Annotated in this window: 108 protein-coding genes and 1 pseudogene (2 of these 109 running past the window's edge); 83 read left to right on the top strand and 26 right to left on the bottom strand. The window is 42.1% G+C overall.

Annotated features, from left to right (window positions below; all coding sequences use genetic code 11):
• The 12 genes from UQ64_RS07140 to UQ64_RS07195 all read left to right on the top strand — a co-directional run.
• On the top strand, window positions 1-893 hold the 3' portion of the coding sequence (locus UQ64_RS07140; RefSeq protein ID WP_060622768.1) for a substrate-binding domain-containing protein. 130 nt of this gene lie to the left of the window's left edge; the window shows 893 of its 1,023 coding nt (coding positions 131-1,023); its start codon lies off the left edge, out of view; its stop codon occupies window positions 891-893.
• Between the two features lie 261 nt (window positions 894-1,154).
• The gene (locus UQ64_RS07145; RefSeq protein ID WP_156417475.1) at window positions 1,155-2,237 is read left to right on the top strand and encodes a galactose ABC transporter substrate-binding protein; all 1,083 of its coding nucleotides are present in this window, start codon (window positions 1,155-1,157) and stop codon (window positions 2,235-2,237) included.
• Window positions 2,238-2,378: 141 nt separating this feature from the next.
• Window positions 2,379-3,890, top strand: a complete 1,512-nt coding sequence (locus UQ64_RS07150) for a sugar ABC transporter ATP-binding protein (RefSeq protein ID WP_060622770.1) — start codon at window positions 2,379-2,381, stop codon at window positions 3,888-3,890.
• Between the two features lie 93 nt (window positions 3,891-3,983).
• Window positions 3,984-4,991, top strand: coding sequence for a galactose/methyl galactoside ABC transporter permease MglC (gene mglC, locus UQ64_RS07155; protein WP_060622771.1), 1,008 nt, complete (start codon window positions 3,984-3,986; stop codon window positions 4,989-4,991).
• A 677-nt stretch (window positions 4,992-5,668) separates the two neighbouring features.
• Window positions 5,669-7,633 carry a WG repeat-containing protein gene (locus UQ64_RS07160; protein WP_060622772.1) on the top strand — a complete coding sequence of 655 codons (1,965 nt, stop codon included), beginning with the start codon at window positions 5,669-5,671 and terminating at the stop codon, window positions 7,631-7,633.
• 259 nt (window positions 7,634-7,892) lie between these two features.
• On the top strand, window positions 7,893-8,648 hold the full coding sequence (locus UQ64_RS07165) for a CAP domain-containing protein (protein ID WP_060622773.1): 756 nt from the start codon (window positions 7,893-7,895) through the stop codon (window positions 8,646-8,648).
• Between the two features lie 249 nt (window positions 8,649-8,897).
• A complete protein-coding gene (locus UQ64_RS07170) occupies window positions 8,898-9,734 on the top strand; it encodes a GDSL-type esterase/lipase family protein (protein WP_060623254.1) in 837 nt (278 codons plus the stop codon).
• A gap of 109 nt (window positions 9,735-9,843) precedes the next feature.
• Entirely contained in the window at window positions 9,844-10,824 is a 981-nt protein-coding gene (locus UQ64_RS07175) for an ABC transporter ATP-binding protein (protein WP_060622774.1), read from the top strand.
• Window positions 10,817-11,806: an ABC transporter permease gene (locus tag UQ64_RS07180; protein WP_060622775.1), complete on the top strand. Its 990-nt coding sequence runs from the start codon at window positions 10,817-10,819 to the stop codon at window positions 11,804-11,806. Before UQ64_RS07175 ends, UQ64_RS07180 begins: the two co-directional genes overlap by 8 nt.
• A gap of 178 nt (window positions 11,807-11,984) precedes the next feature.
• The gene (gene parE, locus UQ64_RS07185) at window positions 11,985-13,967 is read left to right on the top strand and encodes a DNA topoisomerase IV subunit B (RefSeq protein ID WP_042190046.1); all 1,983 of its coding nucleotides are present in this window, start codon (window positions 11,985-11,987) and stop codon (window positions 13,965-13,967) included.
• Window positions 13,968-14,223: 256 nt separating this feature from the next.
• Window positions 14,224-16,665, top strand: coding sequence for a DNA gyrase subunit A (gyrA, locus tag UQ64_RS07190; protein ID WP_060622776.1), 2,442 nt, complete (start codon window positions 14,224-14,226; stop codon window positions 16,663-16,665).
• Window positions 16,666-16,908: 243 nt separating this feature from the next.
• The gene (locus UQ64_RS07195; protein WP_060623255.1) at window positions 16,909-17,340 is read left to right on the top strand and encodes a MarR family winged helix-turn-helix transcriptional regulator; all 432 of its coding nucleotides are present in this window, start codon (window positions 16,909-16,911) and stop codon (window positions 17,338-17,340) included.
• A 108-nt stretch (window positions 17,341-17,448) separates the two neighbouring features.
• Here UQ64_RS07195 and UQ64_RS07200 read toward each other — a convergent pair whose 3' ends face one another.
• On the bottom strand, window positions 17,449-18,195 hold the full coding sequence (locus tag UQ64_RS07200) for an RluA family pseudouridine synthase (RefSeq protein ID WP_060622777.1): 747 nt from the start codon (window positions 18,193-18,195) through the stop codon (window positions 17,449-17,451).
• Window positions 18,196-18,198: 3 nt separating this feature from the next.
• Window positions 18,199-19,062: a class I SAM-dependent methyltransferase gene (locus UQ64_RS07205; RefSeq protein ID WP_042190039.1), complete on the bottom strand. Its 864-nt coding sequence runs from the start codon at window positions 19,060-19,062 to the stop codon at window positions 18,199-18,201.
• A 228-nt stretch (window positions 19,063-19,290) separates the two neighbouring features.
• Between UQ64_RS07205 and UQ64_RS07210 the strand changes: the two genes are divergently transcribed.
• The 4 genes from UQ64_RS07210 (at window position 19,291) to UQ64_RS07225 (ending at window position 22,012) form a co-directional block, all read left to right on the top strand.
• Window positions 19,291-20,151: a helix-turn-helix domain-containing protein gene (locus tag UQ64_RS07210; protein WP_060622778.1), complete on the top strand. Its 861-nt coding sequence runs from the start codon at window positions 19,291-19,293 to the stop codon at window positions 20,149-20,151.
• Window positions 20,152-20,243: 92 nt separating this feature from the next.
• The gene (locus UQ64_RS07215) at window positions 20,244-20,609 is read left to right on the top strand and encodes a VOC family protein (protein WP_060622779.1); all 366 of its coding nucleotides are present in this window, start codon (window positions 20,244-20,246) and stop codon (window positions 20,607-20,609) included.
• Between the two features lie 169 nt (window positions 20,610-20,778).
• Window positions 20,779-21,231: a flavodoxin gene (locus UQ64_RS07220; protein WP_060622780.1), complete on the top strand. Its 453-nt coding sequence runs from the start codon at window positions 20,779-20,781 to the stop codon at window positions 21,229-21,231.
• Window positions 21,152-22,012: a hypothetical protein gene (locus tag UQ64_RS07225; RefSeq protein WP_209445729.1), complete on the top strand. Its 861-nt coding sequence runs from the start codon at window positions 21,152-21,154 to the stop codon at window positions 22,010-22,012. Before UQ64_RS07220 ends, UQ64_RS07225 begins: the two co-directional genes overlap by 80 nt.
• A 77-nt stretch (window positions 22,013-22,089) precedes the next feature.
• On the opposite strand, the gene UQ64_RS07230 is transcribed toward UQ64_RS07225, so the two are convergent.
• Together UQ64_RS07230 and UQ64_RS07235 are read right to left on the bottom strand one after the other, a co-directional pair.
• A complete protein-coding gene (locus UQ64_RS07230; RefSeq protein WP_060622782.1) occupies window positions 22,090-22,935 on the bottom strand; it encodes a GNAT family N-acetyltransferase in 846 nt (281 codons plus the stop codon).
• Window positions 22,936-23,024: 89 nt separating this feature from the next.
• A complete protein-coding gene (locus tag UQ64_RS07235) occupies window positions 23,025-23,312 on the bottom strand; it encodes a GNAT family N-acetyltransferase (RefSeq protein WP_060622783.1) in 288 nt (95 codons plus the stop codon).
• Between the two features lie 291 nt (window positions 23,313-23,603).
• Here UQ64_RS07235 and UQ64_RS07240 point away from each other — a divergent pair, with 291 nt between their 5' ends.
• The 8 genes and pseudogenes from UQ64_RS07240 to UQ64_RS07275 all read left to right on the top strand — a co-directional run bounded on the left by UQ64_RS07240 (window position 23,604) and on the right by UQ64_RS07275 (window position 31,632).
• Window positions 23,604-24,212, top strand: a complete 609-nt coding sequence (locus UQ64_RS07240; RefSeq protein WP_060622784.1) for a 50S ribosomal protein L25 — start codon at window positions 23,604-23,606, stop codon at window positions 24,210-24,212.
• A gap of 328 nt (window positions 24,213-24,540) precedes the next feature.
• On the top strand, window positions 24,541-26,388 hold the full coding sequence (locus UQ64_RS07245; protein WP_245237873.1) for a fibronectin type III domain-containing protein: 1,848 nt from the start codon (window positions 24,541-24,543) through the stop codon (window positions 26,386-26,388).
• Window positions 26,389-26,821: 433 nt separating this feature from the next.
• Window positions 26,822-27,253 carry an HIT family protein gene (locus UQ64_RS07250; protein ID WP_082651013.1) on the top strand — a complete coding sequence of 144 codons (432 nt, stop codon included), beginning with the start codon at window positions 26,822-26,824 and terminating at the stop codon, window positions 27,251-27,253.
• A 242-nt stretch (window positions 27,254-27,495) separates the two neighbouring features.
• A complete protein-coding gene (locus UQ64_RS07255; protein WP_060622786.1) occupies window positions 27,496-28,140 on the top strand; it encodes a YhbD family protein in 645 nt (214 codons plus the stop codon).
• Window positions 28,141-28,151: 11 nt separating this feature from the next.
• Window positions 28,152-28,838 (top strand): hypothetical protein, encoded by a 687-nt coding sequence (locus tag UQ64_RS07260; protein WP_060622787.1) that lies wholly within the window; start codon window positions 28,152-28,154, stop codon window positions 28,836-28,838.
• Window positions 28,831-29,487, top strand: coding sequence for a hypothetical protein (locus tag UQ64_RS07265; protein WP_060622788.1), 657 nt, complete (start codon window positions 28,831-28,833; stop codon window positions 29,485-29,487). Before UQ64_RS07260 ends, UQ64_RS07265 begins: the two co-directional genes overlap by 8 nt.
• A 45-nt stretch (window positions 29,488-29,532) precedes the next feature.
• Window positions 29,533-31,070 (top strand): annotated as a pseudogene (locus UQ64_RS07270) (MDR family MFS transporter).
• A gap of 304 nt (window positions 31,071-31,374) precedes the next feature.
• A complete protein-coding gene (locus tag UQ64_RS07275; RefSeq protein ID WP_156417478.1) occupies window positions 31,375-31,632 on the top strand; it encodes a hypothetical protein in 258 nt (85 codons plus the stop codon).
• A gap of 90 nt (window positions 31,633-31,722) precedes the next feature.
• Here the strand turns inward: UQ64_RS07275 and UQ64_RS07280 are convergent, their stop codons facing one another.
• Both UQ64_RS07280 and UQ64_RS07285 read right to left on the bottom strand, forming a co-directional pair.
• The gene (locus tag UQ64_RS07280) at window positions 31,723-33,078 is read right to left on the bottom strand and encodes a PFL family protein (protein ID WP_245237908.1); all 1,356 of its coding nucleotides are present in this window, start codon (window positions 33,076-33,078) and stop codon (window positions 31,723-31,725) included.
• Between the two features lie 13 nt (window positions 33,079-33,091).
• The gene (locus tag UQ64_RS07285) at window positions 33,092-33,361 is read right to left on the bottom strand and encodes an ACT domain-containing protein (RefSeq protein ID WP_060622790.1); all 270 of its coding nucleotides are present in this window, start codon (window positions 33,359-33,361) and stop codon (window positions 33,092-33,094) included.
• Window positions 33,362-33,578: 217 nt separating this feature from the next.
• Between UQ64_RS07285 and UQ64_RS07290 the strand changes: the two genes are divergently transcribed.
• The 6 genes from UQ64_RS07290 to map all read left to right on the top strand — a co-directional run bounded on the left by UQ64_RS07290 (window position 33,579) and on the right by map (window position 43,827).
• Window positions 33,579-35,210 (top strand): diguanylate cyclase, encoded by a 1,632-nt coding sequence (locus UQ64_RS07290; protein ID WP_060622791.1) that lies wholly within the window; start codon window positions 33,579-33,581, stop codon window positions 35,208-35,210.
• 21 nt (window positions 35,211-35,231) lie between these two features.
• Complete coding sequence (locus UQ64_RS07295) at window positions 35,232-35,606, top strand: response regulator transcription factor (RefSeq protein WP_060622792.1); 375 nt, start codon at window positions 35,232-35,234, stop codon at window positions 35,604-35,606.
• The gene (locus tag UQ64_RS07300) at window positions 35,593-38,850 is read left to right on the top strand and encodes an ATP-binding protein (RefSeq protein ID WP_156417479.1); all 3,258 of its coding nucleotides are present in this window, start codon (window positions 35,593-35,595) and stop codon (window positions 38,848-38,850) included. Before UQ64_RS07295 ends, UQ64_RS07300 begins: the two co-directional genes overlap by 14 nt.
• A 268-nt stretch (window positions 38,851-39,118) precedes the next feature.
• On the top strand, window positions 39,119-40,981 hold the full coding sequence (locus UQ64_RS07305; protein WP_060623256.1) for an assimilatory sulfite reductase (NADPH) flavoprotein subunit: 1,863 nt from the start codon (window positions 39,119-39,121) through the stop codon (window positions 40,979-40,981).
• 48 nt (window positions 40,982-41,029) lie between these two features.
• The gene (gene cysI, locus UQ64_RS07310) at window positions 41,030-42,754 is read left to right on the top strand and encodes an assimilatory sulfite reductase (NADPH) hemoprotein subunit (protein ID WP_060622794.1); all 1,725 of its coding nucleotides are present in this window, start codon (window positions 41,030-41,032) and stop codon (window positions 42,752-42,754) included.
• 326 nt (window positions 42,755-43,080) lie between these two features.
• Window positions 43,081-43,827 (top strand): type I methionyl aminopeptidase, encoded by a 747-nt coding sequence (gene map / locus UQ64_RS07315; protein ID WP_060622795.1) that lies wholly within the window; start codon window positions 43,081-43,083, stop codon window positions 43,825-43,827.
• Window positions 43,828-43,902: 75 nt separating this feature from the next.
• Here map and UQ64_RS07320 read toward each other — a convergent pair whose 3' ends face one another.
• Window positions 43,903-44,307 (bottom strand): CBS domain-containing protein, encoded by a 405-nt coding sequence (locus UQ64_RS07320; protein ID WP_060622796.1) that lies wholly within the window; start codon window positions 44,305-44,307, stop codon window positions 43,903-43,905.
• A gap of 183 nt (window positions 44,308-44,490) precedes the next feature.
• Here UQ64_RS07320 and UQ64_RS07325 point away from each other — a divergent pair, with 183 nt between their 5' ends.
• From UQ64_RS07325 to UQ64_RS07345, 5 genes are all read left to right on the top strand, one after another.
• Window positions 44,491-46,599, top strand: a complete 2,109-nt coding sequence (locus tag UQ64_RS07325) for a methyl-accepting chemotaxis protein (RefSeq protein ID WP_060622797.1) — start codon at window positions 44,491-44,493, stop codon at window positions 46,597-46,599.
• A 285-nt stretch (window positions 46,600-46,884) separates the two neighbouring features.
• On the top strand, window positions 46,885-47,085 hold the full coding sequence (locus UQ64_RS07330; RefSeq protein ID WP_036685790.1) for a cold-shock protein: 201 nt from the start codon (window positions 46,885-46,887) through the stop codon (window positions 47,083-47,085).
• 120 nt (window positions 47,086-47,205) lie between these two features.
• Window positions 47,206-47,433, top strand: a complete 228-nt coding sequence (locus UQ64_RS07335; protein WP_060622798.1) for a MerR family transcriptional regulator — start codon at window positions 47,206-47,208, stop codon at window positions 47,431-47,433.
• Between the two features lie 244 nt (window positions 47,434-47,677).
• Complete coding sequence (locus UQ64_RS07340; RefSeq protein WP_082651014.1) at window positions 47,678-48,769, top strand: LCP family protein; 1,092 nt, start codon at window positions 47,678-47,680, stop codon at window positions 48,767-48,769.
• Between the two features lie 44 nt (window positions 48,770-48,813).
• Window positions 48,814-49,299, top strand: coding sequence for a DinB family protein (locus tag UQ64_RS07345; RefSeq protein WP_060622799.1), 486 nt, complete (start codon window positions 48,814-48,816; stop codon window positions 49,297-49,299).
• A gap of 18 nt (window positions 49,300-49,317) precedes the next feature.
• Here the strand turns inward: UQ64_RS07345 and UQ64_RS07350 are convergent, their stop codons facing one another.
• Complete coding sequence (locus tag UQ64_RS07350; RefSeq protein ID WP_060622800.1) at window positions 49,318-49,527, bottom strand: hypothetical protein; 210 nt, start codon at window positions 49,525-49,527, stop codon at window positions 49,318-49,320.
• Between the two features lie 138 nt (window positions 49,528-49,665).
• Here UQ64_RS07350 and UQ64_RS07355 point away from each other — a divergent pair, with 138 nt between their 5' ends.
• From UQ64_RS07355 to UQ64_RS07370, 4 genes are all read left to right on the top strand, one after another.
• On the top strand, window positions 49,666-49,869 hold the full coding sequence (locus UQ64_RS07355; protein WP_060622801.1) for a GntR family transcriptional regulator: 204 nt from the start codon (window positions 49,666-49,668) through the stop codon (window positions 49,867-49,869).
• A gap of 46 nt (window positions 49,870-49,915) precedes the next feature.
• On the top strand, window positions 49,916-50,542 hold the full coding sequence (locus UQ64_RS07360) for a substrate-binding domain-containing protein (protein ID WP_060622802.1): 627 nt from the start codon (window positions 49,916-49,918) through the stop codon (window positions 50,540-50,542).
• Window positions 50,543-50,689: 147 nt separating this feature from the next.
• The gene (locus UQ64_RS07365) at window positions 50,690-51,004 is read left to right on the top strand and encodes a DUF5054 domain-containing protein (protein WP_209445731.1); all 315 of its coding nucleotides are present in this window, start codon (window positions 50,690-50,692) and stop codon (window positions 51,002-51,004) included.
• 231 nt (window positions 51,005-51,235) lie between these two features.
• Entirely contained in the window at window positions 51,236-51,595 is a 360-nt protein-coding gene (locus UQ64_RS07370) for a hypothetical protein (RefSeq protein ID WP_060622804.1), read from the top strand.
• 155 nt (window positions 51,596-51,750) lie between these two features.
• On the opposite strand, the gene UQ64_RS07375 is transcribed toward UQ64_RS07370, so the two are convergent.
• Together UQ64_RS07375 and UQ64_RS07380 are read right to left on the bottom strand one after the other, a co-directional pair.
• Complete coding sequence (locus UQ64_RS07375) at window positions 51,751-53,058, bottom strand: ATP-binding protein (protein WP_060622805.1); 1,308 nt, start codon at window positions 53,056-53,058, stop codon at window positions 51,751-51,753.
• Window positions 53,051-53,788 carry a LytR/AlgR family response regulator transcription factor gene (locus UQ64_RS07380; RefSeq protein WP_060622806.1) on the bottom strand — a complete coding sequence of 246 codons (738 nt, stop codon included), beginning with the start codon at window positions 53,786-53,788 and terminating at the stop codon, window positions 53,051-53,053. The genes UQ64_RS07375 and UQ64_RS07380 overlap by 8 nt, the downstream gene beginning before the upstream one ends.
• Before the next feature lie 194 nt (window positions 53,789-53,982).
• Here UQ64_RS07380 and UQ64_RS07385 point away from each other — a divergent pair, with 194 nt between their 5' ends.
• From UQ64_RS07385 to UQ64_RS07395, 3 genes are all read left to right on the top strand, one after another.
• A complete protein-coding gene (locus UQ64_RS07385; protein ID WP_060622807.1) occupies window positions 53,983-54,894 on the top strand; it encodes an ABC transporter ATP-binding protein in 912 nt (303 codons plus the stop codon).
• Between the two features lie 51 nt (window positions 54,895-54,945).
• Entirely contained in the window at window positions 54,946-55,695 is a 750-nt protein-coding gene (locus tag UQ64_RS07390; protein ID WP_156417481.1) for a hypothetical protein, read from the top strand.
• A gap of 347 nt (window positions 55,696-56,042) precedes the next feature.
• Window positions 56,043-56,402, top strand: coding sequence for a hypothetical protein (locus tag UQ64_RS07395; protein WP_060622809.1), 360 nt, complete (start codon window positions 56,043-56,045; stop codon window positions 56,400-56,402).
• 59 nt (window positions 56,403-56,461) lie between these two features.
• Here UQ64_RS07395 and UQ64_RS07400 read toward each other — a convergent pair whose 3' ends face one another.
• Entirely contained in the window at window positions 56,462-57,724 is a 1,263-nt protein-coding gene (locus tag UQ64_RS07400) for a serine hydrolase domain-containing protein (RefSeq protein ID WP_060622810.1), read from the bottom strand.
• 66 nt (window positions 57,725-57,790) lie between these two features.
• On the opposite strand from UQ64_RS07400, the gene UQ64_RS07405 reads away from it, so the two are divergent.
• From UQ64_RS07405 to UQ64_RS07420, 4 genes are all read left to right on the top strand, one after another.
• Window positions 57,791-58,477 carry a response regulator transcription factor gene (locus UQ64_RS07405; protein WP_060622811.1) on the top strand — a complete coding sequence of 229 codons (687 nt, stop codon included), beginning with the start codon at window positions 57,791-57,793 and terminating at the stop codon, window positions 58,475-58,477.
• Window positions 58,478-58,479: 2 nt separating this feature from the next.
• The gene (locus UQ64_RS07410) at window positions 58,480-59,748 is read left to right on the top strand and encodes a HAMP domain-containing sensor histidine kinase (RefSeq protein WP_060622812.1); all 1,269 of its coding nucleotides are present in this window, start codon (window positions 58,480-58,482) and stop codon (window positions 59,746-59,748) included.
• A gap of 165 nt (window positions 59,749-59,913) precedes the next feature.
• Window positions 59,914-60,687, top strand: coding sequence for an ABC transporter ATP-binding protein (locus tag UQ64_RS07415; protein ID WP_060622813.1), 774 nt, complete (start codon window positions 59,914-59,916; stop codon window positions 60,685-60,687).
• A 2-nt stretch (window positions 60,688-60,689) separates the two neighbouring features.
• Complete coding sequence (locus tag UQ64_RS07420) at window positions 60,690-63,032, top strand: ABC transporter permease (RefSeq protein ID WP_060622814.1); 2,343 nt, start codon at window positions 60,690-60,692, stop codon at window positions 63,030-63,032.
• A gap of 89 nt (window positions 63,033-63,121) precedes the next feature.
• On the opposite strand, the gene UQ64_RS07425 is transcribed toward UQ64_RS07420, so the two are convergent.
• Together UQ64_RS07425 and UQ64_RS07430 are read right to left on the bottom strand one after the other, a co-directional pair.
• A complete protein-coding gene (locus tag UQ64_RS07425) occupies window positions 63,122-63,550 on the bottom strand; it encodes a VOC family protein (RefSeq protein WP_060622815.1) in 429 nt (142 codons plus the stop codon).
• Between the two features lie 189 nt (window positions 63,551-63,739).
• Window positions 63,740-64,138, bottom strand: coding sequence for a DUF2871 domain-containing protein (locus UQ64_RS07430; protein ID WP_060622816.1), 399 nt, complete (start codon window positions 64,136-64,138; stop codon window positions 63,740-63,742).
• A 347-nt stretch (window positions 64,139-64,485) separates the two neighbouring features.
• Here UQ64_RS07430 and UQ64_RS07435 point away from each other — a divergent pair, with 347 nt between their 5' ends.
• Window positions 64,486-64,701 carry a hypothetical protein gene (locus UQ64_RS07435; protein ID WP_245237874.1) on the top strand — a complete coding sequence of 72 codons (216 nt, stop codon included), beginning with the start codon at window positions 64,486-64,488 and terminating at the stop codon, window positions 64,699-64,701.
• Between the two features lie 75 nt (window positions 64,702-64,776).
• Here the strand turns inward: UQ64_RS07435 and UQ64_RS07440 are convergent, their stop codons facing one another.
• Window positions 64,777-65,742, bottom strand: coding sequence for an NAD(P)H-dependent flavin oxidoreductase (locus UQ64_RS07440; RefSeq protein WP_060622818.1), 966 nt, complete (start codon window positions 65,740-65,742; stop codon window positions 64,777-64,779).
• Between the two features lie 208 nt (window positions 65,743-65,950).
• Between UQ64_RS07440 and UQ64_RS07445 the strand changes: the two genes are divergently transcribed.
• From UQ64_RS07445 to UQ64_RS07500, 12 genes are all read left to right on the top strand, one after another.
• A complete protein-coding gene (locus tag UQ64_RS07445; protein ID WP_060622819.1) occupies window positions 65,951-66,613 on the top strand; it encodes an MgtC/SapB family protein in 663 nt (220 codons plus the stop codon).
• 503 nt (window positions 66,614-67,116) lie between these two features.
• Window positions 67,117-68,280, top strand: coding sequence for an ROK family transcriptional regulator (locus UQ64_RS07450; RefSeq protein WP_245237875.1), 1,164 nt, complete (start codon window positions 67,117-67,119; stop codon window positions 68,278-68,280).
• A 28-nt stretch (window positions 68,281-68,308) separates the two neighbouring features.
• Window positions 68,309-69,313 (top strand): asparaginase, encoded by a 1,005-nt coding sequence (locus UQ64_RS07455; protein WP_060622821.1) that lies wholly within the window; start codon window positions 68,309-68,311, stop codon window positions 69,311-69,313.
• An 86-nt stretch (window positions 69,314-69,399) separates the two neighbouring features.
• A complete protein-coding gene (locus UQ64_RS07460) occupies window positions 69,400-71,004 on the top strand; it encodes a glutathione ABC transporter substrate-binding protein (protein ID WP_060622822.1) in 1,605 nt (534 codons plus the stop codon).
• A 112-nt stretch (window positions 71,005-71,116) separates the two neighbouring features.
• Window positions 71,117-72,040 carry an ABC transporter permease subunit gene (locus tag UQ64_RS07465; protein WP_060622823.1) on the top strand — a complete coding sequence of 308 codons (924 nt, stop codon included), beginning with the start codon at window positions 71,117-71,119 and terminating at the stop codon, window positions 72,038-72,040.
• Between the two features lie 73 nt (window positions 72,041-72,113).
• Window positions 72,114-73,025, top strand: a complete 912-nt coding sequence (locus UQ64_RS07470) for an ABC transporter permease (protein ID WP_060622824.1) — start codon at window positions 72,114-72,116, stop codon at window positions 73,023-73,025.
• A gap of 13 nt (window positions 73,026-73,038) precedes the next feature.
• A complete protein-coding gene (locus UQ64_RS07475; RefSeq protein ID WP_060622825.1) occupies window positions 73,039-74,040 on the top strand; it encodes an ABC transporter ATP-binding protein in 1,002 nt (333 codons plus the stop codon).
• Entirely contained in the window at window positions 74,037-75,029 is a 993-nt protein-coding gene (locus UQ64_RS07480; RefSeq protein ID WP_060622826.1) for an ABC transporter ATP-binding protein, read from the top strand. The genes UQ64_RS07475 and UQ64_RS07480 overlap by 4 nt, the downstream gene beginning before the upstream one ends.
• 41 nt (window positions 75,030-75,070) lie before the next feature.
• Window positions 75,071-76,525 (top strand): leucyl aminopeptidase family protein, encoded by a 1,455-nt coding sequence (locus tag UQ64_RS07485; protein WP_060622827.1) that lies wholly within the window; start codon window positions 75,071-75,073, stop codon window positions 76,523-76,525.
• A gap of 24 nt (window positions 76,526-76,549) precedes the next feature.
• Entirely contained in the window at window positions 76,550-77,242 is a 693-nt protein-coding gene (locus UQ64_RS07490) for a copper homeostasis protein CutC (protein ID WP_060622828.1), read from the top strand.
• Between the two features lie 27 nt (window positions 77,243-77,269).
• Window positions 77,270-78,220, top strand: coding sequence for an ROK family protein (locus UQ64_RS07495; protein WP_156417482.1), 951 nt, complete (start codon window positions 77,270-77,272; stop codon window positions 78,218-78,220).
• Window positions 78,221-78,269: 49 nt separating this feature from the next.
• The gene (locus UQ64_RS07500; RefSeq protein ID WP_082651016.1) at window positions 78,270-79,547 is read left to right on the top strand and encodes an alpha-L-fucosidase; all 1,278 of its coding nucleotides are present in this window, start codon (window positions 78,270-78,272) and stop codon (window positions 79,545-79,547) included.
• An 83-nt stretch (window positions 79,548-79,630) separates the two neighbouring features.
• Here UQ64_RS07500 and UQ64_RS07505 read toward each other — a convergent pair whose 3' ends face one another.
• Window positions 79,631-80,626: an HAAS signaling domain-containing protein gene (locus UQ64_RS07505; protein ID WP_060622831.1), complete on the bottom strand. Its 996-nt coding sequence runs from the start codon at window positions 80,624-80,626 to the stop codon at window positions 79,631-79,633.
• Complete coding sequence (locus tag UQ64_RS07510; RefSeq protein ID WP_060622832.1) at window positions 80,613-80,960, bottom strand: PadR family transcriptional regulator; 348 nt, start codon at window positions 80,958-80,960, stop codon at window positions 80,613-80,615. The genes UQ64_RS07505 and UQ64_RS07510 overlap by 14 nt, the downstream gene beginning before the upstream one ends.
• Window positions 80,961-81,221: 261 nt before the next feature.
• Here UQ64_RS07510 and UQ64_RS07515 point away from each other — a divergent pair, with 261 nt between their 5' ends.
• The 6 genes from UQ64_RS07515 to UQ64_RS07540 all read left to right on the top strand — a co-directional run bounded on the left by UQ64_RS07515 (window position 81,222) and on the right by UQ64_RS07540 (window position 86,927).
• A complete protein-coding gene (locus UQ64_RS07515) occupies window positions 81,222-82,130 on the top strand; it encodes an aminoglycoside phosphotransferase family protein (protein WP_060622833.1) in 909 nt (302 codons plus the stop codon).
• A 95-nt stretch (window positions 82,131-82,225) separates the two neighbouring features.
• Window positions 82,226-82,693: a MarR family winged helix-turn-helix transcriptional regulator gene (locus UQ64_RS07520; RefSeq protein ID WP_060622834.1), complete on the top strand. Its 468-nt coding sequence runs from the start codon at window positions 82,226-82,228 to the stop codon at window positions 82,691-82,693.
• 96 nt (window positions 82,694-82,789) lie between these two features.
• Window positions 82,790-83,761 (top strand): ring-cleaving dioxygenase, encoded by a 972-nt coding sequence (locus tag UQ64_RS07525; protein WP_060622835.1) that lies wholly within the window; start codon window positions 82,790-82,792, stop codon window positions 83,759-83,761.
• 32 nt (window positions 83,762-83,793) lie between these two features.
• The gene (locus tag UQ64_RS07530) at window positions 83,794-84,855 is read left to right on the top strand and encodes an LLM class flavin-dependent oxidoreductase (RefSeq protein ID WP_209445732.1); all 1,062 of its coding nucleotides are present in this window, start codon (window positions 83,794-83,796) and stop codon (window positions 84,853-84,855) included.
• A 15-nt stretch (window positions 84,856-84,870) separates the two neighbouring features.
• Complete coding sequence (locus UQ64_RS07535) at window positions 84,871-85,437, top strand: NADPH-dependent FMN reductase (RefSeq protein WP_060622836.1); 567 nt, start codon at window positions 84,871-84,873, stop codon at window positions 85,435-85,437.
• Between the two features lie 395 nt (window positions 85,438-85,832).
• Window positions 85,833-86,927 (top strand): winged helix DNA-binding domain-containing protein, encoded by a 1,095-nt coding sequence (locus UQ64_RS07540; protein WP_060622837.1) that lies wholly within the window; start codon window positions 85,833-85,835, stop codon window positions 86,925-86,927.
• A gap of 380 nt (window positions 86,928-87,307) precedes the next feature.
• Here UQ64_RS07540 and baiCD read toward each other — a convergent pair whose 3' ends face one another.
• On the bottom strand, window positions 87,308-89,233 hold the full coding sequence (baiCD, locus tag UQ64_RS07545; protein ID WP_060622838.1) for a bile acid Fe-S flavoenzyme BaiCD: 1,926 nt from the start codon (window positions 89,231-89,233) through the stop codon (window positions 87,308-87,310).
• A gap of 176 nt (window positions 89,234-89,409) precedes the next feature.
• Between baiCD and UQ64_RS07550 the strand changes: the two genes are divergently transcribed.
• Window positions 89,410-89,943, top strand: a complete 534-nt coding sequence (locus UQ64_RS07550) for a PadR family transcriptional regulator (RefSeq protein WP_060622839.1) — start codon at window positions 89,410-89,412, stop codon at window positions 89,941-89,943.
• 454 nt (window positions 89,944-90,397) lie between these two features.
• Here UQ64_RS07550 and UQ64_RS07555 read toward each other — a convergent pair whose 3' ends face one another.
• The gene (locus UQ64_RS07555; RefSeq protein WP_060622840.1) at window positions 90,398-91,663 is read right to left on the bottom strand and encodes an alkaline phosphatase; all 1,266 of its coding nucleotides are present in this window, start codon (window positions 91,661-91,663) and stop codon (window positions 90,398-90,400) included.
• Between the two features lie 128 nt (window positions 91,664-91,791).
• Window positions 91,792-92,400, bottom strand: coding sequence for a methyltransferase family protein (locus tag UQ64_RS07560; protein ID WP_060622841.1), 609 nt, complete (start codon window positions 92,398-92,400; stop codon window positions 91,792-91,794).
• 144 nt (window positions 92,401-92,544) lie between these two features.
• Here UQ64_RS07560 and UQ64_RS07565 point away from each other — a divergent pair, with 144 nt between their 5' ends.
• Window positions 92,545-92,862: a hypothetical protein gene (locus UQ64_RS07565; RefSeq protein ID WP_060622842.1), complete on the top strand. Its 318-nt coding sequence runs from the start codon at window positions 92,545-92,547 to the stop codon at window positions 92,860-92,862.
• A 19-nt stretch (window positions 92,863-92,881) separates the two neighbouring features.
• Here the strand turns inward: UQ64_RS07565 and UQ64_RS07570 are convergent, their stop codons facing one another.
• Window positions 92,882-93,430, bottom strand: coding sequence for a MepB family protein (locus UQ64_RS07570; protein ID WP_060622843.1), 549 nt, complete (start codon window positions 93,428-93,430; stop codon window positions 92,882-92,884).
• Window positions 93,431-93,561: 131 nt separating this feature from the next.
• Between UQ64_RS07570 and UQ64_RS07575 the strand changes: the two genes are divergently transcribed.
• The 11 genes from UQ64_RS07575 to UQ64_RS07625 all read left to right on the top strand — a co-directional run bounded on the left by UQ64_RS07575 (window position 93,562) and on the right by UQ64_RS07625 (window position 103,382).
• Window positions 93,562-94,362, top strand: a complete 801-nt coding sequence (locus UQ64_RS07575) for a phosphotransferase family protein (RefSeq protein ID WP_245237876.1) — start codon at window positions 93,562-93,564, stop codon at window positions 94,360-94,362.
• 88 nt (window positions 94,363-94,450) lie between these two features.
• On the top strand, window positions 94,451-94,696 hold the full coding sequence (locus tag UQ64_RS29915; RefSeq protein WP_082651018.1) for a cysteine-rich CWC family protein: 246 nt from the start codon (window positions 94,451-94,453) through the stop codon (window positions 94,694-94,696).
• Window positions 94,697-94,783: 87 nt separating this feature from the next.
• Entirely contained in the window at window positions 94,784-95,353 is a 570-nt protein-coding gene (locus UQ64_RS07580; RefSeq protein WP_060622844.1) for a 5' nucleotidase, NT5C type, read from the top strand.
• A gap of 152 nt (window positions 95,354-95,505) precedes the next feature.
• Window positions 95,506-95,832, top strand: coding sequence for a PadR family transcriptional regulator (locus UQ64_RS07585; protein ID WP_042189881.1), 327 nt, complete (start codon window positions 95,506-95,508; stop codon window positions 95,830-95,832).
• A 6-nt stretch (window positions 95,833-95,838) separates the two neighbouring features.
• Entirely contained in the window at window positions 95,839-96,612 is a 774-nt protein-coding gene (locus UQ64_RS07590) for a permease prefix domain 1-containing protein (protein ID WP_060622845.1), read from the top strand.
• 330 nt (window positions 96,613-96,942) lie between these two features.
• Entirely contained in the window at window positions 96,943-97,566 is a 624-nt protein-coding gene (locus UQ64_RS07595; protein WP_060622846.1) for a TetR/AcrR family transcriptional regulator, read from the top strand.
• Between the two features lie 45 nt (window positions 97,567-97,611).
• On the top strand, window positions 97,612-99,951 hold the full coding sequence (locus tag UQ64_RS07600; protein ID WP_060622847.1) for an FtsX-like permease family protein: 2,340 nt from the start codon (window positions 97,612-97,614) through the stop codon (window positions 99,949-99,951).
• Window positions 99,952-99,966: 15 nt separating this feature from the next.
• Window positions 99,967-100,731, top strand: a complete 765-nt coding sequence (locus UQ64_RS07605) for an ABC transporter ATP-binding protein (protein WP_060622848.1) — start codon at window positions 99,967-99,969, stop codon at window positions 100,729-100,731.
• 376 nt (window positions 100,732-101,107) lie between these two features.
• Window positions 101,108-102,139: an aminoglycoside phosphotransferase family protein gene (locus tag UQ64_RS07615; protein ID WP_060622850.1), complete on the top strand. Its 1,032-nt coding sequence runs from the start codon at window positions 101,108-101,110 to the stop codon at window positions 102,137-102,139.
• Window positions 102,140-102,153: 14 nt separating this feature from the next.
• On the top strand, window positions 102,154-102,636 hold the full coding sequence (locus UQ64_RS07620) for a GNAT family N-acetyltransferase (protein WP_060622851.1): 483 nt from the start codon (window positions 102,154-102,156) through the stop codon (window positions 102,634-102,636).
• Window positions 102,633-103,382, top strand: a complete 750-nt coding sequence (locus tag UQ64_RS07625) for a hypothetical protein (RefSeq protein ID WP_060622852.1) — start codon at window positions 102,633-102,635, stop codon at window positions 103,380-103,382. The genes UQ64_RS07620 and UQ64_RS07625 overlap by 4 nt, the downstream gene beginning before the upstream one ends.
• Before the next feature lie 26 nt (window positions 103,383-103,408).
• Here UQ64_RS07625 and UQ64_RS07630 read toward each other — a convergent pair whose 3' ends face one another.
• The gene (locus UQ64_RS07630) at window positions 103,409-104,674 is read right to left on the bottom strand and encodes an MFS transporter (RefSeq protein ID WP_060622853.1); all 1,266 of its coding nucleotides are present in this window, start codon (window positions 104,672-104,674) and stop codon (window positions 103,409-103,411) included.
• 48 nt (window positions 104,675-104,722) lie between these two features.
• The gene (locus UQ64_RS07635) at window positions 104,723-105,634 is read right to left on the bottom strand and encodes a LacI family DNA-binding transcriptional regulator (RefSeq protein WP_060622854.1); all 912 of its coding nucleotides are present in this window, start codon (window positions 105,632-105,634) and stop codon (window positions 104,723-104,725) included.
• A 310-nt stretch (window positions 105,635-105,944) separates the two neighbouring features.
• Between UQ64_RS07635 and UQ64_RS07640 the strand changes: the two genes are divergently transcribed.
• Together UQ64_RS07640 and UQ64_RS07645 are read left to right on the top strand one after the other, a co-directional pair.
• Window positions 105,945-106,496: a polymer-forming cytoskeletal protein gene (locus UQ64_RS07640; protein WP_060622855.1), complete on the top strand. Its 552-nt coding sequence runs from the start codon at window positions 105,945-105,947 to the stop codon at window positions 106,494-106,496.
• Between the two features lie 138 nt (window positions 106,497-106,634).
• Window positions 106,635-106,880, top strand: coding sequence for a hypothetical protein (locus UQ64_RS07645; protein WP_042189863.1), 246 nt, complete (start codon window positions 106,635-106,637; stop codon window positions 106,878-106,880).
• A gap of 58 nt (window positions 106,881-106,938) precedes the next feature.
• Here UQ64_RS07645 and UQ64_RS07650 read toward each other — a convergent pair whose 3' ends face one another.
• A complete protein-coding gene (locus UQ64_RS07650) occupies window positions 106,939-107,556 on the bottom strand; it encodes a histidine phosphatase family protein (protein ID WP_060622856.1) in 618 nt (205 codons plus the stop codon).
• 156 nt (window positions 107,557-107,712) lie between these two features.
• On the opposite strand from UQ64_RS07650, the gene UQ64_RS07655 reads away from it, so the two are divergent.
• Window positions 107,713-108,618 (top strand): LysR family transcriptional regulator, encoded by a 906-nt coding sequence (locus UQ64_RS07655; protein ID WP_060622857.1) that lies wholly within the window; start codon window positions 107,713-107,715, stop codon window positions 108,616-108,618.
• Window positions 108,619-108,682: 64 nt separating this feature from the next.
• Here UQ64_RS07655 and UQ64_RS07660 read toward each other — a convergent pair whose 3' ends face one another.
• Genes UQ64_RS07660 through UQ64_RS07670 form a run of 3 tightly spaced genes read right to left on the bottom strand, consistent with a single transcriptional unit; the run spans window position 108,683 to window position 113,516 of the window.
• A complete protein-coding gene (locus tag UQ64_RS07660) occupies window positions 108,683-110,512 on the bottom strand; it encodes an ABC transporter ATP-binding protein (protein ID WP_060622858.1) in 1,830 nt (609 codons plus the stop codon).
• Window positions 110,509-112,350: an ABC transporter ATP-binding protein gene (locus UQ64_RS07665; protein WP_060622859.1), complete on the bottom strand. Its 1,842-nt coding sequence runs from the start codon at window positions 112,348-112,350 to the stop codon at window positions 110,509-110,511. The genes UQ64_RS07660 and UQ64_RS07665 overlap by 4 nt, the downstream gene beginning before the upstream one ends.
• Window positions 112,351-112,388: 38 nt before the next feature.
• Window positions 112,389-113,516, bottom strand: a complete 1,128-nt coding sequence (locus UQ64_RS07670; RefSeq protein ID WP_156417483.1) for a helix-turn-helix domain-containing protein — start codon at window positions 113,514-113,516, stop codon at window positions 112,389-112,391.
• 183 nt (window positions 113,517-113,699) lie between these two features.
• On the opposite strand from UQ64_RS07670, the gene UQ64_RS07675 reads away from it, so the two are divergent.
• Entirely contained in the window at window positions 113,700-114,185 is a 486-nt protein-coding gene (locus tag UQ64_RS07675) for a DinB family protein (protein WP_245237877.1), read from the top strand.
• A 312-nt stretch (window positions 114,186-114,497) separates the two neighbouring features.
• Window positions 114,498-115,343 carry the 5' portion of a LacI family DNA-binding transcriptional regulator gene (locus tag UQ64_RS07680; RefSeq protein WP_060622862.1) on the top strand. The gene runs 135 nt beyond the window's last position, so the window shows 846 of its 981 coding nt (coding positions 1-846); the start codon lies at window positions 114,498-114,500; its stop codon lies off the right edge, out of view.

The following is a 115,343-nucleotide window of genomic DNA, read 5'->3' on the forward strand; positions in this document are numbered from 1 at the left end:
AAATGAATAGGGGCGATTACTGGACTACGGTTAAATTGGGGGCAGAGGCTGCAGCGCAGGAATTCAACGTCGAACTGACTTTCAAAGCTCCGGACTCCGAGAGTGACATCACAGAACAGGTGAAAATGGTGCAGGATTCCATTAAAGAAAAAGCAGACGTGATTATTTTAGCTGCAAGTAGTTACATGGGGCTTGCGCAGGTTGTAGATCAGGCGGCGTATTCCAAAATCCCTGTGATATCTGTAGATGCGGAAGTAGGTTCAGCAAGAGTAAGAACATATATTGGCTCGAACGGCTATGAGGCGGGTCAAAAATCTGCAGAAAGATTAATTAAGCTGTTAAAAGGATACGGTGAGGTGGGCATTATTAACTTCACCAATTCAACGCAGAGTGAGAAGCTGGAGTCTTCTAACGGTATTGAGTATGGTGCAAGAGACGCGGAAGAGCGGGAGAAGGGATTCTTAAATTACACTGCCCGTTATCCAAATATACAGGTGGTTGAGATTTCTTACACGACGTCCAGTATTAAGGATGCAGAAGATCTTACGCAGCTGATGCTGCTGAAGCATCCGAATCTTCGAGGAATCGCGAGCTTGAATGAGACTGCTTCACAGGGGGCGGCAATGGCTATCCAAAGCCGGGGACTGAAAAATATTAAAATGGTTGCCTTTGACAGCTCCCCTTCCATGATGGAATTGCTGCAGGATGGTGCTGTTCAAGCGACGGTCATCCAAAATCCTTTTAACAACGGGTATTTGGCTGTAAAACATGCCGTTGAAGTAATCGAAGGAATCAATGTTCCAGAACGAGTTGATACAGGAACAAAACTAATTGATTTGGACAATATGTTATGGCCTGAGAATCAAAAGCTGTTATTTCCGTTCGTTAGATAGGAACGAATTTGAAAAGCTTATACGTTTGGTGAAACGGATACCATCCTTGAATGGGGCGGTATTCGTTTTTTTTGAATATAAGAAAGTATAAATTTTTTAATGGAAATCATCCTTATATTTCTTCATGGGTTCATTAGAATTTTTATAGTAATGAGTAGGATTTTATATTCGCAAGCGTTTTCAGGTGAGGCATAATATGAATGTACCCGAGACGATCAGGGGCAAAACAAAAAAGAAGTATAAATAGGAGGTCAATGAATAATGAAAAAAATCACTTCCGTTCTATTAGCTAGTGCGTTGCTGGGTGCTGCTCTGACAGGCTGTGGTGGCAACAACAATACTACAAATAGTGCTGCAGACAATGGTAAGGCAACTAACGCTCCAAAGACTGAGAACTCGGGCACTACAACAGAAACGCCTAAAGTTGGGGTTGCCATTTACAAATTTGACGATACCTTTATGACAGGTGTTCGTAACGCTATCGATAGTGCTGCTAAAGGCATTGCTACAGTAGATATCGTAGATAGCCAAAATTCACAACCCACACAAAATGACAAGGTTGACTTATTCATCACTAAAAAATATAACGGAATGCTGATTAACCCAGTTGACCGTACAGCTGCTGGCGTCATTATTGAAAAAGCAAAAACAGCAAACATTCCAGTGGTATTCCTTAACCGCGAACCGCTTCCTGAAGATATGAAGAAATGGGATAAAGTTTATTATGTAGGCGCTAAAGCAGAAGAATCCGGTACAATGTCCGGCCAATTGATTGTTGATTACTGGAAGGCACACCCTGAAGCGGATAAGAACGGTGATGGTGTTCTCCAATACGTAATGCTGAAAGGCGAACCAGGACACCAAGATGCTGAGCTTCGTACTACTTACTCTATCCAAGCTATTGAAGATGCAGGAATCAAGGTAGAGAAACTGGCTGAAGATACAGCAATGTGGGATCGCGTTAAAGGACAAGAAAAAATGGCTGCATTCCTTGGCTCCCACGGCGACAAAATTGAAGCTGTTCTTGCTAACAACGATGATATGGCCCTCGGTGCTATTGAAGCTCTGAAAGCTTCAGGCTACTTCACCGGTGACAAATTCATGCCGGTAGTAGGTGTAGATGCAACTGCTCCTGCGGTTCAAGCGCTGGAAGATGGAACGATGCTCGGTACGGTTCTAAATGATGCGAATAACCAAGGTAAAGCTGCTATCACGGTTGCTGCTCTGCTTGCTAAAGGCGAAGCACCTACGAAAGACAATGTTGGTTTTGATATTACCGACAATCAATACGTGTGGATTTCTTACAAAAAGATTACTAAAGACAACGTAGCTGATGCTAAGTAATTATCCACGGTTACAGATTTATTCATGATCATATAACAGCACGGGGAGCGTATATCCGCTCCTCGGTATTTCTTTCAGGGAACAGGATGGAACCGCTGTGCCTCTCATAAAAAAGAAAAAAAGCGTAGGGGGCGTAACAACATGGAAAAAGCTGAGTTTTTACTGCAAATGAACAACATTACTAAAGAATTCCCCGGCGTCAAAGCGCTGGATGATGTCAGTTTAAAAGTCAGACCGGGTTCGGTGCATGCACTTATGGGTGAGAATGGTGCCGGTAAGTCTACACTTATGAAATGTCTTTTTGGTATTTATTCACCGGATGCCGGTGAGATTTTTTTGGATGGCGAGAAGGCCTCTATCAGCAGCTCAAATGATGCGTTGAAAAGCGGCATATCAATGATACACCAGGAGCTGCATCCCGTGCCATTCCGAAGTGTTATGGAGAATATCTGGCTAGGACGTTTTCCAACGAAGGGAATCGGACCGATTCAGTTTATCGACCATAAGAAAATGTACACTGACACGGAAAATTTGTTTAAAGATCTGGATATCGATCTGAATCCTGAGACATTAGTGGGCAAGCTGTCCGTATCCAAAATCCAATCCATTGAAATTGCGAAGGCTGTCTCTTTTCACTCCCGAGTTATTGTAATGGATGAACCTACTTCTTCTTTAACCAGTGTGGAAGTGGAACATTTATTCCGGATCATACGGGACCTAAGAAGTAGAGGCGTAGCTATTATCTATATATCTCACAAAATGGAAGAGATTCTTGAAATCTCTGACGAAGTTACTATCATGCGGGACGGTAAAAAAATAGGAACCTGGCTAGCGGCGGAATTAACTACTGATCTTATCATTTCCAAAATGGTGGGCCGCGATTTGACCAACCGATTCCCTGAACGCTTCAACGTACCAGGTGAAGTATACATGAAGGTGGAAGGGTTAACTTCCCCAGAGGAAAGATCTTTTAAAGATGTTTCTTTTGATTTAAGACGTGGAGAGGTCCTTGGTATTGGGGGTCTGGTAGGTGCCCAGAGAACTGAGGTTATTGAGGCATTGTTCGGTTTGCGAGCATTGAAATCTGGAACGATCTCTATTAAAGGGAAGAAGGTTAATATCAATTCTCCTAAAGATGCTAAGAAACACGGGATGGCTTTGCTTACCGAAGAACGGCGTGTAACAGGTATTTTTCCAGTCTTGTCTGTTCATGAGAATGGTGCGATTGCTAATCTACATCGTTACCAGAAACCGTACCTCCTACTGGATGGCAAGAAGAAAAAAGTGGAAGTCGATAAAATGATTGAAAAATTACGCACCAAAACGCCAACAACCAAAACGCTAATCATGAATCTTTCTGGAGGTAATCAGCAAAAGGTGCTGCTCGCTAGATGGCTGCTTACTGAGCCGGAAATCCTGCTTCTGGACGAGCCGACCCGCGGGATCGACGTAGGAGCTAAATTCGAGATTTACTCCATTATTGCCGACTTGGCCCAGCAAGGGAAGAGCATCATTATGATCTCCTCCGAAATGCCGGAGCTGCTCGGAATGTCTGACCGCGTAATGGTCATGTCGGAAGGAAGACTCACCGGTATACTAGAAGGCGAGCAAGCTACGGAAACCGAAGTTATGCGTCTCGCTGCACAGCATTAGGATAGGATTTCAATGATAGTTTTGCTAGGCGAAACTAGATTTGGTTTACGAAGAGAGTTACTCTTCGCGTAACTTTAAGGAGGAACACTACTAATGAACGCTAAAAGAGCCCAATCTTTTATAACTCAAAATGCTATTTATATTGTCTTAGTACTTCTTATTATGGGTATAGCCTTATATGAACCGGCTTTTATCTCTGTAAATACTTTGCGAGACATTATGATCCAATCATCTACACGAATTATTATCGCGCTTGGTGTTGCTTTTATTCTTATTACGGCAGGTACTGACTTGTCCGCTGGACGGGTGGTAGGTTTTACGGCGGTTATTTCCGCTTCCATGCTGCAAATCCCGGAATATTCCCGTCGCTTTTTTCCAGACCTGCCGCAAGTGGAAGTATGGCTTCCAATTCTTATTGCTATCATTGCGGGTCTCCTCTGCGGACTCGTAAATGGTTTTATTGTTTCTAAGCTTAACGTTCCACCGTTTATCGCGACACTAGGCACGATGGTTATCGTCTACGGCTTAAACTCCTTGTACTTCGATATGGACCCTAACCAATCCCAGCCAATTGGTGGTCTGCGTCCTGATTTCACCAAAATTGGTTCCGGCTTTATAGGAAGTGGCCAATATTCAATCCCATATATCGTTTTAATAGCCTTGGGTGTCGCCGCCATAGTGTGGGTGGTATTCAATAAAACCAAGCTGGGTAAGAACATGTACGCTATCGGAGGTAACATCCAGGCAGCTAAAGTATCCGGTATCGATGTATCCAAGAACCTGATTTACATCTACGCCATTGCTGGTGCTCTTTATGGTCTGGCAGGCGTTCTGGAAGCTGCTAGAACAGGTGGAGCAACCAATAACTACGGTAACATGTATGAGCTTGACGCTATTGCTGCTTGCGTAGTAGGCGGTGTATCTACAACGGGGGGTATCGGTACTGTGCCGGGTGTCTTAGTGGGGGTTATCATCTTTACTCTCATTAACTACGGTTTAACCTTTATCGGCATCAGCCCTTACTATCAGTTGATTATCAAAGGTTTGATTATTATAGCCGCAGTCGCATTTGATATGCGGAAGTACTCTTCGAAGAAGTAGCAGCGTGGTGATCGTTTGATGATCGCGTGGAGATTAAGGGCTAACTCCGGTTAATCTTGGGCTTATGGTCGCTGTTGTTCTCAGATTCCTCGAATGATACCTCGTTTTCTCCGCTACCGACATCACCTCGCTGAGGTAAGGCAGAAAAGCGTTTGCTATTTATCGCAAACGCTTTTTGGCATGTCTGCTTCGATGGCTTTGCTCTGAAGCGAGACAGGTGAAGACTCACCGGTAATTACGACACCTTACCCTAAACAGCAATTAACAACGTCACAACCAACACCGCACGAACATCATTGCCTACTGTGACCGGCAACCCCAATCCGACTTAGCCGCGGCTAAGACTAACCTGTATTACATGCAGACACTTCACTCTACATTGTTTGAATTACGTGGTGAATGAACGGTATAAATCACCCGTCCCTCATAACATCTCGCACCTCACATTCGCCCCACAGCCTGATCTATCCACACCCGCACTCGCTTTCTAGCTCAATCCGTCCTTACGCGTACCCCAACGAATCCACAGCCCTCACCATCTCCGCAGCCAGTATCGACACACCTAATTCGCTTGATGTGATTTCACCTTTCTCCCACTCCTCAAAGATCAAAAGCACATAAACCAACATTCTCCCATATTCTATAGGCAAATGCCTTTGTTAAAGGGGAGCGACTGGATGTTAAGGATTAGGTTGAATGAGCTGGGGAAAGGGAACGACAATGGCCCGTTGCAAGCGGATGTATGGAGATGGGACGGCATTGGCTGGAACGAATATATTACGCAGCAAGATGAAGATTTCATACGCACGGAAGAGGAACTATTCGTTACGATCCCAGCAGAGGCGGGATTATATCGTGTAGATTACTCTAATAAGCCTTATGAAGCGCCATACTTATTGCCGGAGTGGGTGGGGGACGATCTGCGGACCACGGGTCTGCATCCGGCGCCATTTAATCTTAAAGAGGGTACACTTTGGGGATACATTAATGACGAAGGTCGTGTTCAGATTGAACCTAGATACGAATATGCTGAGGATTTTCAGAAGAATGGGCTAGCAATTGTACAACGAAAAAACAGTAGTGGACTGATTGACAGCTCTGGACGGGAGCGGGTAAAGCCTATTTACTCGTTCATTACCCCTTTTTCGGAAGAACGTGCGGTAGTGTCGGATGCCAAGGGATACACATTTATCGATGAAAAAGGTAGAGAAGTGACTTCAGCCCGTTATGATTATCTGAACTCTTTGCATGAGGGACTTGCATTATTCTCGAAACAAAATACAACGGGTGGTCAATCGCTATATGGATACGTAGATGCGCAAGGCAAAGAGGTATTGCCTGCCATTTATTTGGACGCCAATGATTTTATGAACGGTATGGCTTTGGTCAAAATAAAGGAAGGGGAGTATGCGCTCATTGACCCTGAAGGGAATATTTCGCATACGTACAATCATCCTTTCGTAGGGAGTCCGGGTGATGGGCTGCTTTCTTATCAAGCAACTGAGAACGGTAAGTACGGCTATTTAAATACGGATGGTACGGTTGCTATTCAGCCACAATTCACTTCTGCTTTACCTTTCTCTGAGGGGCGTGCAGTGGTGAATACCGCTGAGAACTATGGTAACGCCTACGGACTGATTGATAAACAAGGAAGAATGATCATCCCTGCGAAATATTATGAAGTCCTGCAGCTTGGTGAAGGAAGAGTAGCCATAGGAACACCAGTATTCCCTAATCAGCCTTATCGTGGCTCACGCTATATTATCGCTAATGCAGAGACAGGAGCGATTTTGAGCAATCATACTTTGCTTGGAGTGAATAATTATCAGGACGGACTGGCGTCTGTATATGATGCTAAGGAGACCTTTTTTATAGATCGAACTGGAAAAAGAGCAGCTCAGCCTCCTGTTATTCAAGGGACCGGAACACTTACCCTCAGCGGACGCTTAATTAGGGCAGATATAGATCAACGTACAGCTTATTATGACCGTCAAGGGAAGCAAATTTGGAGACAAAATGGAGTTATTCCACTGAGACCTCCGTATTCGGTTGTGGAGAAGAAGTACAAACCGAACCGAGATTACCTGGTTTATTATCCGGTTGTTGAGGGAATTGCCAGCGCGGAAGTTTCGAGAGAGGTAAATGATAAGCTGCGCAAGCTGTCACTCGCGGAAGATGCCGGTAGTGGCGGAGCAACACAGGATTTCAGTTATAATGGTGATTTTTCAGTGTCCTTCTTCCGCAAAAACCTTCTAGTGCTGGAGTTAACGGGTTACCGTTATCCTTTTGGAGCAGCCCATGGTATGCCCACCAAAATCTATACACATACTAATTTACGTAACGGAAGGTTTTATAAGCTGGGTGATCTGTTTAAGCCAGGAAGTAGATACGTGGAGAAGCTAAGTAAAATCGTAGGGAAGCAGATTGAAAACGATCCACAGTACTCCTACGTTTTTCCGGATACGTATAAAGGAATTACCTCAGATCAGCCTTTTTTTGTAGATAATGAAGCGTTGTATCTTTATTTCGCCCCTTATGAGATTGCTCCTTATGCTGCGGGTTTTCCAACTTTCCGTATTCCATACGCAGAAATTATGGGACTTATCTCTACTGAGGGAGACTTTTGGCAGTCGTTTCACTAGTTACCTTATATCCATTAGCACATAGAAGTTGCTATTCTCTCGAGAATGGCGACTTTTTTGTGTTTTTTTATCGCGAAAATCTAATGCATTCAGACTCAGAAAACTTACATTCAAGACTATTAAATGTTAAAAATTAGAAGAGCACAGCTGATAGATTTATGCTACAATGACTGAGGAACAAATTACAACTTTGTAACATTTGTAGCTGGTCACTCTAAGCAGGAGCATATATTACACACAAGAATGAGGAGATGGCAGAATGAAGAACAAGAGATTAAGAGCAATTATTGGTGGTAGCGTAGCAGCTGTTATGGCACTTAGTATTTCTCTTCCACTCGAAGCGAATGCGGCCTCAACTGAAGTAACAGTAATTAAATCAGGTACTAGCCATGAGCAAGTTTTACAATATTTAAAACAAGCTAACCTACAGGGATTCCCTATTTTTAATAGCACAATCGTGGTGTCCAAGCCTCAAACAGGAACGGTTCCAAATAAAGATACATCCACCGGAACTCCGGTTACTAAGCCTTCGGATACGACTACTGTAACCAAGCCTGTAACTAAGCCTTCGGATACGACTACTGTAACTAAACCTGTGACTAACCCTACAGAGACTACACCTAGTACAGGTGCTGCGAGCAATAAAGGAACTTATGTTCAACAGATCGTAACGCTGGTAAACAAAGAGCGTGCAGCAGCTGGTCTGAAGCCTGTTTCTGGATTGGACAGCCTTCACAAAGTAGCAGCCACAAAAGCTACGGATATGCGTACTAATAACTATTTTTCACATACTTCACCTACGTATGGTTCACCATTTGATATGATGAAATCCTTTGGGATCACTTATAACGCTGCAGGTGAAAACATCGCTATGGGTCAAAAAACACCAGAAGAAGTAATGAAAGCATGGATGAACAGTCCTGGTCACAAAGCTAATATTTTGAATGCTAATTTCAATTATATCGGTGTAGGTTATGACAATAACTATTGGGTTCAAGAATTCATTGGTAAATAAGTTAAATAAAGGTGACTGAAATTAAGCGTTCTCCGATGATAATCGGGGAACGTTTTTTCTGTGTAGGCAATTTAATCACTAAATTTTTCGAGAATTTCCATGTCCATTTTTGGGTTGAAAGAGCGGAGTAGCAGGATTTATTTCTATTTTAGACATTTGCAAAACCAGTTTGGAAGATTTATGTTTATGTACATAGTTAAGATCTTTGTAAAATGTGGAACAATACATAATAGAACGGCATACGGAGGGATGGCTTTGAATGATTCAAAGTGGACATGGCGTACGGTCAGCCTGATTTCCATAGTAACAACAATAATTCTAATTGTAGGTTTAGTTTATGCGGTCAGAGACATCATCTACCCGGTGGGAGAAGCATCAGAGACCAACTTACCTCAGCAAACAGCCACTCCAACGACGGAAACAGTTAAGAAGCTTAAAGTTGTGGCTCTCGGAGATTCGCTAGCCAAGGGAACTGGTGATAACACCGGGGAAGGATTTGTTAAGCGTACGGTTAGTGGGTTATCCGCTAAAGGTGTCGAAGTTGATTTACTAGGTAATATGGGGATTAATGCTTTAACAACTGCAGGACTGCTAAGCAAGCTGGATGAAGATGGTGTAGATTACGCGCTGCATATGGCGAATGTCATTCTGCTCTCTATCGGAGGGAATGATTTATTCAAGGACTCAAATATTTTACAGAATAGTGGCGCACTTCAGAGTGAATCCACAACCGATCAAGAGCTGACCCCAGAGTCTTTGTTAGCAGCTCTTCCAGAAGCAGCGGGGAGATTAGGTAAGATTCTGGAGAAGATCTCAGAGATCAATCCGAATGCTCAAATTTATTATATGGGGTTATATAACCCCTTTGGAGATATACCAGATCTACTCGCGCCAGGGAATCAGGCGGTTGCGAAGTGGAATAATGCGGCAATGGATATTATTAACAAGCACAGCAATATGACCTTGGTTCCAACCTTTGACTTGTTTAACAAGCATCTGGACAAATACTTATCAACGGATCATTTTCATCCGAATGGGGATGGATATCAGCGAATCGGAGAACGATTCATTCAAGCTATACACTAGAACATAGGTGAGAGCCAGTTTTCTAAGGAAGATGATTATGTGTTAGATAAAATATCCTTTGAGCAAGTACTAGCCGAGGAAATGACAGTAACAAGGAGCTAAGCAGAATATGACAAAAGCGAACAGTGGAGAATCCAGCCCGGTCGTCTTGTCTGTAGACGGGGTACGGAAAAAAATAGGGCGAAAGTGGATTATAGATGATGTTACGTTTGATGTGAGAGAAGGAGAAATTTTTGGCTTCCTCGGACCCAATGGAGCAGGGAAGACAACTACAATTCGAATGCTTGTCGATTTGATTCGTCCTAGCGAGGGCAAGATTACGGTATGTGGTTACAATGTGAACCGAAATCCGGAAAAAGCGTTGCAATTTGTGGGCTCTATCGTTGAGAACCCTGAGGTATATACCTATTTGACGGGATGGGAGAATTTACAGCATTTTGCCCGAATGCAGCCTGGTATAGATAATGCACGTATTAGCGAAGTGGTCGATATTGTTCGGCTAGATCAACGAATCCATGATAAGGTAAGTACATATTCGCTTGGGATGAGACAGCGTCTTGGTATAGCGCAGGCTCTTCTGGGACGTCCGCGTTTGCTGATTCTGGACGAGCCTACAAATGGCTTAGATCCAAAGGGAATTAAGGAGCTACGAGAATTTATACGCAAGCTGGCAGATGAGGGTCTGGCGGTATTTGTATCGAGTCATTTACTTAGTGAAATCCAGCTTCTCTGTGACCGTGTCGCGATTATTAGTAAAGGGCGTGTTCTTGCGGTAGGTGCGGTTGATGAGCTGATCGCTCGAAATTCACCGTACGTGCTTTGGGAGCTGGAGCCTTTTGCTGAAGCTCAGGCATTACTGGCTGGTCGCCCAGATATTCAGATTCAGAATCTGGAAGACGTCAATTTGGATGATTCTATTATTGCAGGTATGGGTCCGGATTCTTTAATCACTATTATGGATCAGGATTTGATCCCTGAGATAGTGGCTGTTATGGTGACTGCTGAAATCGAAGTTAGGGCTGTGCATAAAATCAATCCGACACTGGAACAGCTATTCTTGAAGCTAACGGAGGGTGAGAACGTTGAATAATATGCTTCCGCTTATCCGTAATGAATGTTTAAAAATCATAAAAAAGAAACGGTTTTATGTTATACTGCTGATTCTGATTGTACTGGTGCCTATGTTCACCTACGCTCAAATGCGTTCAGCTGAGCGTAGCCGAGATAAATTCAACTCCGATTGGCGCTTGGAGATCCAGCAGCAGATCATTGATAATCAAAATTCTTTGGGCAGTGACCGAATCCCAGAGGAATGGAAGACTTATCGGCGAATATTTGTACAGCAGCTTCAGTACTACCTTCACCATGATGTGAATCCGAACGAGCCAAGTGGCGTTACCTTTACCAGAGAGTTTATGGATAATTCGGTAACTTTATTTATTCCGCTGCTTATCATGGCGGTAGCCTCGGATTTGGTCTCTGCGGAGCGAACTACAGGGACAATTAAAATGCTGCTGACAAGGCCAGTTAAGCGCTGGAAAGTTCTGTTTAGCAAAATGGCGGCACTGCTTATGTTTGTCTCGCTCATCGTACTCTCCACATTTGTGATCAGCTATCTAATCTCTGGTCTCGCTTTTGGATATAAGGGCTTCAATATCCCTGTCTTTACTGGCTTTAAGATCAGTGGGGACTCGGTAGATATGTCTACTGTACATGCAGTACCACAGTGGAAATATATGCTTATGCAAGGTGGATTGGTTTGGTTCGTAAGCGTCATTGTTGCCTTGCTTGCTTTTATGATCTCTGTACTTGTAAGGAGCACTGCTGCTAGTATAGTAGTGATGATGGCAGCGCTGATCGCTGGAAGTATTCTGACCAATATGGCTTCAGCCTGGACAACAGCGAAATATTTATTTATGGTAAATCTTGGACTGACCGGTTATTTGTCAGGAACTCCCGCACCCATAGAGGGGATGTCCTTGTCATTTTCCATGGCTGTATTGGCTGTATGGGGGGCTGCTTCGGTGATCATTTCATTCGCCGTCTTTACGAAAAGGGATATTTTGAATTAGAATGTACAAAGTGACGAAAACGTTTGTTTGCATTTCTAGAAATATAAGAAAGTATAAGTTTTGATAAGTTTTGCACTTATACTGCATGACTTATATTTCTCGCTTAAAGGCTTACCGTCTTTATAAGGACGCCGAAGGCGTTAATGCTTGAGTATAGAGAAAAGAAGGAGGAGCATGAATGCTCGAACAGATCGATATGTTTGCTGAAGTTTCTAATAACGGCGAGAATAGCCGTACTGGATACGATGCTGACGACATTCAAGTGCTCGAAGGTCTGGTTGCAGTACGCAAACGACCTGGCATGTATATCGGCAGTACAAGTTCTTCGGGACTACATCATCTAGTATGGGAAATTGTAGATAATGCTGTGGATGAGCATTTAGCCAAGTATTGTACGAAGATTGACTTACTACTTCGCAAAGATGGCTCAGTAACGGTGACGGACAACGGTCGTGGGATTCCAACTGGAATGCATAAGACAGGGGTACCAACACCGCAAGTTGTATTTACAATTTTGCATGCAGGCGGTAAATTTGGGGGATCTGGTTACAAGAAATCAGGCGGTTTGCATGGCGTAGGGGCCTCAGTAACGAATGCTTTGTCTGAATGGCTTGAAGTAGAGATTTATCGTGAAGGCAAAATCCATCGTCAACGTTTTGAATATTGGGTGGACAAGAAGGGGAAAGAGCATGTTGGCGAACCTGTAACGGGCCTTGAAATTCTGGGCAACACCAACAAAACCGGTTCGAAAATTACTTTTAAACCGGATATTCGCGTCTTTCCAAATGGAATTGCCCTGAATTATGACACGCTGGCAGAGCGGGTACAGGAGATTGCCTTTCTGAATTCCGGTCTGCGTATTACGCTGCATGATGAGCGGAGCAATCGTCAGGACGAGTTCTTTTACGAGGGTGGAGCAAGCCAATTTGTACAATTTCTGAATGAGGGCAAGGATGTTCTGCATGATGTCATTCACTTCAGCGCAGAAAAGGACGATATCGAAGTGGAAGTGGCTCTTCAGTACAATGGTGGCTATACAGAAACCTTGGCTTCCTTCGTTAACTCCATTCCTACTCGTAGCGGTGGTACTCATGAGACGGGCTTTAAGACTGCGTATACCCGTGTGCTAAATGACTATGCCCGCCGTACACAGTTGCTTAAAGAAAAGGATAAGAATTTAGAAGGAAATGATTTGCGCGAAGGTATGATGGCTGTCATTAGTGTCAAAATGTCCGAGGTTGAATTTGTTGGACAGACGAAGGATCAGCTCGGCAGTGCTTCTGCCCGTAGTGCAGTAGACTACATTGTATCTGAGAATATGGCTCGTTTCCTGGAAGAGAACCCACAGGTTGCACAGAGTCTTCTGAAAAAATCGATTCAGGCTTCGAAGGCTCGGGAAGCGGCTCGCAAAGCCCGTGATGAGATCCGTACAGGTAAGAAACGCAGTGAGAGCTCGAATCTTGGCGGGAAATTATCACCTGCGCAGTCTAAGGACGTTACACGAACTGAGCTGTTCATCGTAGAAGGTGATTCGGCCGGTGGCTCGGCGAAGCAAGGCCGTGATTCTAAGATTCAGGCGATCTTGCCGCTAAAAGGAAAACCGATGAATCCGGAAAAAGCCAAGCTGCTGGATATCCTGAAGAACGATGAATATAAAGCGATCATTTCCACGATTGGTGCAGGAATTGGTCCGGACTTTACCGTCGAAGACAGCAATTATTCCAAAATTATCATTATGACCGATGCGGATACAGATGGAGCGCATATTCAGGTGCTGCTGCTGACATTTTTCTATCGTTATATGAAGCCGTTAATAGATGCTGGAAAAGTCTTTATCGCCCAGCCTCCGCTTTATAAGCTGACCCGCAAAACGGGCAAGCTGGAAACCGTAAGGTATGCATGGAGTGATGAAGAACTGCAAAATTACTTAAAGGAATTCGGCAAAAACTTCGAGCTTCAGCGTTATAAAGGATTGGGTGAGATGAACCCGGATCAGCTGTGGGAAACGACGATGAATCCAGAGTCGCGTACGCTGCTTCAGGTGCAGATTGAGGATGCTGCTAAGGCTGAGCGTCGTGTTTCTACACTTATGGGGGATAAAGTCGATCCTCGTAAACGCTGGATTGTTGAAAATGTCGATTTCACTGAAATTGTAGAATAGTTGCAGTGAGTATTGCTGGCAAGTGACGAATACTTCCACTGTTATTAATTTTTTGGTGATAGGCAAACGGAGTGGCGGAATCGTTCTGGAGGAGCGTTAGCGTTCGCCTTTGTTTCCGGATTTTATCCGCAATCGGCGGTTATAATCAAAAAAATCTGGAAACAACAGCGACCGGAAGAATGATCTGCACGCGAAGTGAATGAATATCACCAATCTTTAAGAAAGTGGACAGATTGAGGAACAGAAGGTGAGCAAAGTGAGTAGTTTATCAGAACAATTTTTGCCGGCTTTTCTGGAAGAGGTCGTCGGTGACCGCTTTGGTCGGTATTCCAAATACATTATTCAGGACCGGGCGATTCCCGATGTCCGCGATGGACTTAAGCCCGTACAGCGCCGGATTCTTTATGCGATGTACGATTCTGGCAATACGCCTGACAAGCCGTACCGCAAGTCAGCCAAAACTGTCGGGGATGTAATGGGTAATTACCATCCACACGGTGACTCTTCGATTTATGATGGCATGGTTCGTATGGCACAGCCATGGAAGATGGGGCATGTACTTGTTGACGGTCACGGCAACTGGGGTTCAATGGATGATGACCCTGCTGCAGCGATGCGTTATACGGAAGCACGGTTATCTCCGATTGCTATGGAGATGATGCGTGATATCGAGAAGCGGACGGTACTGTTTAAGGACAACTTTGACAATACCGCCAAAGAGCCTGTTGTTGTTCCCTCTCGTTATCCGAACTTACTCGTGAATGGCACGAGTGGAATTTCCGCAGGTTTTGCCACTGAGATTCCGCCACATAACCTACGTGAGGTTATTGATGCTTGTATCGCAGTAATGCAGAAGCCGGATATTGAACTTGAAGATATCATGACCTTCATGAAAGGTCCGGATTTCCCTACAGGCGGCACTATTATGGGCGGTGACGGCATCATGGATGCTTACCGCACAGGAAAAGGCCGTATTTATTTACGCTCCAAGACTGAGATCGAGAATATGCGTGGTGGCAAGCAACAAATCGTGATTACTGAAGTTCCATTCCAGATTGTTAAATCACGACTAGTTACCTCCATGGAAAATATTCGATTAGAGAAGAAGATCGATGGCATTGCCGAAGTTCGTGATGAAAGTGGACGAGAAGGACTTCGGATTGTAGTGGAACTCAAGAAAGAAGCTGATGCTCAAGGTGTTTTGGCGTATCTGCTCAAAAAAACTGATCTTCAAATCACCTATAACTTCAATATGGTGGCGATCGTCAACAAAGCTCCGCAACAGCTTGGTCTCAAAGCCATCCTGGAGGCCTATATCGCGCATCAGCGTGAAGTAGTGACTCACCGGACCCAATTTGATCTGGAGCGCGCAGAAGACCGTGCTCATGTCTTAGAGGGCTTGGTTAAAGCGTTGAATATTCTTGATGAGGTCATCGCTGCCATCAAAGCATCGAAGAACCGGCAGGATGCTCAGAACAATCTCGTGTGGATGTTCGGGTTCAGTGAGCGTCAAGCGGATTCTATCCTTACCTTGCAATTGTATCGTTTGACCAATTTGGAGATTACTTCACTCCAAAAAGAATTGGATGAAATGATGGCAAAGATTACACATCTACGCGGCATATTGGAAAGTGACAAGAAGCTCGTAGCTGTAATCCGTAAGGAATTGCTGGAGATCCGCGACAAGTACGGAATCGATCGTCGTTCTTTGATCCAAGGTGAAGTAGAAGAGCTTAAAGTTAGCCTTGAAACGCTAGTCAACGCGGAGGATGTATTAGTTGCACTTTCTGCAGATGGTTATATTAAGCGCACTAGTATGCTTTCCTTCACCCGTTCTGGTGGTGAGCGTCAAACTTCAGGGGTTAAAGAGGGCGATCATATCGTCAAGCTGCTCGATGTGAATACCCGTGACAGTCTGCTGGTATTTACACGCAAGGGACAGTACTTCTTGCTTCCTGTTCACCAGATACCAGAGTTTAAATGGAAAGAACCTGGTACAGCGATTGTTAACGTTATCGGATTGTCTAAAGGGGATGGAATCATAAGCGTGATTCCGGTCAATAATCTTGATGATCCGCAGCAAAGTCTTGTGTTTATCACCCGTAGAGGTCAGGTTAAACGTACAGAGCTCAAGGAATACTCTACAAGCCGTTCTGGAGCCGTAGCAGCCTGTAAGGTAGCAGACGGTGATGAGATCATTACAGTGGCTACTAGTACGAATGACAAGGATATTGTACTCGTGACTCGTGAAGGAATGAGTATTAGATTCCATGAGAATGAAGTTAATCCTATGGGCCGTGTTGCATCCGGTGTAAGAGGAATTCAGCTTCGTGAGGGCGATGAGGTAATTTCTTGCTTCTGGGTCAGTGAAGATGAAGGCGAGATTCTCTCCATCTCCGATATCGGATATGCAAAACGCTCATTACTAGTAGATTATCCATCTCAAAGCCGTGGTGGCAAAGGGATGCCAACCTTTGAATTTAAGGAAGGCAAGCGAGTACGACCAAATGGCAGCAAATTGGCAGGGGCCTTCTATTGCAGAGAACCGCTGGAACTGAATGCAATTACAAGGGAGAATGCACATCACACATTCTCATCTGAATCTGCACCACTTGGAGAGCGTCGTTCTACAGGCAAACAAATTGTTCCTGTGGAGAAAAAAGATGAGATTGTTAATCTTTTCCTAGCAGTTAAATAAAGCAAACTAGTAATTCACATATTTCTCGCATAAACGCTTACCACCGTCCTTAAAGGACGCCGAAGGCGCTTTAGCTTATCAAGGTACTTAGTCAATTCTTTTTAAGAACTGACTAAGTACCTTTTTTAAATTTTATAGCTTTACAGTGCAGAAGATTTATTTTTCTTCTTTTGCAGGAAATGGAATTTGTTTCGCGAAAATGTAGTATACCGGATAGAACCGCAAAGAAAGGAAGGAATCAGTGTGCACGCTTCTGAATTCAGTAAAATTTGGCATAAAATTTTGAAAGATTACAAACTACATATGGACAGTAATCTTGCCCCAACGCTAACGGATGCCCAACTCACAGTACTTGAACTGCTTCAGGAACGTGATGCCATGAAGCCTTCTGATCTGGCCCCACATCTGGCGACCAGTCCTGCAGCGGTTACTATGCTACTTGATCGGATGGAGAAGAATGGGCTTATCATCCGGGAGAGAGATGCTGCGGATCGCCGTATTGTATGGGTGAGTATAACGGAAATTGGAACGCAGGAGACTGTACGTGGTTTGAAGATCCGCAGTGATTTTTTTGCAGAAGCGCTTGATCCGATTTCGTCTCATAACCAACAGTTACTTCTCTATTTAATGGGCAAAATGGTTGTTACAACTACACCGGAAGGTTCTACACCATGAATAATCGGGATGACAAGGGCCGGAGATAGATTGAGGTACAAGCTTGTGATGACAAGCGATTAAGAAAGTACAACAACACACTTTATTTCAAAAAAAGAAGGCCATCCATTAACGGATAGCCTTCTTTTGTAATTCCTTAGACCACAAATCCCAAGGATGGGTTTGCGGGGGCAGGGAAATAAGTTCTACTTCTTCTTTAGTAACAGGGTGGGGAAAGCCTACAAGTGCAGACCACAGTGCAATTTGCTGTCCAGGTCTGTTCACTGAAGCCCCATACTTCTGATCACCGTATAATGGGCAGCCGATGGAGCTGAGTTGCACTCGGATTTGATGTGAACGACCGGTAAGTAAATCGATCTTGAGCAGGCTATAGCCCTCTGCACTGCCAAGCACCGTGTAATCCAGAATGGCTTCCTTACCGCCGGGTGTTCCTTTCCGGACTACGGTGACGGTATTACTCTTAGCGTCTTTAAGCAGCGTATCGGTAAGACGATCATAAGATGCTGGTGGTTTTCCGTGTACGACCGTTAAATACACCTTATGAAAGCTGTGAGTTCGGACACTCTCGGACAGTCTTGATGCTGCTTTAGATGTCTTGGCAAAGATCATTGCACCCCCAACCGGACGATCCAGGCGGTGGACTAGCCCCATATAGACGTTGCCGGGCTTGTTAAATCGTTCCTTCACATCTTCTTTGAGCAGGTTGAGCAGATCAGGATCTCCAGTGGCATCCTCCTGAACAGGAATATTCACAGGCTTCACGATACCTAGAAGATGATTATCTTCGTATAACACTTCAAATCGCTTCGATGCTCCGTCCAGCGGCTCGCTGCTGCCAGATAAATGCTGTGTCATGGCTTACGCCTCCCAGCGTCCCAGAATACCGCATGGCAGGTTCATGCCGGAGGAAGTGATCGGAAGACCGATTTCACCGGAGGTGAGTTTCCCTCCATAACGTTTGCCCATGGTCATCGACAACATATTACGTAGTACAGTTGGCGAAATCCCAGTGGTGTATGAATTGATTAGCATAAACAAAGGTTTATCGCTCATTATTTGCATACAGCTCTCAAGGAATGGATATAAGCTGGACTCCAGCTTCCACATTTCTCCGCCAGGTCCTCTTCCATAGGAAGGCGGATCCATAATGATCGCATCATACTTACTACCACGGCGTTGTTCGCGTTGTACGAATTTGAATACGTCATCCGTAATGTAGCGGACTGGACGTTCTCCCAGGCCAGACAGCTGCACATTTTCTTTCGCCCATTGCACCATTCCCTTGGCTGCATCCACGTGAACAACAGAAGCGCCAGCACTTGCTGCGGCTACAGTAGCTCCACCAGTATAGGCAAATAGATTTAGTACTGAGATCGGACGGTTAGCAGCCGCAATCTTGTCCATCATCCAGCTCCAGTTGGCCGCTTGTTCAGGGAATAAACCTGTATGCTTAAAATTCGTAGGACGCAGGTGGAATTTTAATTTTCCGTAACTAATCTTCCAATCATCCGGAATTGTTTTTTTCATTTCCCATTGTCCACCACCAGCCGAGGAACGGTGATAATGACCGTGTACATCACGCCATTTCGCTGTCTCATTGGAGAGAGGCCAAATAATTTGTGGATCAGGACGGCGCAGGATAATGTCACCCCAACGTTCGAGCTTCTCTCCACCGCCAGTGTCAATTACTTCATAGTCTTTCCAGTCGCTAGCTATATACATTTTTTAATCCATCCTTCAAAAATTCATTTAGCCTTTATTGTACATCATTTCACCATATAGCTACAAACAAAATACGCACAGGCTTAACACTCTGCTTATTTTATCCAACGAAGATTATGTGTATAATATTTCCATGCTTGCAGCTATTATTGTGGCAGATCAAGCAATGATTGTGTATGATCAGATACCAGAGTCCTTACAATATTTACGATCGGAGAATTGCAGCTAATGTTCAATCTCGCACCTTTATATTTCCCGATAACTGCAAATCCAGCCCAAACAAGTGAATTTCTACCCAGCCAAGTTTTGCTGCCGTACATTCGCTGTTACTGGGGCTCTGCTACACCACGTATTCGTACAGAGGTATCAGTTCCCATAGTGGACAAGGTATCTTGTGACGCACCTCGAATGGAAACGATTATTCCAGATACATGTATGGACATTATTTGGAATTTGAATGAATCAACAGGCATAACAACCACCGTATTTTCCGGCATCAATGATGCTCCTTTTGAAGTCCCTTCAGACAGGGGGGGAGGTATGATCTCAACATTCGGTATCCGATTTCATTTCTGGGCCGTTCATTTTTTTGCGGATGACCATCTCCGGGATGTTCTGAATGCATTTGTGGATGTGGACCAATACTTCGGTACTTTTAAAAGAGAGCTAGGACTACTACTGGAACAAGCAAATTCTATAAATGAAAGAATAGCGGTAGCTGAGGCTTATCTGTTTCAGCGTCTGGAGCATGGAGGACGGACTAACGACCGGATGATGAATGCAGTTTATACCCTAATTAAGCAAAAGGGTGTGGTAACAGCTGAGGATTTGGAAACTAGCTCTAATCTAAGCAGACGTCAACTAGAAAGACTTTTTCAAGAATACATAGGTGTATCACCTAAAAAAACAGCTGATCTTGTGCGATTTCAGAATGTATGGCGGGAAATGTACCATCTGCCTGTGCAGACGAAGATTATGCAGGATCTTATTTTTACGTATGGATTCAGCCACCAGCCTCATTTCATAAACAGTTTTAAGAAATATGCGGGAAGAACACCACTTGACGCTTTAGTCTATGCCGGCAGATAAATGTCGCAATTTTGCAATACAAAGGGTTCTAGCCTTGTTAAACTCAAGTAAGAAATGAAAACAATGATGATGAGAATGAAAGGGGACAAATTATGATTTCGTCTTTTGAAGGTACTAACATCTACACTAAGGATACTGCAGCGTTGGCTGCATTTTATTCGGAGGTGTTAGGTATTCCAATCCCGTTCGAAGGTTACGGTAATTTTGATGGCGCAAAGATTGGATTCGACAAGAAGCAGCCTGGAATTATCATTTGGGATGCGACGAAATGGGAAAAGCTCACGACAGGCTTTGTTAATTTAGTATTCGGCTGTGATAATCTCGATGAGACGTATGAGCAGTTAAAGGCTAAGGGTCTGGATTGTCAGCCACCGGTTACGATGGAATATGGCGGGAAAGAAATGAACTTCCGTGATCCTGACGGGAACCACATCACCTTGCTCGAAGGAGCATATTAATTCAGTATTAGTAAAAATAAAGATCGAACGCAAACGTAACCGTGTGAATAACGGACGTTTGCGTTTTTTTATTTTTATTCTATTTGACAATGATAATCATTATCAAATAGAATGAGGGTGAAGCACACATCATTAAAATTTTATGTTTAGTAATGGGAGGAACAGAAAGATGACTAAAGTGCTAGTGGCATATGCCAGTTTAACTGGAAACACTGAGGAAATGGCTGAATTGATTGTAGAGGGAATACGCCAAGCAGGCGGTGAGGCCGTTTTGAAATCGGTCACTGAATGCAATGCGGTTGAGATAAATTCATATGAAGGCGTTCTGCTAGGAGCATACACTTGGGGAGATGGAGAGCTGCCTGATGAAGCTCTTGATTTCTATGAGGAGATGGATGAGCTTGATTTGACCGCTGTGAAGTCGGCAGTTTTTGGTAGTGGTGATACAGGTTATGCCATTTATTGTGGGGCCGTGGACTTAATCGTGGAGAAGTTAAAGGAACGCGGGGCTGTATTATTACAGGATAGCCTAAAGATTGAATATGGACCAAACGCTGCTGAAAAAGAAGCTTGCCGTCAATTCGGTCGTCAATTTATCGAAGCATGTATGGTGGCATCATAGGATGGGCGGGCCAGCGGGAAGTTGGATGAAAAAATCAGTGAATTTACATACGCCTTCGTATAAACGACTGCATGATTATCGAGTGGAGCACATTATGCTTGGCGGGACCGAGAATTTATCAAGTGGCGCTCCAGCGACCGGGCTCCCACGCTGGCGCCAGCAGGTTCAATATGCTGTAGGGCATACACTTAATGACTTTTATAGTTTGCTGCCTGAAATTCGAAGGGAGACACCGATACAATTTCTGTTAGAGCGTCGATGGCCTCCTAGGGGGGATGCTTTTCCTTCATTGCTGCAATATTGGGATATCAAGACGAGTATAGCTGATGAACTTATGCGTATCGTTTCGACCAATCATCTAGAGGAAATTCCGGTAATGCTATACGAACAGTGGTATGTACCCATCCCGGAGCTGAATCTGGAGCTTTCTATGATTACTCAACTAGCTTGGAATTCTGCTCAGAATGGTCGAAGTCTAAACATTCAGAAGTTTATGGTGAATGGCAATGAGGATACCATTGCGGGCTTTTTGCATATGGCTAACGTCTTCTGTTATGCGGCTTACGGTGAACCTGCGGAGACCGTAGAAATTTATTCCCTACTAGAGGGTCGTAAATACTCTTACAAGGGAAATGCTGTCCCATATAAGGAGTCCTTGGATTACGTGCGATTGTTATCTGTGTTCCTGGAGCAGGAAGTACACGCTGATGGCTCATTAAGCTGCAGTGACCGTAGAAAGGATAGAGGCGAAGCTAATGTTGGAGGCTTTGGGCCCATGTGATTACTCTAATAATAAAATAAGGCCTCCTGCGCTACAGGCGAGAACGCCCATTAGACAGGAGGCTTTATTTCTATGGATTAGCCGATAAATCGGTAATAATCCTGTTTATTCTGAATGACAAAGCCACAGCTTTCATATAGCTTAAGCGCATTGGGATTATCTAGAGCGACTTCTAAATTAATTCCGTTATAGTTTTTACGTTCTCTTTCGATCGTTTGAAGAAGAGCGCTTCGACCAATACCAAGCCCCCGTAACTTCTTGTTGACGGTAAATCCATAGATCCAGGTTTCATTATCTTCGGTCCACAGCCGCATTTTGCCAACAGGTTGTCCGTCCATTTCGATCATAATATGTTCTTGTAGATCTTCCTGCTTCTGCAAGTCATAAAGTTCGGTGGCATCCTCAATCTTAATGTCAAAGCCTCCACAATCCAGCTCGACGAGAATTGAGGCTTCGTCTTCACGAGCAGGTCGTAAGATCACAGTCCCTGTGGCGGAGCTTGCATCAGAAGAAGCAACCGAATGTCCGCCCCATTTCATTTGGTATTCTGCGTGATTAAACTGTAGCGGTAGTGTTTGAAGGAATGCAACCCCGGATGACGAGGCAGCGGGAGCGTTTAGAAGTAAGGTAGCAATATTGCCACGTTTGATTATAATTTGCGCTCGGTTCCACAGAGAGGTGAAGATCCCCCGACGGCGGTAACCTGGTCGAACCATGCCACAGATCTCCATATCGCTTCCAAATCCATAAAGTCCTAAGAAGCCGACGAGTAAATCATCTTCATAAGTCACGACCCATTCCGTATCCCCTACGCTTGATGGCTGGCGAAGCATATCCCAATTCAATTTCAGTGAAATTCCGTCATATTGCTCACAGCGTTCTTGTAATTCTTCTATATTTCTCAAAGTATCAGTAGTAGTCAAACCCGTTTCCTCCTAAAGTGTATTTGAACTAAGTGTATTAGTTCGAATAGGCTATTAAAGCTTCACGGAAACGGGAACGGAGATCAGTCTCACTCGCCTGTGTTTCCGCTCAGCACGTCCTTATACTCCGGATGCTTCTCGAATTGATGAGCTGCATAGGAGCACACAGGAACAATCTTCAAATTTTCATTTCGAGCCTTATCTACAACAGCCCGTACAAGTTCTTCACCGGTACCTTTACCGCGCAGTTCCTCGGAGACACGAGTGTGGTCAATGACCAATTCCCCAGCATCTTTGTCCAAACTGTATGTGATCTCGGCAAGGTCCTTACCGTCATTCGCAACAAAAAAACGTCCTGTTCCATTTTGAATTTGCATCTTATGGCTTCACTCCTAAATTGTTATTGCCTATATTTTACTACCACGATTTGCAAAAAGCGAGAAAATAGCTAGACATATTGTGGTTATTGGGGAGCAACCCATTCGTTTCTAAGTATTGAATAATTTAAGTTAAAATAGAGGATAATATAATTTAAGCCTGTTATAACCTTATTAAATAAGGTCTTATAGGGTTTCAAAGCCAGGTTAATGGGGTAATTAGAGAGTGGTTAGGTTAGACGTACATATCTAATCAGTCTAGTATAAAATCCCTACTTAGGAGGAATCATCGTGAATACAACAGTACGTTTGACAGAAAGATCCGGCTCGAATTCTTCACAGCGCAGAAAAGGCTTTGTACCGGTCGTCGTGTACGGTGCAGGTTCAGATAGCCAGTCCTTTACAGCGGATGCTAAGACAATTACCGGGATTTTGGCTAATAACCCTCGGGCAGTTCTAACGTTGGAATTGCCAGACTCGGGTAAAAAGAACGTTGTCATCCAAGAAATTCAGCGCCAGCCAGTATCCAAACAACTGCTGCATATTGATTTTCAGCAGATAGACATGAAAGCCAAATTGGATACAAAAGTAGCGTTCCACTTTACAGGTGAACCAGTAGGTGTGAAGAGCGGCGGCGTGCAGCAAATTGAATTGCATGAGCTGGATATTCGCACACTTCCAGATAAAATAGCTGCATCCTTTGAAGTGGCTATCAGTGGACTAGACATTGGTGATCAATTGCTGGTATCTGATCTGCCGAAGCATGAAGGCTGGGAAGTTTTGACGCCTGAGGACACATTAATTGTCCGTATTGCACCTCCAGCAGCTCAGGAGCCAACAGAAGAAGATACTGCTGAACCAGCTGCAGCTGAAGCTGCTGGCGGAGATAAAGCAGAATAGAATAGTGAATAAATAGTAAAGAGCAGATAGAATCCTTATAAAGGAGCTGTCTGCTCTTTTTATTTTGTCTTCGTGAACACGAATTAATAAACTAATTGCGGTCTTTCGTATAGTTTCTTAAATGGGATTTATGGCTGTTTCGCCTCATTTAGTTAAAATTTTACAGAAAATCGTTGACGAATAGGCTACTAAGGCTGAAAATGAGGACAATTACCATGGTAAGGAGTTCAAAAATTCTTGTTGCGTTGTTTGAAAACGCTTTATTTATTTTATTATGCTTCAAAGATCTCTCATTGCCCAGTTCATCATAATTATGAGGAGGAAAGTTATGAAGATGAGGAAGCTGTTTTCGATCTTAATGACAAGTCTGCTAGTTTTTGGAGTAGCTCTACCTATGGGTGGAAAAGTGAGTGCAGATGCTGCAAGTGACGCTTCAAATCGTGCTTTAATCTGGCTGAAGACCCAACAAGATGCTACAGCAGGGTATGCTTTTGAAGGCTTGGTAGATAGCTTTGAAGATTTCTGGGGACCTAACAACCCCAAACAGATTGTATACACGTATGATCAAGCTGTTGCGGCTATCGCCTTTATTGTAAAAGGTGAGCGGACACGGGCAGAGCAGGTTTTGAACAAAATGCGGGACATTCAGGACCCTTCGGGCTTCTGGCTGAACTCTTATTGGTATAACAATGGCTTCGGAGAAGAAATCCGTAAACATGTGGGGCCGGTTGTATGGATGGCAATGGCAGCTATGGCTTATGAAAAGCAATACAATGACACGCGGTATCGTCCGATGGCGCTCAAAGCGCTCGATTGGAGCTTACAGTATAAAAAAGCAAATGGTAGTATCGCAGGAGGATGGAGTGCTTGGAGTAACTCCGATGAGCCTTGGAGCTCTACCGAGCACAATATCGATATTTACCGGGTGCTGCAGTATTATGCTTCGGTGGATTCCTCTAAGTCAGCCACTTATAACAGTGCAGCTTCTGGCGTCAAAACCTTCCTGGATAATTATGTGTGGGATGACAGTGTCAAACGCTTCAAGGGAGGCTGGAAAAACGATACGAATCTGATCGATCCTAAAATTCCTTTAGATGTGAATCCATGGGGAGTATTAGCCTTAGGAGTATCCGGCACCCATAACTATGGCGCAAGTTTAACTTATGTGGAAAATGCTTCCGGTACTCCAGGTACACTTGCGAATCCGCGTTACAAGCAGACGCTTACTTACAATGATGCGGGGAATACACTTACGGGATATGACTTTGATTGGACAGATGAAGTGTTGCCGGCATTCGACGATAACGGAAATCAAATTGGTAATACGGGTGCTGATGTATGGTTTGAAGGAAGCGCATTTATGTCGCTCGCCTACTATATGCAAGGCAATGTATCCAAAGCAGATGCCATTAACACTGAAATTATTAAAAAGCAAGGCACAAGCGGCGCTTCGCTTGGAGGAATCCCCTACTCGCTGAAAGGAACCAGCAACAGCTATTGGGTTATGGCACAGCAAAACTGCGTGTCCAGCACGGGTTGGTTAATTCTATCACTACAAAGGTTTAATCCATTCACAGGTCAATATTTGACGGGTGGTGGTAATACTGGAGATACTACAGCACCAACTGCACCTGCTAATCTGACAGTAACCAGCAAGACGGATACAGCAGTTGACCTGAGCTGGTCTGCTTCAACTGATAATGTTGGTGTTACGGGATATCTCGTTTATCGCGGAACACAGCAGGTAGCCTCTGTGCCAGAAACTACTGCTACTGTTAGTGGACTAACTCCAAGCACAGCCTATACATTTACAGTAAAAGCTACGGATGGAGCAGGTAATTTATCATCCGCTAGTAATACCGCAACAGTTACTACTAATCCCACTGGAGGCAGCGGGGGCGGTGATCATGTGACGGCCGACTTTACAGCAGGTGTAACGAGACTTTCTTCGACAGAAGCGAGCATTTATATTACACCTGTGACCAGTGCACTTTATGTAGATGTGCATTATAAGGTTAACGGGGGGCCACAGCTTAACTACCGGATGATCAATAGCTCAGGTACATGGAAGCAGAAGGTGAGTGGATTAAGTGCAGGCAGCAGCATTGAGTACTGGTTCACTTATGAGAAATCCGGGCCACAATATGATTCAGCTCATTATACCTATGTGCAGTGAGGTTCATGAAAGATTTGAACGGTAAGATTCGTAGATAGAGCAAGTAAAATAGAGAAGGCTGAGGATACAATCCTAAGCATTGCTCAACAAGTAGTAAATGAAAATAAATAAGGAATAGTTAGTTTTTGTGCTTAACGGATGGAAATGTTAGTTCAATAAACCGCCTTTTTACTAAGGCGGTTTTCTTAAGGTCAATTATCAACATTAGAATTTACATAGCCTTAGTTTAAATGAAGTATGGCAATTTTCTGATTCCGAGTAACATTTTAAATAAAAGCTATGTTAAATTTATAAGGTAGTTTTCATTGTGAAGCCATTTGATTATTCGTTTTGGGGAATTTATAATCACTGTTCTTAGTTGTGAAGTGAAGCAACAGCGATATCGTTGTAAGGAGTTACATAAAATCCCATTTAGGATGGAGTGATGCTGTACATGGAATGCTTAGGATGTAGAATCGCTAACGGTATTGAACCTGACTTGAATATTGTTTATGAAAATGAATTTATTACTTGTGTGCTTGATATTGCTCCTTTTAATGAAGGACATACTCTAATCCTCCCCAAAAAGCATTACTGGGATGTCGAAGAGATGGAGTCAGAGACTGCTTATGCTATCATGGATGCTTCGAAAAAACTTTCAATTGCTTTGAAGAGCTTGTTTAAACCTGACGGTATAAGAATTTGTCAAGATGGAGGGAAGTTTAACGATCTTACCCATTACCATATGCATCTCATTCCGAGGTACGAAGGCGATGGATTTATCTGGGGTGAACCATTACACCCACATGGTGCTGAAAAACGATTAAGCCAAACCAAAAAAAAGATTCTAAAGACATTAAGTGAAGAAAAGAGAAGGGGTCGATAAAGACTTCTTCTCTTTTCTTCATAAATTAACATTTTAGCTTAACATAGCTTAAATCAAAGAATACAGGGCAGGTAAAAGAGCGAAGATCCTCCTCTAGACGGAGGTTCGCTCTTTTCTTGTGTCGTAAAATCTTGGAGGGAAACTTAAATGCAATCATTTGTTGCAGTAGGAGATTTTAGGGGGAGTGTTTTGTTTACAACGTAACAGTGTTATGTTACGATGTTTTCAAGGAGTGATCGCATATGGAAGATGATTTGATTTCGAAGAAGCAACTGCTGGATTTAACCGGTATTTCATATGGGCAATTGTACCGCTGGAAAAGGAAGCAGTTAATCCCCGAGGAATGGTTTATTCGCAAATCTACCTTTACTGGACAAGAGACTTTTTTTCCTAAAGAGATGATCTTGTCGCGGATTCACAACATTGTGAATATGAAAGATGGACTTTCCTTGGATGAAATGGCTGATAAGCTATCGGATAAGGCATCCTTTGAGAAGGTGAGTATAACAGCTAAGGAAATTATAGAACGTAACATTGTTTCGACAACAACGCTGAGGAAATTTGGAGAAAGTCTCGGCGATGAAAGTAAATATACTTTTGAGGGGCTCGTTCATTTATTCGCTGTAGACCGACTGCTTAGCGCTGGGGAGATGAGTATGGAGGAGGCAGAGCTTCTGTTTCGCACTTTAGAGGAGAAGGTCTCTAGGCTCGAGAGTGGAAGCTGGGAGTTGTTTTTTGTCCGGAAAATGGGTGTTTCATCCTTCATTCTGGCACGAGCACCTGCGGAGTTATGGTTCGATGAAGGGGTTAGATTGGTTAGTAAAATGACATATGCAGATTTGATCGAACAATTGAAAGGTAAGCTTGCCTACAAGCTTGTTGAATAGGAGGAAGAGATATGGACAAACATCAGCTGCCTGATTTGATTATAAACGGGGTTAGTGGTGGAGCCGGAGGTACTTACAACAACGTAAACATGGATGGTGTAGGTAAAGTAGTCGGTCCGATTGTAGCGCGAATGTTTAAAGGAAATGGGCATATGAATTTGAATGATGATCTCACAGCAGAAGAAGCAGAATGCAACGGGGTCATCAAAGTGATGGGCAATATGCGTTTTGGCACTCTAAAGGTGGATGGAGTTCTTAATGTAGGTAAGAGCTTTCGAGGTGATAGCTGTACCCTTAACGGAATGGTGAGTGTCAAAGGTGATTGTGAGCTCGAGGATTTCGTAGGAGAAGGCAGCTTTAATGTTGGTGGTTTACTCAGTGCCGGTCATGTAGATTTCAAACTGCAGAGTCAGGGGAAGGCCGATGAAATTGGTGTGGAGAGCCTAGTGATACGACAAGCGAATAATGGGTTTTGGAGTAAAATGTTCAGTGGGATCATCCCTAAACTTCGACCGGAGTTATGTGCTCGAACGATCGAGGGAGATTTTATAGATGTAGAATACACAACTGCGGATATCATCAGAGGAAATATTGTCATTATTGGCCCAGGCTGTACACTCGGACGGGTAGAGTATCGCGAACAAATTACAGTGCATCCTGAGGCCAAGGTTGGAAAGGTGGAGAAGGTCGGTGAATGATAATCTGAAAATAATTGGAACAACGTCTTCAGCCGGTGGTTCCTTCAAAGATGTTAAGATCACTGGAGAATGCAAATTCGCTGGAGATGTGAATTGCGAGAAGTTGAATCTGACTGGAAATGCCAATATAGCTGGAAATCTGCATATGAAGCAAATGAAAATCACTGGCGAGATTGCGCTCGAGGGTAGTCTTGAAGGAGATTCCTTACATGGCCAGGGTGAAATAAAAGCAGCCTCCGTAAAAATCGATAAACTTCATCTCTACGGAAATCTGGATGTGAAGGGTGATTGTGAAGGGGAAAAATTGCAAATTTCTGGTGCCCTAAGCGTAGCTGGATTACTTAGTGCTGAGCATTTGGAGATTAAACTGTTTGGTCCAAGTAGTGCGAAGGAGGTCGGGGGCAGTATCTTAACTATCAAGAAGAGTAAAACTGGAAGACTGCTGCATATGATGAAGCCGACTTCAAAAATAATGTTTGAAGCGGGGCTAATCGAAGGTGATGCTATTGATCTGATCAGTACAAAGGCTAGTATGGTAAGAGGAGAACGGGTAATCATTGGCCCGGACTGTGAAATAGAAATGGTTGAATTCCGAGATACACTAGAAGTTCATAAACATGCAACTGTGAAGCATCAAGTGAAGATCTAAAGACAATTTTATAGTTATTTTTTGTGAAAAAGAGGAGTTGAACATATGAGTGCTGCCAAATCGCCCAATCTGGGCATAGTTATCGCAGGTCTCTTATTAGGAATTCTGATGGCCTCCATGGACAGCACCATCGTTGCTACCGCAATGGTAATATTGTTGGGGAGCTTGGCGGAATGGACAAATTTGTCTGGGTCACATCAGCTTATCTCGTAGCCGAGATGGCGGGTATGCCCATTTTCGGCAAGCTGTCCGATATGTATGGTCGCAAAAAGTTTTTTATTTTTGGAATTATCGTGTTTATGGCGGGTTCGGCTCTCTGTGGAACAGCTGACACAATTACTCAGTTAGCTGCGTATCGGGCTATTCAGGGAATTGGTGGTGGTGCGCTGGTGCCAATCGCTTTTGCCATCATGTTCGACGCTGTACCGCTGGAGACTCGGGGGAAGCTGGGCGGGGCTTTCGGTGCAGTATTCGGATTGTCGAGTATATTTGGTCCATTGCTAGGTGCGTATATTACCGATCATATTGCTTGGCAGTGGATATTTTATATTAACTTACCCCTTGGTCTGTTGGCTTTTGCGATGGTTGTATTCTTTTATAAAGAATCGCATGAGCATTCTAAACAGCCTATTGACTGGTTGGGAGCGGGTACGCTGCTTGGTTCAGTCATTTGCTTAATGTTTGCGCTAGAGCTTGGCGGGAAAGAGTATGCTTGGAATTCGTCCATGATTCTTGGTTTATTTGCAGCCTTTGTCATCCTTGCAGCTGTGTTTCTTTTTGTAGAGACTAGAGCGAAAGAACCGATCATTTCCTTTGCTTTGTTCAAAAAAAGATTATACGCGGTGAGCATTATCTGTGCTCTATTTAGCGGTGCAGCTTTTATTGTGGCTTCCGTGTATATTCCGATCTTTATTCAAGGAGTATTGGGCGGATCAGCTACAAATTCAGGACTTGTATTGCTGCCGATGATGGTCGGCTCCGTGGTTACAGCTACGATGGGCGGATTTCTAATGTCAAAAACCAGTTACCGCAGCCTGCTGATTCCTACATTCGCACTTTTGGTGATCGGCACTGGACTTGTAGCGACACTTACGCCGGATGCTTCGCGACTCCTTGTTACTTTGTATATGATTTTAATTGGATTAGGGATCGGCGCTTCATTCTCAGTGCTAAGTACGGCATCCATTCATGGATTGACTGCGCAGCAACGTGGCTCTGCCAGCGCAACGCTGAATTTCATTCGTTCGCTGGGCATGACCATAGGCATAACCACCTTCGGTATCATTCAAAGTCACTACTTCTCAGCTAGTCTTACTAAGCTACTCTCGGCTAGTGGTGGAGGAGCGGCTCCTGGGGGAGCTATGGATTTTAAAGACCCACATGCTTTGCTCTCACCAGAGACTAGGTCGCTCATTCCACCTGAAATACTGGGTAAGATTACAACTGGATTATCCTCATCCATTGTAAATACCTTTGCTTGGGCGGTGATTCCCGCAGTGTTAGCATTATTAGCTTCGTTCTATATGGGACGTCAGAAGATGGATGCCTCTGCGGAGGGGGATGTTCAGGCGTCCGGGCATTAGGAAGTGGCTAAGGTATGATCATCAGAATGTAGCAGCTTCTCTTTTGAGAGGCTGCTTTTTGATTCTGCGGAACAGAGTACAATTCTGTGAAAATAGTCTTGAAAGGCCACCATTTCGTGAGTGCACGAAGTGGCGGCCTTTTTATATAATTCAAAATCCATACATAACCTCCATCTCTAGTCCCACAAGACAGGTAGAGAATGGTCGATTATACTGCGAATTTGGTTCACAAGCCTCTGACGGTTCTCCTGAGAAGACGTTCTGCTCTCTATCTCGCCGAAACCTCAGGTTCTGATACTGGTGCGTGACGAATCTATCACTTAAGTCAGGGGTGATCCCATTCTATTATTTGTTCGTGGTTACGATGACTGCTACACGTTTGATCGCTGTGAATCAGGCGTTGTCACCAGTAGCTGCCCCCACAAGCCTTCAACAAGTCAGATATTTCGCTGTGGGAGTTGCAGGTCAGACAGGACTTGTGCTGAAGGGCACGGATGGAAATGACTATGTATTATTTATCGATCTAACAGGAACACCTAATATTGGGATCCAGCGGGCTTAACTCTGATCACATTAATATCTTCAAACTCTGATCAATAAAAAACAGCAAGTCTCCTAGGTACAAATAGGGACTTGCTGTTTGAGGTTTCTATTAGTTCTTAAAGCTGTGAATTGGAGCAGGAATTCGTCCGCCTCGGTTAATGAAGTTGGCGCAATTGAAGCCATTAACTGCCATGACAGGTGCATATCCAAGGAGGCCGCCAAATTCTACGATTTCGCCTACATCCTTGCCGATGACAGGAATGACGCGAACAGCGGTTGTTTTGTTATTGACCATTCCGATAGCAGCTTCATCGGCGATGATGCCAGAGATCGTCTCTTTGGTGGTACTTCCCGGTATAGCAATCATGTCCAGTCCTACAGAACATACACAGGTCATGGCTTCTAGCTTCTCGAGAGTAAGAGCACCACGTTGAACGGCTTGAATCATTCCGTGGTCTTCACTAACTGGAATAAATGCTCCACTTAGTCCACCAACATAGGAGGAGGCCATAACGCCACCTTTTTTAACATTGTCATTTAGAATTGCCAGAGCGGCTGTTGTTCCTGGTGCGCCAGCTTCCTCCAGACCCATGACTTGAAAGATCTCCGCAATGGAGTCTCCAATTTCAGGTGTTGGAGCCAGAGATAGATCGATAATCCCAAAAGGTACGTTCAACCGTTTGGATGCTTCCTGAGCAACTAGTTGTCCCACGCGTGTAACTTTAAACGCAGTACGTTTGATCGTTTCACACAGGGTTTCGAAGTCCTGGCCTTTGACTTCCTCTAACGCACGCTTGATTACGCCTGGGCCACTGACACCCACATTGATGACGCATTCCCGTTCTCCAACACCATGAAAGGCTCCCGCCATAAAAGGATTGTCCTCGACGGCATTACAGAAGACAACTAGCTTAGCACAGCCGATGGAATCCCGATCCTTGGTGCGTTCCGCAGTTTGAATAATGATGTCACCCATTAATTTTACAGCATCCATATTGATTCCACTTCTGGAGGAGCCAACGTTAACGGATGAGCAGACTCTTTCAGTGACTGCCAGAGCTTCTGGGATGCTGTCGATTAGAATGCGATCACCTTTGGTGCAGCCTTTTTGCACGAGTGCAGAGAAGCCGCCAATAAAGTTAACGCCAACTTCTTTAGCAGCCTTGTCCAAAATTTCCGCTACAGGTACATATGTATCCGTCTTCACGGCGCCAGCAGCAATAGCGATAGGGGTCACAGAAATCCGTTTATTAACAATCGGAACACCGAATTGTCTTTCTAGATCTTCACCTGTTTTGACGAGCTTCTCGGCGGATCTGGTGATCTTGTCGTATACATTTTGGTTAAAAGTCCTCATATCTGTATGAGCACAATCCATGAGGCTGATCCCCATCGTTATGGTACGTACATCCAAATTCATTTCACGAATCATTTTATTCGTTTCTTGTACTTCCACCAGTGATATCATGGCCATCCTCCTAAATGCGGTGCATAATATTAAAAATATCCTCATGCTGAAGCTTGATTTCTACACCGATCGCTTCTCCGATCAAATGCAAATCCTCAACAATATCCTCAAATGCTTTAGTCGCGCCAGTAATGTCTACAATCATCATCATGTTAAAATAATCCTGTACAATCGTCTGAGAAATATCCAGAATGTTCAAGTTGTGCTCGGCAAGATATGTACATACCTTGGCAATAATTCCTACTTTGTCTTTTCCCAGTACAGTAATAATCCCCTTCATGGTTACAGCCTCCCTTTGTATATGGTGATTACGCCGTGTAAACGGAATGAACCATTCCAATCATTATTACAAAAGCTGAAGCAAGCTTCAACCAAAGGTTTTTTGTCAGCTTGATCATTTTTTTATTAAGTCCTATGAATTTTAATAAAATTCGATTGACAGTGTATGAAAAATATGATGAAGTGAGAGATTGATACGATACTCTGAAGGAGTAAATATGACTACACAAAAATATAAAGATATGGTTGAAGAGCGGACCAAACAAACCCTCCAGGAATGGTCGGAACTGTCGGAAGTTAACGAGAAGGACATTTATCGTTTTTTGCATAATTTAAAAGGCACGGCAGGAACTGTTGGGTTACAAGAAGTTCAACAATTTGCAGAGGCAACGTTGCCCTATTTCATGGAAAGCAGTCTTAAGAGCTGGACTGCCCTTGAGTGGGGCGATTATTTGTATCCGCTTATTCCACTGTTTGATCAAGATTCATCGGCTTCTCTAGGTTCAGTTAAACAGTTAGACAAAAAAGGGCATGATGTTTCGCTCCCGCATAATGATATTTTGCTTATTGATGATGATGTTGAACTAGTTGCTTATTTAAAAGAATCATTGGAGAAGCAGAACTATTATGTAAGCATTGCTTTATCCGCTGAACGGGGTCTTAAGATTTTCTATGAAACCAAACCGGATCTGATACTTCTGGATATTCTCTTACCAGATATCAGCGGGATTGAGGTCTTGAATCAAATTATCGGCAAAGCCAAAAAAGAACGGATTCCTATCATCATTATAAGTGGAGAGTACTCCAAAGCGACTCAATTGCATGCGTATAGATTGGGCGTGATGGATTTTTTATCGAAGCCTGTAGATATTGATTTATTTCTTGCTCTGATCAAAAACCGCTTTGAGTTAAAGAGGGAGTGGCAAGAATCCATCATTGTGGATGAATTGACGGGTGCGTTTAATCGAAAACACTTTAATCAAGTGATGAAGCAGCTGATTTGCGATTTTAAACGCACAGAACGGGTGTTTTCTTTAGCGCTGATTGATCTGGACTATTTCAAAAAAATTAATGATACCTATGGTCATCTAGTCGGAGACGAGGTATTGCAGTCCCTATCTGAGCTTGTACAGAGTTCGATCCGTATGGAAGATACCTTTTGTCGTTTCGGTGGAGAAGAGTTTGCAGTGTTCTTGCCAAATACGGATGCGAGTTCTGCATTGACAGTGATACACCGTATTCAGGAGCGATTTGCTGCTACCGACTTTATTGCGAAAGATGAAGTCTTTCATGTGACCTTTTCTAGTGGAATATCAGAAGTAACAGCAGCCGAGAATATTGCCGATAAAATTGTAGAGGAAGCAGATCAAGCTCTCTATGCGAGCAAGGATGCCGGAAGGAATCAGACGACGCTCTACACCGATCATTTATCGTCGACTAAAAAGCATTCGGTTCTAAATGTAATTATTGTAGATGATGATGCGTTGATTCGAAAAATAGTGACTCATCAGATGGATAATTGGGAGCCGGAGGACATTGCTGAGGTGAATATCAGCAGTTTTGCGAATGGACTGGATTTCTTACAATCGGATTGGTATTCCGTGGATGAGAAATATATTATCCTGCTGGATGGTGTGATGCCGGATCTTGATGGCGTTGAAGTCCTGGAAAGAATTCGTAAAACGTATCCGGAAGTGAATATATTAGTGATCATGCTGACAGGGAGAAATAATCAGGCGGATATTGTACATGCCCTGCAGATGGGTGCCGATGATTATGTAGTTAAACCTGTCCATATGCCTGAGCTGCTGTCCCGAATGGAACGGTTGGCTCATAGATTCTTGTTCTAACACGAAGGGAATTGTGCGAATATGCAAAAAATAATGGTAGTGGATGATGAAGAAGTATTACGGATGTTAATTGAGGATACGCTGGAGGATTTAGAGAATGTTGAGATTCACACGGCGGAGAATGGATTGGAGGCACTGACTAAGCTATCCGCAGATCATTTTGATCTAGTAATTCTGGATTATATGATGCCGGAAATGACAGGGATTGAAGTGCTTCAGCAGCTGGATGAGGAGAAGAAGAGCACTACAGCGATATTAATGTTAACGGCCAAAGCCCAGGATGTGGATCGAATTCGAGCTGTTGAAGCAGGAGCACGTTATTTCATGCCGAAACCGTTCAGCCCAATGGAACTCTTGCAGATTGTGGAGGGGATCCTAAGTGGTGAAGGAAAGTAAAGCTAATCACAGTATCAAAAATAAATATTTTCGTATCATTGTATTTGTGTTCTCTTTAATCATTATTATGGGAACTGTATTTTTTATTTTCATAAACTATGAGCAAGATGAATTAAGTAGAGACCGTGAAAGTTTGCAGAATAAAGCAGACACGATTAGCGAGATGGCAAGCACGTTAAATGATGTGTTTTTTCGAGCTAGGGGATTCACTTTACTGAAGGACGAGAATGAATTGAAGCTCTTAAATGTAGCCCTAGTTAACTTTGATAAGATTCTGGATACGTATTCCAATCTTAATTTAACGTCCGAAGAAGCCTTATTTAGAGATGGTTTAAAATCATTTTATGTCCAATATAAAAATAAAACTCTTCCAGAAGCGATTCGGCTTGTCGAGGCTGATAATTACGCAGCTTTGAGAGCTTTAGCTGAAGACGGTAGTACTAAATCAGTGAATGATTTTCTTACGTATACGAAAGAGTACAGACTGCGATCCGATACCGAATTAAATAACATGGCACTGGATTACATCAAACGGGCTAACGAATTCACTTTTATCACCTTCTTTTTTAGTACAATTATACTACTGTTCTTTACCTTTATGATCTGGCGGATTCTTAAGAACTTGATTAATCCTATTTTGAAATTGGAAGGGGCCACTCATTCATTAGCTGCCGGTGAGGAAATTCTTCTGGGTAAGCTTAAGAATCAGGATGAAATCGGACGACTTTATACTGCATTTCTAAATATGGCTAGAAGTATTCAGGACAAAGAAGAAGAATTGATGATGCAGAACGAAGAGCTACACGCGCAGCAGGATGAACTTCAGGATCAGCAGTACAGACTGCAACGCTCGCTTAGTGAAATAGAGAGTATGATGAAGGCACTCAATCAATCCTCAGCGGTTGGGATCCTTACAGATAAAGGAGTATTTACCTACGCGAATGATAATTTAAGCAAATATACAGGCTATAAAAATTCTGAAGTTATCGGTTTCACCTATAAGTTATTAGAACTCTATAATATTTCTAGAGAACAAATGCAGAAGATCTTCAACAAATTAAATACGGGTGGGGTATGGAGCGATGAACTCCAGATTCTGACCAAAGACGGATTGCCAATCTGGATGCATCTGACTATCGTGCCGTATCTGAATAATGATGGAGTGATTTATCAGTACATTCTCATCGCGTATGATATCACCTCTATGAAAAGTGTACAGCTGGAGCTTGCGGAAACGCTTAAGAATACGGAGCAGACCAAAAAGATGCTTGAGCTTAATAACCAGCTGAATCATGATATTACTTACACCTTAGATAAACATGAATTTGCAGATAAGTTTATTCAGTTCATGCATCACCTGTATTCATTTGATTCGAGTTTCTTCCTTCTTGTAAAAGATAAGATCGCGGCTGTTAAAGGGATTCCTCAGGAAAATGTTGAGCGTTATCTCGATAATGAGAACAATGAAATGTTATATCGTTTGAAAACGGAAAAAACCTATCTGATTAAGCGTTTAGCTACGCAATCGGAACAGGGAATTTCTGCGAATGAGGTCTACTGTTATGACTTCTATACGACTGTTGTGAATGCAGAAGATGAGATTCTAGCTGTATTTTGCGGAAGCCGGATTGGACACTCCTTCAGTAAAGAAGAGATTAATGAGGTTCAAGGAATGATGAACCGCGTTGCTCTGGCGATTGAACGTTTATTCATGTATGAAGAGATTGAACATGGACGAAAGCTGAACCGCGATATCGTGAACAATGTAAACGAAGGCATTCAGTTCGTGAATACAGAAGGCATGATGCTGCAGATGAATAAGGCATTGTGCAATATGGTTAACTTTGAATGGACCGAAGGTACATTGATTCCTAGAAAAGAATGGATGGATTATTTCATCGAATGCTCGAATGAGAAGGATAAACTTTGGTTGTTCTTTGAGCAGGCGATTGCTGAGTATTCGCTGGAGTCCAGTAGTATGCAATACTCTATTGGTACAGAACCCATGAAGCATATTGATGTTTATGCGATTCCCGTTTTCCGCCGAGAGCTTAGAATTGGTACATTGTTCGTATACAGAGATATCACTAGGGAGTACGAACTGGATCTTATGAAATCTGATCTTGTCAGTACAGTAAGCCATGAACTGAGAACGCCATTGTCGAGTGTATTAGGATTCACGGAACTGCTATTATCCAAAACCATGAAGCCTGAGAAGCAGTTGAAGTATTTAGAGACGATTCATAAGGAAGCGAAGCGGTTGACTGAGCTTATTAATGATTTTCTGGATTTGCAGAGAATGGAGTCAGGTAAGCAGCAGTATATCACAGAGCATGTGAATCTCAGTGAAATTGTGCTTGGGGTTATCGATCAATATAAACTTAGTAGCACACATCATGTACTGCTGGTGGATGAGGCTCTGAATGCGGAAGTAGATGTAGACAAGGATAAGATTGTTCAAGTTCTGACGAATCTGTTAAGTAATGCGATCAAATTCTCACCGTCTAGCAATGAAGTAAAAGTACTGCTGCATAATGAGCCGGATCACATTATTGTGCGTATCCAGGATAATGGTCTGGGAATTCCTAAGGATCAAATAGGCCAGCTATTCCAAAAATTCAGAAGAGTGGACAACAGTGCCTCTAAAAGAATTGGTGGAACAGGTCTTGGTCTTGCCATCTGTAAAGAAATAATTGAGAAACAAAAGGGAACCATCGGTATTGATTCGGTAGAAGGAGAGGGGACAACCGTTTGGTTTAGCCTCCCAATCCTCAATGCAGAAGCAAGCCGACAGCAAGATGAGCTAAACAAATGGAATGCTGATAAAGAGCTCAAGCCTAATGTAATGATTGTTGAAGATGATTACAGTCTTTCGTTGCTTTTATCAGAAGAGCTTAAAGGGAAGGGGTTCCGTGTTACCCATCATTATCATCCACAGCAAGCTTTTGATCAGGCTTTAAAAACACCATTTGTTGCGATAGTGGTTGATCTGATGCTTGGTGAAGAACTGGACGGTTGGGATTTAATCCGAATGCTAAAAGATGATTCGAGAACAGAGAATATTCCGATTGTTATCTCTTCTGCTCTGGATCAATCGGATAAGAACCAATTGAATGATGTGATACAGAAGTATTTAACGAAACCTTATCCGCCTGGAGAGTTATCGAATACGCTTGAAGAAATTGTGAAGATAAAGACAGGGGTAGGCGAGGTATTATTTCCCGAAAGTAAGAAGCATTTATAGTTTTTATTTATCACAATATTTTATAAATAGTATCATTTTTTATAATGAAACCGATCAAAACAGGGCAAATCATACTGTTTTGATCGGTTTTTACGTACTTTATTGATACTTTTTCAATAATTAACAATTTTTAGGTGAAAATGACTTCATTGATCGTTTACAAATATTGTGATAGCCTGATTTTATGAGGTTCTAAAAAAGGCTCAGGTAAGATTTAAATGAGGTACGGATCATAACGAGATTTCATGTTTAGGAGAGGTGGATATTGTTGCAACTACAGGTAACGAACAGTCCTTTTAACGAGAACCAAGTCGAGCTTCTCAATCGTCTTCTACCATCCTTAACGGAGACACAGCAAATATGGCTCAGCGGATATTTGTCCGCGATTGGTCGTACTGCGGCAGCAGCGCCAGCGGGCACTGAACTTCTAGTGAAATCGAATACGATTGGAAACGCAGAGGTTAGTACCGCTGTAACGGGTCAACCAGCAGCATCACGTGAAGTAACCATACTATTTGGTTCGCAAACTGGGAATTGCCAGCGACTGGCGGGAAGCTTGTCCCGTAAGCTGGAAGAGCAAGGATTTCAGGTCACACTCTCCGCGATGAACAGCTTCAAACCTACTGTGCTTAAAAAGGTCGAGAATCTGCTTCTACTGGTGAGTACTCATGGAGAAGGTGATCCGCCAGATAATGCACGGATATTTCACGAATTTCTTTATAGTAAAAGAGCTCCTCAATTAGAGAACCTACGGTTTTCTGTTCTGGCTCTGGGAGACACCTCTTATGAATTTTTCTGTCAGACGGGTAAAGAGTTCGATCAGAGGTTAGAGGAACTTGGTGGTAAGCGCCTAAGTCCACGTGTAGATTGTGATCTCGATTATGACGATTCCGTTGCCGAATGGTTTGAAGGTGTAATTGGTGCATTAAATGTAAATTTAAATGCTCCAGCCATTGCTGCAAAAGCGGTTCAAGCCTCAGAGGACGCAGAGTCACAAGAGCCTTTATATACCCGGAATAATCCTTTTAAGGCAGAGGTACTTGAGAATCTGAATTTGAATGGGCGCGGTTCGGATCGGGAGACTCGTCATCTTGAGCTTTCACTTGAAGGCTCTAATATACAGTTTGAGCCAGGGGATGCACTGGGCGTATATCCGGAGAATCATCCTGAATTGGTGGACGCTATTATTCATACTATGGGCTGGAATCCCAGCGATAAGGTTCCGTTTAATAAAAAAGGTGATGAAGGAGCCTTGCGTGAGGCACTTCTGCATCATTACGAAATCACTGTATTGACCAAACCTTTGCTGGAGCAAGCGGCAAAGCTGTCTGCTTCAAGCAAGCTGAGTGAGTTGTTAGCTCTAGACCGTGCTTCGGAGCTTAAAGAGTATATTCAAGGACGTGATCTGCTCGATTTGATTCAGGACTTCTCGCCATGGGAAGGCTCAGCCAGCAATTTTGTGACGATTTTGCGGAAGCTTCCTGCACGTCTGTATTCCATTGCTAGCAGTTATAAGGCTAATCCGGATGAAGTTCATCTAACCGTCAGAGCTGTACGTTATGAGGCTCACGGCCGTGAACGCTACGGTGTCTGCTCCGTGCATTGCGCAGAAAGAGTAGAGCCAGGGGATACATTGCCTATTTACATTCAGCATAATCCTAACTTTAAGCTACCGACTGATCCGGATGCGCCGATCATCATGATCGGACCAGGCACAGGCGTTGCACCATTCCGATCTTTCTTGGAGGAACGTGGAGAGCTTGGAGTGGAAGGGAAATCATGGCTGTTTTATGGGGATCGGCATTTCGTAACGGATTTTCTGTATCAGACTGACTGGCAGAGAATGCTAAAGGATGGCGTTCTCAGCAAGCTGGATGTAGCCTTCTCACGTGATACCGAAGAGAAAGTATACGTACAGCATCGCATCTTGCAAAAGAGTCAGGAGGTTTATGAATGGCTACAAGAAGGTGCTCATATCTACGTTTGCGGCGACGAGAAGTGTATGGCACATGATGTTCATTCTGCTTTGCTTACTGTGATTCAGAGTGAGGGCGGACTCAGCCCTGAAGCGGCAGCGGCTTATCTGGAAGATATGCAACAGACACAACGTTACCAGCGTGATGTCTATTAATGGATAGATGGGGAAGTTATCGAATGACTTCGGGGGGAGATAACACAAATGGCAAACAATGAGAAGGTTAAGCCGATCGGCGGGCCTCCAAGTGATGTTGAGCATATTAAGTCGGAGAGTAACTATCTGCGGGGTGCGTTAGTTGAGACGCTAAGCAATCCGATTACGGGTGGTCTGCCTGAAGATGATAATCGGCTGCTGAAATTTCACGGAAGCTATATGCAGGATGACAGAGATCTACGTAATGAACGGGAACGTCAGAAGCTGGAGCCAGCATTCCAGTTTATGCTTCGCGTAGTTGCTCCAGGTGGTGTTGCTACACCGGAACAATGGCTGGTGATGGATGATCTGGCGCAGAAGTATGGTAACGGAACCTTACGTCTAACTACAAGACAGGCATTTCAAATGCATGGCGTTCTCAAATGGAACTTAAAGAAGACCATTCGAAGCATTAATGATACGCTAATGACGACCCTTGCAGCTTGCGGGGATGTCAACCGTAACGTAATGAGCAATCCGAATCCTTATCAATCTGAGGTGCACGCAGAAGTCTATGAATGGGCGCGCAAAGTTAGTGATCATTTATCACCTCGTACTCCCGCTTACCATGAAATTTGGCTGGATGGTGAAAAGGTAGTGGATAGTTTAGGAGATCGGGCAGAAGTGGAGCCAATCTATGGTCCGGTATATTTACCACGTAAATTCAAGATTGGTCTTGCAGTCCCCCCTTCAAATGATGTAGATGTGTTCTCGCAGGATCTGGGCTTCATCGCTATTCTTGAGAACGATAAGCTGGTAGGGTTCAACGTTTCGGTAGGCGGCGGTATGGGGATGACGCATGGAGATACCAGCACGTATCCTCAGCTTGGCCGTATCATTGGTTTTTGCCGTCCTGATCAATTGATTGATGTAGCGGAGAAGACAGTAACGATTCAGCGGGACTATGGAAATCGTTCTGTCCGCAAAAATGCACGGTTTAAGTATACGATAGACCGCCACGGTCTGGAATGGTTCGTCGATGAGCTGCATGAAAGGCTCGGATGGCAGCTTGAGGCGGCACGGGAGTACCATTTCGATCACAATGGAGACCGCTACGGCTGGGTAAAGGGTACCAATGGAAAATGGAATTTGACGCTTTATATCCAAAGCGGACGGATTCATGACCAAGAAGGGTACACATTGATGACTGGGCTACGGGAAATTGCCAAAATTCATACCGGAGATTTCCGTCTTACGCCGAACCAGAATTTAACGATTGCTAACGTAACCTCTGCCAAAAAACGAAAAGTGGCTGAGCTGGCTAAACAGAATGGACTTACAGACGGAGCTCATCTTTCTGCACTACGACGCAGCTCAATGTCTTGTGTGGCGCTACCAACCTGCGGACTTGCAATGGCTGAAGCAGAACGTTATTTGCCTTCGTTGGTTGATAAGCTAGAGCTTGTCCTTGATGAAGCTGGTCTACGCGATGAGGAAATCGTGATCCGGATGACGGGCTGTCCTAATGGATGTGCAAGACCGGCACTAGGTGAAATCTCGTTTATTGGTAAAGGTCCAGGCAGATATAATATGTACTTGGGAGCAGGTTTTACAGGAGATCGCTTGAACAAAATGTATAAAGAAAACATAGATGAAAAAGAAATACTGGAGACACTGGAGCCAATTCTTCATCGTTATTCGAAAGAACGACTGCATAGCGAGCATTTTGGAGATTTCGTGATCCGTGCAGGTTATGTCAAAGCGGTTTCTTCAGGTCTTAATTTTCATGATTAATCCAATATAGACTGAAGAGGTGTCCAAGAGCCGAATATGGCTACATGGACACCTCTTTGTTTGTTGGTCTCAAACCCTAACCATCCCTCCAATAGCGTCATCTGAGCCCAGAAGTCACAGTCGATTTAAAAAATACTTTTCTCTTATATTCTCAAGCTTTCCCGTAAAAAAGGGAGTTTTTTTTAGAATTAAAACTGAAATTATATTTTTTTTGCCTAATGATTTGGATTTCTCGTGTTTTTCTTTCATAATATAAAGGGGAAACTAAATACAAAAGAAGAGCCATTGCCCGAGAGTGATGTGTTCTGTACAGAAGAGGCGATATTATGATTATCATGAAAACGATGGAAGAGATCGAAAAAATGCGTGCGGCGGGAAAAATTCTCGCTGAATGTCATCGTCAAATTGCGAAAATTTCACAGCCGGGAATTACTACCTGGGAGATTGATGAATTTGCAGAAAAATTTATATTGTCTCAAGGAGCGACTCCTGAGCAAAAGGGATATAACGGATATCCGTACGCGACCTGTGCTTCTGTAAATGATGTAATCTGCCACGGATTTCCGAAGAAGGAACCACTTAAAGATGGGGATATAGTAACCATAGACATGGTAGTTAACTTAGATGGCTGGTTGGCAGATTCCGCTTGGTCGTATGGGATTGGCAACATTAGTGAACAGGCGACCAAATTACTAGACACCACAAAAGAATCTCTATTCCGTGGTATCGAGCAGGCAGTTGCAGGCAACCGTATTGGGGATGTCGCTCATGCTATTCAAGTTTACGCAGAGTCTAATGGTTATTCTGTTGTGCGTGATTTTATTGGCCATGGGATTGGTTCAGAAATGCATGAAGCTCCAGAGGTACCTCACTATGGTCCGGCTGGCAGAGGACCTCGTCTGAAAGAGGGGATGGTATTTACCATTGAACCGATGCTGAACACAGGCAGCTACAGAACAAAGATTGATTCGGATGGTTGGACTGCACGTACCATTGACGGTGGTCTGTCAGCACAATATGAACATACGTTAGCTATCACCCCACAAGGGACAATTATCCTGACTGAACTATAGTTTAGCGTTGAAAAAAAAGACCTGATTAGCTTCATCTTCTCTTGATGTTGCTGATCAGGTCTATTTGTTGTTCCATTAATCAGTGATGTTGCGAGTATAATATTCAATGATATCTTTTCGACGAATAATTCCGACAAACACGCCTTCATTATCAATAACAGGAACGAAATTTTGATCTGCAGCTAGCGTTAGCATATCCTCCATTTCGGCATTTATGAGAACGCTCTCGTTATGAACATGCTTCTGGATATCGCTTACTGGGACTTCCCCTATATTGTCAAATGTTAGACCTGCTGTGTTTTTCAGCTTCCACAATAGATCACCTTCCGAAAGTGTTCCTACATATTTTCCTTCATTATCGATAATAGGGATAGCCGTATAATGGTGCTGCTCTAATTGTTGTAAGGCTTCCAGCATGGATAGTGAGTTAGTGATATAGGCAACTTGATCTTTAGGCAACAAAAAAGAGGATATTTCCATCGGCATGAACTCCTTTGTATTGAGATTTTTTTAGTTAGGCTACTTTAATTTAAACATACTTTTTGAAAAGATATGCAATTTTAATTCTTATCAATTAAATTATAGGTAATAAGACCTATTTAGGGTTAGTCGTATTTTGTCGATTAAAGATAAGGTATATTATCCTAGAGTGGAGTTGTTTAGATGGCACTATATCGTAGGCTTTCTTTAACGGTTAAATTTGTTCTGGCTGTAAGTTTAATTATCACCATTATTTTTTTCTTTAGTTTGGTTGCAAATCTGTTAAATTTGCGTAGTGTGAGCATCTCTAATGGTGAACTTCAGGCAGAAGTCTCGGGAAGAAGTTATGCGGAAACCATTCAAAATAGACTGATAGACATTCAGTCGACTGGTAAAGCGCTCACTGAAGTACTGATTGAAGCAAGAGAACATCAATCCTTAGACCGTGAAGATGTTATTACTACAATGAAAACTATGCTTGAGAACAGACCGGAAATTTTTGCGATGAGCATATTATGGGAACCCAACGCCTTTGATCAAAACGATCAGGCTAATATAAATAAGATGCCATATGATGATGGTACGGGGCGTTTTATTCCTTATGCCTTTAGAAATCAAGGCGCGATAACGGTTGAACCCTTAAAGAATTACGATGTAGAAGGTGCGGGTGATTATTACCTTTTACCTAAAAAAGAGAAAAAACCGATTTACATTGAACCCTATTCTTATGAGACGACTGGTGGGGCTATCGAGATGATTTCGGTCATGCTGCCGATTTTAGATAAAACGGGAGATTTTCTTGGGGCTGTGGGGTTCGATGTTTCGTTAACCCAATTACAGGAAGAAGCCGTTAACTATAAACCTCTGGGAGGTTATGTTTCTCTAATCACTGGTAATGGTAAGTATGCAGCTAATCCTAATGATCCACAAAGTATACTCAAAGATTTTGGTGATACGGATGAGAAAGCTGCACTGTGGAAACAAGTGAAGAATGGGGAGACGGTTCAGGGGTATACCCATAATTCTAAGGGAGAAGAAGTACTGCGGATTTTTATTCCGATTTCAATGCCGAAAAGCGATCAGGTATGGTATACACAGACTGCGATTCCTAAAGCTACAATCATGGCCGACTACGAAAAAGCTAAAACAGAATCTTTTATCATCATGCTTGTTGGGATGTCGATTCTAGGAATTGTTATAGCCTTTTTATTATGGTTTATGGTGATCAGACCACTTCGAGTGTTATCTGAGAAATTGCAGCTTATGGCTCAGGGGGATTTAACCCAAACCTTGCAGGTTCAAAATGATGATGAATTCGGTAAGATGTCTTCACATTTTAATCAGATGACACATAAGCTTCGAGAAATGTTTGGACTTGTGGCTGATTTGTCGATGTCAGTGGGAGCTACTTCTGAAGAGTTGACAGCTAACGCTGAACAGACAGGGAAAGCTGCTGAACAGATTGCTGTGTCTATTGGACGAGTAGCCGAGGGAGCGCAGCTGCAGAATGGTTATGCAGGAGAATCTTCTCTGGCCATGAGCGATCTTAGCGTTGGAGTGCAACGTATCGCTGACTCTTCTTCAGCGGTGTCCGCATCTGCAGATGAAGTAACCGATCAAACGAAGCGGGGCAGTGCGCAGCTGCAAATGGCGGTGACCCAGATGACAGAGCTTAAGCAATCCGTGGACGAGACCAGTCTGGCGATCGAACGATTAGGTGAAAGATCTATCCAGATTAGCGGGATTATTGGTCTGATCTCGAATATTAGTAAACAGACTAATCTATTGGCATTAAACGCAGCGATTGAAGCATCCAGAGTGGGTGAGCATGGTCGTGGATTTGCTGTAGTAGCTTCTGAAATACGGATGTTGGCGGATCAAACGAAACAAGCTGCCGAACAAGTTACTGAATTAGTCGAACATGTGGTTCAAGACACTAATCAAGCCTCACAGGCTATGGCCGTTGGTAATGAGCAAGTAAGTATTGGTGTGCAGAGTGTATCTGATAGTGATCTTTTGTTTACATCGATTCTTGCTGAAATGACACAGGTTACAGATCAAATTCAGGAAGTATCTGCAGCCGCACAGCAGATGACCGCTGGTACAGAGCAAATTTCAGCTAGTGTCAAAGTATTAGCTGAACTTGCATCAGAAGCGTCCGCGGATTCACAAAGTGTAGCAGCAGCCTCAGAGGAGCAGCTTGCTTCTATGGAAGAGATTTCTGCTTCGACGGAATCCCTCAGCTCGATGGTGCAAGATTTGCTGGACAAATTGTCTTATTTTAAAATTTAAAATGAATGTGATGTCGTGAAATACAGGTGGGGGACCCTGTCCTTTTCTAAAGGATCAGGGTCTTCCATTTTTTAAACCATGCCAAAGGGTATCTACATGGCTTTAGATGTGCTATAATCAATATATCGAAAGTAGTTACCTGCTAATTCACATAGCGTAGAGGGTTATTCTTAAGATGACAATAACCTTGTACCATATGTGAATTTTTATTTTTTTAGAGATTTTGCAAGAGATTTTTTTGAGATAAGAATAACATGTAAATAAAAAAAAGGTGGTAATTATATTATGCAAACAGGAACAGTGAAATGGTTTAACGCGGACAAAGGCTTTGGTTTTATCGAGGTTGAAGGTGGAGAAGACGTATTCGTACATTTCAGCGCAATCACTGGTGACGGATTCAAGTCTTTAGATGAAGGACAACGTGTAGAATTTAACGTAGTTCAAGGCAATCGTGGTCAACAAGCTGAGAATGTTGTGAAACTTTAGAGTTGTGAAATAAATCCCCAAACTTATGGTTTGGGGATTTTTTTAAGTATAAGAAGTATAAGTTTCACACAATACTTTATGTCTTATATTTCTCGCTTAGTAGAAAGGTGGCGGATGTAAGTGCAGGTGTTTGAAGACTGGAATTTAAAAGTGAAGAAAACCTTTAACGCTACAAGCAACAAGGAAGTATTGACTGTGTCTGAAGCCGGTAGCTTGCTTGGTCTGTCTAAAGATCAAATGAAAAGCTATGTAGACCAGCATAAGTTAACTAAAGTCCCGATCATGAGAAGTGTTGTCAGATATCTTTTACTGAAAAGTGAAATCGATACGATTCTGAACAAAATCTAATGTAACTTCAATAAACATTGTTGACCAATCCTATATAGGATATGGTCTTTTTTTTGTCTCATAAATTTCTTATAAATAGAAACTTATTGATCTGATGATCGTCTATAATTATGGGATATTTAGGTAATGGAGGGTAGGCATAAATTCCGATTTCTAAGTATAAACGTAACGGAATTACGTGGAATAAAATGTGATGTTCAGTAATGGAGAGAAGTCGTTTGAACAGAAAGGGTAATTCATCCAAATGAAAAATAAACAGAGTACTCATCCACCTGCTTCATTTGCTTTAAGTAGAATCGAGAAAAAGAAAGTGAAAAAGCATAAAATCAGCAAGAAAATGAAGATCTGGTACATTTCGATTGCTATCGTACTTCTAATTGGGCTGGGATCTTTTATTTTCCGTAAAGAACTAATGATTTTTGGGTTTGATAATGTTGTGGCACCGACTATTGAACACACCCTTAATGAGTCCTATGTGCCGTTAGAAGACACCGGAGAACCTGGATTGCAAGCAACGACGGAAAATAAAGACCGCCCTTTCTCTATCCTTCTACTAGGCACCGATCAGCGTGGCAAAGAGAATGGACTTTCTGACTCCATTATTTATACAGTCCTTCGACCACAAGACCATAAAGCACTGCTCGTCTCCATTCCTCGTGATTCATATGCAGAAATTATTGGGGCGGAAAATATTAAAGGAGCAAGAAAAGAAACCAAGATTAATGCGGCGCATTCTTATGGTGGTCCTCAGATGAGTGTGGATACCGTTAAGAATCTGCTGAACGCACCGATTGATTACTATGCTACTATTAATTTTAATGGGCTTGTTGGCGTGACGGATGCTCTAGGAGGAGTGGTGCTTCCAATTACCAAGGTGATAGAGAATAAGAGTCCCGATCATGAGAAATTAAGAATTGAGCCGAACAAACCGATCTACTCCGGAAAGGAAGCTTTAATGTATGTGAGATATCGAGAAGACTCTGACTTTAAGCGAACAGAGCGACAACGGATTTTCCTGAAAGCAGCGCTTGATCGGATGAAAAGAATAGATAATATTCTGAATATACAGAACATTATCGAAATTGCTGGCAGTAACTTTAAAACCAATATGAAGTCAGATTTTATTTTAGATTTGGCTAAGGAGGTAATTCTTGAAGGTGGAACCCCTGAAATAACGAGTCATATGCTCCAAGGGGAAGGAAAACATACCGATCAATGGTATTATATACTCGATGAAAATGATGTAAAGCGTACCCATGATATGATCGAGATTTGGCTGAATCCAGAATCTACTGAGGCTGATCTTATAACCGCTTCTAAGGATGATGCTGCATAATATTTTTGTCAGACTATTTTATATTCACATGGAGGTTAGCTTCTATGGCAGTAAAAACAAAGGAGCAAATGTTACTCGAATTTAAGTCCCTCATTCCATTCGTGGAATCATTAGAAGAGATGCCGGATAAACATTGGGATAAGCCCATAGCAACTGGTAAATGGACCGTGAAGGATATTCTCTGTCATCTCATGCTTTGGGATAAATATTTCTATGAAGGTGCTATAAAAAAGATTATTTTAAAAGAACCATTAACAACGAAACATTTGGATTTTAACGAGTTTAATGCTAACGCGATTGAGTATGCCGAATTGTTATCCAAGCAAACCTTGATTGAACAATTTGTGCTCTACAGATCTAGAATTTTAGATGCAGTCTCTGGATTAACGGATGAAGAATTCGATTTGGAATATATAGATGGAGATCGCAAGAAGTTCAGTGTTCACAAGTATTTGAGAAGTTTTATCCCACATGATAAGCATCATAAAAAACAGATTGAACAATTCTTAAAATACATACAGCAAGGTTGAACACTTTTCTTTTATGGCTTAAGCTTTAGCGCGATTCTGAACCATTTTCATGGATTGGCGAATGAGTATTGGACCGAACATGCTGCCGGCTGAGGCGGCTATAAAGGAATGTAAGGGAAACTTTATGGCAAAGTAAATGACAGTTCCAGCTACAAAATCAATAAGAATGAATTTCTTGATCTCGGATAGCGGGATTGTGACGAATACAAATGATTCATTATTTTTCAAGCGGTTGACCTCCTAATTGATAATGCAGCTTATAAATCCACTGTTCATTCTATTTCGAGAACAAGATGTCCCATTCGAAAAATTTTGAGCGGGATTGGCACTGCGAACGGCATACAAGAGTAAAGGGTGAAGGCTCGAATGGATAATCAGGATCAACAAAAAGAGCGGAAACCGCTATTGTATATACAGACTGCAAATCATGTGATGGAAGAAATCCGGAAGAGGAAGCTTCAGTCACATGATCTCGTCCTATCTGAAGGGGAGATTGCCAAGTTGTACGGTGTCAGCCGCATGACGGCGAAGCTTGCTCTGCAGATCTTGGAGAAAAAAGGGATCGTATAGTGGGACATTCGTATCTGCTGATTACACGGCACATTCCTGGGAACAGATGCTGGAGAAGACGATCGAGGAGAAGAAACCGATACGAAGAATTGCATTGGTAATTCCGAATATGGATGATTATATCGGTAGAATAATTGCTTCCGTCAAAAAACAAGCGCGCGAAGCGAATTGTCATTTAATTATTCGAATGACTTCGGATAAGGAAGATGAAAGTGTATGCTTACAAGAGCTGTACGATGCTCAAGTAGAGGGGATTTTTTTATATCCGCGTGGGAGTACACAGTGCAGTGAGAAAGTACTAGAGCTTAGTCTCCTTAATTATCCTCTAGTTATCATTGATCGTATCTTTCGAGAGGTGCAGATTGACTGTGTTTACCATGATCATTACCATGGGGCTTATAAGATCACCCAGTATTTGATTGAGAAGGGACATCAGGAAATTGGATATCTTTCAATGTCATTTGACGGTGTGACGAGCAGGGAAGATCGGTATAGAGGTTATCTTCAAGCTATGTTGAATCATGATCTCCCGGTAAACAAACGCAATATTTGCTTGAATTGCTCAGATGACTATATGCATCAGTTGAATGCTCCGAAACTCGGACAAGCTGCTGTTCAGCGAATGACCACCATCGTCGAGCGAGGATCCGTTAGACCCAACGTTACTAAATGATTCGCTTGTAGATTACCTTTTGAGGCTCTTTCTCTACTATTTTGGTGGAGGGAAGGGCTTTTTTTATATCAGTGACATAAAGGTATGATACTGTGTTTTTCATATTATTTAATGATATTGTTTCGGATTATTTGATTGTATAGATCAGTGACATATATTAGTCTGGAAATAGATCGTTCCGAAATTTCAGTTTTCAATAAGGATGAATTCGATAAGCACTCTAGTGGTTTATTTGCCTCAGAGCAGAGTGTTCGTACTTATTCAATGATCGAACGTTCATGGGCTGAGCAACGGGGCTATCTGGATCAGGCAGTCGCATGCCTGGATAAAGATAAACAAGCGGAGGCAAAGGAAGCGTTCGGTAGCTTAGAGCCTATGAGGAAAGATCTTTCCGCTAATGCTGAGCATGTCAGTGTCCAGAGATGTACGCGGTTGAAGGTTATAAACTGGCCTTTGGTGTAAATGGCGCACTTGTTCATTTATCAGATACTAATGGAAAAGTATGGGTTGACGAAAGCCATCCCTTCGGCGCCTATGAGACGTTTGGAACGGAGGACTATGTCAGATATTTCCGCACTTACATGCAAATCCTAGGCTTCACCCATGGTCTGATGCAGACTTTAACAAGCCTGGTTTTGAGTTCGTTCGACCATTCCCTATGAATTATATGGCGCGCCGAAGGAACTCGAATTAGTGTGTGATTTTGAGCATGAAGGTAAGGTTGACGTATCACTGCAATGGTTCGCAAAAGAAGCAAACCGCCTTCCAGAAGCAAGCTGGTTCGGGTGTGCATTGAATGTCGATAATCCTAATCTTTGGATGATGGAGAAGATGGGCTTGCCGGTCTCACCTTTATACGTAGTGAAGGACGGGAATCGTAATCTTCATGCAATTGGACGCGGCGTTAGTTATCAGGGTGCAGATGGGAGCGCCTTTATCGAAACCATGGATGCTGCTTTGGCTGCACCGGGTCAAAAAAGACTGCTACAATTCGATAATTCTTCTGTTTCTCTAGATAAAGGATGGCATTTTAATTTGCACAACAATATCTGAGGTACGAATTTCCCTATGTGGTACGGTGAAGATGCAGTATTGCGTTTTCGCCTAAATTTACACTCGAACCGTAAATAAAATAATAGAAGTATACTTGTAACTGAAATGCACCCCTTAGAATAAACTTTGGAAAACCTTCTGGGTCCGATGTCTTTCTATGAGGTGCATTTTTGCTCAGTTTCTGCAACTGATAAGATCTCAATGTTAAAAAGACAAATTTCCACTTGGAAAATTTGGTTTTCATAGGTGATATCCCAAATTCCACCGGTTTCCTCAACCGCCTTCTTAACGCTTTTTAGACCGATACCATGAAAATGCTTATCTCGTTTTGTTGTAGCTAATTCTCCAAAATGGTTAGTACGTATTGAATGCTGATATGGATTCTGTATTCTGATAAATAAAGTACCCTTATGATAATGAAATTGGAATTTAATATAGGGCTCAGTCAAATCTGGATGTTTACATGCTTCAATGGCATTATCGAGAGTGTTCCCTAGAATAATACTAATTGCATAAGCATCTAGATCGAGCTGAGGTGGGATTTGAATGTCTGAATGAAAGGCAATGCCCAGTTTATTGGCAAATTGCTGTTTGTAATTCATGATAGAGTCGATTAGGATCGAGCCGGTATTACATCCGCCTGAAGAGAGTTCGATCACTCCAAGAAGCTTATCCACATCGTTCAGTCCTGCGTCTTTCTCCCCGGCTTGTAATTGCGACCTCAGGCCCAGCAAAATATTCCTGAAATCATGTTGAAACGTAAACACTTCTTGCTGCCTTTCTTTCGTAAGCAGATACTGGTTCATATAATAGGTGTTTTGTTGTTCCAACAAATAGTTTTTATTCTGTGCCGATTGTATGGTTAGAACGCGATCACACAGAAGAATGATAAGGAAGTTGATCAACAGCATTCCACCGGACAAAATCGGATACAAGGCGGGATATTCCCGTAATGATAGCTCGCCCGATAATTTCGCAATACTGAGAATGCTGATAAATGGAAAACAGAACAGCCCGATCCAATACCAACTGCCTAGATTCCCCTCGCCAAAGGCTTTGGTGAAACGAAGCGTGATCTTCACCAGTAAAAACATCAGAATCTTAGACAAAAACAAGGTAAAGATGTATTCGCTGGTCGTATACACAGGCGCCGTAGCTGCATCTGACAGCATAATGAGTGCGACGATGAATAAACCGGCGCCAATACGCCATAGTATTTTTCCTTTGTACAAAAAGGACAAGAGAACGATCCCCGTTATATTGAGCCCAAGCATCAACATGCCGGGGAGAGGACTGTGATGCAGGAGCAGTACAAAAACATAATAGGCAGTGTATACAGCATAAAGAATCGTTTTAGATTCCCAAATACTAGGAAAGTAATCGTTATAATAATAATGAATGATAAATGGGAGAGCTGCGAGTGTGAGGGCATAGAACAGCTCATCCAGTAGAATATTATTCAAGCAGACTCCCCCTGAATTGCAAATAGCTCTTTTTCACTACGGTGCTTTGCTTATCGCTAATCGGAAGTTCTTCCCCACTCGTTAATACAATTTTTTTGCCCTGAATTTGTTTGATGTAATCGAAATTCACAAGATACGATTGATGAATCCGCACAAACTGCTTCGAAGGTAGCTTTCCTTCTTCTATAGATAAAGTACTGTAATATTCCGTTTGATCTTCCGTTGTTTGCAAAATGATTTTTCGGCGATCACTTGCCAAGTACATAATATTACGGATTGGAATAAGTAGTTTAGTTCCACTTTGGTGTACAGGCAGTAATTTTGGTTGGTTTTGCTGACGCTTGACCTTTATTTGCTGAATCATAGAGATTAGTTTTTTTTCAAAAGACTCGTTATGTATAGGCTTCTTTATAAAACCAGAAGGTTGAACGTCAAATAGTTGAACATGATACTCTTCGTGGCTCGAAACGTAAATCAACCGAACCCTATCATTATCACAATCTCTCCGTAATATATGACCCGCTGTTATTCCGCTTATTCCCTTCATTTCTATATCCATAAAAATAAGATCAAATGGACAACCATGTTGAATTGCTTTTGTGAAACTTTCACCAGAATAGAATATGGATACCTCTATCTTTACGGTCCGCTGAATGGGATGGTTAATGATCAATCTCTCAATATATTCTGTTGTCTTGAAATCATCATCACAAATAGCAATATGTATCATGTGAAAATCCCCTCCTGTGTTATAAATAATAATACATTATATGGGAGTGTAATCAACCTTTATCCTTTTAGGGATCACTTGGAAGTGGTGAAAGTTACATTTATTCCCGTGTTTTTTACCATAGCGATTAGTAATTCTAGTAAACATGCTAATTTAATATCAATTAGTAGTAGACGGTATGGAGGAGTTGAAAAATGAATACAACAATCTTTGAAGCTGAGGGATTAACGAAACAGTACGGCATTGCAAATGCGCTTCAAAATATAAATATGCAGATTAAACAGGGTGATATCTATGGCTTTGTAGGTGAGAATGGAGCAGGTAAAACCACACTCATGAAAATAATTAGTGGATTAGTTTATCCTACAAAAGGGACTATCCAATTGATGGGTAAAAGTAGTGAGAAGGACCTCGCACGGGTAAGGAAAAAGATGGGAGTTTTAATTGAGCTACCTGCCCTCTACCCCCATATGAATGCTGAAGAGAATTTAAGCTTTTATTGCAAGATTCATGGTATTTCGGATTTCAAGAGAATTAAAGATGTGCTGAATATAGTGGGACTAACGGATGTTGATAACAAAAACACAACGGAATATTCTCTGGGTATGCGTCAACGATTAGGGCTGGCAATCTCCCTTCTCAACGAACCGGAATTTTTAGTTTTGGATGAACCGATTAATGGACTTGATCCTACAGGAATTGTAGAGATGAGAAAATTGTTGGCTAAGCTGGCACATGAAAAAGGGGTTACCATCTTGATCTCCAGCCATATTTTGAGCGAACTCCAATTGCTGGCTACCAAATTCGGGTTTATTCATAAAGGACAGCTAATTAAGGAAGTCTCTGTGGAAGAATTACTGCAATCAGCCGAAACGCAAATTTGTATTAAGACCGTTGAAACAGCAGCCGCAATAAAGGTGCTTAAGAATGATCTTAATATTCATTCAATCACATTGTTAGCTTCCGGGGAAATACTAGTTCCCAGGGATTCGACAGATCTTGAACAGCTAATGTCAACATTAATTAAACATGGGATTCCACTTGAAGGAATCAACCTGTCCGCAGCAAATCTTGAACACTATTACATGGATCTGATAGGAGAATGAGCAATGAGGGATTTTCTGAGAGCTGAGTCTTACTTTATAAAGAGGGATACGATGTTTAAAGGGATTTCTCTGCTGTTCCTTATAGCCAGCCTAGTATTAGCATTCTGGATTGGCAGTAAAGCTGGTTTTGAAATCGGTAATCTCGCGGAACCCTTAACGAATGTGACACCTTTATCTTTATTTTTTTATTTTATTATTCCAGTCTACGTTTGTTTTTTTGCAACCGAAGGATTTGAATATGGATCTATCAAAGTGATCCTGGCTTCAGGACAAAATAGGTTTATCTATATCACGGGGAAATACCTTTCTGTCTTAAAAATTATTATATGGTGGATTTTACAATTTACAGTAGTGTTTTATCTCGCTTATATGATAGCTGCTTTGATAGTCGGGACTGACATCGATAATCGTAATTTAAATGCTGACTTGATTCAGGTTTCCCGTGTATTTGGATTAAATGTCCTTTATTTATCAGCTTATGCTGCTCTTATCATTATGGTAGGTATTCTTATTAAAAGAACGGCCTCAGCGGTGGTTGTAACTTTTCTAATTATATTCGGCGACTTCATGATATCCGGTTTTTTCCGCGATGCTTCCTCTGCATGGTTAAGGGGGATTTCAGATCATGCTTTAACGACCCAGGTTATGAAGTTTTCCGGAATCTACGTCGTTAATTCACAACATATAGTCCTAACCGGAGCAAAGAGCTTTATGGAAGTGGTGCTGATTCCTGTAATTATCATAGCTATCAGTATGTCTGTCACCTATATTTCGTTTGGAAAAAGAGATATACATGCGTAGATAAAAGGAGGATTTGAAATGGATAGGGGCAATAGATCACCTAAAACGATCGTTATTGTAGGTGCGTTGATAGCTATTGTAGTTTTTGTTGTTCTTTTTGTTGGTATTGAGATGGGATGAGGCTAGTCTCATACATCCTTTATGTCAGCATTATAATTTTCGACCGTTAAACGCTAGTATAAAATCTCCGGCACCATATTGCCAGGAGATTTTTTTGTTCAGGACTTGTATTTGATCGAACCGTTATCGGAAGAGTACTGAAAGTCACAGAGGATTACTTTAATCCTCGATATAATGTAAGCGTTATCTTTTGTTGGCAGTTCACTTAAATTAAAAGGAGATAAGCTATGAGAGTGAGCAAAGTTTCTTTTAACCAGCTAGTGTTTATTTGTTTAGGGATTCAGTACATGTTAATGCATTTGTTCTCTGCAGGCGAGGCGATTGTCATCACATCCATAGAGCTTGTTATATATATGATTTTTACAGTCGTTGGTCTTGTAGGTTTTTTTATGCGGAGTAGAAAAGTGGATAGTGAGGCTATTTCCGGATTGGTCGCATTATTCTTCAGTGTATTATGGATGGTATCTTTATTCTCGCAATTTAAGAAAGAAAGCTACCCAGATGCTTTAACGGTAATTAATTCGCTTGGCGTAGCTACTGCCTTACTTGTGCTTCTGGCTGAGTTCATCATTATAGCTAAGGCCTAGCGTTAACACGAACTTGAGTCTTTATAATTTTTTAGCAAAAAAAAGCAAGACAGGTCTATTTAAGACCTGTCTTGTTTTCTATGCATTCCCAGAAATGAAAGTTCACCCTGAGCATTCCGTTTAAATTCATATTCTGAGTCATGTTTGGTATGATGGAATCTTGTTTCTGAGATTGGAAAAAACGGAGTGACCTCTACATCATTCCATATAAAATAATAATCTTGGTCATTACGCTCCACGTTCGCTTTGCAGCCAAATCCCTCGTAGGTTCCCATATAATCAGCATAAATGCTATCATCAAGCGGGAAGGCTTGCGGAGGGATCGGCACCCTTACAGGCTCGCCGAAGACTAATTCAGCTAGCGATTCCGTTAACTTAGTGACGGGTACGCAATCATAATTGGTCAACATGATGATGCTTGTTTGCTCTTCAGGGTATCTATGCAGTTCACTTCGGAAGCCGCGATAGGCACCGCCGTGATACATTCTTTTTCGATCAAAGCGTTCGTCCAAGAACCAACCAAATCGATATTTGAGATTACTGGAATGAAAAGCCATCTCTAGGGTGTTGTGAGATACTAATTGATCGGAGTACAAGGCTTGATCCCATAGAAAAAGATCGGCAGCCGTCGAATACATCCCGCCAGCGGATAAGATAGAGCTCATATCTATGTATTCCCCCTGGGTATACTCTCCCCAAGAAGAATGATAAGGCGAGGCTAATTTTGAAATGATTTGCTGATTGTTATAAACCCCTGTATTTACCATACCCAGAGGCTGTAATATATAAGTAGTGATATAATCTTCAAATGTCATCCCTGTAATCTTCTCAATAATCATCCCTAGCAAATAATAACCTGAGTTGTTATAGGCAAATGAAGTGCCAGGCATAAATGCAGAGGGTTGACTCACAAATAGCTGTAACATCTCCTGAGGATTCAGCTTGAGCTTATTTAATTTTTGATTATATTCGGGTATGGAAGTGTAGTTGGCTATACCAGAGGTATGTCCCAGCAGGTGTAGGATGGTAATCCCCTCTAGGGCATGCTGCTGCGGGAGATATTTTAGGATTGGATCTTCCAGTCTCAGACGTTTTTGTTCTTTAAGCATCAGGATAGCCATGCCAGTAAATGATTTGGTAAGTGACCAGATCCGGAATTTGGTATCTAAAGTGTTCGGGACCTGATGTTCAAGATTCGCATATCCGTACGCTTTATGTAACTTGATTTCTCCGCGCTGAGCTATTAAGACTGTGCCGCTTAATGGCCAGCTTTGTTCGTATTTATCTAAATAGTGCTCCAGACGCTGGAATTGTGTATCCACAGGTAACCCCTCCTTAAAGGCATATTCTAACATAATAATAAATTCTGTTGAAGCGGAGAGAAATCCATGAGATATGATTGTTTGATTATTGACGATGAAATTGAGCTTGCAGAGACCACCTGCGAATATTTTAATTTATTTGATGTTCAAACTGCGTTTGTTACAAGCGCTGAGGCTTGTCGGAGCTTTTTGAGTGAGCATCAGGTGTCGATGTTACTCCTTGATATTAATTTAGGCGGTGAATCCGGCTTCCAGTTATGCAAAGAGCTACGTCAGACGACTGGAATTCCCATCTTATTTATTAGTGCCCGATCCAGTGAGGATGATGTATTGATTGCTCTTGATATCGGGGGAGATGATTATATTCATAAGCCGTATACCCTGAGAGTGCTGCTCGCAAAAGTAAAGGCGGTGTTAAAACGGTACAACAACGGCGTTGTAGCTGAGGCATCTCTTCTTGAATCCGGAGGACCCGTCCAGATTGATCCTGAACTCAGAAGGGCCAGTCTAAACGGCGTACCCCTCAAGCTGAAAACAATGGAATATAAATTGCTTAAGTTTTTGATTCAGCATAAAAATCGGGTGATACCCAAAGAGGAGTTATTTACAGGGGTTTGGGGGGATGCTTTTGCGGGAGATGGCACCTTAAATGTACATATACGTCATCTTCGTGAGAAGATCGAGCAGAATCCTAACGACCCACAATACATCCGTACCGTGTGGGGTATCGGTTATGCTTTTGAGGACAGATAGCTATGACTAAGAAATTGCTGATAACGCTACTGCTCACTATTCTCGCTGCAAGTATAACTCTCCTATTCCTGATTTTTAACTTGAAGGTGGAGACATCAACGGATCGGGTAGCTATCAATACCATCGTTAAGCTTACAGAGCAGAATTGGGATAAGCTTGATCCGAAACTGTATAAGGAAAGTTCTCATGATTTCACCATTATCGATACTTCAGGAGCACTTAAATATCAGACTGAAAATGCGATTTCCGTTACCGTTAACGAAGCTATCAACAATCGGGATACCTTAATCGATGTGATTGTTCAGGATAAGATGGTAGGTAAAGTGATTATTAATAATGATTACCGTACGATTTTTATACATATGAAACAACAATTTATACAAGTTTCTGTTGTGATGCTGCTTCTGCTTACTATTCTAGGCATTTTATATATTTGGTTCCTGAATAAATCCATTCTTCGTCCGTTTCGCAAAATGCAGCTATTTGCGAAGCATATCGCCAGAGGTGATCTTGAAGTGCCACTGGAGATGGATCGTAATCATCTGTTTGGTGCGTTTACCGAAAGCTTCGATATGATGCGGGAAGAGCTTGCGGCGGCTAGGCACAGCGAATATTTGGCGAACAAGAGTAAGAAGGAGCTGGTGGCTAGTCTCAGTCATGATATTAAGACACCAGTCGCTTCGCTAAAGGCGATCACGGAACTGATGTTAGTAAGTGCAAGGGATGAGAAGACAAGCAGACAGCTGAACACCTTGTACTCCAAAGCAGATCAGATTGATCGTTTGGTCACAGATATGTTCCATTCCACCTTGGAGGAACTGAATGAACTTAAAGTCAGCTTAACGGAGGAGCATAGTCACCTGCTGACCCAAATTATAAATAATGTGAACTTCTACGAACGGATTTCTGCAGCATCTGTGCCAGACTGTATCATTATGGTGGATCCCTTACGGCTGCAGCAGGTCATCGATAATGTAGTGAACAATTCCTATAAATATGCCTTCTCCGGTACACCTATCGATATTAAATTCGAGATTAGGGGTCATTATCTGGAGGTCGATATTCTGGATTATGGCTCTGGTGTTCCTGTGGAGGAATTGCCCTTAATATTCAATAAATTCTTTCGGGGCAGTCTGGCCGTGAGCCAGAACGGTGCAGGTCTAGGCCTGTACATTTCTCGTTATATGATGCAAAAAATGCAGGGCGACATTGTATGCTCCAATCGGGAGGATGGATTTACTGTAAAGCTGCTGATACCTTTAGCAGGATAGAATTAAGAATTCGCTAAGGATTGCACAAAGACATGTTAAGAACATTTAACGTACGATAAGGTTGCAATTACGAATCAGCCTGTGATTGCAGCCATTATGTTGTGCGTAGAGCTAGGGTTACTATTAGCACAATTAATGAGCATGAACGTAAATGGAGTGTTCAACATGAACGAAGTGAATAATAAAGTATTGATGCAGACCCATAAGCTTGGAAAAACCTTTTCCCATGGAGGAACTCAGCAGCATGTATTGAAAAATTTGGATCTGACCTTATATCATGGTGATTTCACGATTATCATGGGCAGCTCTGGATCTGGTAAATCAACACTGCTGTATGCCATTTCGGGAATGGATAAGCCAACACTTGGAGAGGTTTTGTTTGAAGGTCAAGATATAACGGCGATGAGTAATGATCAGCTGGCGATATTCCGTAGGAAGAATTGTGGATTTGTTTTTCAGCAGATCCATTTGCTCGATACGATGAGTGTCCTCGACAATGTGTTATCAAGTGCTTTTCTAGTACAAAAGGATAGGGCCGGGGCCGTGAAAAAAGCCAAAGAGCTCCTCTCTGACGTAGGTCTGGATGACTCGATCTGGGGTAAGTTTCCAGCTCAAATTTCTGGGGGCGAGGCTCAGCGAGCTGGGATTATTCGGGCGTTGATCAACAGTCCAAAGGCGGTATTTGCTGATGAACCGACTGGAGCGCTAAATAGCTCAGCAGGAATAGGGGTACTGCGTGTCCTGACAGAGGTGAATAAGCAGGGGCAAAGTATAATTATGGTAACTCATGATCTCAAGACTGCGCTGCGGGGAAATCGGATCTTGTATCTGCGGGATGGAATAATCGTTGGAGATTTGCGCCTGTCCCCTTATAGCGAAGATAGTGGACCTGAACGGCAACAGCAATTACAGTCCTTTCTAACCGAATTGGGGTGGTAGGGATGAGAAGCTTAATAGGAAAACTCACTTGGTCCAATATTCGTAAAAGAAAAAGTGCAACGATTACGCTCTTCATTCTGATTATGATAGCTGTGCTGCTGCTGAATATTGGACTAACGGTCAGTTTGAAGCTTAATTCTTTTCAGCAAGACAAAATATCGAAGTTAAATACACCTGATATCACCGCTTATTTTCCTTTAAATGAGAATGTGAAGAATTATGAATCTCTGGTGGATAGTTATCCTTATACTGAAACATGGGAGAATGAGGCGGCGCTTCTGCTACCTGACGTAAAGATAAACTACGGGGGAAACAATACAGCTATTGCTTTCTTGATTCTTAATAAGGATTCGCAGCGCTCCATGGGACTATTTAATACCACTTCTCGGTTGGAACCTGCGGATCAAAATACAATTTATTTGCCGTATATCTTTCACGGGGGCTCAGGGTATAACCTTGGGGATACAATCTCGTTTGAATACGGTAACAACCAATTCACTTATACCATCGGTGGATTTACGGAGGAACCCCTTTTTGGGACATTGACGAATGGGGCTTTGAAAATATTTTTAAACGATGAAGGTTATAAGCAATTAGAGGAACGGCTTGGGAAAGAGGTTCAATTTAATTTTTTATCTGTACAACTAAACGAACGGGCGAAAGAAGTCAAGCTGGAGCAAAAGCTGAGTGAACAGATTTTTGGGTCTGGAAACACAAGTTCATTTTTAGTCATGCGAACTGATGGGGGGCTCGAAGGTAACCGCGTTTTTGTGAATATTTTAGCCGCCATTCTGATTGTATTTGCATTGATTATGGTTGTAATCTCGTTGATTGTGATCAGGTTTCAGATCTTGGGGAATATTGAGGATAACCTAACCAACATCGGTGTTTTGAAAGCGAACGGTTATACGTCAAGGCAGATCATATCCTCATTTCTGTTACAGTTCGTCTCAGTATCTATAATGGCCTCCATACCGGGGAGTTTGATTTCCGTTCTAGTCATGCCCTTAGTAGGTAATATGATCTCGTCTTCGGTTGGACTGTTGTGGCCGACAACTTTTGAATTATTAAGTGCTTTGTTGAGTTTGCTTATCGTTACGGTGCTGATTCTGTTAGTTGCCTACCTGTCTAGTAGAAAGATTCGAAGGATTACTCCGATAGCAGCTCTTCAGAGCGGGCTTCTTACCCACAATTTTAAGAAAAATCATTTTCCACTAGCGAGCACTTCATTGAATTTGCAATTCGCCTTAAGTCTGAAGTCTTTATTTAGACAGACCAAGCAGAATTTTATGATCGTGCTGATCGTTGCAGGGTTGACCTTTTCTAGTATATTTTGCTCCATCCTTAATTTTAACTTTAAAGGGGATACTTCAGCCGTTTTAGATTTAGTGGGTTTAGAACGTACCAATTTGCAACTTGATCTAAAAAAAGCTGGTCATGATCAGGGAATATTTGCTGAAGTCGAAGCCATGCCTGAGGTTCAAAAGATCTCCATATTGGAAGGTAGAGTAGCTTCTATAAATGATTCCAGCTTTATGCTCCGTGTATCTGATGATTATGCCAAGCTGGAAACACAGACGGTCTACAAAGGCAGGCAGCCCATTTATGATAATGAAATTGCGGTATCTGGTGTAATTGCAAAAATGAAAAATAAATCGATTGGGGACGAGATTCCAGTTACGTTTAATGGGGTAACCCAAAATTATTTGGTGACTGGTCTTAGCCAGCAGATTAATCAGTTAGGTATGGTTGCTAGCATAACAGAAGATGGAATGAGAAAATTGCAGCCGAATTATTCCGTCCAGTCTATTAATGTGTACTTAAAGGAAGGGGAAGATTCTCAAGTCTTCATTCAAAAGCTTGAGGAACGTCTCCCTGGACAATGGAACGTAACGAATATTTTAGACATGTTAGAAAGCACGCTAAGTACATTTACTGCAGCAGTATCTTCTATGACAGCAGTCATTACGGCAGTCACAATTATAGTGGTCAGCTTAATCTTGTATTTGGTAATTAAGACTTTGATTATGAAGCGCAAGCGAGAATTCGGTATTCTTAAAGGTATCGGATACAACACCTTTAATCTGATGACACAGATTACGTTCAGTCTTTTTCCGGTGATTGTAGCTGGAGTAGTACTGGGGTGTTTAGCGGGTTATTTTTACTCGGATTCAGTATTTGTATTATTGCTTTCAAGTCTAGGCATTTATAATGTTCAGCTGGCGGTTAGTTTGCCTCAAGTGCTTCTACTGTGTGCGGTCATTCTAGTGGTTGCTTATGCGGTGTCTATGCTAGTTGCAAGGCGGATTCGTAAGGTCAGCGTATACGATTTGATTATGGACTAAGCACTTCAACAAAAAAACAACGAGCTGGAAGTAGGCTGCTCCCATGTTAATAGGGTTCACAGCCTCTCCAGACTCGTTGTTATTTTGTATTACATATTCATACGTCCGTCATCATAATTGAATTGCCAATCGATTCCAAACTTATCTTTTAGACTACCATAACATGAGCTCCAGAAGGTCTCTTGTAATTCCATGCCTACTTTGCCGCCTTCTTTAAGCTTATGAAAATAGTTCTTTATGCCATCCAAATCCTTACTAACTACCGAAAGACTAATGTTGTTTCCTTCCACAAAAGGCATGCCCGGAAAAACATCAGAGAACATTACATTACTTCCTTCGATATTCAAGCGAGTATGCATAACTAAATCTTTGGCTTCTTCAGGAAGAGTGAAATTGGGATCGGGTGGTGTTTCTCCAAAGGTCATGATTTGTGGAGGCTCAGTTCCAAACACCTCTGCGTAAAATTCTGCGGCTTCACGACAATTCCCGTTGAAATTAAGATAAACATCGATAGACATTTACTTCACTCCTTAAAAGTTTTGTTGGCATCGAAAGCATAGTTTAAAGTTAAAATTTAAGATATCTCGCGACTTCCATATTGTATCATTTACCAGTGCATAAACAAATATACTTATAGTCTCATTTGGTATGAACTTAAATATGGCTAATCAAAAAAGCTACTGGAATAAGATCCAGCGGCTCTTTCCCTATGATTTAATTCGTTTACCGAGCAGAATTAGTAGCCATATGATACCGGCTCCTACTGTGGCATGACCGAGACCGGCAATATGCGGTAAGAAGCTGATATCAGTCCCGTTAATTTGCAGCATCCCGCGAGTAGCCATGGTTCCAATCGTGATTAAAAGACCAATGTTATATACAATGTACCATGCGTTAAAGGATTTAGCCTCATGGATATTAAATAACTTGGCCAGGATCAATGCGATAATAAAGAAGAAGAAGCCCAGTACAAGGATATGAGTATGAAGTGCAACTAAGATGGTGTTTCCTTCGAAATCATTCATTTTGGTAATTTCACGATAAGCAACACCTGCTATCAACCCAAGAATGGCATAGAAAAAGGACGTGTAATACAATTTTTTCATGATCATGACTCCTTTATGTTTATTGTTATATCCAAATCATATCCTGCAAATAAGAACGCAGTATGAACGAATGATTATATAGTGATTAATTTCACGGAATTGACAAAATTAATTTCTCTAGCATGATCCACATAGTTTCCACACAATATTCATCTATAATGATTAATATTATCGAACCCACTGTTCATTGGATTCAGGGTGTTCGATGGCGCGGGAGGATGAATATGAAAAAAGCGGATTGGATCATAGCCATTCTAGTTATGGGAATGGGTCTGATGTGCATGTTGGTTTCAGCAAATTTTTTTCGTATTGATTTTTTCCGTATTATTAAGTAGGAGATGGTTTTTTTGAAAAGAGGAGTATTTGCAGTAATCTGTGTAGTTATTCTGTCATTTGGAATTGGGACAGCAGTGTATGCTGCCGGAGTAGGTCCTAGCACTTTTAAAGAAATGTTGCCGTTTATGAAAGAAAGACATCCTAACTTAGGTGATTCCGAGCTAGAGCAAATGTATAAGAGCTGCCATCAACAAGAGGGCATTTCTAATACTCGTGGAATGATGTAAGGCTAGGTTGATGTAGAATCAGCGCCTTTTAAAAAGAACCCTTTGTTGCATACAACAAAGGGTTCTTATTTTATCTTAAGTTACAGGGTTCAATGCCCCTTGATACTCATTCATTAAATTGTCGATAATCTGCTGTACGGACAATATCTCTTTAATCTCATGAACTCTGGACCCGGCAAAGACCAACCCGTTTTTAACATCTCCTCTAAGGGAAGTTAGCAGGGATTCCATGGTACAGAAGCGATGCGAACAAACCTTTAGACAATTAGAGCATTTGGCTATTTTTAATTTGGCATCATTACTAATACGATCTGTGAATTCATTGCGAATCGCTCTGCCATCTAGCCCCACTGTAGACTTGATTAGAATAGTATCACCCTGCTGTGCATCTACATATTTTTGCTTAAAGGACAAAGGAGCATCGCATTCATGGCTCGCCACGAAACGAGTACCCATCTGAACACCAGAAGCACCAATCCTAAGGGCTTTCGCAATATCATCTCCTGTCAGAATCCCACCTGCAGCAATAACAGGAATCGAAACGGCTTCTACAACTTCTGGAAGGATATCAAACATGGATCTCTCTGTACCCAAATGGCCTCCAGCTTCAAACCCTTCCACAACGACTGCAGAAGCACCAAGTCTTTCGGATATTCTGGCTAATTTGGCGGATGAAACAATAGACACCACAGGGGTGCCATATTCTTTACCCCAAGCATAAATATCTCGGGAAATTCCGGCTCCGGAAATAATAAAGTCCACTTTTTCTTCTAAAGCAACCTTCATTTTATCGGCAAAATCCTTCATTGCGAACAGTACGTTTACACCGATATATCCAATCCCTTTAGAGAGCTCTCTTGTTTTGCGAATATGCATTCTCAGTTCATCAGTGGTGATTCCTGTACCAGAAATGGTGCCGATCCCGCCAGCATTGGCTACAGCAGCGGCTAATCCACTTAAGGATATGCCTACGCCCATACCACCTTGAATCACAGGAACCTTGGATTTAATATGCCCAAATTGGATTGTTGGCAGTTTCATATACGCACCTCTTTCACGAGTTGTAGATCGTTTTATAATGTCTACTGGAGTAACAGCTATAAAGGTATCACAGTTAAATCTTTGCAGATGTGACTGTGCTCATGCTCAAACTATGTTAAATATCATGTCCATCTTATTGGAAGGTAAAATATAGAAATCCGTTTATGATACAATAAATAGCAACATCATAAGGAGAGAAGGACAATGTATGGAGTTTGAATATTTACTTCGTGTAGTTGGAGCTGGAATTTGTGGAGTGTTAGTTGGATTTGAACGAAAAAGCCGGATGAAAGAAGCAGGAGTTAGGACGCATTTTATTGTAGCTTTAGGTGCTGCACTCATGATGATCATTTCAAAATATGGATTTCAGGATCAAGCTGCTTGGTCCAATGTTAAACTCGATCCTGCACGTATAGCTGCCCAGGTAGTAAGTGGAGTGGGATTCCTTGGCGCAGGAATGATTTTCATGCACAGACACACCGTGAAGGGTCTGACAACTGCGGCGGGGATTTGGGCAACAGCGGGGCTAGGGCTGGCGATTGGTTCAGGCCTTTATATTCTTGGAGCAGGAGCAACGATTATTATCTTACTAGGGCAAAAGATTTTGCATGGCCGATACAGCTGGCTGGCCTCGCCGAAAACGCAACAGATTGTGATCTGTCTGTCTAATACAGAAGGCGCCATGAGTCGAATTCAACAGCTGCTAGAAGATAAAAACATTACCATTCTAAGCTTTCATGCTGAAAATAATAGTCTTGCCTCCGAATTGAATTTAGAGATTATTGTAAAATTTCCTGAATCGTTTAACTCTGTGAATTTATTATCACTAATACAAGAGGACACATCTGTTAAGGCAGTGGATTTTCAATAACGGTTTAAGACACTCCGTATCAAAGGTTGGTTGCTATAAATAACTTACTTTTGATGCGGGGGCAATCTCCATTTCGCTATCAATCTGCGCATGATTCTACCCTTTTTACAATACTCAGGAGTCACAAGCCTTCTAATTCGACAGGTTATTCCATACCTCTTGTTGCTCTACTATATTCCCCTCTAAATCAGAATCTTTCCATTTATAGTTTTAGCTAGGCCTATAACGAGATAAGTTTGGATTTTAAGTGTTAGGTTCATGTTATGTATTCAAGGAGTTTGTTATAAAAATCACATATTAAACGCTTTCATTTATTTCTAAAAAATAAATATGTCATTTATATTGACATACAATCAATGAGCCTTTATTATTAATCCCATCACTGGAGAAACTAAATAAAAATTTAAAACAAACAATACATTATCATAGCTTAATTTGCAATTTTTTCTTATTTTCGTTGTTTTATTAGTTTGATTAATGCACTGAAGAAAATAATTAGGAGAATGCCTGTGAAAAAGCACGATCAGGATTTTATGAAGCGGCAAAATCGATTGACGGTCTTCGAAATCATTAAAAACCAACAACCGATTTCTCGCGCTTCCATCGCCAAACAAACGGGTATGAGTCCTACCACTGTAAGTCGAATTGTTGGGGAATTGACTGAGCAAGGATATCTACTCGATTCGGATCAGGTATCGTCAGGATTAGGTCGGAAATCAACATTGATAGCTATGGTTGACGCTTCTGTGTTGTCAGTAGGGGTTGAACTGGATCGCAGTCTTATGAATGTCGGCATCGTAGATTTACAAGGTAAGCTTCTCTGCAGCAGGCAATACCCACGTATACCGGATGAGAGTGTAGACAAGACGCTAGAACGAATTAATGAAGCGATTGAACAACTGACGCAGCAGCATCTGATTGACAGAACACGTATCGTCGGTATTGGCGTTGGACTTCCCGGCATTGTGAATAACGAAGAAGGTATTGTCGTCTTCTCGGTTCAGCTTGGATGGAAGAATGTGGCCTTAGCTAAACGCCTAAAGGAACTAACGGGTTTTGAAATTGCTGTTGATAATGAGCTGAAAGTAAGAGCTCTTGCTGAACATCTTAAAGGTGCTGCAGTTGGTTCTGTCCGTACCGCACTATTGGGCTTCGGTCAAGGCGTGGGCTCGGCGATGATTCTCGAAGGAGAGATCTATCGCGGGGTGATGAACAGTGCTGGCGAAATTGGTCATACGACAGTGGATCCTAACGGAATGATGTGTGAGTGCGGTAAAGCGGGTTGCTTGCAGACTTATATTAATATCAGCTCATTGTTGTCAGAAGCCAATCGGATTCGTCCGATTCGCACGATCGAGGAGTTGTTTGAAGCTAAGGATGCAGGAGAGCATTGGGCGGTTCATTTGATCGAGCGTGCGCTCATGTATATGGCGATTACAATCAACAATGTCGTATGTATGTATAACCCGGATAGTGTGATCTTGAGTGGAGAACTCGTAGACAAATTCCCTGACATTTATGAAGAAGTCGAGAAGCTCTATCTTTCACGCTTCACCTGGGAACCCCTTCGTGGATCTTTCTCCATTCATCGTTCGATGTTGAACGAAAATGGTGTAATTATCGGATCGGGACTACTATCGCAAAATCGTTTTTTCGCCTTGGACTAATAAAATTACATCGAGGGAGGTTGTACATATGGGGTTTACAACATTAGTAGAGGAATATCGCGGTGGCTTACTGGAAAATGTGCATTATGGTGCAGTTAGCGTAGTTGATGAAAAGGGAAATATTTTGTATAAGGCAGGTAATCCGGAGCATATGACTTATCTTCGGTCAGCCGCTAAGCCATTCCAAGCTTTGCCGGTTATGAAACGACGTATCGACGAAGTATATGGTTTGACAAGTAAGGAAGCCTCACTCTTCACTGCTTCACATCGAGGAGAGGCCTTCCATATTGAAGCACTTGAATCTCTTTTTCAAAAAATGGGATTAAAAGAAGAGGAACTTCATTGTTGTTCTACATACCCACTGAATGAGGAAGCCAAAGCGGAGCGCCATCGGGCAAATGAGCCCACTCGCAAAATCTTTCATAATTGCTCGGGTAAGCATGCTGGATTAATGGGCCTTAGCAAATATATGGGTTGGGATATAGATACTTATTATAAGCCTAGCCATCCCGTGCAACAGGAGATCCTTGAGATCATGGCCTATATTGCTGAAGTACCGAAGGAATCCATTCCTCAAGGGATTGATGGCTGTGGCCTACCTATCTTCGCACTTCCACTGCACAAAATCGCTTATTCATATTTAAAGCTAGCCTGTCCTGATTTAATCGAGGATATTGAAATACGAAACGCAGCTGCTGTGACTGCAAAGCTTATGAACGATAACCCGCTGATGATTGCAGATACGAAATTCGTCTGCTCAGAGCTTCTTAAGGATAATAATCTGACGGCCAAGGGCGGCGCTAAAGGTGTATATGGTATTGGACTCCGAAAGGAACGAATCGGTATCTCGCTAAAAGTATCCGATGGATCTGAGCAAGTTTGGCCATGTATTATCGCATCCATTCTGGAACGTTTAGGCTATAGCAATCAAGATACGATTGATCGTTTATATGCTCTCGTACCGAACACCATTGTTAATGATGGCGGTACTATTGTAGGTGAACGCCGTGCTGTATTCCAATGGGAATTCTGAATATAAGGATCGAGAATAATCTTCAAGTCTGAATAATCGGACTGGGGGCTTTTCTAATACATCGTTTCTAAAGGGGAGTGTATAACATGAAAGCAAAAGGAAAAGTATGGTCAATGTTCATGCTGCTGCTTATTACAGTAGTCATGACTGCAGGGTGCGGCAACAAAGCGAGCAACGAGGGACAAGGCGGCAATACCGCTGGTGGAACTGAAACTAGCACCCCAACTACAAAGAATGATAAAGACATTGTAATTGCCATCAATGCTAACTTTATTACGCTGGACCCACATAACGCAAGCGATACACATTCAATTAGCGCTGCCAGAACGATGTACGAAGGTCTAATGGGTTTTGATGAGAATATGAACGTAGTTCCTGTTCTTTCCGCAAGCCATTCCATAAGTGAAGACGGGTTGGTTTACACGTTCACGTTACAAGAGAATGTTAAATTCCAAGACGGTACTGACTTTAATGCTGAAGCGGTTAAAGTAAACATCGCTCGTATTCAAGATGAGAAGAACAATCTGAGACTGCGCAAAAGCTTCGCAAAGGTAGCTAAAGTGGAGACTCCTGATGCCAAAACAGTGGTTATTACACTCAGCGAGCCATACAACGCATTTTTAAATAAAGTAGCTATGGCACCTATTATTAGTCCGAAAGCTCTAACAGAGAACGGTGCCGATATTTCAAAAATGCCTGTAGGTACTGGCCCATTTAAGTTCAAAGAGTGGGTGCAAGGCGATCGGCTAGTTGTTGAAAAGAATACGGATTACTGGCAAAAAGACTTGCCGAAAGTGGATAGCATAACCTTTAGACCTGTACCAGAGAACGGATCACGGATTGCGATGCTAAAAACTGGTGAGGCTGATTTCATTTATCCAATGCCAACCGAGCAAGTATCCGAGGTTGAAGGTCTTGAAGGAATTACTGTAGATACGATCGATTCAACCATTGTTCGTTATGTAACTTTGAATACGATGAAAAAACCTTTTGATGATGTAAAGGTACGTCAAGCCATTAACTATGCAATCAACAAAGATGCTTATATCAAGGTTGTGAAATCAGGTCTTGGCGCTAAGCTTGATTCCACAATGTCTTCCAAAACACAATATTACTCCCAACAAACAGGTTATGACTATGACATCGAAAAAGCTAAACAATTGCTTGCTGAAGCAGGATATCCTGACGGATTCGAAACCGAAGTTTGGGGAGAAAACGAATCTGAAACTATGAAGGGTATGCAATTTATTCAACAACAGCTAGCGCTTGTAGGTATCAAGGTAGAAGTGAAGTCTATGGAAGGCGGCACATTGTCCGACCAAATTAACGCTGCTAAGACGCCTGAAGAAGCAAAAATTCAAATGTGGTATGTCAGCTGGTCTCCTTCTTCCGGTGACGCAGATGGCGCTACTAGAGGTTTGTTCAGTAGTGAAATGTTCCCACCTGCTGGATCGAATACAGCTTATTACAAAAATGAAAATGTAGACAAATGGATCGCTGAGGCGAATAAAGCTGTTGATCCAGAAGCGGCTAAATCCATTTACGCAAATATTCAAAAAACAGTATGGGAAGATGCTCCGTGGGCATTCATGGGCGTTGACCAAATCATCTCTGGCAAAAGATCGTATCTGGAGGGTGTAAAAGTCTTCCCGGATGGTTCCATAAATGTCCTCAATGCAGAAGTGAAATAAAGAAAAACAAATGTAAGATTTAATATCCCAAGAATTGAACGAGGCCGCTTCTATAGAATGATAGGAAGCGGCCTCACTAAATCATTTGTCGATACTGAAGGGGGCTTATGAGTTGGGTAGATATGCTTTACAAAGACTCCTCGGGGTTATTCCGCTGTTGTTCATTGTATCGGTACTAGTCTTTTTGTTTATTCACTTAATTCCGGGCGATCCAGCCCGACTTATTGCGGGTAAGGACGCCACACTTGAAGAGATTCATGGCATTCAAGAGCAACTTGGTCTCAATTTGCCCTTGTGGAAACAATACATAAACTACATGGGTGATCTACTAAGTGGTAATCTGGGTAATTCGATCCGTTCAGGGATTCCGGTCACCGATATGTTAGAAAGCAGAATCATGCCTACTTTATGGCTAACGTTTCTAAGTATGGCTTGGGCGCTTGTTATTGGTCTTCTAATCGGTGTTATTTCAGCGGTATATCGCAATAAATGGCCTGATCACTTAGGTACATTGACAGCTATTTCGGGAATGTCTATTCCTGGATTTTGGTTAGGTTTAGTACTCATTCAAATTTTCTCGGTAGAGCTTGGCTGGTTTCCAACCGGCGGCGTAGATTCCTGGAAATCCTATATCCTTCCTTCCATTACACTTGGAATGGGGATTATGTCGATGCTGGCTCGTTACTCACGGTCATCGATGCTAGAAACGCTACGGGAGGATTATATCCGTACTGGACGTGCGAAAGGCTTACGCGAGTATGTTGTTATCAGCAGGCATGCGCTGCGCAATTCTCTTATTCAGGTCGTTACTGTAGCTGGACTTCAATTTGGGTTCTTGCTTGGTGGCTCGGTAATGGTTGAAACAGTTTTCAGTATTCCTGGTCTTGGTAGACTGCTGGTAGATTCCATTCTGTTCCGGGATTATACAGTTATTCAAGCTTTGCTGCTGCTGTTTTCAACACAATTTATACTTATCAATTTAATTGTAGATTTATTGTATGGCGTACTCAATCCGAAAATCAGGTTTTCTCAGTAGTAGCTAAAATGCTACCGGGAAACAGACATACGATAGTTTTATTTAGGGTGAATTTAGGATTAGGAGGGATATCATGAGCGACAATTCGGCGGTAATGGGAACTAATTCTCCTATACCCGGAGAGGTAATAGCCCCGGAGAAAACGAAAGGCCGCGCGGGTGTTTTTATTCGCAAGTTCAGTAAACAAAAGATGCCCCTATTGGCTGCATTTTTTGTCATATTGCTTTTTTTAATTGCCATTTTCGGGCCATTTCTGACCCCTTATAATCCTGATGAACCAAACTACGATGCACTAATGCAGGGCCCATCTGGCGCTCACTGGGCCGGAACGGATGAATATGGTCGTGATATTCTAAGCCGCTTAATTGATGGTACACGGTTGACTTTGGCGGTCAGTCTTAGTTCTGTGCTCATTGCGGGTGTACTTGGAACCATTCTTGGTCTAGTCAGTGGATATTATGGCGGCTGGCTGGATCGGATTATTATGCGTGGCAGTGACGTACTGTTCTCATTCCCTGATTTACTGCTTGCCATTGGGATTGTTGCTATACTCGGGCCTGGTTTATCCAACGTCGTGATTGCAGTTGCGGTCTTCGGTACACCATCGTTCGCCCGCATTATTCGGAGCGTAACATTGTCTGCGAAGGAAACGTTGTTTGTTGAAGCTGCCCGTTCAATGGGTGCAAAGAATCGCCGAATCATTTGGCGACATATTTTTCCTGAAACGGTCCCTAGTATCATCGTTAATCTATCCATGAAAATTGGCGGGGCAATTTTAGCCGCTGCTTCACTGAGCTTTCTTGGAATGGGTGCGAAGCCAACGGAGCCCGACTGGGGGGCAATGTTAAGTATGGGCCGCGATTATTTAAGTATTGCTCCACATATCGTTTATTTTCCGGGTTTAGCTATATTTTTGACAGTACTTGCATTTAACCTGGTCGGGGACGGACTGCGCGATGCTCTTGATCCCAAAATGAAAAACTAAGGAGGGACAAGACATGACTCAAAATTTGCTGGAAGTACAAGGACTGAAAACGGAGTTCAAACGCGGCGATGGAAGTATAACGGCAGTTGCAGGTGTTGACTTTGTGATTAAGAAAGGTGAAGTGCTGGGTCTAGTTGGAGAATCCGGCTGTGGCAAAAGTGTTACCTCACTGTCGATTATGCGGCTCCTTAAGGATACGCCAGGCAGAATTTCCGGAGGTTCTGTTCGCTTCGAGGGAACGGATCTGACGAAGGTTTCGGACAAAGAGATGCGCCAGATACGGGGGAATGAAATGGCAATGATTTTCCAGGAACCGATGACTTCGCTTAATCCTGTGCTGAAGATTGGTTTGCAATTGATGGAGCCGATCATGTTGCATTTGGGTTATGGCCGGAAGAAGGCTCGTGAACATGCCATTCATATGTTGCGGTTAGTTGGTATACCACGTGCGGAAGAATTGGTGGATGAATATCCGCATCAGCTCTCTGGCGGTATGAGGCAGCGTGTCATGATTGCAATGGCGATGTCTTGCCACCCGAAACTGCTGATTGCAGATGAACCAACAACGGCGCTTGATGTAACGATTCAAGCTCAAATCCTTGATCTAATGAAGCATCTGAAAGAAGAACAGGATATGGGAATGTTGCTCATTACCCATGACCTCGGTGTAGTAGCTGAACTATGCGACCGTGTAGTCGTTATGTATGCCGGTCGTGTAGTGGAGGAAGCTTCCGTTCATGAACTATTTGCAAGACCGCAGCATCCATATACGAAGGGATTAATTCAATCCGTTCCTAAGCTGCGTCAAAATGTACGCCGCTTGGATTCCATTAAAGGAAATGTACCTGACCTTTCACAAATGCCAGCAGGTTGTAAGTTTGCGCCACGCTGCGATTTTGTCATGGAGCGTTGTCTCTCGCAGGAGCCAGAGTTACTTCCGATTGAGGGACTAGAGCGAAAGAGTCGTTGTTGGTTTACACAGCAGGAGAACACGGAAGGAGGGGAACGTTTGTGAAGGAGACTCCACTAATTGAAATTAAAAGTCTGAAGAAGTTTTTTTCGGTGAAGAAGGGCTTTTTCGGAACTACTAGATATTTGCACGCAGTTGATGGGATCTCATTCGCTATACGTAAAGGAGAAACGTTCAGCCTTGTGGGTGAGAGTGGCTGTGGTAAATCTACTACGGGTAGACTAGTAACTCGCTTGCTGGAACCGAATGACGGTGAAGTGTGGTTTAAGGGTCAAAATATTAGCCATATCTCAGACAATCAAATGCGGCCTATCCGTAAAGATATGCAGATGGTGTTCCAAGACCCCTATGCTTCACTTAATCCACGGATGAAGGTGAAGGATCTTGTCGCTGAACCTCTGCTCATTCATACAAAGCTTTCGACCAAAGAGCGGGATAAACTAGCATACGAGTTACTAGAGACAGTAGGATTGAATAGTTTCCATGCTGAGCGCTACGCTTTTGAATTCAGCGGTGGACAGCGACAACGGATTGGGATCGCCCGAGCATTGTCTGTTCGTCCGAGCTTAATCGTGGCGGATGAGCCCGTGTCAGCACTGGATGTATCGATTCAGTCACAAGTGCTGAATCTGTTGCAGGATCTGCAGGAAGAGTATGGCCTGACGTATTTATTCATTTCACATGATCTAAGTGTTGTTGAGCATATTAGTGATCGAATCGGAGTTATGTATCTTGGTTCCCTCGTAGAGACGGCGGATAAAGATACCTTGTATGATCGTCCAATGCATCCATACACACAAGCGCTGCTTTCTTCTGTACCTGTACCCGATCCTACCTTAAAGAAAGAGCGCATTATTCTGAAGGGAGATCTTCCAAGTCCGGTTGATCCACCGACGGGATGCCGTTTTCATACAAGATGTCCTTCCTGTATGGAAATCTGTAAGCAGCATGTACCGATATTCCGAGAAGTCGAACCAGGTCATGAGGTTGCGTGTCATTTATTTGATGAAGAAATGCTGAAATTAGAGCGATAACGGAAATTGTGAGATAACTTTACGGAAAAGAAGGGACAGCGATGAATATCTTATTCGATTCCGCTAATGTGGCGGATACTATTGTCTATTTAGCTTATGACGAGGAGTCTTTTCCTTTTAAGCTGGGAGCGCCCCTCAAACAGTGCAGCAGTGTGACTTGGTTACATGCTCGCACTGAGGAAGAGTCTGATGTATTAGCGGTAGGAATGGGAAAGCGCAAGGATATTACGCTTGAGAGGATTCGCCGAGCAGGTGGAGCTGCTGCTCGTGCAATTCTGAAGGAAGGATGCAGTAGTGCTTCATTTGTTCGTTTAGCATCCGAGGCTATAAATAGAAATAGGGTTATTTCTGCTGCTGATGAATTACAAGCTTGGATGGAAGGCTGGATTCTTGGCTTGTACCGTTTCCAAACTTATCGGGGAACTACCAAGGTGGAAGGCTCTGTTGATTTACAGCTCCAATCGATAGATTGGCCTGAACTGTCATCGATTGAACTGGATGCTGTACGGGTTTCTGCACAGATACGCGCTGAAGGAGCGATAGTTGCTCGCGATCTTGTGAATGAGGTGCCAGGAACACTGAACCCTGATCGTTTCGCGGAATGGATGGCAGAATTTTTCGACCGTGATGATGCTGCTTTGAAAGTTCATAGCTATCGAGGACAGGAGCTTGTGGAGCTTCAGATGAATGGGCTGCTCGCAGTTGGAGCAGGGAGTAAGCACGCTCCAGCCCTCGTTGAAATTCGTTACGAGAGTAACCCTGAATTACCGATGTTAGCACTGGTAGGTAAAGGTGTAACCTTTGACTTAGGTGGCATGAATGTGAAGACTGCCAGCGATATCAGCGATGCACGTATGGATATGGGCGGTGCGGCTGCGGTTATTGGGGCTATGGATATATTGGTGCGGAATCGGGCTAAAGTAAATGTGACTGCACTCATTCCAGTCGTTGATAATGTACCAGATGCTGAGGCGATGTTGCCTTCGTCTGTTATCCGCTACCCTAACGGGCTAACCGTTCAGGTTGCGAATACGGATGGCGAGGGTCGGCTTATTATAGCGGACGCGCTAATCCATGCCGCGAATATCGGTGCAGAACAAGCTATAGATATCGCTACCCTAACAGGAAATGTAGGTGCGGCGCTGGGGTTAGGCATCGCGGGGATATGGGGCGATGCAGATATAACGCATAGCCTGGTTGAGATCGGTGAGCGCAACGGAGAACGGTTATGGCCCATGCCGCTAATGGATGAATATGAAGCAGATCTCCGGAGTAATTACGCTGATCTTCGCAATGTGAGTACTTCCCCTTTTGCAGGTGCGATTATAGCAGCTCTATTTATTCGGCGCTTTGTAGCAGAATCGATGAGCTGGGTTCATATTGATATGGCTGGGACGGTACAGTACAAGCAGGATGTGGGGTACTCAGAAGCTGGAGCAACAGGATATGGTGCACGCCTGCTCGCCGATTATGTAATGAAGCAAGTACATCAATAATAACTGGAAGAGTGGTGGAGAGTTATGAGATTGGAAGTCATCGCTACTTGTATGGATGATGCACTGACGGCTGAGGCGAATGGCGCAGATCGCCTTGAGCTCATTACTGCCATTACGGAAGGCGGATTAACACCAGGAATTGGATTGGTGGAGCAGGTGGCCAAATCGGTTAGTATTCCTGTCTTTGTTATGGTCCGTCCGCATAGTCGATCATTTAACTATTCCAAGTATGATATTTTGACCATGGCTGCAGAGATCAGGCAGATTGCAGCTAGCGGTGCCTCGGGAGTCGTTCTAGGCGCATTAACACCGGAAAAAAAGATCGATGAGCGTGCGCTTGAAACATTATTGCCGTTGACAGAAGGCTTACAAGTAACCTTCCATCGTGCTTTTGACGAGCTGGAGGACCAAATTGCAGGTTTTCAGACGCTTTGTAATTACCCGCAAATCACTCGTATACTTACCTCTGCTGGACCGGGTCCGGCACCTGAAGCCATTCCCGCTATGCGCAAGCTAGTAGAGGAATCAAGAGGTAGTTCGATAAGTATATTGGCTGGAAGTGGTTTGAAGCCAGAAGGTATTATATCCTTTATTCAACAGACCGGAGTCACAGAAGTGCATTTTGGATCGGCTGTTCGTCATGGCAATGACGCTTTGTCGCCAATCGATCCAGTAGCCCTGCGGGCGTTAGCTGAGAATATTCATTCTAACGGCTAATAATAGATAGTGAAAAGGTGAATGGTTATGCATAAGGCTGAGAGCTATGTAGTAGGAATTGATTTAGGCGGAACCAAAATTGCCGCAGCATTATTCGATTCAAAGGGTACCGTGTTGAATCGGGAATTAATGGAGACAGCCGGCGCACGTACCGCTGAAGAGGTGGTGCAGCGAATGATCGGAATGATCCGCTCTGTATCTGAAGGACTACCGCTGATTGGGGTCGGACTGGCTTCTCCAGGAGCCGTGAACAGCCAGGATGGAATCGTTATTCACGGTACCAATCTTCCTGAATGGGACAATGTTCCGCTGAAGCATTGGATGGAATCAGAACTTGGCATAGAAGTGAAAGTGGTAAACGATGCGAACGCTGCGGCTTGGGGAGAGTATGTAAGAGGAGCCGGCAAAGGCTCGAACAACATGGTGTATGTTACCTTCAGCACAGGAATTGGAGCCGGAATTGTCATGGATGGTGAGCTCCTGCTCGGCACGAATTCATTTGCAGGAGAGCTCGGCCATAATATTATCGACCCTAACGGAACAGAATGTAGCTGTGGAAGATATGGATGTTGGGAAGTCTTCGCTTCGGGCACAGCAATTCGGGACATGGCGCTACGAAGTATGGAGAGCAGAACGTCGATGATTACGGAGCTTGCTAGTAGAAGTGGTGAAAAGATTAATTCTCGACATGTCTTCGAAGCGATGGCACTAAAAGATCCGGTGGCTGTCGAGGTGATTGAGCGAACGATTCATTATATGGCGATTGGATTAGCCAACGCGATACATACGTTTAATCCTGATCGCATTGTAATTGGTGGAGGCGTAAGCAAAGCTGGTGAACTACTGTTTCCGGCGCTTAGAGAGAAAACAGAGGAACTTGTCATGAAGCCGTATAAAGGAACTTATACTATTGAATCAGCAGGTCTGAGGGATGATGTAGGTCTTATAGGCGCTGCAGCATTATTTCATACCGTCTAGACTATCTGAACTATTTATCAAAGCTATGGAAAACGGAGGGACTGAAGAGATGGGTACAAGAGAAGAAAGAACGAGATGGTTCTTGCAGGATAGATTCGGTATGTTCATTCACTGGGGATTATATTCCATTCCAGCAAGAGGTGAGTGGATACGTGGTAACGAGCGAATGAGTAGAGAGCACTATATGACGTATTTCGATGAATTTGACGCATCTCGATATGACCCGAAGAAGTGGGCTAGCGCAGCAAAAGCAGCGGGGCAGAAGTATGCGGTTCTTACGACAAAGCACCATGACGGATTCTGCTTGTTCGATAGTAAGCTAACTGATTTCAAGGCGACTAACACGCCTGCTGGACGTGATCTCGTTCGAGAATATGTAGACGCTTTCCGTGCTGAAGGTATTGCTGTAGGTCTATATTATTCTATTATTGATTGGCATCATGATGATTACCCTGGATATGGTGATAAAGCACATCCGGATCGGGACAATGAAGCGGCTAAAGACAAGCCGATTGATTTTGATCGATACTTGGAGTATATGCATGGACAAGTGAAGGAACTATTGACGAATTACGGCAAAATCGACATCATGTGGTTTGACTTCTCCTACGACAATATGACCGGCGAAAAATGGAAAGCAACGGAGCTAATCCGTATGATTCGCTCTATCCAGCCGGATATTCTTATCGACAATCGTTTGGGTGGGAATATCCGCGCGGCCGAGCCAGAAGAATATGCTGGAGATTTCTTCTCTCCAGAGCAGATCATCCCTCCTGGCGGCATCGTTGACGTGAATGGTCAATCGATCCCTTGGGAAGCGTGTATTACGCTAAATGATAACTGGGGTTATCATTCCGAAGATAAAAATTATAAATCAACCCAGCAGGTCATTCGCTCGATGGTCGAATGTATCAGCAAGAATGGTAATCTGCTCCTTAACATTGGTCCAGATGCCAAAGGTGAAATGACGAGAGAATCACTTGTCATTCTTGATGAAGTTGGCGAGTGGATGCGTCTGAATGGTGACAGTATTTATGGCTGCGGCAGCTCCTTGCTTGCTAAGCCAGAATGGGGCCGTTATACGCAAAAGGCTAATAAGTTGTACGCGCACGTATATGACCGTGGTATTGGTCCGATCTATTTCCAAGGATTGAAGGGGAAGATTAAGAAAGCTAGATTACTACGAGATGGCACCGAGTTGAAGGTAGAAGTACCATGGATGGCTGAAGAATATTCGGATGTCAACGGTGGAGCGTTTATTACATTAAAAGGTGCAAAGCTTCCCGACGAGATGGATACGGTTATTGAGCTGGAGCTTTTTGTATAATTGTTATTAATTTATATGATCTCTCACGAGAACAGATCCTAGGGCCCTTGACCTTAGGATCTGTTTCATTTTTACTGAAAATATTAAATTCTGGCCTTGCGGAAGCCTTCATATATATTGAGAACCGCAACTAAAATCAGGCAAGCAATTCCCCCACCTACTAACCCCGTTTCAAATTGATTAGCTGAAGTGGTTAATAAATTAGACATGTAGTTAATGAATTCTTGGTTAAATACATTCGGATTTATAAGGATAATAGCGAATACAATAAGCACTAAAAGCTCGAGGCCCGTATTACATAATGCTAATTCTCTAGTCCATTGTCTCTTGATCAATTTATATATAGTTAATGCGACTTCTAATCCGATCACAATAAAAATAATAGGCCAATAATCAAGTAACACATGCTGATTAAAAACTGGGGCTACGAAGTTATGTGCGCCTTCCCCCCCTCTATAGACTCTAATCAGGTGTTCAGCATTAAAATAAACAGTAGCCCAAATGGCGATCCACAGTAAACTTCCGAACACTTCGAAGCTTGTAATTGCTTTTTTCTTATGGACAAGCGCGATATCCTTCAAATCATCAGGAGTCCATTTCCTTAATTTTGTAGTAAGTGGATGACCTTCTTTTCCTTTATCTGCTCGTTCGATAATGGCGAATACAACAGTTATCCAAAAAAAGACTTGGATTCCTACTTCAAGGAAGGTTCCAATTCCTGTACTTATAACTGCAGTAACAATATCCGCAACTGTTTTATCGCCGCTATAGCCAATCAAGTAATCAGCAACCAGAGCGATTAAAGAAACAACTACAGCGATCGGTATAATCATTTTTAATAACGTAACATATAAATCGAAATAACGTGGGCCGATGAGATACATGGGCTGATCGCGATACTCACTTGCTAAAATAGCGGGATTGCCCAATTTTGTAAGGACGGCTTTTACCTCTTTTTCGTCATAATCATCCGGTAACATATCCTCGATGGTTGATCGTAATTCTAATGCGATGTCTTCCCGATTTTGTTCCGGTAACCTCCGAGTAACTTCATAAATGTAATTCTCAATCAGCTTCATGGTCATCCTCCCCTTGTAATAGGCCGTAGAGTTCTTTCGAATTCTTAAGCCATTCTTCCTTTAGCTGTAAAAAAATTTCTACGCCATAGTCACTTAGAACATAATACTTACGGGGTCTGCTCTCGGATGTGTCCCAGCTGCTTGTCACTAATTCCTGTTTCTCTAATCGGCGAAGTAATGGATATAGGGTGCTTTGATCAATGGTGATGCTGGAATCCTCCAATAATTGAACGAGCGAGTATCCATATTGGGGTGTTCGTAATTGACTTAAAACAGCTAGCGTTAACGTACCTCTTCTAAGCTCTGTAATTAAGGAGTTTAATAAAGTACTCATTCACCCACCTCATTGTTTTAAAAATATATGAAATTATAAGTTTCTCTTATAAATTTTCATATATTTTTCGTTTAAACGCTTGCCGTCCTGGAAGGACGCCGAAGACGTTTTACTTGCTGTGTGTCATACAGTATGTGTTTTATACTATGTATCATACACTATTGTTGATACAGTATCAATTGAAATAAAATAATCTTCTAGGAAAAAACAAGAAAATTTTACTAATCGATCAAAATGAGATAAGAGGGAGGGCAAATTGAAATGAATCCATTCTATAGTGATATCCCGGGCGCCACTACATGGGAAGTTGTCGAGCCTGTTCTTAAGGGTTGGTCAAAGGATAAGAAATACTACATAAAGACCATTAGTGGCAGCGAACTTTTGCTGAGAACTTCGGAAATATCCCAATATGATCAGAAGAAACGGGAATATGAAGCTATCCTGCTGCTGGATGATCAAGATATTTTGATGTCGAGACCGCTTCAGTTTGGGATATGCAATGGTGGTCAGACAGTGTATTCCTTATTGACTTGGATTGAAGGGGAGGATGCGGAAAAGATTATCCCTATGTTAAGTTCTGAAGAGCAATATCAACGGGGTGTGACAGCGGGACAGTACTTAAAATCTATGCATCAAATGCCTGCGAGGAAAGATCAAGTGCCGTGGGCTGATTATTATAATGGTAAGATCGATAAGTACATTACCAACTATAAAACATGTGGCCTACTTCTAAAGGGAGCAGATAAAGTCATTCAATATATTGAAGCCAATCGATACCTATTAGCAAACCGTCCTCAAACTTTTCAACATGGTGATTATCATGTAGGGAATATGATCGTTACAAAATCTGGTGATCTGGGAATTATTGATTTCAACAGGTTTGATTATGGTGATCCTTGGGAGGAATTTAATCGGATAACTTGGTGTGCATTTATGAGTCCAGCGTTCGCCTCGGGTCGTATTCATGGATATTTTAATAATGACGTTCCGGATTTGTTCTTAAGATTGATGGCTTTATACATTGCTAGCAACCAGTTATCAAGCATTCATTGGGCGATTTCCTTTGGGGAAGAGGAAGCTGCTAATATGTTGAGCAGAGCGGAGAAAGTTCTGGAGTGGTATGATGATTTTCGAACCTATATTCCGAAGTGGTATTGGGCAAGCAAGTAGGATTCCTACTGTGCTTGACTTGTTCTCAGTTTACTAGTATACTCATATTAAGAAATCAAATAAATACAAAATAAACAAACGATGGACGTGACCAAATGAGAAACAATGGATTCACTGAGGAGAACCAACTAAGCTTATTGATCTGGTTACGGCTAGTAAGGGTATATGAGAATAGTAACGATCTTTCCAATGAGTTCTTGAAACAATTTGACTTGAGCGTCAATCAGTTCGATACATTGGTACAAATATTAATACATCAGCCTGTATCACAGATGGAAATTGCAGAACACCTAACCATTACCAAAGGCGGAGTATCGCATATGTTAGGCCGATTAGAAAAAGAAGAATTAATTGAACGCAAACAGGATTGGAAAGTGAAGTACATTACTTTAACGGAAAAGGGTCAAACACTTATTGAGAAAGTACTTCCTTTGCAATCGGACTTCCAGGCTTCGTTATTCGATCCTTTGACTGACGAGGAGAAGAAAGTATTCTACAACATGCTTAAGAAGATTCATCGGCATAGTCAAGATGTGAATCGACTCCCACGAGGTGTTCAGTAGGGATGACAAGCTTTATTAATCATAAAGCTTACTTTTTTTCTCATCAGTATACTAGTAAACTTAAATTCAACACAACTTATTTAGGAGGTTTTTAAAATGAAACAACAACCCATAAACGGACAACACCATGTATCCATGATTACTAAAGATGCTAAGCAAAACTTATGGTTTTATACAGAGGTACTGGGACTCAGACTTGTAAAGAAAACAGTCAATCAGGATGATCCATCCATGTACCATCTATTTTACGGTAATCGTAATGGCGCACCTGGCACTGAAGTTTCTTTCTTCGAAATGCCAAATGCAGGTCAGACTCGCAAAGGGACGAACAGTATTAGTTCTTTCTCTCTGCTAGTTCCTAGCGATGAAGCCTTGTCGTATTGGGCTAGTCGATTAGATTCTTTTGAAGTTCCGCATGAAGCTATTGTAAGGATCGGGGAGCGCAAGGCACTTACTTTTTATGATAGAGATGAATTAACGGTCCATCTAGTATCTGCTGAAAAAGATAACGGAATCGAGCTAGTTGAGCCGTGGATTACAGAAGATATTCCTCCAAAGTATGCCATCGTTGGATTAGGACCCGTTGAATTGACTGTACGTGAGGCTAGCCAAACTAAGGCGGTTTTGGAAGATATTTTAGGGTATACACAAGTTCGGACAGAACCATCCATGGGTGATCCGAAGGTTATGGTGGATATATATGAAACCGGTAAGGGTGGATTATACACCGAGCTCCAGGTTAAAGAAGTAAATGACAAAGATCGGGAGAGACCAGGTAAAGGGAGCATCCATCATGTGGCTATAAGAGTGAAGGATGTCGAAGAACTAACCGAATGGGCCGCCAAAATCACTGCAGCAGGGTTTAAGAATACCGGGGTCATCGATCGTTATTACTTCCATTCTTTGTATTTCCGTGATTCGAACCATATTTTATTCGAGCTTGCTACAGATGGTCCAGGGTTTGAGATTGATGAATCTTTTGATGCACTTGGAGATAATTTGACCTTACCTTCATTTCTGGAAGAACGTCGTGAAGAGATTGAATCAAAGCTTCATCCTATCCGCTAAACCTAATACAACTATGAAAAGAGGACATAATCATGATGGAACAATATAGAATCGATGAGAATAAAGGGTTGGAGCTAGGTTTATACACGTTAGGTGATCACACCACAGACGCCTTAACAGGAAAAGCGATCAGTGAACGACAACGGATTCAAGAGATTGTAGCTGCTGCCAAATTAGCTGAGGATGCTGGGTTAGATGTATTTGGAGTAGGCGAGAGTCATCAACCCAAATTCATTACCTCTGCAGCCTCGGTTGTCCTAGGAGCCATTGCAAATGCAACCGAACGTATAAAGCTTGTGAGTTCAGCAACTGTGCTAAGTACTGCAGATCCTGTACGTGTATACGAGGACTTCGCAACTTTGGATTTGTTATCCGGCGGTAGAGCAGAGATTGTTGCTGGACGTGGATCGCGTCTTGGTGCTTATGAACTATTTGGTTATGACGTAAGAGATTATGAAGAACTGTTCGAAGAGAAAATTGAATTGCTTATGAAAATAAATGAGTCCGATCGTATTACGTGGGCAGGGAAATTCCGTCCTGCACTAGATGATATGGAAATCTTCCCTAAGCCATTGAATGGGAAATTACCAATCTGGCGAGCGGTTGGGGGACCTCCAGCAAGTGCAATTAAGGCGGGAAGAATGGGGATTCCGATGATGCTGACCACCCTTGGTGGACCGTCATCTGCATTTAAGGGTTCGGTGGACGCATATCGTATGGTTGCAGCGCAATCAGGATTTAATCCAGCGGAGCTTCCTGTCAGCACAACTTCATTAATGTATATCGATCCGGACTCACAAAAAGCATTCCGCGACTATTATCCTTATATCAATCACTTAATGAAAGAGCTACGTGGATCTTACTATCCGAAGGAACAATTTGCGGAAGCAATGAGTGTGAGAAATGCGCTGCTCGTAGGAAGCCCACAACAAATTGTAGAGAAGATCCTCTATCAACATGAGATGTACGGACATAACCGTTTTCTAGCTCAGATTGATGTTGGTGGTTTACCTTATGCTCAAGTGGAACAAATTATTGACTTGTTTGCATCTGAAGTAGCACCAGCCGTAAGACGCGCTACAGCTAAGAAATAAGAAGGAGGGGTTATTATGAAGATCATTGGGATATCAGGGTCTATTGTTGGATCGAAGACTAGAATCGCTGTACAGCAAACACTTAATAATATTATAGAAAAGCATCCGGATTTCGAAGTAGAACTAATAGATCTAGGTGATTATAAGCTAGAGTTTAGTGATGGACGAAGCTACATGGACTATACAGGCGATACCAAAGTCGTTCTGGAGAAAATCATGGAGGCCGATGCGTATATCATCGGAACCCCTGTTTTTCAAGCTTCGATCCCGGGAACACTTAAGAACCTATTTGATTTACTCCCGGTTAATGGGTTTAAGGATAAAGTTATCGGAATTGTAGTTACAGCAGGCTCTTCCAAACATTATTTAGTGGCAGAACAACAACTGAAGCCGATCCTCTCTTATATGAGAGCGGTGGTGGTTCCTAAGTATGTTTTTATTGAAGAAAAACAATATGATCGGAAAATAATTGTGGACGATGACATCATTTTTAGACTGAATCGATTAGCTAATGAATTGGTGAATACAACGGATGCGATGCAGCAAGTGAAGAAAGCGGAGGAAGAAGCGTTCTTCTTTTAAAAAGTAGGGCTCTGTTAAAGAAAACACCTCTTGCGTGTAGTATAAAAGGGCAATTCAAACCTTACGTTGTATTTTGTGCAACAGAACAGATCTGAAAGTAAGTGGATCTGATTTCTGTTGCATCTTTTACAATCAAATGTAGGCTGAATCTCTTTTTTGGAGGTTTTTACCAAAATCTAATGCACGAAGTGCAATAGAACTCTTTTTTTGAGGGAAATAAAGATTTTCTGTTGCAGAATATGCAATGGAACGGGGTTTATATCCTAATTAATTCTCGTAATTCAATAGAATCAATAGTAATATCGACATAGACATGAGCATGAAGAACTTAGCTATTTCATCAAATATTTGGAAGTGTATAATTTAAGAATTCATGTCTGAAAAGGAGGAGTAGTGTGACGAATAACCTTATTGCTAATCACCGTTTATGTAACCAAATGATCGCAGGCTCTTTGCATTATACACCAGAGCAGGTCGTGAAAAAAATGGGGGCTATACAAGCGCAAGACTATATGCAGGCGGTATGGGGTATAGGACTTCGTTCTCCAGGCACGAAATTAGCTGATATAGAGCGTGCTATTGTTGACCGTAAAATTATTCTTACTTGGACGCTACGAGGAACGCTTCATTTCGTCCCGGCAGAAGATGTGAAGTGGATGCTTCAGCTATCTGCACCGCGTTTAGCATCACAAACGAAGCGGCGAATGGCGGAGCTTGGACTTGATGATCAAACACTGGAGCGCTGTAGAGAAATTATAGTGGATGCTTTAAAGGGCGGGAAGCAAATGGATCGTTCAGTCCTACTTCAGCTAATAGAAGAGGAAGGTATCCACACGGGGGATCAACGCGGTTATTATATGCTCTGGAATAGCGCCTATCAAGGATTAATTTGTTTTGGACCGATGAATGGCAAACAGCAAACGATTGTGTTGTTAGAGGAGTGGGTGCCAGATTTCCGTGAGCTATCTTACGAAGGCGCATTGCAAGAAATCGCTTTGCGGTATTTTACAGCTCGTGGATGGGCGACCGTTCAGGACTTCGCTTGGTGGGCAGGTATAACGCTTACAGATGCTAGACGTGGACTAGAATCTGTGAAAAATGAACTTCAATCGGAGGATATAGATGGTAGCGAGTATTGGATATCTACTGATCGACTCACTCCTGCTGATGAAGATTCGGGAGTCTATTTACTTCCGGGTTTTGATGAGTACATTCTTGGTTATAAAGACCGGGGTGCTGTACTTGAGCCTGAGACGGCTCCTTTGATTGTGCCTGGGAATAACGGTATTTTCCTGCCGATGATTGTCGTAGGTGGTAAAGTTGTAGGTACATGGAAACGTACGATTAAGAAAAAAGGGATTGAGATAATCCTTCATCCATTTAGAGAGCTTCGAAATGCTGAAGAAGCTGTGTTTAAAGCTGCTGAACGATATGCTGCTTTTATTGGGCTGCCGATACTCAAAATAAGCTTGTTCTCTCTAATGAAATAAGAGTATATATTCTGTAATGTAACTTTGGGCAAGACGATACATATGCAACAGTGCAGGCACTAACGCTAAGCCTTCGGACACCATTGCACTTATTAGCCTCTAAAAGCCTTATTTTGTATTGCTTTTTGCGGAATAAGATCATTTGGGTCCGTTAGACTTCAAAAAAAGGTTACTTTTTGATCAATAGCGTCTTGTGAGTCCGAACAGTGGATTCGTAGGAGGTTTATCAATCGTGGGTGGAGCGGATGAGAGATAATAGATGACGAACGACAGTTGTGGATGGTAGATGATAGATGGCAGATACAGATAACACTGATAATAACGTAACCCGGCAGGCGCGACCTGCCGGGTTTATTTATAAATCTGATTGATCATATAAACTAAATTCTTCTAGCTAATTCTGCACCCTCCCAAATTGCATTAAGCGCTCTGCGTGCTTGCACTGCGTCTCCGATTACATGATAAGGAATGGCGCTTTCCTCCAGGAAGTCCTGAAGGGTCTGCTTGTTGAGGGCACGTGATCCGACTGCGATTACTACATAATCAGCTGGCAGGCTGTGAAGCTCCCCATCTTTTTCAACCATTACGCTATCCTTTTGGATCGCCATGCACTTGCTGTTGGTCATTAATTTAACGCCGTGGCCATATAGGCTTTCCATAACACAGATTTTACGAAGGATTCCCAGATCATTTGCTACATCGTCTTGCATTTCTACAACAGTGATTTGATTTCCTCGTTCGACCAGCAGCTCAGCGACCTCGAGACCGACCAAACCCCCTCCAATAATAACAACTCGACCTTCAGGATGGGCTGTTCCCCATAATACAGCATGTGAATTCACAACATGACTATTCAGAACGCCTTCTACTGGAGGAATAATTGGGGTAGATCCGATCGCAAGAATGACTTCATCCGGACTAATTTCTTGGATAAGTTCTGGAGTAACCTCCGTATTCATTCGGATTTCCACACCTTCACGTTTAGCGGCTTCTCCCATATTCAGAGCAGCGGCGGCCATTTCTTCTTTACGCGGTGCGGCACCGGCGATATAAAGCTGTCCGCCGAGAATGTCATTCTTTTCGCATAAAATCGGAGAATGCCCACGACGTTTCAGTGTGACCGCTGCTTCTAATCCGGCTGGTCCACCACCAGCAATAAGGACTTTCTTGGGCGTGCTGGTTCGCTGTAATTCATATTCACTTTCTCGTCCGGTAGCAGGATTAAATACACAGCTGATGAAAGGTACTTTCGGATTCACGAATCCATCGAAGCAGCCTTGATCACAACCCACACATTTAACAATCGTGTCTGCACGTCCAGCTAATGCTTTGTTACAGAATTCAGGATCAGCGAGTTGAGCCCGACCTATGGCTACGAAATCAGCCAGTCCTTCGGCAATTATTCGATCCGCAACCGCAGGATCATTAATACGTCCCACGGCGATAACTGGAATGTTAACCGCGGATTTAATTTGTGCTGCGTTATCTACATTGAAACCTACGGGCAGATCGATTGGAGGTACTTCATATTTAATAGCTGCGCCTGATGGAACCCCACGTGATACATTAATCGCATCAATACCTGCTTCCTCAGCGTGCTTCGAGAAGAGCTTCATATCTTCCAGCGTAAGTCCGCCTGGTAGATCCTCAATGGCGGATATTCTCATCAAGATAGGGAATTCAGACCCAACCGCTTCTCGAATGGCACGAATACAAGCGAGAGGGAAGCGGCAGCGATTCTCCCAAGAACCGCCGTATTCATCCTGACGGAAGTTCATCGCCGGGCTTAGAAATTGTTGCGGCAAATAACCATGACCGGCATGGAATTCCACACTGTCAAAGCCAGCTTTTTTTGCACGTGAAGCAGCATCTGCGTAAGCTTGAACCATCTCGCTAACTTCGTGATGCTCCAGTTCTCGGGGGATATGTGTCACACCCTCGAAAGGAACAGGGGAGGAGGAGACCTGAATCAGGTTGGGAGTTACTTTCCCTCCATGCCATAACTGAAGACAGCTTTTGCCGCCTGCATCACGAATAGCTTGAGCCAATTGGGTCATACCAGGTATGAATTTATCATCATAAAGGGCTGGAGCATCATCAGAAGCAGCCGTTGGGTGAATAGTTGTTACTTCAACTGTATTTAAGCCGTTACCGCCTTTAGCTCGTGCTACATGGTAATCAATTAAGCGCTCGCTGACATAACCACCCGGTGCATTCATTTTAGTTCCCATGGCAGGCAAAATGACCCGGTTCTTGAGCTCCATATTTCCAATCGTACCTTTGCTGAACAAGTGTGCGAATTCCATGCAATAACTTCCTCTCTATACTTAGGTTAAAAATAACTAGGTTATTTTAACCTATATTATCGAAAGAGATGATAAAAGTATATGCATAAAATCACGAAGTATTTGGCACAAATGCAGTCCTTGAGGTAAGATAAGAAAATGATCGGAAATGAAATCCGGTAGTACGGAGGATGAATATGGATATCGAAGTCTTGATTCTGGCTCAATTAATAAAAGGGTCAAAACATGGTTATGAGATTAAAAAAAACATCATTTTCGTAATGGGTAACGATAAAATCGTTAATAATAATTCGCTGTATCCGAAGCTGAAATTGTTTGAAAAGCGGGGGTGGGTGATTAAAAAGACGGAAATGCAGGAACGCCGGCCCAAACGGTATGTGTATTCGATCACAGCCGAGGGTGAGGAGCGGTTTCATATCTGCTTGAACGAATTTTCACTGGAGACTATTCGTATAGATAATGAATGGTCTATTCGTCTTGCTTATTATGAGCTACTTGATCTGGAGGCTCGCCGCAGATTGCTTGATTACAGAGAGACCTACATGAAAGAGAAGCTGGAACATTTACAACAGTTATCCCTAGTGATTGGGAATGGTGAAGATTTGGATTACTCTGAAGAGTTGTATTTTTATACCCGTAATATGGTATTGCGGGAGATAGAGTTAATCCATGAGCTGTCCCATAAACTGGACTCCTTAGATAAGGATTGATCCGTATGACAGATATCTTGCACATCTCGCCGACACTGTAATTAAGGAAGTAACGGTTACATCCAAGGGGAGAGTCATTCAATCTGTCGTAAAGCCACTTGAAAAGAACACTGATTCAGATGAACCGGATGTTTCAATTCCCTATGTCAAGCTTGGAGAAATCATACAAATCGAATTTAGCAATACAGCTCCAGACAGCTACTTTTAAGCTCGATTCGAATATGGCGGCTTTTCTTAGCTCAAATAGTAAGGATTATGAATCAGGGGCAACTATACGGGATTTCGTCTGACAGGCGAGTGGCTAGACCAGACCAAGGAAATCACGTTTGTTGTTCGAACAGATGCTAAGTAGTTATGGAGATCACAGTGTATAAGGGAGAACCCGGAATTGCGATTCATAAATGACAAAAGACTAACCAGAAAGTCTGGCTAGTCTTTTGTTCGTTCGATCTTATTATTTCACTTTAATGCCCATGGCTTGCGCGATCTTAGTAAATACTTCGTTATTTTCGTATACTCCAGTAAACAACTGAGCGTTTTTGCCCATGGCCGTAATAGGAATATCCACTGCTGTATGACCTGAAGTCGTCCAGTCTACAACAAAATTCTGCTTGGAGTTAGCGATAGCGAACGGACCATCCTCTTTGGAAATGCCGTCACCTGATTCATCTTCAGCATTTACGGCTTCAATAGAGAATCCACCTGTTTCATGGTCGGCGAGAACTAAGACAAGGGTATCGGGATTCTTTTTAGCAAAATTTTTGGCGACCTGTACGGACTTATCTAACTCTTGCCCCGCTTTAATCGTCATCTTGGCATTGTTTTGGTGAGCAAACTCGTCAGTACCTTCTTCTTCAACCATCAGGAAAAATCCATTTTTATTTGCTGCAAGCGTGTCTATCGCTTTTTTCGTCATTTCAGGCAAGGAAACAACCGGATTATAGATATCTCCTTCACCCTCAGGATTTTGCTGGAACATTTCCTCGTTTGCAAATAACCCGAGAAGCTTGCCACTTTTCGCCTTTTGCATATCTGTTTTGTTCGTTACGAAGGAGTATCCAAGCTGCTTAGCTTTATCTACAAGATTACCTTGCGTACCTTTACTCTTCTCTGAAGGATCTGCAACAGGCTCATCTGCGAACGTACCTGGATTTCCTACCGGATACCAGAAATCTTCGCCTCCACCGAGAAGAACGTCAACTTTGCTATTGGTCAGAAGCTGTAGAGCGATGTCACTTTGTTTAGAGCGATCTTCGACATGAGCACCGAAGGCAGCGCCTGTAGCATCAGTAATTTGACTGGTAGTTACAACACCTGTAGATTTCCCTGTTGATTTTGCATATTCCATAATGGTTTGGACGGACTTTTTATCAGCATCCATCCCGATGGCTCCGTTATAAGTCTTGACTCCGCTGGCATAGGCTGTGGCTGAAGCAGCTGAATCTGTAACAGGGACAGTGGAGCTTGTATGAATTAGTCCAGCATATGGCATAGAATCCATCGCTAGATTTCCTTTTTCACCTACTGTAGCTAGGCGGATGGCATTGCGCTGGGCAGTACCCATTCCATCACCGACAAACAGAATCACATTTCTTGTGTTCGATGAAGCTGCATTGGCCTGATTTGGTGCTTGCGTAGTGACTACGCTGGAAACGAAGAGAGCAGTTGCTGCAGTCGCTACAATTGCCGTCTTAACGCCGTACTTTTTCGGTGATTTCATAATTTCCCTCCTAATGTATGTTTACAACCTCATACTATAGTAATTACATTAAGAGAATGTTTTCGGATATTGTAAAAAATGTAAATTGTAGCGTACTTGAAAGGATAAGATTTACAGTAGGTAAGGGTTCAAAATAAAATATATCTAGGTGTATTATTACAATATTGAATATATTCATCTCCAAATACGGACTTTAAATGTTGCTCTTCCTGAAGAATTAGTAAATGAATGGCAACAATGTTAAGAATGAAGATAATAAGTGTTAATGAATTTGGATACATAAGATACAATCCCAGAAACATGAGATCAAAACCGACAAATGCGGCGTTTCTACTAAATTTATATATACCGTGCGTGATAAGTTTTGTTACAGTAGACTTATCAATCCCAACTCTCCACGAAGTGCGCATGGCGATCATTGCTTGTATGAAAATGGAACATCCGAGGGCTGCTACACCAACACCGATAAAGTGAATCACCGGATGATCAAAATATTCACCTACGAGTGTAACTAGGTATGTCTCTGCTAAGGAAAACGCAAACCACGCTGTTCCCCACACAAAAGTAGTAGTCTTAACGAATAGCTCGGTATAATGGATCTTAGATCGTTTTTTTCCTTTAGCTAATACGTTTCCTTTAATGTGGTTCTTCTTGTAAAGTATAACGAGCTTCAATAGGTAAGAAATAAGGAATATAGAGAAAAGAGTTAGGGATAGGATATTTTTTAAATTACTCATTGTAATTTCCTCCTCACCAATACATATGAATGATTGCTCATATGTTTGCTTATATCTTATTTCTTCATGCTGTACGTGTCAACCCAATATTGCTTGAGGAGGATAACGTGAAAAGAACAGTGTATAAGAAATGGTGGTTATATAATGAATCCAGAATATGATGAAAAATATCAAGGGGAAGACGGATTCTTTCAATTATCCGCTATTTCTGGAGAGGGGGTATCCATCGATGATGTAGTAAACATGGATGCATTTCATCAACTGAAGCCTTATGGCTCCGATCCACAAATTATTGAACTGACACTAGAAGGGCTAAAAGCGGAAGAGAAAGCACGATTGATTGTGCCTTCTGCTGTCCAGGAAGAGGAATGGAATCATCAGGCCGCTATTATTATGAAATATCCAGAGGCGGTGAAGATAGGAGATTCCTCGTACAATTATTTTATTTGTGGGCGGATATAAAGCATGTGGAGGACATTGGTCAGACTGTACGATTTACGGGGAAACCGTAAAGCATTTGCGCACGAAGAAAGTCTAATGGCTTATCTGTTGGTATTTCTAAGAAATATTCCAACTGCCATTTTTGCGTCTTTTGAGCCTGACGACTCGTGGGATTATCCCATGGCGGGTACACACGAATTGCTCTTTTTCCACCCTCACCTTTATTGGATAATATATCTTGATCACCTAGGGCAGCTTTTGGAAATACAAATTGACCAAAGTGATTCTCATTGCGCGTACTTATAACGAAGAGATCTGCAGGATCGGATATGTCATAAGGTTGAATCGGCCCATCCCCAATTCTCTCCCATAACGTCAAAAACTGACCGATCTTTGTAGGTGTGATTTTTGCAACACGGAATCTAATGGATAGCGCATTTAAATTAAACATATACGCTCCATATTCCGCATTGTGTGGTTCATGGATGGGCTCAGAGTAATTAAGATTGCACGGGTTATATACAAGTTCCTGAGTAGCAAGTAGATCACTATGAATAATATCTGACAAGCTTTGTTTTTTAACTTTCATCTGTTCAAATCTCCCGGTTGAGCCCCATAGAACACTCTATAGGTACTCCTAATGTTCACTATCTTAATGCAAGAATAGCGAGTTCACAACCGTTCACAGAGCACTTTTCCCTTGAGATTGGAGATAGTCGTATGAAATCCATACATAAATTAGTTGGAATTTTTAAGCTGAATGTCTTGAAGATAGAGTCTGTTCCTGAGTCGTTTAGTTCTGAAGTGTATAAACTTACTCTTATTAACCTAGACAATGTATATGTGAAAATTCCATACAACAGGGATAAACTGGTTTGTGAATTTCATATGCTTGAAAGACTAAAGGGTGTTATACCTGTTCCAAAAGTATTGGATTTCTGGGACGGAGATGATATGAATGTTGGTGCATTGCTTCTATCCGCTATAGACGGGGTGCCTTGCATGAGTAACATTGATCAGAGTCTGGCTTATCAGATCGGGATGTATCATGCCACGCTTCATGAAGTTACCATGCCAGCGTATGGATGTTATGGATCCGATGGTTTTCAGATGGTAAAGAACAATAGCTGGAGATTATACCTGAAAAATAATTTTGAAAAGTGGAAAGAACCTTGTAAGGGGCTCCTTCAGCCTGATCTATTTGAGAAATGTATTACTCACTTTGATAGCGTATATTCGGCGTTACCTGAACCTGATGGGCCTTGTGTTGTTCATATGGATTTTCGACCAGGCAATATATTAATAAAAGATAATGAAGTCATTGGTATAATTGATTACGAGAGTGCTCGCGGTGGTTCCTCAGAAATTGATTTTACAAAAATGAACCGGTACGTTTGGGAAGTGAACCCTCTAACACGGCTCCCTTATGTGCAAGGCTACGAATCGGTTCGTCCTTTACTCGATCTCGAAGATATAATACCGTTTTATAATTTTTATGATGCTTTTAGTAGTTTGGTGTAAAACCAGAGGGATTGAAAAGAATCAGGCATTTCTTCAGGAAAGTATAGAGGTATTGCAAAGATCTGTGGGAGGAATGAATTGATGGGGAATGTTCAGAGGTAGAAATATTTTAGTGATTTATGGGGGAGTAGAAGCATTGGAAATAAAAAATAAACAAGATGAACAACGGTATTGTCCTTTATGTAAAAAATTAAATCATTGTGGTGCTGATAGTGGCGATTGTTGGTGTTTTCATACGGAAATTCCTTCTGAACTACTAGAACGGGTACCTATAGAACTAAGAGGTAAAGCCTGTATCTGTCAAAGATGCGTTGAGGCGTTAAAAAAACATTAACCAGAAATTTAACTAACTCAAGACGAAAACAGTAATTACATTGTGTATACTTAAATAGTAATATAAAAAAACATATGGGGGACACAGATGAGAAAGTCAATAATTGCAGTTGATATGGATGACACGATATGCCATCTAGTCAAACGAGCTATATACCATAACAACAATGATTTCCCCACTCATGTACTGAAGTACGAGGAGATGCTTGATTGGAATACGGATCATTTACGTCATCCAGATTGTACACAAGATGTATTCTATGGGCGACCTGGACTATATGAAGAGCTTGAACTGTTTGACGAGCATGTTGTAGGAGAAATGGAGAAGCTACACAATGCTTATGATGTTATTATTGTTACGGCGGCCCAGCCTCAGGCAGTTGTTGAAAAATGGAACTGGCTGCAGAAGCATATGCCGTTTATTCCCATTGGAAATTTCTTCCCATGCAAACGAAAGAATCTTATTAATTATGATCTTCTGATCGATGACGGGGTTCACAACTTGGTTCCTGCATTGCAGGACGGAAGGAAAGTACTCTGTATTCCGCATCCATGGAATTTGAGAGCCCGTGAACAATATGGATTTCCATTATTGACCTCCTGGGAAGGTGCGAAAGAGAAGATTGATCAGATTTTTGAAATTCAAGAGACTAGTTGATTTGAGGAGAGTTGCTCACATAGAGCAATTCTCTTTTTTTATGCTGTTTAGATTTTTTTGCCTATTCTTTTGTTAACTACTTCATCTGTCATAGTAATTATGGTATACTGAAACTACTACGACAGATGAAGTAATTATAGGGGGTACCATTTTTGATCAGCAGTGATGTTATACGTGGTTACAATGATACGATGATCCTCTACATGCTGCTGGATGGGGAATCCTACGGGTACGAGATTTCCAAGAATATCAGGCAGCTGACTCAGGAGAAGTATGTCATGAAGGAGACAACGCTGTATTCCGCTTTTACCCGGCTGGAGAAGAACGGGTACATTGAATCCTTTTATCTGGATGAGAGTCTTGGCAAGCGGCGCACATATTACCGGATTACCCCGCTGGGTCTCGCCTATTACCGAGAAAAATGTGAGGAATGGAAAGTTACGCAGGAAGTTGTAAACCAATTTATCAAGGAGTGGTGATAGTGCATGGAGACGATCATAGTATATCTGGATAATATGTTTGCGGGTCTGCCCAAGACTCAGGAACTGGAACATCTGAAGCAAGAGCTGCTGTCCGGGATGGAGGAGAAGTATCTGGAGATGAAGCTTGCTGGCAAGTCGGAGAATGAGGCGATTGGTATTGTCATATCGGAATTCGGCAATATTGAGGAGTTGACTGCTGAGTTAGACATCCATCCAGCCGGACAGGAGAAGACTGTGCCCATGCTGAGTGAAGAAGAGGTTTATGCTTATGCGGCTGCCAAACGTAGCTCTGGATTATGGACCGGTCTCGGTGTATTTCTCTGCGCTTGCGGGGTGGCGCTGTTGATTACTCTTAGTACACTGTTTGAAAATAATGCTGATATGGCTGATAAAGGTTCGATGCTGGGGCTGGTCGGGATGTTCGTGCTGGTTGCTGTGGCCGTTGGGATGTTCATTCACAGCGGCATGAAACTCGAGCGCTTCGAAAGTCTAGAGCAAGGCTTTCAGCTACCTTATGCGCTCAAAACAGCGCTTCAGCGCAGTCAAGCCCTTTATGCTCCGACTTATCGCCTTGCTTTGATTGTGGGCGTCTGTCTATGTGTGCTGTCGCCGACCTTTATCTTCGCAACTTCTTATGTCAACGATGATTTCGCCGCTTATGGCGTCTCTGCCTTTCTGGTGATTGCAGCAACTGCGGTGTTCTTGTTCGTCTATTACGGAAATATCCAAGAAGCTTATACGAAGCTACTGAATGAGCCACATATCGATGCAAAGTAGAAGGAAGAAGAACGATTTGTAAGGGCTGTGTTATGGCTTTTGGCGGCGATAATATTCCTGTTTACAGGATTTGTTTATCAGCGTGGGCTGTTAACAGGGTTGTATTCCTAATTGCTGATATCCTGTCCGGCATGTTCAGCAATGAATATCATATTCTAAAGCGTAAAAATGTCTACTGATTATGCTGACTGCACATTAAGGTAACCACATTTTTTTGGAGGTTACCTTTTTCTTTTGTCCAATTCGCTTGAACATCATTGACAAGATGTATAAAATGTATTTAAATGGAATAGACCGACGGTCGGTCTATAAAAGGAGGACTCAAAATAAATGAGAATTTCCAAAGAAGCGGAAGAACGCAGAAATGAAATATTAGATAAGGCAGAAATTCTCTTTTTTACGAAAGGCTATGTGAGAACTACAGTGAACGACATCTTGCAGGAGATCGGGATTGCCAAGGGCACGTTCTACTATTATTTCAAGTCGAAGGAGGAGGTTATGGATGCGGTGGTCACGCGAATCATTGATGCTGGAGTGGATGCTGCCAAGATCATTGCTGCTGATCCAAAGCTCTCTGTGCATGAAAAGCTACTTCGAATCATAATGGCGCAGAAGCCTGATTCGGAGGGAAAAGGTCGGATGATTGAACAGTTTCATCAAGGAGAGAATGCGCTAATCCATCAGAAAAGTTTGGCTGAAACTATATTGAAGCTAACACCTGTGTTGACAGAGGTGATAGAGCAGGGAATCGAGGAGAGCTTGTTCCACTGTCCATATCCTAAAGAAACGATGGAATTTCTATTGGTCGCTTCACAATTTCTGTTTGATGAAGGGATTTTTAAGTGGCAGCCGGAAGAGATCATCCTCAAAATTCAGAGCTTTATTTATATTATGGAAACTACGTTGGGAGCTGAAAAAGGAAGCTTTTCCTACGTAACGCAAATGTTTGAATAAGGTCCGAGCAGGGAGGATGAATTAGACGCAGGGGAGAGGAACTCAATGCTGCTACAAATTGTGAAAAAAGATTTTCAAAGAAATAAAATTATAACGATCGTATTATTAATTTTTATGATGTTATCGGCGTTGCTTGCTGCCTGTGCTTCTCAAGTCATTATGGAATTGTCCGGTTCTTTAAGTAATTTGCTGGATAAATCAAAAGCTCCCCATTTTGTTCAAATGCATGCTGGTCCAATAGATAACGCAGGTATTCAAAAATTCGCCTCTACAAATCCACTTGTTAAGAATCAACAGACAGTAGAAATGCTAAGGATAGATGGCTCCAATGTCGTCTTAGGTAACAATAATAAGTCGGAAGAGAACAGCGTGATGGATATCGGCTTTGTAAGGCAGAACCCATCGTTTGATTTGCTGCTGAATTTAGAGAATCAAGTGATAAGGGTATCCGAAGGAGAAATCGCAGTTCCTATTTATTATAAGAAGGAGAATAATCTGAACATTGGTGATCAGGTCACCCTCTCCAATGGACAGTTAGATAAGAAATTCATTGTTACTGATTTTGTTCGTGATATTCAAATGAACCCAGCTATTGTTAGCTCGAAGCGCTTTGTCGTAAATGATACAGATTATAATGCACTAAAGAAGAACCATGGAGAAGTTGAATACCTAATTGAATTTCAAATCACCGATTTAAGTAGACTTAGCGAGTTCCGTAATACCTATCAATCCTCAGATATGCCCGGCAAAGGACCAATGATAGACTATCCTTTGTTTAAGACGCTGAATGCGCTGACAGATGGGATTATTGCAGTTGTCATTATTTTGGTAAGCATCCTTCTACTGATTATTGCCACCCTATGTTTAAGATTTACGATGATCGCGACCTTAGAGGAGGATTACAGAGAGATTGGCGTCATGAAAGCAATTGGAATCTCACAGCAAGATATTAGAAGGATCTATTTGGCAAAATATATGGTTATGGCAGCATGTGCTTCACTATTAGGATATTTGTTATCTTTAGGTGTGGTGCGGTTGTTTACAGCGAATATTACATTGTACCTGGGGACTGCTCCGAAAACGATCCTTCAGCCTATTGTTCCAGTCTTAGCGGTTGGTCTGATCTTCGGGATGATTATGTTCTTTTGCAGAGTTATTCTTAGAAGGTTTAATCGTATAACAGTAGTTGAGGCTTTAAGGTCAGGGACTGTGGGCGAATTGAAAGGGAATACAGGTACAATAGTTTTGAGTAAGTACAAGCATATAAATGTGAATGTTTTTCTAGGCCTAAAGGATGTTTATGGACGCTTGACCATGTTCGGATTATTGTTCTTCGTATTTGTGATTTGTTTGTTTATTATTCTTGTGCCAGTGAATTTATTGAATACTCTCCAGTCCCCCCGGTTTATTTCTTATATGGGTGTAGGTCAAAGTGACATGAGAATAGATTTGCAGCAATCTGATCAAATAGAGAAACGATTTAATGAACTGATAACCACGCTAAATAAGGATCCCGACATAGCTAAATTCTCACCATTAATCACATCTCGATTTAAAGTGCTAGGCAGCGATGGCGTATGGGAGAACATCAATGTTGAGACAGGAGATTTCTCTATCTTTCCGCTCACCTATGTTAATGGAGGAACCCCTGAAAGTGGGGATGAGATTGCCCTTTCTGATTTGAATGCCAAGGAATGGAACAAAAGGGTAGGAGACAGCGTTCTTTTGGAGGTAAATGGCGCTTCAAAAAAATTGACCGTTAGCGGGATCTATCAAGATATAACGAACGGAGGCCGAACTGCAAAAGCCCGATTGCCTTATGATCCGAAGTCTGTTCTATGGTATATCGTAGCTTTAGATGTGAATCCGAATGTTTCGGTTCAGGGGAAAATGGATCAATACGCAAAGTTATTTTATCCAGCCAAAGTCACTCATTTAGAAAGCTATTTATCTCAGACGCTCGGGAATACGATTAGGCAATTGAAGCTGGTCACTGGCTTATCCATTGCCATCTCAATATCGATTTCTGTACTGATTACTGCTTTATTTCTAAAAATGCTGCTAGCAAAGGACGCTTCGCAAATCGCAATCTTGAGGAGCATTGGCTTTACGTTAGAAGATATTCGAAAGCAATATCAGGTAAGGCTACTACTGGTATCGGGTCTCGGAATCATTCTCGGAACCTTTTCAGCTAACACTATCGGACAAAAATTCGCTCAATTACTCGGATCTTTTATGGGAGCATCCAACATACAGTTTGTAGTTAATCCGGTGGTAGCTTATCTAATTCTCCCTCTTTTTTTCATGCTGATTGTAGCACTCACAACCGTAGTAAGCACGATATCGATGAAGAAATCCAAAATATCTAAACTGATTGTTGAATGAGGGGGAGGTGGTAGAATGTTCATATTAGAGACGAAGGGTTTAAATAAAACTTTTGAAACCGGGCAGGGAACCCCGCAGACGGTATTAAAAGATGTTCATTTGCAGGTATCAAAGGGAGAATTCGTAGCTATAATGGGGCCTTCTGGCTCAGGGAAATCAACATTGCTTTATACGATCAGCGGTATGGATCGGATGACTTCAGGAAGTGTTATTTTTAAAGGGCAGGACATCAGTGGTCTTTCTGAGCGTGAATTGGCTGTACTGCGTCTAAATCAAATGGGATTTATTTTTCAGCAGATGCATCTTTTAAAAAACCTGAATATTCGGGACAATATCATTTTATCCGCTTATCAAGCTAAAATCGTTAACCGTAGAACTATTAATAAAAGAGCCGCCGAGTTAATGAAAAAAACCGGGATCTCCGCACTCGCTGAGCGTGATATTACACAAGTGTCGGGTGGACAACTGCAAAGAGCAGCGATCTGCAGGTCAATCATCAATGAGCCTGATATTCTCTTTGGTGATGAGCCAACAGGTGCGCTGAACTCTAAAGCTGCTAGTGAAATTATGGAGATATTAATTGATATTAATCAGGCTGGTACTACGATTTTACTGGCTACGCATGATGCGAAAGTCGCTGCTCAGGCAGAACGTGTGCTATATATGCTGGATGGCAGTATAACTTCTGAGCACAGGCTTGGGAAATTAAATCGCATAAATGGTGACTTAAAAGAGAGGGAAGAGAAGTTATCTGCCTGGTTGTTTCAATTGGGATTCTGATTGATCTAGGAGCCATAGAGATGTCTAGGAATATACTTAGGTACACGACAAATCTTGAACTTCAGAGTATCGCTACAAATATCATCTCAGCACAAACTGAAAGTATCTCCAATATGCAGGCTATTCAGTGTAAATGCAATATCTGCCCAAAGCTGAAACCTATTCTGTATGCCATTATTAACAACGCAATGCGAAGGCATTAAGCAATTTAAAAAACTACTAAATCAACTCGATCATTGTTAATATAGCCTTATCTGTAAAAGCGATTGCTTACCCCGGACATCCGGATCAAAGCAATTGCTTGTTTAGTTTACGACTCAGCTCTATAGAGATATACTCTATATGTTTTTACTCCATTAGGAAAGGGATACATAACATGGAAAACCTGAATTATAACTTGAATTTTGAAATGCTATGTGCAAAATACGAGTTAGGGCATTTGAAAAATGAACCTGAACAGGTAACAGGAGGTCTTTTGCATAGAATGTATCGTCTACAAACGGATAAAGCGCTATATGCAGTGAAAGCTTTAAATCCTCAAATTATGCAGCGGGATACTGCCCTGTACAACTATACTCTTTCTGAAAAAGTAGCGAATATGGCTTATCAAAATGGAATAAATGCAGTACCGGCAATCGTATCTAATGATCGTTTTATACATGAAGTTGAGAGTCAATACTATTTATTGTTTCCATGGGTCGAAGGTAAGACTTTGCCATCAGGAGAAATTAATATAGAGTGTTGTAAAGTGATCGGGGAAATCCTTGCAAAAATTCATAAAATCAATTTCTCTACACTTCTTGATCATCATTTTAATGAGAATCTTGAGGCAGTAAATGCTTCGACTGTTCGTTGGAATGAGTATGCTCTAAAAGCAATACAGGATGGTTTGGAATGGTCTAGCTTGCTATTAGATAACCTGAACCAAATAAATCATTGGGAACAACTTGTAGATTCTTCAGCGGAACAATTATCGAATCATAGGGTTATCAGCCATAGGGATCTAGATCAAAAAAATATACTATGGGATGAGCATCAGATACCCATTATTATTGACTGGGAAGCTGCAGGGCCTATCCATCCAACACAAGAGCTGATAGATGTAGCCCTTTATTGGTCAGGTTTTGAATCGGGAAGTATAAACAAAGATGCTTTCTGCACACTTATTAGTACCTACAAGGATCGTGGCGGCGAGATTTATGCTAACTGGTCCGATGTGCTCAACTACGGTTTTCAGGGGAAGCTAGAATGGTTAGCCTATAATATTAGACGATCACTTGGACTAGAGAGTACGGATAATACAGAGCGAGAACTTGGAACCCTTGAAGTAATAAGTACAATTAATGCTTTAAAAGACTATGAAAATTTTATTCCTAAGTGTATCGAATGGTGTAACCAAGACTACTAAAGGAGAACTTATACATGAATGTAGTAAACGCTACTATGGAGGATATAAGAGGATGGCTGGAGCTAGAGGTGGAGTCCCTTTTTGGACCGATGGTAGATGATCCGAATTTCACTCTAGCTTTAGAAAAAAACATCAGTCGAGAAAGTGCTTTTTGTGTAAGAGAAAACAATGGTTCGCCAGGTTCAGGATTACTTGGAGGAGTGTTATTTTCTTCAACCAATGCCCCTACCTACAAAATTGGGTGGTTGTCGGTTTTAAAGGAAGAAAGAAATAAAGGAGTCGCAACAGCCCTGATTAATCATATACTCCAAAGTGTCGATACCCCATCAGAGGTTCTTGTTACTACATTTGGTGAGGATCATCCAGAGGGTCAACCTGCTAGAAGATTTTATCAGAAGTTTGGTTTTGTTCCTATGCAGGATGGGGTTCCAAATGGCCTCGAAGGTGGCTCAAGACAAAATTTCAAGCTGACGATCGCTCACAAGGATTCATTATGAAAAAAATAATCTATTTATCGGTGATTTCATTTTTCTTGCTAGCGATTTCTTTTAGCCCATTATTCAACTATATCCGTGAGTATATGGTTTCAGATCAAATCAATCAGCGTTATGAGATAAACCATGCTGAAAAAGGATATAACACGTTAAACGTTCAAGAACTAACGGTTGATAATAAGCGAATTAAGATCCAAGAAGAAAATACAGGCAGGAAAGCAGAATTGACCCTTTGGGATGAAGAGGAAAATGTCCCGCCTGGTGATATTGTCAAAGTTCAGTTTTTATTAAATGATCAAAAAATCTCAACCCCTGATGAAATATGGCTGTCTAATCGGGAACGAGGAAGCAGATATTTCTCTTGGATAGATATTCTCACTGTTAAGGATCGAAAGACTGGTGAAAAAGGAGTTAGTATAGTCCAAAGACTTACAGATGATAGTCAGCCGATGGAAAATAGAAAGTGGAAAATAATCTCGATTTCGCATGATGGGAACATAGAAGAAAAGGTGCTGAGTTATGCTCAAAGAAGTGATAATCATCTAGGTGTGAAACTTATCGAGTTCTCTGGTACATCACTTATGGGTATGGGCTTCTATTCGGATATTAGTAAAAGTTATCCAAGCGTATTTTTTCCTTTAATTTATCCATTTTTAACAGGTGTCCTGGGAATCTTCTTATTGATCATTATTGTTGTTCAATTACTGATTGAGCTTCATGATAGGCGTGTAATCAGGAAAAACGGGTGATAACGGTCATTAGATATGATATAAAATTACTTATAATTACGAATCACCTTTAACTTGGTCAAGGTTAATAAAGCAAACAGTAGCAGTAGGACTCCGATAGAACCCATGACAGGGGCTGGACTGTAGTGATCGGACAGGAATGAAACGGCTGTAAGACCAATTGAGGGTGCTACACTCATAATGGAGCCTAATACACCGAAGACTCTGCCTTGAATATCCTCCGAAACTTCCAGTCTGAGGATGGTATTTATCAGTAATGTACAGAATGAGAACATAAAGCCAATTAAAAGAATGACGGGAATAGCTAACGCAGCAGTAGTGACGAACGATAACAGGAGGTACATAGGACCCAGACATAGAAGTCCAGTCATGATAAGGAAGCCGCGGTTTTTTATTCTAGAGCCGAGAAACAATATCATGCTGGAACCAATCATATAACCCAGTGGAATACAGGCTTCCATGAGTCCAAATTGAAAAGGACTAGAATTCCATACTTTAACGGCCATAACTTGCGTTAGCATCAGTGAAGGCATAAAGAACAAAGTGAGCGTAGGGAGCATTATGACAATCGCTCGGGCGAAGGGGTATCTCCAAATATAACGAACGCCATCCACAAGATCTTGCGTAAATTTTCTTTCTTCCTTAGGTCCGGCATTCATTTTGTTTGGCAGTGGAAGGGAGCGAACGGCAAGAACCAGTAGAAAGGAAACGAAAAATGTAGCTCCATCAAATAATATGGCATCCGCTGCCCCGAAACTCGCTACAAAAACACCTCCAGCAGAATATCCAATAGTCCGACAGATGTTCTCCGATAAGTTTAGAATCCCGACCGCTTTTTGCACATGCTCTTTGCCAACAACAGTGGTAATAGAAGCTTGGTACGCGGGGGACTGGAATAAAGCTGAGACTGTCGTAAGTCCCGTCAATATGGCCACGATAATGAATGATGTAGAAGACATGGAAATAGCTAAAGCAAGCGTAACTGCTATACCGCAGCTTATCAAATCTGTGATTAACATAATGGTTCTGCGATTGATCCTGTCTGCGAGTGTGCCTCCTATGGATCCGAGGAAAGAACTGAGCAATAAATTGATTATCGTAATAATAGCTATCATTTTAGCACTTCCGGTCGTCTGAAGTACCCATAAACTTAAAGCAATGCTGTGAAAGGTATTTCCAAACAAGGAAATGGAATACGAACTCAGTAGTAGCATGAATCTCCGGTTTCCCCAAAGGGTTGGATAGGATTGAACAGGGGGGGATACATGTTTTGCTAAGACAGGATCTGTCATTGGTATCTCTCCTCTCGACTTAAACGCTTAAGTGAATACCGAAAAAAATTAATCAACCCAATAACGATTATCCACTTGTTCAGAGTAGTCAGGACGATGTAATAATTCTTGCATCAGTTCAAAAGCAGTGGCAGCTTTATCCCCTGTGAATACAAATTTCTGAACATTTTCACCAAGCATTTCTGGGCAATTACAGGTACAAAGAACAGAAAGACGAGAGAATACTCCGGATTTTTCAACATAACTTCCGATAAACTCATTAATAACTATGGCCTCTTTGTAGATCCCCTCCGATAAGATTGTATTCAATTCCTCCAGATTGTGAACTTTGAATATCGCTTTTTTAGGTAAAGGAAGACTGTCTTGGATAAATTGAGTGAGCAGAGAGTTATTGAAACTCTCCATAATTAAACATACCTGTGAAAGATCCTTAGGCATTATTTTTTGGAGCGCTGAACGATAATTGTAAAGAACTTGCTTAAACAGTTTATCTTCAATCATGCTGTCGATTAAAATCAAGGGGATGCCTTCTACAAAATGCTTGGAAATCGAATAGAAGGATTCATCGCGGACATCGATCAGAAAGACCGCTTCGAGTTTTCTTTCGACGATGATATCTAAAGAAGGATGGTCAGTACCGAGAGAGTATAACAGCGTATGATATCCGGCATCCGTTAAACGCTGTTCCAGAGCACGAATAAATGTGAACTGGGCATAGAGTTTCCAAGGTGGCATATAAGCAGAATTATTGACAAGTACGCCTATCAATCCCGTTTTTTTATTGGCAAGCGAACGGGCTGCTAGATTAGGAATGTAATGAAGCTCTTCGGCAAGTAACAGAATTTGATTGCGGGTTTTCTCAGGAATGGTTTGGTTATCGACGCGGTTCAGAACATAGCTTACCGTTGCAACGGAGACATTAGCTCGTAGCGCGATGTCCTTCATTGTAGTCTTTTTCACCAGTAAACTTCTCCCTTGCTGAGATATTTATTTCCAAATATTATCACTAAAACTTGAGAAGAGTCAACGAGTGACTTTATACCAAGAAGAAAATGATTCTTGTGATCATTTTAATAATTTGGGTAAATAGATTTAAGAACCTAAATTAGTCAGCGAGAAGAGGTGTAACTCATGGATACGAATTCTACACAAGAAGAAAGAGCGCTGTGAAATCGCTTTATATACTGACACAAATTTGTGAAATCATTCACTTAATTATTAAGAATTTTAATATATAATTAATTCATAATCAAAATTAGGGGGAATCGAAATGAAACTATTTAAAATGATTTTAGTGGCAGGGGTTTCGGTAGCGGTATTGGCTGGTTGTGGTGCAAATGAGGATAAAGCAACCAATTCGGCGGCAACTTCAGCTCCGGCTGCTGAGCAGACCGATGCAGTCACTACTGCCTCGATCGTGAATCAAGCAGATGCATTTACTAAGGCTGTAAGCAAAGATGGAAACTGGATTATTGCTATTCTAAATGATGTCACGATTGCTGAAGAGGTTGTTGTAGCTGGAGAATTCCATGATAAAGGAGCCGCTGATGGCGACATTTACCGTAAGATTGCCCTTTACTCGCAAGACGCTGATCACAAGATCACTGCCAGTTATACACTAACGGTACCTAAGTTTACTGTACAGAGTGAGAATTTGAAAGTTGAAGGCGGAACGATTAAAGGCGATGTATATGTAGAAGCGAAAGGTTTTACTCTGCCTGAAACCGCAACGATTGATGGTAACCTTTACTTCACAAGCGAGGATCTGAAAGCATCTGCAAAGATTGATGGAAAAGTGACTGGAACAACAGAAGTTAAATAATTTCGTAATCAACTCATACAGTAGAAGCCAATCCATAGACTATGGGTTGGCTTTTTTCTTTTTGTGATTATGTGATCTTCAGTTGATTTTCTTAATATTGAACTTATAATATTACTACCACTACTAGGAGGAACACATATGTCTAAGGAGTATTCACGTACGTATATTGAGAGTGTAAAGCTTGAAATGTTAAATAGATTGGGACTTAAGCAAGTGTTCTTTAAGGAGCAAATAGGTGACGGTCTGATTTTTGAAGCGGTGGGATTTGATAAAGGGAGCAAACATCGTTTTTGCGTTAGACCGAAGACGAAAACGATTGACGAATTCATTTCAGGAAAATGGATGAAGGTCCGTAGCTTTACAATCAAAAGTGTAGAGATTTAAAGTTGAAGTCTAAAAAGGTAACCCCGTCTAAATCGGAGTTGCCTTTTTTTAGATTGATTTATTGATAATGTGATGTATCGCCGTACAGATTAATGGTTGTATTGTTGTCAGTTAGGGTTATTTTACATAATGCTGTGGAGAGAATATCCGGTAAATCCCCTATTTCCTGCAATGATTTATTAAGAAAATGAGCCATAATGACTTTCAGGGTCATCCGATGTGTGACAATAAGCACCTCAAGTCCTTCGTTATCTTTAATGATACGCTCAATAGTCGGCGTCACTCTTTGTTCAAGCTGACTATAGGTCTCACCTGGGGCTAGAGGAATAAAAAGATCAGGTCTGGTGAAAAAATGGGAGTACTGTAAAGGATATTCTTGTTCAATCTGATCTGTGTTCATTCCTTCCCAAATGCCCATGTTAATTTCCATTAAAGAAGCTTGCTGTTGAATCGATAAACTCCGATTTCCTCGTAAAATCTGCGCAGTATGCAATGCTCTTGGACTAGTACTAGAATAGATTGCTCCTAAATTTTCGCCTTCTAAACGATCTCTCAACCATTCCGCTTGCTGTTCGCCCAAGGTTGTTAACGCTGAATTTTGATGTCCTTGCATTCTTTTCTGCAAATTCCATTCGGTCTGCCCGTGGCGGGTTAAAAATAATACTGTCTCTTTCATTAAAGAAACCTCCCCTTTGAATAGTTGTAAGTATAAGATAAATAATTATAAATAAACAATATATAATAGTTAATATCCATAATGTATAGTTATAGTAAGAAAGCCGAAGGACCGTTAAAAAAAGATTTTATTTTATATAGTTAGGGAGAAATTAGGATGAACTATCATGTATTAAAATTGTTTTATTACGTTGCGATAACAGGAAGTGTGACCAAAGCCTCCGAACGTTTACACATCAGTCAACCGGCTATCTCCGCGCAGATCCGTAAGTTTGAACGGGAGAATAATATTTTATTATTAGAGGTCAAAGGCAAGAGAATGGTGCTCACACCGATTGGAAAAAGACTAATTGATCCGCTTGAGAAGTTTTTTGCCATGGGTGATCAAATACAGAAAATCATTGAGGATTATCATAATTATCCCGAGGGGAGTATTCGGATCGCAGGTAATTATCTGGCCACTAGCATATTCATTCCCCGGTGGGCGTCATTATTCAAGCAATCTTTTCCAGAAGTCAAAATTCAGATCACTACTACTAATTCTCATGAAGTCATGGAACAATTAAATAACTTTGAAGCAGATGTAGTCATTTATAGTGATATGGCGTTTCCTTCACATCATACTGGGGTATTCGAACATCGGGAGTTATACAAGGATGAGTATGTGTTTGTAGTTTCTTCAAATCACTCTTTTGCCAGGCAGGAGGTTAGCTTTGAGGAAGTGATGGCTGAAGCATTTATTATGAGGGAGGAAGGCAGTGCAGCCAGAGAGAGACTTGTACAATTATGTGAAGAACGAAAGGTACAACAACCAAAGATCGAGCTTCAATTTAATGGAGTAAATGAGGTTATTCAAGCCGTGATTGCCGGGTATGGGATTAGTTTTGTATCCGCTTTGTTAGCAAAGCCTTATCTTGATCAAGGAACGTTAGCCAAGGTAGAAGTAGAAAATGTGGTTTCCAAGCATTCGATATGGATGGGCTCCAGAAAGAAGGAACTTCAGGAAAGCTATATTCAGTCATTTATTACACTCGTCATGAAACAATTGAAAGAAAAGAAATAATTTATACACCCATTTAGCTCATACACCTTAATTAATGAATTATGATGTATGAGCTGATCTGGAATCATAGATGTGAATGTAATTGAAGCAACTCATGTTCACTAATGTCTTCTGCTTCAGAAGATTTAAATTGAATGTTATATAATTGTGAGTATAGCCCATTCATTTCTAATAAAGACTCATGTGTACCTTCCTCAACAATGGAGCCCTGATCTAATACGATAATTCTAGAGGCTTCACGAATGGTGGATAGTCTGTGTGCAATAACTAATGTGGTTCGATTCTTCATTAACAAATCAAGAGATTGCTGAATCATTCGCTCAGATTCGTTATCGAGTGCGGAAGTGGCTTCATCTAGAAGAAGGAGTGGAGCATCACGAAGAAAAGCTCTGGCAATGGCTATGCGTTGTCTTTGTCCACCAGATAGAGTCGATCCATGTTCACCTAGGATAGTGTCATAACCACCCTTCATCTTCGTAATAAACTCTTCTGCACCTGCGAGCCGAGCGGCTTCTCGAATATCCTCTTCGCTAGCTGTACTAGAACTGAAGGCGATATTGTCTCGTATAGTTCCTGAGAACAAATAAGGGGTTTGGGGAACATAGGTAATCATTGCACGTGCTTCTTCGAGCTGATCATGTACAGACTTTCCATAAACTGAGATGCTTCCTGCAGTAGGCTCATAAAGTCCATTACATAATCGAACGAGCGTCGTCTTCCCTGATCCGCTTGGCCCGACAACCGCGATAGTTTCTCCATGTTGTATATGAATATTTAGCCCTGTAAATAGTGATGCTTCATTATCCTTTTTACCCGAATAGCTGTAGTGGACATCCTCTATTTGTAAGGCAGCCACCTCTACAGAAGCTAATGGTGAAGAGCTGGATTCTGGCAAAGGATGAGCAGCTCCTTCATCAGGTGCATCTAGTATAGCGAATACGCGGTCAGCCGCACCTAAAGCCTCCTGCACACCTCCCCATGTTTGAGACATATGGACAAAAGGCCATTGGACTCTACCCATCAAAATAATAAAAGCGAGTACTTCACCTGCTGATGTTCCGCCACTTAGCGCTGATAACGCAATTAAAGCGGCGCATATTACCATTACGAGATTGTTGATAAAGGCGGAAGATTGCCATAAGAGACCATTTAGAAGCGATTTTCGCAGCTGCATTCTTCTTAACTTCTCACGTTCTAACGCATATTTCTTTAAGAGAGTTTCTTCAAGCGAAAAGGCTCTGACGACCTTCATTCCTTGAAGCGTTTCTTGTAAAATTCCACGTAATTCCGCCTCTTTTGCATAAATTTGAGTAGATAATTTTCGTAATCTGCGGTCAAAGAAACGTCCGGAAAGAAAAACAAGAGGGCCCGATCCAAGAGCTAACAGGGCGATCCAGACATCCATTTTGGCCAAATATAGAAAGGAAATGAAACACAGAAGTAGATTATAGCCTAAATCGTATACAATGCTGTTTATCATCCCCATGGCCATCCCTGCATCCTTAGTGTTACGCGAAGTCAAATCACCTGAATGCATGGACTGAAGGTAACGGAATGGAATTCGGTGGCTTTTGTCAAACAGCTTCGCACGAATATCCCAAGCCATCCGACTCTGCATAACGAAGCGGAAGTAATGCTGCAGCATAAGACAGCAGATAATAATGACACAAGCAATGGCACAGATTACAGTTATGCGTGTTAATGCATCCATATTGGCGTTGTTGATCGTATCAATAAACACTTGCTGAATGGCTGCAAAGCCTATGTCCATTACCAGCTTAGCAGAGAGCAGGAGTACAGCCACAATAAATCCAATGCGATAAGGACTAGCATAAGAGATTAATCTACGCAGAGCATACCTCAGTTTAAGATTCTTGGATTCCCCCTCGTTCATAGCTCTTCCTCCCTGACCGGAGTAGAAATATCAGCCTTCTTCATTGAGGTCTCAACCATATTGTAATACTGGCCTTGTAAAGTCATTAACTCCAGATGAGTTCCAGCTTCAACAATAGAACCCGCCTCCATATAATAAATGTGATCTGCATTTCTGATGGTAGATAGTCTATGCGCGATAACAACCGTTGTACGATCATGCATGAGTTCTTGCAGGGCCTGGCCGACAATCTCCTCATTATGGCTATCAAGTGCAGCTGTGGGTTCATCAAGAAGGAGAAGCTTAGGCGCTCGGACAAATGCTCTGGCAATAGATAGCCGCTGCCTTTCTCCGCCAGATAAGGTATGCCCTCGTTCCCCAATGGAAGTCTGATATTGAAGTGGGGTTCTCATAATATAATCGTGTATCCCCGCACTTTTTGATGCTTTAATAATTTCTTCATAGGTTGCGTCAGGTCTTCCCCATGCAATATTTTCATATAGGGTTCCAGTGAACAGATAAGGCTCTTGAGATACATAAGCCAAATGATTACGCCAAGCCCGAGGGGAGATGCGGCTTAACGGTAACTTACCAGATTGGATGACCCCTTCATTAGGTTCATAGGTTGCGAGTATTAATTGAAGGAGGGTACTTTTTCCACTGCCGCTAGGACCGGCAAACGCAGTTACTTTACCTGGTTCAATGGTTAGATTGACGTTAGTTAATACTTGATGATTACCATAATGAAAACCGACGTTCTCAAAGGTGATAGGGTATAAGCCACTAATGGCTTGATTGTTATTTATCAGCATTTCGTGATGAGAATCATCCCTATTACACTCAAGGCTTTCGTCTTCTTCTTGTAAATCAAGGACCTCAAACAACCGCTTACCTTGCGCCAGTGAGGCTTGTAATTCAGTCCATAGATTAGCTAGCTTTGATACAGGGTTTGTAATTTGCTCGAAACAAATCAGAAATGCCGCCACTGCACCCACATCTAATCTCCCTTGGATAACTAGATATCCGCCATAGGAGAGCACATACAGTAGCCCACTGAGAATAACAGCAAAGGGCATATTATAGCCTACAGCTTCCAATCGTGTGACTGGTAAATGAATGTTGAAATATTGCCTAACGCGTTGTGTGAATTGATTTTGAAGCTTGGGAGCCAGGGAGAAGGCACGCACAACTTCAGCGCCTTGTACTGTATCCTGAATAAACATTTGCTGAGCGGTTTCAATTTGCTGTCTTTGCTCGTGCATGGAACGTAGGCGGGAAGTAAAGGGAATCATCACGAGTGGAACAAGCGAGCAAATCAATATAGTTCCGAGCGTTAAGGCATATTGGAGTGAGAGCAGATAAGTTAAGAGAAATGTAATTTGCATCAGATTACTGAATAGTTCGATGGTCTTCTGATTGATACCTTGCTGGGCAGCTGGGGCAGAATCATTGATACGACTAATGAGATCAGCAGAATGATAACGGTCCAAATCTTTCATCTGTACATTTAATAATCTAGCTAGCAGTGATACCTGAAGCTTAGAGGTCGACTTGAATTCAAGCACACCTGATAAGTAAGTGAGTAAGAAGCTGGCTAGAGCATCTACAATAACGATTACTAGAGCAAAAATGCCGCCGGATATTAAAAAGGACATGTTCTGATTCGTAGCAGCGTTGATTATACGTCGTAAAGATTCGGCTATCCCAACTGTTGCAAGGGAAACGACGGCTGCTAAGAGACACAATATGAGGTACCAACCTAAATAGGGTTTTCCAAGTTTCAATAAACGCATAAAAGTGTTAGAAACTACGCTGGATTTTTTAATCGAGTCTGCTTCTATGTTTGTAGATCCATTCATTTTAGACCCTCCCCACTATGGTTTGAATTTGCTGCGGTTCACTTAAAAGGAGGTTCCTCATCGAGCATGACTTTTGTGGTGACGGCAAGTAATGCTCTCAATTTATCCATTCGAAGATGGTAATATAATCGATGATCCGTTCTTTTTAATTCGATAAGGTCTAAAAAGAATAGGAAGTTGGCATGATAAGTTACCGCCGCGGGCGTTATGCCAAGTGCTGATGCAATTTCTTGTCCATAGTGAGGGCGATTCCTTAAGAGCAGCAAGAAGTCTAAACGTCGTTTATCCGAGAATGCTTTTAAAAAAAGTTCGGTTTTCTCTCGATCAGCAGCAGGTCCGAATACATGATCATTAAAAATGCCGAAGATAACCCAAGCGATACGAGAACTTCCTGCGTAAAAGAAGAGAACATGATTTCCAACTTGTGAGAAGAAGCTGACATGAAAAGTAGTGGGAACATCATAAACTGCAGGTTCATTTTTGTTGATATCACGAATGAATCTTTCAGGATTCGCTTGGAACAGACCTTCATAACGCTGAGAGGCTTGTTCAGACTCCCTTTTTAACTCCTCTTTCCAAAGTGAAAAGACATCCTTGTAGAACTGGTTTAAGAGCTGCATATAACGTAGCTTAGTTTCTTCGGGATAAGCAAGACACTCTAGTAATGGCCCCTGCGCTTCAATCACATCCAGCTGCGGTTTTGTTCTTGCCACAAGCTCAGCCATTAAGCGGGTATCCTTCTTAACGATTTCCCAATCGTTTCCTTCTAGCAACTCATCTAATTTATCGTAATACACACCATATACCATTTCAGCGACTACCTTTTCTGCTGGACTCTTTTCCAGTCGATTTATCCATGCTTCAGCTGTTTGTGGTTCTGGACAGGTGCAAATGGATTCATAGAAAGCAAAATCGAGTGCTTTATGAAAAAAGTTGTACTGGAAAAAAAACTGAAGTTCTCGGTAGGAGTGAGGTGACAACCGTGCTCGTGCATCTTTATGATAAGACAACGCTTGTGGGTCCATTTCAAGTTTGTAATCCTCTGCTGCCTTAAGCAACTGCTCTTCACAAGCAATCATTCCCATAGAAACAATGAATTCCAAAGCTTCGTTGTACGCAAATTTTATGTTCGATAGTAAGGTATCTTTCATGTTATCTTCCATCATAGCCTCCGTTATTTCTTGTTATAAATATTAAATGTTGGGATAATGTGACTAATATTTAATCAATACTTAATGTTAAAATAAACCATTCGTTTTCTTTTGTAAAGGGATATTTTACAATTCGCACTAACTGCTGGGATTCGATTGTTGTGCATGGTAAACTATGGATAAAACATAGGAGGGGCTATGATGGATCAAATCGTGTTCAAACAAATTGAATTTGTGCGTAGTGTTACTGTTCGTGCTGTTGAAGAACTTTCCGAGGAAATGCTAGATATCATTCCACAGGGCTTTAATAACAACATTAGATGGAACTTGGGACATATTTATTTAGTGCAAGAGAAGTTCGCTTTTCATTCCGCCAGGGAGCTTATGCAATTGCCGGAAAGCTTTGAACGATTATTTGCGAAAGGGACTAAACCTGCAGAGTGGCGCGAGAAATCACCAACACTTGAAGTGTTAATTGAGATGCTTTCGGAGCAACCGAAACGTATTCAGGAAGCTATGCACAATCGCTTAAGTGAACAAGTAACCCCTCTTACAACCGGTAGTGGATTAACCTTAAATTCAATCGGAGAATTCATAAATTTCACGCTTTATCATGAAGGGATGCACTTCAATTCAATCAAACTATTAAATCGATTTGCAGATAACAGTCTTAGAGATCTTTAGAAGCCGAAAGTCTAGTGCCAAGGAGGTAACGTAAGCTTATTTAGGGAGAATAGACCGAACCTTTGTTTAAATTAAAGTGATCATGAATATGGAAAGTTTTTTGTATTTGAAGATCTGGATGGTAATTTATTTGATGTTTGGGAACACCATGATTGTGAACTGATTTATTAGCCTTTCTAAGGATATCGATTTCATATCGATATCCTTTGTTATATATTGGAACAAAAAAAGATTTGTAATGAAAACGGTTTTATGATAATCTAATCAATGTAATACATGTAACCGGTTACACATTGGGGGATGAAATGAATCATGATGACGATTAAAGATGTTGCGAAAAAAGCTGGGGTGTCGGTAGCAACCGTTTCAAGGGTAATAAATGAATCTGGTTATGTGAATATCGATACTCGAAAAAAGGTTGAGGCAGCGATCAAAGAAATGAATTATACCCCTAATGAGGTTGCCAGATCTTTATATAAACGGAAATCTAAATTAATCGGACTTTTATTACCTGACATTACGAACCCATTCTTTCCGCAATTAGCACGTGGGATAGAAGACCGGATGCAGGAGCATGGTTATCGGATTATTTTTGGTAATAGTGATGAGAACGAGGAAAAGGAATTGGATTATATTCAAACCTTTATCCAAAATAATGTCATTGGCATGATCTCATCCACTAATTTTCCTGAGAAAGATATTTATTCTAACTTGAAAATTCCGGTTGTCTTTCTTGACCGTACTTCAAATGACAGTCCCTCCGTATATGCAGATGGCAGAAAGGGAGGACGCATTGCCGCTCAAGAAATCATTGCACGGGGAAGCAGCAAGATTACAGTCATGCAAGGACCGGCGCATATTAAACCGGCGCAGGATCGATTTCAAGGTGCAATTGAAGTGCTTGATGAAATGGGAATCACCTATCATGTGATTCAGACTTCATCTTTCTCCCACACAGAAGCGGAACAATGGGCTGTAGAATTATTTGATAAATATATAGATACAGATGGAGTAATTGCCAGTAATGATATCGTGGCGACAGCAGTTATTCATGAAGCACATCGTTTAGGTAAAAGAGTGCCGCAGGATCTCCAAATCATTGGATTTGATGATATCCCACTTAGCAGTTTGTTGTCACCTTCGCTATCAACCATTCGT

The sequence above is a fragment of the Paenibacillus etheri genome, from assembly GCF_001012825.1.
Classification (GTDB): domain Bacteria; phylum Bacillota; class Bacilli; order Paenibacillales; family Paenibacillaceae; genus Paenibacillus_AQ; species Paenibacillus_AQ etheri.

Bases quoted from the DNA above. Each gene is read 5' to 3' on its own strand.
- UQ64_RS07580 (WP_060622844.1), top strand. From the start codon at position 94,784: ATGAGAAAGTCAATAATTGCAGTTGATATGGATGACACGATATGCCAT.
- UQ64_RS07170 (WP_060623254.1), top strand. From the start codon at position 8,898: ATGGCTTTGAATGATTCAAAGTGGACATGGCGTACGGTCAGCCTGATT.
- UQ64_RS07150 (WP_060622770.1), top strand. From the start codon at position 2,379: ATGGAAAAAGCTGAGTTTTTACTGCAAATGAACAACATTACTAAAGAA.
- UQ64_RS07360 (WP_060622802.1), top strand. From the start codon at position 49,916: ATGCTGGAGAAGACGATCGAGGAGAAGAAACCGATACGAAGAATTGCA.
- UQ64_RS07165 (WP_060622773.1), top strand. From the start codon at position 7,893: ATGAAGAACAAGAGATTAAGAGCAATTATTGGTGGTAGCGTAGCAGCT.
- UQ64_RS07630 (WP_060622853.1), bottom strand. From the start codon at position 104,674: ATGACAGATCCTGTCTTAGCAAAACATGTATCCCCCCCTGTTCAATCC.
- UQ64_RS07675 (WP_245237877.1), top strand. From the start codon at position 113,700: ATGATGGATCAAATCGTGTTCAAACAAATTGAATTTGTGCGTAGTGTT.
- UQ64_RS07330 (WP_036685790.1), top strand. From the start codon at position 46,885: ATGCAAACAGGAACAGTGAAATGGTTTAACGCGGACAAAGGCTTTGGT.
- UQ64_RS07640 (WP_060622855.1), top strand. From the start codon at position 105,945: ATGAAACTATTTAAAATGATTTTAGTGGCAGGGGTTTCGGTAGCGGTA.
- UQ64_RS07260 (WP_060622787.1), top strand. From the start codon at position 28,152: ATGGACAAACATCAGCTGCCTGATTTGATTATAAACGGGGTTAGTGGT.
- UQ64_RS07290 (WP_060622791.1), top strand. From the start codon at position 33,579: ATGACTACACAAAAATATAAAGATATGGTTGAAGAGCGGACCAAACAA.
- UQ64_RS07620 (WP_060622851.1), top strand. From the start codon at position 102,154: ATGAATGTAGTAAACGCTACTATGGAGGATATAAGAGGATGGCTGGAG.
- UQ64_RS07550 (WP_060622839.1), top strand. From the start codon at position 89,410: ATGGATATCGAAGTCTTGATTCTGGCTCAATTAATAAAAGGGTCAAAA.
- UQ64_RS07440 (WP_060622818.1), bottom strand. From the start codon at position 65,742: ATGAAACTGCCAACAATCCAATTTGGGCATATTAAATCCAAGGTTCCT.
- UQ64_RS07285 (WP_060622790.1), bottom strand. From the start codon at position 33,361: ATGAAGGGGATTATTACTGTACTGGGAAAAGACAAAGTAGGAATTATT.
- UQ64_RS07645 (WP_042189863.1), top strand. From the start codon at position 106,635: ATGTCTAAGGAGTATTCACGTACGTATATTGAGAGTGTAAAGCTTGAA.
- UQ64_RS07210 (WP_060622778.1), top strand. From the start codon at position 19,291: ATGTTCAATCTCGCACCTTTATATTTCCCGATAACTGCAAATCCAGCC.
- UQ64_RS07665 (WP_060622859.1), bottom strand. From the start codon at position 112,350: ATGAATGGATCTACAAACATAGAAGCAGACTCGATTAAAAAATCCAGC.
- UQ64_RS07320 (WP_060622796.1), bottom strand. From the start codon at position 44,307: ATGGAAATATCCTCTTTTTTGTTGCCTAAAGATCAAGTTGCCTATATC.
- UQ64_RS07325 (WP_060622797.1), top strand. From the start codon at position 44,491: ATGGCACTATATCGTAGGCTTTCTTTAACGGTTAAATTTGTTCTGGCT.
- UQ64_RS07390 (WP_156417481.1), top strand. From the start codon at position 54,946: ATGTTTAAAGGGATTTCTCTGCTGTTCCTTATAGCCAGCCTAGTATTA.
- UQ64_RS07525 (WP_060622835.1), top strand. From the start codon at position 82,790: ATGAAACAACAACCCATAAACGGACAACACCATGTATCCATGATTACT.
- UQ64_RS07505 (WP_060622831.1), bottom strand. From the start codon at position 80,626: ATGAAGCTGATTGAGAATTACATTTATGAAGTTACTCGGAGGTTACCG.
- UQ64_RS07470 (WP_060622824.1), top strand. From the start codon at position 72,114: ATGAGCGACAATTCGGCGGTAATGGGAACTAATTCTCCTATACCCGGA.
- UQ64_RS07520 (WP_060622834.1), top strand. From the start codon at position 82,226: ATGAGAAACAATGGATTCACTGAGGAGAACCAACTAAGCTTATTGATC.
- UQ64_RS07145 (WP_156417475.1), top strand. From the start codon at position 1,155: ATGAAAAAAATCACTTCCGTTCTATTAGCTAGTGCGTTGCTGGGTGCT.
- UQ64_RS07570 (WP_060622843.1), bottom strand. From the start codon at position 93,430: ATGAAAGTTAAAAAACAAAGCTTGTCAGATATTATTCATAGTGATCTA.
- UQ64_RS07565 (WP_060622842.1), top strand. From the start codon at position 92,545: ATGAATCCAGAATATGATGAAAAATATCAAGGGGAAGACGGATTCTTT.
- cysI (WP_060622794.1), top strand. From the start codon at position 41,030: ATGGCAAACAATGAGAAGGTTAAGCCGATCGGCGGGCCTCCAAGTGAT.
- UQ64_RS07355 (WP_060622801.1), top strand. From the start codon at position 49,666: ATGGATAATCAGGATCAACAAAAAGAGCGGAAACCGCTATTGTATATA.
- UQ64_RS07595 (WP_060622846.1), top strand. From the start codon at position 96,943: ATGAGAATTTCCAAAGAAGCGGAAGAACGCAGAAATGAAATATTAGAT.
- UQ64_RS29915 (WP_082651018.1), top strand. From the start codon at position 94,451: ATGTTCAGAGGTAGAAATATTTTAGTGATTTATGGGGGAGTAGAAGCA.
- UQ64_RS07460 (WP_060622822.1), top strand. From the start codon at position 69,400: ATGAAAGCAAAAGGAAAAGTATGGTCAATGTTCATGCTGCTGCTTATT.
- UQ64_RS07475 (WP_060622825.1), top strand. From the start codon at position 73,039: ATGACTCAAAATTTGCTGGAAGTACAAGGACTGAAAACGGAGTTCAAA.
- UQ64_RS07410 (WP_060622812.1), top strand. From the start codon at position 58,480: ATGACTAAGAAATTGCTGATAACGCTACTGCTCACTATTCTCGCTGCA.
- UQ64_RS07255 (WP_060622786.1), top strand. From the start codon at position 27,496: ATGGAAGATGATTTGATTTCGAAGAAGCAACTGCTGGATTTAACCGGT.
- UQ64_RS07345 (WP_060622799.1), top strand. From the start codon at position 48,814: ATGGCAGTAAAAACAAAGGAGCAAATGTTACTCGAATTTAAGTCCCTC.
- UQ64_RS07425 (WP_060622815.1), bottom strand. From the start codon at position 63,550: ATGTCTATCGATGTTTATCTTAATTTCAACGGGAATTGTCGTGAAGCC.
- UQ64_RS07560 (WP_060622841.1), bottom strand. From the start codon at position 92,400: ATGAGTAATTTAAAAAATATCCTATCCCTAACTCTTTTCTCTATATTC.
- UQ64_RS07445 (WP_060622819.1), top strand. From the start codon at position 65,951: ATGGAGTTTGAATATTTACTTCGTGTAGTTGGAGCTGGAATTTGTGGA.
- UQ64_RS07220 (WP_060622780.1), top strand. From the start codon at position 20,779: ATGACTAAAGTGCTAGTGGCATATGCCAGTTTAACTGGAAACACTGAG.
- map (WP_060622795.1), top strand. From the start codon at position 43,081: ATGATTATCATGAAAACGATGGAAGAGATCGAAAAAATGCGTGCGGCG.
- UQ64_RS07590 (WP_060622845.1), top strand. From the start codon at position 95,839: ATGGAGACGATCATAGTATATCTGGATAATATGTTTGCGGGTCTGCCC.
- UQ64_RS07380 (WP_060622806.1), bottom strand. From the start codon at position 53,788: ATGATACATATTGCTATTTGTGATGATGATTTCAAGACAACAGAATAT.
- UQ64_RS07205 (WP_042190039.1), bottom strand. From the start codon at position 19,062: ATGTATATAGCTAGCGACTGGAAAGACTATGAAGTAATTGACACTGGC.
- UQ64_RS07385 (WP_060622807.1), top strand. From the start codon at position 53,983: ATGAATACAACAATCTTTGAAGCTGAGGGATTAACGAAACAGTACGGC.
- UQ64_RS07225 (WP_209445729.1), top strand. From the start codon at position 21,152: ATGGACCAAACGCTGCTGAAAAAGAAGCTTGCCGTCAATTCGGTCGTC.
- UQ64_RS07455 (WP_060622821.1), top strand. From the start codon at position 68,309: ATGGGGTTTACAACATTAGTAGAGGAATATCGCGGTGGCTTACTGGAA.
- UQ64_RS07245 (WP_245237873.1), top strand. From the start codon at position 24,541: ATGAAGATGAGGAAGCTGTTTTCGATCTTAATGACAAGTCTGCTAGTT.
- UQ64_RS07395 (WP_060622809.1), top strand. From the start codon at position 56,043: ATGAGAGTGAGCAAAGTTTCTTTTAACCAGCTAGTGTTTATTTGTTTA.
- UQ64_RS07450 (WP_245237875.1), top strand. From the start codon at position 67,117: ATGCCTGTGAAAAAGCACGATCAGGATTTTATGAAGCGGCAAAATCGA.
- UQ64_RS07575 (WP_245237876.1), top strand. From the start codon at position 93,562: ATGAAATCCATACATAAATTAGTTGGAATTTTTAAGCTGAATGTCTTG.
- UQ64_RS07555 (WP_060622840.1), bottom strand. From the start codon at position 91,663: ATGAAATCACCGAAAAAGTACGGCGTTAAGACGGCAATTGTAGCGACT.
- mglC (WP_060622771.1), top strand. From the start codon at position 3,984: ATGAACGCTAAAAGAGCCCAATCTTTTATAACTCAAAATGCTATTTAT.
- UQ64_RS07235 (WP_060622783.1), bottom strand. From the start codon at position 23,312: ATGCAAATTCAAAATGGAACAGGACGTTTTTTTGTTGCGAATGACGGT.
- UQ64_RS07600 (WP_060622847.1), top strand. From the start codon at position 97,612: ATGCTGCTACAAATTGTGAAAAAAGATTTTCAAAGAAATAAAATTATA.
- UQ64_RS07485 (WP_060622827.1), top strand. From the start codon at position 75,071: ATGAATATCTTATTCGATTCCGCTAATGTGGCGGATACTATTGTCTAT.
- UQ64_RS07515 (WP_060622833.1), top strand. From the start codon at position 81,222: ATGAATCCATTCTATAGTGATATCCCGGGCGCCACTACATGGGAAGTT.
- UQ64_RS07670 (WP_156417483.1), bottom strand. From the start codon at position 113,516: ATGATGGAAGATAACATGAAAGATACCTTACTATCGAACATAAAATTT.
- UQ64_RS07250 (WP_082651013.1), top strand. From the start codon at position 26,822: ATGGAATGCTTAGGATGTAGAATCGCTAACGGTATTGAACCTGACTTG.
- baiCD (WP_060622838.1), bottom strand. From the start codon at position 89,233: ATGGAATTCGCACACTTGTTCAGCAAAGGTACGATTGGAAATATGGAG.
- UQ64_RS07660 (WP_060622858.1), bottom strand. From the start codon at position 110,512: ATGAACGAGGGGGAATCCAAGAATCTTAAACTGAGGTATGCTCTGCGT.
- UQ64_RS07530 (WP_209445732.1), top strand. From the start codon at position 83,794: ATGATGGAACAATATAGAATCGATGAGAATAAAGGGTTGGAGCTAGGT.
- UQ64_RS07405 (WP_060622811.1), top strand. From the start codon at position 57,791: ATGAGATATGATTGTTTGATTATTGACGATGAAATTGAGCTTGCAGAG.
- UQ64_RS07655 (WP_060622857.1), top strand. From the start codon at position 107,713: ATGAACTATCATGTATTAAAATTGTTTTATTACGTTGCGATAACAGGA.
- UQ64_RS07340 (WP_082651014.1), top strand. From the start codon at position 47,678: ATGAAAAATAAACAGAGTACTCATCCACCTGCTTCATTTGCTTTAAGT.
- UQ64_RS07415 (WP_060622813.1), top strand. From the start codon at position 59,914: ATGAACGAAGTGAATAATAAAGTATTGATGCAGACCCATAAGCTTGGA.
- UQ64_RS07160 (WP_060622772.1), top strand. From the start codon at position 5,669: ATGTTAAGGATTAGGTTGAATGAGCTGGGGAAAGGGAACGACAATGGC.
- UQ64_RS07625 (WP_060622852.1), top strand. From the start codon at position 102,633: ATGAAAAAAATAATCTATTTATCGGTGATTTCATTTTTCTTGCTAGCG.
- UQ64_RS07175 (WP_060622774.1), top strand. From the start codon at position 9,844: ATGACAAAAGCGAACAGTGGAGAATCCAGCCCGGTCGTCTTGTCTGTA.
- UQ64_RS07495 (WP_156417482.1), top strand. From the start codon at position 77,270: ATGCATAAGGCTGAGAGCTATGTAGTAGGAATTGATTTAGGCGGAACC.
- UQ64_RS07430 (WP_060622816.1), bottom strand. From the start codon at position 64,138: ATGAAAAAATTGTATTACACGTCCTTTTTCTATGCCATTCTTGGGTTG.
- parE (WP_042190046.1), top strand. From the start codon at position 11,985: ATGCTCGAACAGATCGATATGTTTGCTGAAGTTTCTAATAACGGCGAG.
- UQ64_RS07490 (WP_060622828.1), top strand. From the start codon at position 76,550: ATGAGATTGGAAGTCATCGCTACTTGTATGGATGATGCACTGACGGCT.
- UQ64_RS07295 (WP_060622792.1), top strand. From the start codon at position 35,232: ATGCAAAAAATAATGGTAGTGGATGATGAAGAAGTATTACGGATGTTA.
- UQ64_RS07420 (WP_060622814.1), top strand. From the start codon at position 60,690: ATGAGAAGCTTAATAGGAAAACTCACTTGGTCCAATATTCGTAAAAGA.
- UQ64_RS07510 (WP_060622832.1), bottom strand. From the start codon at position 80,960: ATGAGTACTTTATTAAACTCCTTAATTACAGAGCTTAGAAGAGGTACG.
- UQ64_RS07650 (WP_060622856.1), bottom strand. From the start codon at position 107,556: ATGAAAGAGACAGTATTATTTTTAACCCGCCACGGGCAGACCGAATGG.
- UQ64_RS07500 (WP_082651016.1), top strand. From the start codon at position 78,270: ATGGGTACAAGAGAAGAAAGAACGAGATGGTTCTTGCAGGATAGATTC.
- UQ64_RS07605 (WP_060622848.1), top strand. From the start codon at position 99,967: ATGTTCATATTAGAGACGAAGGGTTTAAATAAAACTTTTGAAACCGGG.
- UQ64_RS07615 (WP_060622850.1), top strand. From the start codon at position 101,108: ATGGAAAACCTGAATTATAACTTGAATTTTGAAATGCTATGTGCAAAA.
- UQ64_RS07215 (WP_060622779.1), top strand. From the start codon at position 20,244: ATGATTTCGTCTTTTGAAGGTACTAACATCTACACTAAGGATACTGCA.
- UQ64_RS07535 (WP_060622836.1), top strand. From the start codon at position 84,871: ATGAAGATCATTGGGATATCAGGGTCTATTGTTGGATCGAAGACTAGA.
- UQ64_RS07200 (WP_060622777.1), bottom strand. From the start codon at position 18,195: ATGACACAGCATTTATCTGGCAGCAGCGAGCCGCTGGACGGAGCATCG.